The sequence below is a fragment of the Streptomyces sp. WM6386 genome, from assembly GCF_000972385.1.
Lineage (GTDB): Bacteria > Actinomycetota > Actinomycetes > Streptomycetales > Streptomycetaceae > Streptomyces.
On the sequence record NZ_JXTE01000033.1, the window covers coordinates 1 to 86,277 of the forward strand.

Genomic DNA, 86,277 nt, shown 5'->3' on the forward strand with positions numbered 1-86,277 from the left:
GGCCCGCGGCGGGCGCCGGGGGTGGTGGGACGGGAGCGCGCGGTGGGGCCGCTCGTACGACGCGGCCGGTGCGGGGTGGGCGTGCCGGTGGTTCCGGCGCGTGGCATGTGCTGCTCGGCGCCCGCCGGACGCGCCCTCCTCGCAGTGCGGGGAAACCGCTGGTCGACGCGGAGGTTCCGGTTGGTGGCCACGAAGGGGCTCACGACCTGCGCCGCCCCGGCCCTCTCCTGCGCACAGCGGTCCGCGCACTCACAGGCGTCCCCGGGAGGCGTACGCCCGCGGATCGTGGTGTGCCGGGCGGCGGAGGCGAGCCGGTGCATCCGCCCTCGCGGGCCGCGGCCGACGCGGTGGTCCGATCCGGCTCCGGGTCTGCGCACTGCGGCGACGCGGTGACCGAAGGGCCTCGCACCTACCGTCCAGTGCGGGCTGCCGATCCGGTCGTAGGCGGCGAAGCCATGGGACGACTGTTCCTGGACGCCCTGGGCGGAGCGGTTCCTTGCCCGCCGTGGAAACTGGCCTGAACTCGCCGCCTGCGCACCTGAGGTCACACAGCGGGAGCCGCCCTCCCGTACCCCCGTCGCAGGAGGGCGGCTCCGCTTCTTCGGTTGGTCTCACATGAAGGGTCGGGCTCAGTGGAGCTTGTCGACCGCGGTGGTCGTCGTCTTCCTGAACGCCTTCACCGGTGCGTCGTCGAAGTCGCCCATCTGCCCCCACTGCACGACGGTGACGGTCCGCCCGTCCCGGCCGACCGACAGCAGGTGGATGTCGGAGGCGCCCCAGGAGGCGGAGGTGTGCAGACCGTGGACGCGGGCGCCCTCCTCCACCGGCAGCGTGCCGTAGTTCTTGTACGTGGCGTCGATCTCCGGGTCGGCCTGCTCGATGCGCGTGGCGCAGGTGCGCATGTCCTTGTTCAGGCGGTCGGCGAGGGCCTTGGCCTTGGCGGTGGTGCCGACGACGATCGTGAGCTGCTGGGCGTTGGTCTCCAGCTCGGTGGTGAACGAGCGGTACCGGGAGTCGTAGCCGGGCAGCGTCTCCCTCAGACAGCTCAGAAGTTCGTCCGGGACGCCGTCGGTGACCTTGGCCGCCTTCCAGGCGGATGAGGGGTGCGGCGGCAGTTCGGCGGCCGACAGGAATTTCGGCGCGGTCTGCGGTGCGGCGTCCGCCGGTGCGGCGAGCGTCGCGCCGAGGGCGAGGCCCGTGACGGCGACGGCGAACAGCGCTCCGGCTCGGGTGCGCTTGGGCATGGGTGTCCCCCGTGTACGAGTGAGTGCTTGGATGTGGAATGCCGCCGACGGCGGATGGTCGGTCCGGCCCGGTCGGTGCGACACCAAGAGCATCAGCCGTCACAGGCGGCCTGCGCAACAGCCGGCGCCCGATCCGCCACGGTGGAACCATCCCAGGCCGTCTGACGTGCAGGTATACGAGGTGCCTGGGATGGGGGCACCGGTCCGGGAGACACAGGGGGAACGTTGTCAGAACGGGACGGCGGGAACGAGGTCGCGGAATTCGCGGCGCTGCTCACGCGGCTGAAGGAACGTACGGACCGCAGCTACGGCCAGCTGGCCCGGCGTCTGCACATGAACACCTCGACGCTGCACCGCTACTGCGCGGGGGACGCGGTCCCTGTCGACTTCGCCCCCGTGGAGCGCTTCGCCGCGTTGTGCGGGGCGACGGCGGAGGAACGGCTGGAGCTGCACCGGCTGTGGCTGCCGGCGGTGGCGGCACGGCAGCGGCCGCGGACACCGGTGGCGGAGGCCGGGCCCGCTCCTGTCCCTGAGCCCGCTCCTGATCCCGAGCCCGCCCCCTGGCCCGCTCCCGAGCCCGAGTCGGTGCGGGAAGCCCAGCCGGAGGCCGAGCCGGAGCCGGTGCCGCAGGCCGAGACGGTCACGAACCTGGGCGACCCTTCCGCCCCACTCCCCTGGTACCGCCGCCGGCGGATCCTGGTGACGACGGCGGTCGCCGTCGCGTCCGCCGCCACCCTCGCCGGCCTGTCCGCCCTGTCGAACGGCCGTTCTTCGCCCGCCGACGCCGTACGCCCCTCCGACCCCGCCGTCACGACGTCGGCCGCTCCCAGGTCACCGGATCCCACCGCGTCGAAGAAGTCGGCGAGCCCCTCGCCCTCCCCGGACCGGACCTCCCCGTCCCCCTCCGCCGGCACCGGCGGCCCGGCCCCCGCCCCGTCCGGCAAGGGCCCCGGCAGTCCCACCGGCGGTGCCCCCCCGGGCGCCGCCGGGCCCCTCACCTGGACCGTCAACCCCCATGTCTGGAACGCGGGCTGCGGTCATCACTACGTCATCGACAAGCCGACGACCAAGGTCCCGCCGCCTCCGACCGCGCAGGACGCCCCGGTCTGGGCGTCGACCCTGGGCGCGCTGCACGGCGGCGAGACCATGGTGCAGATCTCCGTGCAGGGGCGCAGCTCCACGGCCGTGGTGCTCGAGGCGCTCCGGGTCCGGGTCGTCGGGCGCGCGGCCCCGGCCGAGGGCAACTCCTATGCCATGGACAACGGCTGCGGCGGCGCCCTCACCCCGCGTCAGTTCTCCGTCGACCTCGACGCGGACCGCCCGGTCGCCCGCTCGGAAGCCGGTTCCGACGGCGAGAACGAGATCCCCGCGATCCGGATGCCCTACCGCGTCTCGGCCGAGGACCCGGAGATCCTGCTGGTCACCGCGCGGACGGTGACCTGCGACTGCCGCTGGTACCTGGAGCTGGACTGGTCCTCCCAGGGCCGCACCGGCACCGCCCGGATCACCGACAACGGCAGCCCGTTCCGCACGACGGGCGACAAGAAGCTCCCGCAGTACTCGTACGACTGGTCCAACCGCAGGTGGGCGTCGGAGGGTTAGGGCCGTCAGAAGGGCCCTAGGGCCGCGGCATGTTACGGAGATTGGACCGCGCCATCTGCAGCATCCGCCCCACGCCGCCGTCGAGCACGATCTTCGAGGCGGACAGGGCGAACCCGGTCACCATCTCGGTGCTGATCCTCGGCGGGATGGACAGGGCGTTGGGGTCGGTGACGACGTCGACGAGGGCGGGCCCCTTGTGTCTGAAGGCGTCCTTGAGGGCGCCGGCCAGCTGCTTGGGCTTCTCCACCCGGACACCGTGGGCACCGCAGGCGCGGGCCACCGCGGCGAAGTCGGGGTTCTTGTTGGTGGTGCCGTAGGAGGGCAGGCCCGCGACCAGCATCTCCAACTCGACCATGCTCAGCGAGGAGTTGTTGAAGAGGACGACCTTCACGGGCAGGTCGTACTGCACCAGGGTCAGGAAGTCGCCCATCAGCATGGTGAATCCGCCGTCACCGGACATCGAGACGACCTGCCGCCTGCGGTCGACGAACTGGGCGCCGATCGCCATCGGCAGCGCGTTGGCCATCGAGCCGTGGGAGAAGGAGCCGATGACGCGCCGGCGGCCGTTGGGGGAGATGTAGCGGGCGGCCCAGACGTTGCACATGCCGGTGTCGACGGTGAACACGGCGTCGTCGTCGGCGAGTTCGTCGAGTACGGAGGCCACGTACTCGGGATGGATCGGGACGTGCTTGTCGACCTTGCGGGTGTACGCCTTGACGACACCTTCCAGCGCGTCGGCGTGCTTCTTGAGCATCTTGTCGAGGAACTTGCGGTTCTGCTTGGCCCGCACCCGTGGGGTGAGACAGCGCAGGGTCTCCTTCACATCGCCCCACACGGCGAGGTCGAGCTTGGAGCGGCGGCCCAGGTGCTCCGGGCGGACGTCGACCTGGACGATCTTGACGTCGTCGGGAAGGAACGCGTTGTACGGGAAGTCGGTGCCGAGCAGGATCAGCAGATCGCACTCGTGGGTGGCCTCGTAGGCGGCGCCGTAGCCGAGCAGTCCGCTCATACCGACGTCATAGGGGTTGTCGTACTGGATGTGCTCCTTGCCCCGCAGCGCGTGCCCCACCGGGGACTTGATCTTCTCGGCGAACTCCATGACCTCGGCGTGCGCGCCCGCGGTGCCGCTGCCGCAGAACAGGGTGACCTTGTCGGCCGCGTCGATCATCTCGACGAGCCGGTCGATCTCGGTGTCGCCGGGGCGGACGGTGGGCCGGGAGGTGACGAGGGCGGTCTCCAGCGACTTGTCCGGTGCGGGGTCGTCGGCGATGTCACCGGGGAGCGAGACGACACTGACGCCGGAGCGGCCGACCGCGTGCTGGATCGCGGTCTGGAGCAGCCTCGGCATCTGCTTCGGGTGGGAGATGAGTTCGCTGTAGTGGCTGCACTCGCGGAACAGCTGGTCGGGGTGGGTCTCCTGGAAGTAGCCGAGCCCGATCTCGCTGGAGGGGATGTGCGAGGCGAGGGCGAGGACCGGGGCCATGGAGCGGTGGGCGTCGTACAGGCCGTTGATGAGGTGCAGGTTGCCGGGACCGCAGGAGCCCGCGCAGGCGGTCAGCTTCCCGGTGATCTGCGCCTCGGCGCCGGCGGCGAAGGCGGCGGTCTCCTCGTGCCGGACGTGCACCCAGTCGATGGCGGCGTTACGGCGTACCGCGTCGACGACCGGGTTGAGGCTGTCGCCGACGACGCCGTAGAGGCGCCTCACACCGGCGCGGACGAGGATGTCGACGAACTGTTCGGCGACGTTCTGCTTGGCCATGGATCCATCAATCCACAACCCCCGCCGTTACGCCTCCCACACGGCGGCGGCCGTACGGTCGTCCGCGTAGCCCTTGACCCGCACCTGGGTGTCCGCGAGGAAGGCGGCGAGGCCCGGTGGGGTGGGGCCGGACCAGCGGCCCGTGAGGTACTCGCACAGCTCCGGTTCGCCGCGCAGGGGCTCCGCGAGGCCGCCGCTGCACATCAGGAGCGTGTCACCCGGGCGGGCTACGGAGGCGCGGAAGCGGAAGGGTTCGCGGGGCGGCTCGGGCGCGGCCTCGTAGGGGCTCGGCGGGGTGGGGATGCCGAGGTCCATGGTGAGGCGGTCGCCCTCGGGGGTCTCGGCGGGCAGCGAGCCGAAGCCGACCACCGGTTCTCCGGTGACGTCCAGGACGCGCGGTTCGATGTCCTGCCACTCGCCCTCCCTGAGGCGGAACAGTCCGCCCTCGCCGACGCCGAAGAAGACGCGGGTACGGCAGTCCGTGTCGGCCGGCAGGAGAAGGCAGCGCAGGGTGGCGGAGTACTCCTCCGGGTCGATGCCCTGCTCGGTGGCGCTGGCACGGAGTTTGCCGAGGCTGCGGTCGGTGAGCCGGTGCAGCCCCGACTTCAGGTCGCCTCGACGGGCGGCGCGGAGGTCCTCGGCGAGGCGTGCGTGGCTGCGGCCGACGGCCCTGCCGATCCAGTGGCAGGCCTCGGCGGCGGCCCGGTGGGCGCCGGGGGTCGCGCGGGCGCCGGTGGCCATCGCGACGAGGACCAGGGCGTGGTCACCGGTGCCGAAGCGGGCGGTGAGGAGGGAGTCCCGGCGGGGTTCGCCCCGGAAGCGGGCGGAGTCGCCCCGCACGGAGGCGGCACGCAGGGTGCAGGAGCCGTAGTGGGCGCCGTCGAGGACGGTGTCGGCGACCAGGTCGTCCAGGTCGTCGGGGTCCGCGGCCGGGAGGGCGGTGGGTTCGGCGTCGTAGGTCGGCGGGCCGGAACCCACGAAGCCCAGGGGGCCGGGAGGGAGCGTGGGGAGGTCGACTCGGGTGGGGGTGCGGGTGGGGGGTGGTTCCGGGGGCGTTTCTGCCGGCGGGGGTGCCGCGTCGACCGGTGTTTCCGCGGGCGGGTGGGTCTCGCTCGCCCGCGCTTGCGGGGTGCCGCCCGGCTTCGGGTCGGGAGCGGCCCCGGCGTCACGACCGCCCGCCGGCTCCGCCGCCCACGCCCGCGGGCTGCCACCCGGTTTCGGGTCGGAGGCGGCCCCGGCGGCATGACCGCCCGTCGGCTCTGGCGGTGCGGTGTCGGCAGGCTGTGCGGGCGGGCCGCCGCCCGGCCTCGGTGGATCGCCGCCCGGCGCGAAGTTCGTCGGGCCCGTTGTCGACTGCGTCGGTTCCCAAGGGGCCCGGGACCGCGTCGGCGGGGTGTCCTCCTCGGCCGCCCGCGGCGCCGGAACCCCCGTGCCCGTGTTCACCGTCCCCGCAGCCGAGGCGAACCTGTCGTCCAGCGAGTCGGGCGCGGCGGCCGGGCCCGCGTCCTCGGTGTCGTCGTACAGCTGACCCCACCAGTCGTCCTCGTGACCGGTGGGCCTTCCCCCCTGCTGGCTCATGCCCCTAATTGTCCACCGTGCGGCCCGGATGAAAACGGGGCATCCGGAAAAATCGGCGGCGCGCCGCGCGGCGGGTGATCCACAGAACGACCGTACGAAAAGAGCCGCCGGGGCTGTTCGGGTCGGTGCCGGGTGAAGCGGCTGATGGGGCTCGGTGGGGTGACGACCGGGTTGCGGCTGGGGGGGCATGTGTACGAGCGGGGCCGGGGCCTGGGCCGAGTATGGCTGACCTGCGCCTTCTCCGGCCGTCCGGCACCCTGGACGCATGGGAGTGTGGGAGCTCCTGCTGGTCGGCCTGGTCCTCTTGCTCGGCCTGTGCGGAGTGCTGGTGCCCGGGGTGCCGGGGTCGTGGCTCGTGTGGGCCGCGGTCTCGTGGTGGGCGCTGAAGGATCCGCGGCCGGTCGCGTGGTGGGTGCTGGTGGGGGCCACCGTGGTGCTGTTCCTGTCCCAGGTGGTGCGCTGGGCGCTGCCGCCCCGCCGTCTGCGCACGAGCGGTGCCACCCCCCGGATGGGCGTGTACGCCGGGACCGGCGCGTTCCTCGGCTTCTTCCTGGTCCCCGTGGTGGGCGCGATCCCCGGCTTCATGGCCGGCATCTACCTGTACGAACGCCTCCGTCTCGGCCGGCACGGCGAGGCGAGGGCGGCACTTCGCACGGTCATGCGCTCAGGCGGCTCCAGCGTGCTGGCGGAGCTGTTCACCTGCCTGCTGATCACGGGGGCGTGGCTGGGGGCGGTGCTGTGGGGGTGACGTAGGGCCGCGGCCCTACGCCGAGGAGCCGATGTGCCCGCCGGTCCGGGCGTGTTCGGATGGCGGCATGACCGAATTCAGCGAGGCCGAACGCGCGTATCTGAAGTCGCAGCGGCTGGGGCGGCTCGCCACGGTGTCCCCCCAGGGGCAGCCGCAGGCCAACCCGGTCGGGTTCTTCCCCCAGGACGACGGGACGATTCTGGTCGGCGGCTACGAGATGGGGCGCAGCAAGAAGTGGCGCAACCTTCAAAAGAACCCGAAGGTCGCGCTCGTGGTCGACGACATCGTCAGTCTTCGGCCCTGGAAGGTGCGCGGGATCGATGTCCGGGGAGAGGCGGAGCTGCTGGTGGGGCCGCATGAGCTGGGGGCGCATTTCAGTGAGGAGGTCATTCGGATCCATCCTCGGCGGATTCACAGTTGGGGGCTCGATGCGTCAGATGGGTAAGGAATAGTCGTCGTCACGCGCGACTGCGCGCCCCGTCCTGGAGGACACCCTCCAGGCTCAGCAGCGTCGTCTTGCGTTCCAGGCCGCCCGCGTACCCCGTCAGTGAACCGTTCGCACCGATCACCCGATGGCACGGCCTGACGATCAGCAGGGGGTTGGCGCCGATCGCGCCGCCGACCGCTCGTACCGCGGCGCGGGGCGCCCCGATGCGTGTGGCGATCTCGCCGTATGTCGTCGTGGCGCCGTAGGGGACGTCGTCCAGGGCGGCCCAGACCCGCTCGCGGAACTCCGTGCCCTCGGCCCGCAGCGCCAGCCGGAACTCCTTCAGCTCACCGGCGAAGTACGCCGTGAGCTGCTCCTCGGCCTCGTGGAAGAGGGCGGGGTCGTGCAGCCAGCCGTCCTGGACCGTGCGGCCGCCCTTCTGGTCCGGTACGGACAGGGAGGTCAGCACGCCGGTCGGGTCGGCGGTGAGGAGGAGCGGGCCGACGGGGCTGTCCGCAGTCGTCCAGTGCGTGGTCATCGGGTCTCCAGCTCCCCTGCGGTGCGCAGGTGTTGTACGGCGTAGGAGCGCCAGGGGCGCCAGCTGTCGGGGGCGTTCAGGTCGGGCGGGGCCACGTCGGGGTCGCCGAGGGCGCGGGTGCGGACGACGGCGACGGTACGGGCGTCCATGCCGGGCAGGGCGAGCAGGGCGGTCTGTGCGTCGTCGCGGTCGGCGCCGGGGTCCAGGTGGACGGCGCCGTCGGCGAGGGCGGCGGTGAGCGCGCCGAGGGGGCCCTCGGGCTCGGCCTCGGCGAGGACCGCCGGTTCGGGGAAGAGGTGGGTGAGGCTGCCGCAGGGCGCGTCGAGCGCCTTGCCGTACCGCTGCACGAGCCGCGCCGCTTGTGCCGGGCCGGTCAGCGCCCGTACCGCCAGCTCCTCCGGGTCGGCCGCGCCCGGCGACCGCAGCCCCGGGCGGGCCGCGACCAGCGGGGCGAGGCGCGGGTCGGAGCCGAGCCGTTCGTCGACGGCGTACGGATCGGCGTCGAGGTCGAACAGGCGCCGCAGCCGCTGCACGGCGGTCGTCAGATCCCGCAGGTCGGTGAGGTGGAGCCGGGCGTCGAGCCAGCCGCGCGGCCGCTCCTCGACGGCGACGATCCCGGTGCCGTACGGCAGCCGCAGCGTGCGCCGATAGGTGCGCTTCCCCTCCGGTCCGCTCACCTCCTCGACGCCGGGCACGGCCTCGTCGGCCAGGAGGTCGAAGACGGCGCCGGACCGGTACGGGCCCCGGTAGGCGAGCCGCAGGGGCACACCGGCCGCCGGGGTGGCCGTACGGCGGGACGCGGGCGCGGCGTCGCGCAGCCGGCTCGGGGTCTGCGCGTACACGGTGCGGATCGTGTCGTTGAACTGCCGCACGCTGGCGAACCCGGAGGCGAACGCGATCTGGGTGACCGGCAGTTCCGTGGTCTGCAGCAGGACCCGTGCGGTGTGCGAGCGCTGGGCGCGGGCGAGGGCGACGGGCCCGGCGCCGAGTTCCGCGGTGAGCTGCCGCTGGACCTGCCGGGCGCTGTAGCCCAGCCGGTCCGCGAGACCCGCGACGCCCTCCCGGTCGACGACGCCGTCGCCGATCAGCCGCATCGCACGCCCCACGACATCGGCCCGTACGTTCCACTCCGCCGACCCCGGCACGGCGTCCGGACGGCACCGCCGGCAGGCCCGGAACCCGGAGCCCTGCGCGGCGGCGGCCGTCGCGAAGAACCGCACATTGCGCCGCTTCGGCGTGACGGCGGGACAACTGGGCCGACAGTAGATCCCGGTCGTCTCGACGGCGAAGAAGAACTCCCCGTCAAACCGCCCGTCCCGACTCCGCACCGCCTCGTACCTGCTGTCTTCGTCCATCACACAATCCAGTGTGCGGCCTGGACAAGAACAGGGCTGGCGGATTTCAGACACGGCACTGGTAGCGCCCTGAAGGGGCGCGGGGAACTGCGCGACCAGCCACAACGCACTCGCAGCCGCCCGACAACACAACCCCGCACCCCCATAGGCGCCCTACCGCACCCTCCCCCGCTTCGCCTCCATCGCAGCCTTGCCCTCAGCCCCCCGACGCTTCCAATCCTTCCGAAGCTCCGCACGGACCCGCGCATCGGTCTTGGCCACGATCCGCTGGTTCTCCCGGATCAGCTTCCGATAGCTCTCCAGCCGCCGCTGCGGCAGCTCCCCGTCATCGACCGCGGCAAGCACCGCGCACCCCGGCTCCGCCTCATGGGCGCAGTCGTGGAAACGGCACCGCTCGGCCAGTTCCGCGATCTCGGAGAACACCTGCCCGACACCGCTCTCGGCGTCGAAGAGACCGACGCCGCGCAGCCCCGGGGTGTCGATCAGCACACCTTTGCCCGGGAGGGCGAGGAGGTTGCGGGTGGTCGTCGTATGACGCCCCTTGCCGTCGACGTCACGTGCCGCGCGGACGTCCATGACGTCCTCGCCGACCAAGGCGTTCGCGAGGGTCGACTTGCCCGCTCCGGACTGCCCGAGCAGCACGCTCGTACCGTCGGAGACGACCGCGGCGAGGATTTCGAGCCCGTCACCGTCGTGGGCGCTGACCGTCAGCACCGGTACGCCCGGCGCCGTGGTCTCCACGTCCTGGACGAGATGCGCGAGCGTCACCGCGTCCGGTACGAGGTCGGCCTTGGTGAGCACGACCACGGGCTGTGCGCCGCTCTCCCAGGCGAGCGCGAGGAAGCGCTCGACGCGGCCGAGGTCGAGCTCGACGGCCAGGGACACGGCGACGATCGCGTGGTCGACGTTGGCGGCGAGGATCTGCCCCTCGGACCGCTTGGAGGAGGTGGAGCGCACGAAGGCGGTGCGGCGCGGCAGGAGCGTCCGTACGTACAGCGGATCGCTGCCTTCGGGGTCGACGGCCGCCCAGTCCCCCGTGCACACGACCTTCATCGGGTCGCGGGGGACAACGAACTCGGTGTCGGCACGGACCATGCCGGCCGGGGTGATCACGTCGCACAGGCCACGATCGACACGCGCGACACGGCCGGGCAGGAGACCCCGCTCGGCATACGGGGCGAACTCGGCCTCCCAGTCCGCATCCCAGCCGTACGGCGCTAGCGGATGCGAGGAGGACGAGGACGAACCCAGGAGAGAAGAGGAGGACAAGGGGTGACCCTTCACAAGGGGTGGCCCCGGCACCGCGCTCAACAGCGCGGGAGGAGTGGAGAGGTCAGCCGGAGGCCACGGAGGTGGACTGAATGAACTTCCGGATGCGGGCAGCGCCCGTCTCAACGACAGCCATCGGTCACACCTCCCACAGCACAATCCACGTCACCTGCGGCAACCTGGGGATGCCGCTCCAACGGAACCGACCCTAGAGGTACCCGGGCGGGTGACGCCATCGAATTACGGCAACCCATGCGGCGACGACCGCGGCACAGCCCCGGCACCGCGCGCACTGGCGCGGCTCACGCCATGCCGTAGAGCGTTTCCAGGCCGATCAGTTGGATATCAGGGTCGGCGTGTGCGGCCGCGTATGCCTTGTCGTTGAAACCGGCGCCGCTGAAACACATGAGTCGGGTGCCGGCGGTGTCGTAACGACCCGCCTCGGTGATGAGATCGCGGATGTGCCGAAGGCGCTCGATGTGGGCGATGCCCATGGTGTCGTTCCACTTGGCCTCGCCGATGGCCAGGAGCGGTGGTTTGGAGCCGTCGGCGATGCCGACGACAGCCACATCCACCTCGTGTCCGACGCGGGCCTTGGGATCGTGTACCACGCCGTGTCCGACCCGGGCGGGCAGACCGCCGACGAGTTCCGGGGCGGCGTGGTGCAGGGCCCAGTCGCGGCAGACCTGTTCGAAGTGAGGGCCGAGGACGTTACTGGTGAAGCGGCGGCGGCTGGCCTGCCAGACCCGGGCTGCGCTGCCGGGGCGTTCCAGTTGGTCCCAGACCGGTCGCATGATGGCGTGATAGAAGCCGATCAGCGGTTCCGCGATGCGGTAGGCGGGGCGGTTGTCGCGGAAGGCGTCGGCGTCCCGGTGCAGCAGGCCGGCGTCTTCGAGGACGTTGATCGGGTGCGCGATGTCGGTGGCTTTGCGTTCCAGGTACCCGGCCATACCCCCGCGGGTGGCGTTGCCGTCGGCGACCGCGGCCAGGACGGACAGGTACAGGGCGGTGTCGCGCAGGTCGGGTTCCTCCGCGAGCAGATAGCGGGCCTCACGGAAGAGAGGGGTCTCCGGGTTGAGGACGGTGCGCACGACCCAGTCGTCGAAGTCGTCGGCTCCGTTCGGGGTGTCGCCGCGGGCGAATTCGCGTCGATACGCGGGTGTGCCGCCGACGATCGCGTTGACCTGCAGGGCGAGGCGGGGGTCTGTGATGTTCCAGAATTCGGCGGCCAGGCGGTGGTCGAGAGGGCGGACGACCAGTTCCAGCCCTGCCCGGCCCCGCAGGGGAGCGTTGCCGGAGAGCAGCCTGCCCATGAACGACAGCGCCGAGCCACACAGCAGTAGCCGGGTGCGGGAGCCGCTGCGCTCGTCGCGCAGGGTCCGCAGCGCCTCCTGGATGATCGAGGGGAGCTCCGGATTCGCCTTGGCCAGGTACGGGAACTCGTCGATCACGACCGGCACGGGCCGCTCCCTGCCCAGCGCGAGGAGCGCGTCGACGACCTCGGCCCAGCCGGCGAAGTGGTACGGACTGGCAGGTCGCACATGCGCGGTGAGTGCAGCGCTGATCCTCCGCAGGGATTCGGCGCCGGCCGCCTCGGTCGCGCCGAAGTAGAACCCGCCCGCGGCACGGCAGGCCGCGTCGAGCAGGAAGGTCTTGCCCTGTCGGCGCCGTCCGGATACCACGCCGAGCGTCGCGCCGGGCTGTTCATCTTCGATGAACCGCGTCAGCGCCGACCATTCGTAGTCGCGGTCGAACATCTCGACGGGCTTGTCCATGCCCCTCCGATCCCAGAATGCAGAAGCACATATCTATAAACTGTACCTCTATATCTTCCAATGGCCTCACCTCGGCCGGTCTCGGAAGTCGTCTCAACGACGCAGCAGACGAGATGACGGGCGTCAGCTCGGTCGACGCCGGAACGCCCCCCGCCCTGGACAGGTGCGCTCGCGGACGCCACGGGTTCTATTCGCCGCGCGACAGAACATGGGCACGTTCGGTCAAGAAAGCGCCTTCAGTTGGCAATGTCGTACTACAGGCGCCTGACCTGCGCCTTGCTCCTAATGTTCTTGGTAGGGCCGCCGTACGTCCGCCCACCGCGGAACCACGGCGCGCACGGGGCGTACGACGTTCGGAGGCGGGTTCCGATTCTGCAAGCATCCGCGACGCGAGGCACGGCCGGTCGGAGTCTGAGGTCGTCGAGCTTCGTCGGCCGGCGGCAGGAGGTCGCGGAGGTCAAACGGCTGCTGGTCGCCCACCGGCTGGTGTGCCTGACCGGGCCGGGTGGCGTCGGCAAGACCAGGCTGGCCCTGCACGTCCTGCCCGCGCTGGCGAAGCGGTTCGCCGACGGGGTGCACCTGGTCCAGCTGGCCGGTGTGCGGGACGCCTCGCTGGTGCCGCTCGCCCTGGTCGAGGCGCTGAACATCCGTGATGTGTCGGGACGTTCGCTCATCGAGGTCCTCGTCGAGCATCTCGGGGAACGCGATCTGCTCCTCGTACTGGACAACTGCGAGCACTTGGCCGACGCCTGCGCGGAGTTCGTCGGGACGTTGCTGGCGCGGACCGCGCGGGTGCGGGTGCTGGCCACCAGCAGGCATCCATTGGGAGTGGCCGGACAGCACGTGCTGGAGGTGCAGCCGTTGCCCACGCCCGCGCCGGGCGAACCGTTGCCCGCGAAGCCCGCCCTGGAGTATCCGGCGCTGGCCCTGTTCGCCCACCGGGCCGCGGACGTGCTGCCCGGGTTCGCGCTCACGGCGGACAACCAGGAGGCGGTGGCCGCCCTGTGTCACCGCCTGGACGGGCTGCCGCTCGCGATCGAGCTGGCCGCGGTCCGGATGCGCGCGCTGGGCGTGCGGCAGGTGCTCGACCGGCTGGACCGGCGCTATCGGCTGCTGGCCGACGCCGGGGACGCCCCGGCCCGGCACCGCACCCTGCGGGCGACCGTCGACTGGAGCCACGACCTGTGCACCCCTCAGGAGCAGGCGGTGTGGGCGCAGGCCTCGGTGTTCGCCGGGAGCTTCGACCTGGACGCGGCGGAGGAGGTCTGCGCCGGCGCGGGCCTCGACCGGGACGCGACGGTGGACGCCGTCGCCGGGCTGGTGGACAAGTCGCTCCTGGTCCGCGACGGCGACACCGTGCACGCCCGGTACCGGATGCTGGAGTCGATCCGGCACTACGGCCTCGACCGGCTGCGCGAGAGCGGCGCCGGCGCGCAGGAGGCGGCCCGGCGCCGGGTGCGGGACTGGTGCCTGGACTTCGTCGAGGAGTGCGAGCGGCGGTGGTTCGGCCCCGACCAGCCGGAGCTGGTCCGCCGGCTCCACGCCGAGTCGGACACCGTCCGTTCGGCGCTGGAGTTCTCTCTGAGCACACCGGGCGAGGTGCGGGCCGGGCTGAGGCTGGCCGGGCATCTGTGGTTCTTCTGGTTCGCGACCGGCGCCCTGACGGAGGGCAGGTTCTGGCTGGAGCGGCTGCTGGCCGCCGACCCGGAGCCGACCCGCGCGCGGGCCCGGGCGTTGTGGAGCCTGGCGCTGATGCTGCTCAGCCAGGGCGACGCGGTCCGGGGCGGGCCGCTCGCCGAGGAGTCGCACGAGCTGGCCCTGCGGCTCGGCGACGAGACCGAGGCCGCCCACACCTTCTTCGGCCGCGGCGGCGCCCTCCTGATCAGCGGCGCCTACGAGCGGGCCCGGGAGGTGTACGAGGAGGCGCTCTCCGAGCCGCCGGGCGAGGGCGAGTCGATGAGCCTGGTCGGCTTCAAGTACGTCGAACTGGCCCATGTCCTCAGCCTCCAGGGCGAGCACGGGCGCGCCATGGCCCTGTGTGCGGAGTTCCGCAGGATCTGCCTGGTCCACGGCGAGCAGTGGATCCACTCGTACCTCCTGCGCATCCTCGCCTTCGCCGAGTGGTCCCAGGGGGACCAGGTGTCGGCCAGGACCCACGCCCGGGAGTGTCTGCGGCTCAAACAGGCGGTCGGCGACGTGTTCGGGATCGGCATCACGCTGGAACTGCTCGCGGCGGTCCACGCCCGCGTCGGCGAGGGCCGGCCCGCCGCGGTCCTGCTGGGCGCGGCCCGGCGGATCTGGCGGGACGCCCATGTCGCCCTGGACCGCACCCCGTCCCACGGCCCCGTCCGTGACGCGGCCGAGGAAGGCGCCCGTGCGCTGCTGGGCGAGGCGTTCGGGCACGCCCACCGCGAGGGCCTGGAGCTCGCCCTGGACGACGCGGTCGGCTATGCGCTCGGAGAGCGGAAGTCACCCGCCCGCCCGGCGCCCGCCAGTCCGCTCACCCGCCGCGAGGCGGAGGTCGCCGAACTCCTCGGCCAGGGCCTCACCAACCAGCAGATCGCCGACCGGCTGGTCGTCGCGGTACGGACGGCGGAGGGCCATGTGGAGCGGATCCTCAGCAAGTTGGGCTTCACCTCCCGCAGCCAGGTCGCCGTCTGGACCGCCTCGCGCAGCATCACCCGCCCCTGACGACGTCCCCGGACCGCATCCGACACGAAGTGCACGAAAGGGAACCGGACATGACGGATCACCAGCAGCGGACCACCGCTCCCCTCAAGCATCACGCCGGCATCCACTCCTGCGACGAGGAGTTCCTGACGGTGATGGTGCCGTTCCTCAGGGACGGCATCGCCGCCGAGGACGAGCCCGACCCGGTGGCCATCACCACCCCTCGCAAGCTGGACCTGCTGCGCGAGGCGCTCGGCCCCGACGCCCGGCACGTGGACTTCCAGAACTCCGCGCACTGGTACTGCGGGACGCCCGCGAACAGCATGGCCACCGCTCTCGACTACTACGTCACGCACGCGGGCCCGACGGGCCTGCTGCACATGGCGGGCGAACCGGTCTGGAACGGCCGCTCGCCGCGCCAGATCACCGAGTGGAAGCGGTACGAGGCCCTGGCCACCGAGCTCTTCACCGGAGCCCCGCCCGACCTGATGTGTCTGTACGACACCCGCATCGCACCGCCCGACGTCGTCGAGGCCGCCCGGCACACCCATCCGACCGTGCTGGACCGGCTCGGCATCCGGCCCAGCCCCCTGTTCACGGAACCCGCCGAGTATGCGACCCGGGACCTCGCCCCGCTGCCCGAACCGCCGCCGGAAGCCGTCGGGGTCCCTCTCGCCGGGGACATGGCCGGCGCCCGCCGGTTCGCAGCGGAGCAGGCGAGGGCCCGCGGCATGACCGGCGAGCGAGCCGACCGCTTCGGGGCGGCCGTGTCCGGGGCCACCGGCTATGCGGCCGCCCAGGGCCTGGACAGCGCGCATCTGCTGCTGTGGTCGACCGGGGAACGGATCGTCTGCGAACTGCGCACCCCGCACGGCCGGATCGCCGACCCGTTCCTCGGCTTCCGGCCGCCCGGTCCCGAGGCGGGCCCGGAGGACGGGCTGTGGCAGACCCGTCAGTTCTGCGAGTTCGTGGACCTGAGGTCCGAGGGCGCGGCCGAGGACGGGTGGACGATCCGGATGGAGACGGCGCTGGCGCCGTCAAGGTGACGGGCCGGGGGTGACGGACCCGGTGCGCGGATGCGCGTAGTTTCCCCCGCGACCCGCGGGGCTCGCCGACGGCATGGTGGAGGTCGAGCCGCAGGGGTGAAGGGAAGCGACCATGCCCGACGTCCATCCGCCCGGTCTGTCCCTGGGCGGTGGCTGTACGACGATCCTGGGGCCCGGACGGTCCTCGGTCCGCCTCGCCAGGGCCGCCGTGCGGACCTGGCTGGCCGAGTACGGGCTCCACGACCAGGCGGAGATCGCAGAACTGCTGGTCAGCGAACTCGCCACCAACGCGGTCGTGCACGCCCGGGGCCGCTATCGGCTCACCCTCTGCCTTGCGGCCGGCCGACTGCGCTGCACGGTCGCGGACGAGGGCCCCGACCTGCCCCGGACACACGGCCAGAGCTCCGACGCGGACAGCGAGAACGGGCGCGGCCTGCTGCTGGTCGACGCGCTCGCCGACCGGTGGGGCAGCGGGTGCGTCGAGGACGGCGTCGGCAAGGAGGTGTGGTTCGAGCTGGAGGCCGGTGGCCCGGACGCCGCTGCCGGCAGTACGGGCCCGGCACCGGCGTCCCGGCCGAGGTGGTGCCTCCCCGACCGGGCCACGGTGCCGATGGTGCTGCGTGTGACGGATGCCGTCAGGCCTTCGTGCAGCTGTGCCCGTTCAACGTGAAGTCGTACGCCGGGGAGTTCGTGCCCTGCCAGGAGGCGAGGAAGCCGAAGGCGAGGTCGGCGCCCGCGCGCACGGATGTGTTGTAGTCCGCGGCGGTGGCGGTGACACGGGAGCCGTTCTGGGCGAAGCTGGCGTCCCACATCTGACCGACCTTCTGGCCGTCCTTGAAGGACCAGGCGACGCGCCAGTCGTCGAGGGCCTCGTCGGTGGTGACGGTGACGGTGGCCTGGAAGCCGTCGGGCCACTGGTTCACCAGGTCGTACCGGACCTCGCAGACGGCCCACGCGCTCGTGGCGGGGTCCGGCTTCTCGTCGTCGCGGGCGGCCGAGGAGGTGGTGCCCTGGGGTTCGGGGTCGGGGTTCTTCCTCGCGGAGGTGCTGCCGGCCGCGGACGGTGTGGGCGAGGCCGCCGGCCCGGAGGTCGCGGACGGCGACGCCACGGTGACGCCGGGATCGGCCACCGGCTGACGGTCGGTGGGTGCCGAGGCTCCGTCGTCCATGGAGCCTCCCGCCGGCATCATCGAGACGGCGAGGGCCAGCAGTGAGACCAGTACGGCGGTGACGAGCAGTCCGCTGCGCACGACACGCGCCTTGTGCGCGCCGGGGTTCGGCGGGCCGACGTCGGCCGGTTCCGGGCGTCCGGCGCCCAGCCGTACCTCCGCGGCCCGGCGTCTGCGCTCCAGGTACGCGAGGCCGCCCCAGCCGATCACTCCGCCCGCGAGCGCCCCGGGCAGTCCGCCGCCGTGCAGCCGCAGACAGGCGGCGGCCTCGGCGCACTGCACACAGGTGGCGAGGTGCCGGGAGAGGTCTTCCGGGGTGTCGGCGGCGGTCGAGCGGGTGACCGCGTCGAGAAGGCGGGCGTAGCTGCGGCACTGCGGGGCCATCGGGGTGTCGAGGTGGTTGCGGTGACTGCGGTCCCGGAACAGGCCGTGCACCTGCGCGAGTTCCTCCGGCAGATGGGCCGGGTCCAGACCGAGCCTGCGGGCCACCACGGACAGCGGCAGCGCCTCCACCTCGGCCAGCCACAGCAGATCCGCGTCGGGTTCCTGCATGTCGCGCAGACCGCGCAGGGCCAGCGGGCGCTGCAACGGCGGGCCGGTGTAGCGTGCGGCCTTGTCCGAGTTGAGCCACAGACGCAGGTCGGGATCGAGCCGGTGACCCTGGCCGGCGGTCTCCCAGGCGGTGGCGGTGGTGCGAACGGCGGTCAGCAGCAAGGGGATCACGGGCAGCCGGGGCGCACGGCGGCCCACGCCTCTGGCGGTGCCGCCGCCGGTGCGGGCCTCGCGCATGCCGAGGGCGAACGCCTCCGTGGCCAGCTGGGTGGCCGCGGTGGAACCGGCCGTGCAGAGGTCGGCGTAGGAGAGCACGGCGTCCCAGCACTCGGTGAACAGCACGGCCTCGGCGGCGTCCTGGGGGGTCGGCAGGTCGGGCATCGGACTCCTGCATCGAAAGCGAGGTCAACTCACCTTATTGGCAACGGAGTTGTGGGGAACCTCGCGGCAGTGCACGAGCTTTTCACGGCTTCCACACAACTGACAAGCTCACCATTCAAATCCGGTTACCGGGAGTCCGGGCCCGCCCACACCTCGTTGCCGCTGTTGCGCGTGCTACTCCTGACTACTCCTGAAGACATACGCAGAAAAGGCCCGGACGTCTCGATCCGGACCCTGTCTGCTTCATCGGCTCTCGCCGCGACTACACCTCGGCGGGCTCCTGTGCCGGGAGGCTGTCCATGAAGGAGCTCACGGAGAAGACGGCTCGGCCGGGCCCGGGCTCGCCGTATCCGGGGGGCGAGGAGAGACCGAAGTCCTCCATCGTCTGGCGATAGGCCTGCAGCAGCCGGATGTGGTACTCCAGCGGCGCGCCCTGCGGGTTGGCCTTGCCGAGCGGGGTGGTCGGCTCGGGGCACCAGGTGGTGAAGCGGGGCGTGATGCCCTGCGACATGAAGAAACGCAGACCCTCGGTGGTGGACGCGATGGCCTCGTCGACCGTCTTGAAGCCGAAGGGCTCGGCCATCTCCACGCCCGCCACGAAGTTGGGGATCACATTGCGCGCGCCGAAGATCTCCGCCGAGTCGAGGATCCGCTTGTGCCACTCGTCGCGGCCGACGTAGCGCTCCTTGCCGGGACAGTGGAGCTTGAAGAGGTACTCGTCCCACACCTCGTAGTTGGGGTGGTAGATCTGCACGCCGTAGTCCTTGAAGCGCTGCACGTCGTCGCGCGGCAGCGCCTGGGCGACGACCTTGCCGATCCAGCGGCCCGGGAAGCGCTCCTCGATGGCCTTGGCGTAGTGGCCGTAGAAGTCGGCCTCGTCGCGTCCGGCCACCGTCTTGGTGATCGCGCCGCCGGTGAGGGTGTAGGCGGTGGAGGTCTTCGCGGTGTCGTACCGGTCGATGATCTCCAGGGCTTCGAGGACCTCCTCGACGTCCTTGACGCCTGTGTACGGGCGGCCGGCGGCCTTGTGCTGGCGCCAGTTGTGGTTGATGTCGCAGTACTGGCACTCCTCCTTGGCGCCGAAGTACTGGCAGACCCGGAAGACGGTCAGGTAGATCAGGTAGCCCCACTGGATGGTGGGGGCGACCTCCATGACGGACTTCCCGTTGGAGAGCTTGTGCTTGTAGTACTCCGGCATCGGCGGCACGCCGACGTCGGCGATGCGCTTGCCGTCGAGGTAGAGGCCGAGCACGCCCTCCTCGTCGGCGGCGACGCGGTACGGCGAGGTCGGGTTCACGCGCACGGAGACGACGGTGCGGCGCAGGTCGTACGGACCACCGGTGAGGATGATCTCCTCCGGCGGGCGCCGCAGCGCGGCCTCGCCGAGCTCGGGCAGGGTGCCGTGGTCGAAGGAGAAGATGAAGTACGACTTCGGCTTGACCTCACCACCCTCGTTGTCGCTGAGCGCGGACGGATCGAAGGCCACCCCGCCGCGCAGCAGATCCTCCTTGAAGACGGCTTCCCGCGGTACGTGCGGGAATCGCTCCATCAGATCTTCGACCAGTGCGGTGCGGCTGCCCATCCGTAATCTCCTCCCGGCTCAGGCGTTCGACTCCTCACGGTATGCCCCCGCCCGCCCGTCACGTGTACCGGGTCCCCTCGCGCCGCGCGATGTGTTCCGGTACGGGCGTTTCGTCCGGCAGTACGGGATCACCGACGGGCGCACCCCACACCGAGGTCAGCGGCAGGGTCCCGGCCCAGAGACCGAGCTGCGCGTCGGGTCCGTCGCCGTCGTCCGGCGGGCCGGTGCGGATCTTGACCGAGGCCTCTTCGAGGGAGAGGGCGAGAACAGTGGTGGCGGCGAGTTCCTTGCGGCTCGGGCTCCGGGCGTACGACCACTGCCCCGGGGTCGCGTGTTCGGTGAGCCGGCGCAGGCCCGCCAGCTTCTCCTCGGGGTCGGTGACCTTGCGGGCCTCGCCGTGGATCATCGCGCTGCGGTAGTTCACGCCGTGCTCGAAGACGGACCGGGCGAAGACCAGCCCGTCGACGTGCGTGACCGTGACGCAGACGGGGGTGCCGCCCGAGAGACTGCGGCTCGCCACCGAGCCATGGAGGTAGAGCCGCCCCTCGTCACGCCCGTAGACGGTCGGCACGACCAGTGGCCGGCCCTCGATCACCACGCCCAGGTGACAGATGAAGCCCGCGTCGAGGATGGCGTTCAGGTCGGCGCGGTGGAGGCTGCCCTGGTCGCGCAGGCGGCGGTGGCGGGTGAGGTCGGTCTCGGGGAGCGGATCGAGCGTCATGACGGTCGAAGCTATCGATATCGCCGCTTTGACGCCAGATATTTATCGATACCGATACCGAAAGGCTTCTACGGCTACGGAATCCGCACCTCCTCAGGCGCCGTACTCCAGCGCCGCCGGCTCCACCGGATACGCCGGGCCGCCACCGGCCGCGAGCCGCTCCGCCTCCTCGGCCACCGCCGTGCCGAGCCGGCCCAGCTCGTTGCCCTGGGAGCCCGCGAGGTGCGGGGTGACGAAGGCGTTCGGGAGGTCGTAGAGGGCCGAGTCGGCGGGGAGCGGTTCGGGGTCGGTCACGTCGAGGACCGCGCTGAGGCGGCCGGTGCGGAGTTCGGCGACCAGGGCGTCGTGGTCGACGAGGCCGCCGCGCGCGGTGTTGACGAGGACCGCCCCGTCGGGCATCAGGGACAGCTCTCGGCGGCCGATCAGATGGTGCGTCTCGGGGGTCTGCGGGGCATGGATCGTGACGATCTCCGAACTCCGCAGCAGCTCGTCCAACTCCAGGAGGGGCACGCCGAGTCGGGCCGCCTGTGCCTCGGTGACGTACGGGTCGGTGAGCGCGGGCCGCAGGTCGAAGGGGCGCAGGAGTTCCAGGACGCGTCGGCCGATGCGGGAGGCGCCGATGACACCGACCCGGCGGCCGTGGTTGCCGATGCCGGGGACGATCCCCCAGCCGGGGTGGGCCCGTGAGGTGCGCAGCCGCTCACGGGCGACGAAGAGGTCCTTCCCGGCGAGGAGGATCATGGCGAGGGTGTACTCGGCGACAGGGATCGCGTTGGCGTCGGCGGCCGAGGAGACCTCGATGCCACGCCGCCAGATCTCCGGCGTGGCGAAGCCCTTGACCGAGCCGGCGGAGTGCAGGATCGCCCGCAGTCCGGGCGCGGCGTCCAGGACCGTCGCGTCGATGCGGGGGCAGCCCCAGCCCGTCACGAGGATCTCGGTGCGGGCCAGCGTCTCCTTGACGCGCGGGTCGCTGAAGTCCTCGGCCACGAGATCCGGGTCGATGTCCACCGCCTCCCGCAGCCGCTCCAGCACCTCCGACGGGAAGACGTGCGGCAGGTTGGCGGCGGTCATGGCGAACAGCGCCTGGGGACGCTCGGGCAAGGTGGTGACCCCCGGTCGAGGAAAACGGATAGAAAACGCTCTCTAAGTTAGGTGGCGGCGGATGAGAGGGTCAACGCAGAGGCATGCCGGCGAGGGCCGGCGTTCCAGGGAAGGGACGACAGGGATGACGGAGACGGTCACCAACTGGGCGGGCAACATCACGTACGGCGCGAAGGAGCTGCACCGCCCGTACTCGCTCGACACGCTGAGTGCCCTTGTGGCCGGGAGCGCGAAGGTGCGGGTGCTGGGCAGCGGGCACTCCTTCAACGAGATCGCCGAACCGGGCCCCGAGGGCGTCCTGTTGTCGATCGCCGGGCTCCCCGCGGTGATCGACGTGGATACGGCGGCCCGTACGGTGCGGGTCGGGGGTGGTGTGCGGTACGCGGAGCTCGCCCGCGCGGTCCACGCCCAGGGGCTCGCCCTTCCCAACATGGCGTCGCTGCCGCACATCTCGGTGGCGGGGTCGGTCGCGACGGGGACGCACGGCTCGGGTGTGGGCAACGGTCCGCTGGGCTCGGCGGTGCGGGAGGTGGAGCTGGTCGTCGCCGACGGGTCGAGGGTGACGATCGGACGGGACGACGAGCGCTTCGGCGGTGCCGTGACCTCGCTCGGCGCCCTGGGTGTCGTCACCACGCTCACCCTGGACCTGGAGCCGGCCTTCGACGTCGAGCAGCATGTGTTCACCGAACTGCCGCTGGCGGGGCTGGACTTCGAGACGTTCTCGGCGGTCATGTCGGCCGCGTACAGCGTCAGCCTCTTCACGGACTGGCGGGAGCCGGGCTTCCGGCAGGTGTGGCTGAAGCGGCGGGTGGATCAGCCACTCGACCAGTTCACCTGGGCCGCGCCCGCCACCGAGAAGCTGCACCCCGTGCCGGGGATGCCGGCGGTCAACTGCACCGAGCAGTTCGGGGTGCCGGGACCTTGGCATGAGCGGCTGCCGCACTTCCGCGCGGAGTTCACGCCGAGCAGCGGGGCGGAGCTGCAGTCGGAGTATCTGTTGCCGCGGCGACATGCCGTCGACGCGCTGTATGCAATCGACGGTATTCGGGAGACGGTCGCCGGCGTACTCCAGACCTGCGAGGTCCGTACGGTCGCCGCCGACGAGCAGTGGCTGAGCCCGTCGTACGGACGCGACACGGTGGCGCTGCACTTCACCTGGATCGAGGACACGGCGGCCGTACTGCCGGTGGTGCGACGGCTGGAGGAGGTGCTCGACGGCTTCGGCCCGCGGCCGCACTGGGGGAAGGTGTTCACCACGCCGGGCGAGGTTCTGCGCGGCCGCTACCCCAGGCTGGACGACTTCCGGGCGCTCGCCGACGATATGGACACCGAGGCGAAATTCGCCAACACCTTCGTCCGGGACGTGCTGGCCGACTGACTTTATAAAGCCCCTTTCCTAACCCCTTGTCGAAAGTCCCCGGCAGCCATAGCCTTGCGCCGCGCCGGTGCCGATGCCGTCCCGGCGAGAGCCGAAGGGACAGCGGCAACCCGGTGCTGTGCCACCCCGGGGGACAACCCCCGGACCCCCGGCCGAGCACACGGGCCGGCGCCGGCCAGGGAGGGAAGTTCGATGAAGCGCGGCACCTCACGTGACATCCGCACCGCGAACCGCTACGAGGTGCTGCGCCAGATCATCGCCGCGTCGCCCACCTCCCGGCAGGAGCTGGCGGCCGCCACCGGGCTGAGCCTGGCCACGGTCGCCACGCTCGTCGGTGAGCTGCTCGACCTCTCGATGATCACGGAGGTCGGGTTCGAGGACTCGGCGGGAGGCCGCCCCCGGGGACTCGTCGCGGTCAACGCGTCGGGGGGCGCGTTGATCGGTGTCGACATCGCGGAGACCTACGTCCATGTCGAGCTGTTCGACCTCGGGCTGAACGTGCTGGCCCGCGCCGAGGAGGACGTCCGCCCGGGTGAGAGCCTTCCCGAGCAGGTCGTCGGCCATGTCGCCGCGGTCGTGGGCCAGGTGGTCGCGCAGGCCGGCATCGAGGGCGCCCGTGTCCTCGGTGTCGGGGTGAGCGTGCCGGGTCAGGTGGACCGGGACACCGGCTTCTCCGAGTACGCGCCCAACTGGGACTGGCACGACGTGCCGCTGCTCGATCTGCTCACCGAGCACATCGCCTACCCGCTGTACCTGGACAATCCGCTGCGCGCCTCCGCGGTGGCCGAGCTGTGGTTCGGGGCCGCACGTGGGCACGGGAACGCCGTGGTGGTGAACCTCGGCACCGGCGTGGGCGCCGGGCTCGTGCTGGGCGGCGGGCTGCACCGCGGGGTCAGCAACAGCGCCGGCGAGTGGGGCCACACCACGATCGTCCTGGACGGCCGGGTGTGCCGCTGCGGCAAGCACGGCTGCGTGGAGGCGTACGTCGGTGCGTCCGGGATCATGCTGAATCTGCGGGAGTTGAGTCCGGACAGTCCGCTGCTGCATCAGGACGACCAGACGGCCACCATCGCCGCCCTGGCCGAGGGACTGCGGCAGAACGATCCGGTGGCGCTCAACACGCTTCGCGACACCGTCCGTTACCTCGGCGCCGGGATCGCCAACCTGGTGAACCTGTTCAATCCCGAGGTGATCGTGCTCAGCAGCTGGGTCGCGGCCGCCCTCGGCGAGTCCCTGGTCGAGGAGGTGCGCGAGGCCGTCGCCCGGCACGCGCTGCCCCGGCCGATGGCCGCCACCGAGATCGTCCTGTCCCCGATCCCCACGGATCCGGTGTGCCTGGGCGCGGCCACGTTCGCGCTCGAGGGCGCCCTCCAGTCGGTCGGCCAGAAGTCGCCGAAACGCAGCACCACGCCCGCGAGGGCCAAGACGCACAACCCGCGTTGGTCCGAGCCTGGTTCCGGCAGTGGGCCGTAAGGCCCGGAAGGCAGTAACCCGCAGTACCCGAAGGGGGGTTGCGGGGCGCCGGTGCGGCGTCCCGTGACCCGTGACGTCCGGTATCCCGAACGCTCCGCAACGCTTCGAACAGGCTTCGTCCAACCCCTTGCCGAAGCCTTAGCCGAAGGTTAACGTCCCGCACCGCGACACCATTTGAGCCACCTGGCGCTGAGCCGCTTCAGGCACTGGGCGCAGAGCCGCAGCCGTACTCGAGACAAGGACGTCAGCATGTCGGCAATGAGAAACGTCAACTGGGACCGCCGTACCGTTCTTCGGGCCGCCATGGGTATGGCCGCCGCCGGCTCCCTCGCCGCGTGCGGGGGCAACACCGGACGCAGCAGCTCCGGCAAGGGCCTCACGCAGTACTTCCACGCGTACGGCGAGGCGGGCACCGAGCAGGCCATCAAGCGGTACGCGAAGGCCTACAAGGAAGCCGACATCACCACCCAGTGGATCACCGGATCCAACTTCGAGAACAAGCTGTTCCCGGCTCTGCTCACCAAGAACGCGCCCGACGTCTTCGAGTTCCACCCGCAGCTCCAGATGGTGACGAGCGGTCAAGTGGCGGACCTGAGCGACATCATCAACCCGGTCAAGGACGACTTCAACCCGGCCGACATCGCCTCGCACACGGTCGACGGGAAGATATACGGCGTCCGGATGATCGACGACCCGCAGTTCTTCTACTACCGGCCCTCGCTCTTCGAGAAGGCCAAGGTCGAGGTCCCCCAGACGCTGGAGGAGCTGATCGAGGTCATCGACAAGCTCACGACCGACAAGGTCAAGGGCGGCTTCCTCGGCAACGACATCACCACCGTCCAGTCCCCGCTCATCTGGTCGGCCGGCGCGGACACCCTCAACGAGAAGAACGAGATCGCCTACCACACGGACGCCGTGGCGGACGGTCTGAGCCAGCTTCGCAAGCTGTTCACCAGCGGCAACCTGCTCCTGGACGCCCCGGCCGACTGGTGGGACCCCTCGGCCTTCACCCAGGGCCTGACCGCGATCCAGTGGTGTGGCATGTGGGCCATGCCGGTGATCCAGAAGGCGCTCGGCGACGACGTCGGCATCTTCCCGTTCCCGAAGGTCGGCGACTCCGGCAAGTTCTCGGTCACCAACGGCGGTTGGTCGATGTTCGTCAACGCCAAGAGCAAGAACCTCGACGCGGCCAAGGAGTACGTCAAGTGGCTGTGGATCGACCAGAAGGAGTACCAGGAGGACTGGGCGCTGTCCTACGGCTTCCACATCCCGCCGCGCACCTCGATCGCGCAGTCGGCCACCAAGCTCAAGTCGGGTCTGCCGGCCGAGGGCGTCAAGCTCTTCGGCGAGTACGGGCACTTCGACAACATCGCCTGGACGCAGGCGATGATCGCCTCGGTGAACGACGTGATCGCCAACTCCGTGCGCAAGGGCGGCAGTCCGGAGGCCGCGCTCGACGCCTGTGACAAGAAGGTCAACGCAGAGCTCAAGAAGCTCTTCGGATAGGCCGGCGGGCGGACCTCGACATGTCGACCACCACCAAGCTCGACCTCACGGACGCCGCCCCGGCCAAGCCTGAAAAGGCGCGGCCGCGGCGGAGTCTGCGGGCCAACAGCACCCTCAACTTCTGGCTCTTCACCAGCCCCTTCCTCATCGGCCTGGTGATCTTCGTCTTCGTGCCGATGGGCTGGAGCATCTACCTCAGCTTCTTCGAGGCACGCTTCACCGTCTCACCGAGCGAGTTCATCGGCTTCGACAACTACAAGGCGATCCTGGACAACCCGGACTTCACGGGGTCCCTGGTCACCTTCACCGTCTTCGCCGCGTTCATCGTGCCCACCACGTGGGGGCTCTCGCTGGGCCTGGCGCTGCTGGTGCACCGGCTGACGTTCATGAAGGCGTTCTTCCGGTCGGTGTTCTTCATCCCGACCGCGGTCTCCTACGTGGCCGCCGCGCTGATCTGGAAGATGTCCATCTTCAACGGCGTCCGCTTCGGTCTGGCGAACACCGTCATCGGCTGGTTCGGCGTCGAGAACACCGCCTGGCTGGCCAACCCGGACCCGCCCTGGTACTGGCTGGTCATCGTGACGCTGCGGCTGTGGCTCCAGGCCGGCTTCTACATGATCCTGTTCCTGGCGGCGCTCCAGAACATCCCGGCGGAGCTCTACGAGGCCGCCGCCATCGACGGCGCCAAGCCGGGCTGGCAGACCTTCCGGTACATCACCCTGCCCCAGCTGCGGGCCACCTCGACCGCGGTGATCCTGCTGCTGCTGATCGCCGCCTACCAGGCCTTCGACGAGTTCTGGAACCTGCTCAGCAAGGCGACCTGGGGGCAGCCACCCCTCGTCGAGCTGTACAAAACGGCTCTCGGTGAGAGCCAGGACTACGGCCAGGGCAGCGCGGGCGCGGTCATCCTGACCCTGCTCATCCTGATCATCACGCTGTTCCAGGGCCGGATCATGGGCTTTGGAAGGGGTGAGGAGGCCAAGTGACCACCACCGCACCTGACGTCACGAAGACCCCCCGCAAGAAGCGCGGGGGCAAGGTCATCGGCAACACCGGGCTGTACATCGCCACCGGTGTCGCGGCCCTGCTCTTCCTGGTCCCGTTCTATCTGATCGTCCGCAACGCCCTGATGACGGACCCGGAGATCACGGGCGAGAACTGGAAGTGGTTCCCCACCGACATCCAGTGGGGCAACATCACCGAACCGTTCAACGACGAGACCGTCGACTTCGGCCGGGCCCTGTGGAACTCCTGGGTCGTCGCCGTCCTGCACACCAGCGGCATCCTGCTGATCTGCTCGCTCGCCGGCTACGGCCTGGCCCGCATCCCGTACCGGCACGCCAACAAGGTCTTCTACGCCGTTCTGGTCACCCTGATGATCCCGACGGCCGTCACGTTCGTGCCGAGCTTCGTGCTGGTGTCGTCGCTGGGCTGGGTCGACACCTACCGCGGTCTGATCATTCCGGGCCTGTTCAGTGGTTTCACCTGCTTCCTGTTCCGGCAGTACTTCCTGGGGTTCCCCAAGGAGCTGGAGGAGGCGGCGCGGGTGGACGGACTCTCGTACTGGGGGGCGTACTGGCGGGTCGTCGTGCCCAACTCGCTGAACTTCTTCGCGGCGATGGCCACGATCACCTTCATCAGCGGCTGGAACTCCTTCCTGTGGCCCCTGGTCATCGGCCAGGACCCGAGCTCCTGGACCATTCAGGTGGCACTGTCCTCGTACATGACCAACCAGACCGTCAACTACCACCTGATCTTCATGGCCACGGCCATTTCCATCCTGCCCCTGTTGCTCGTGTTCCTCTTCCTCCAGCGCTGGCTGGTGCAGGGGATCGCGCAGACCGGCATCAAGGGCTGACAGCTTCTTCTCAAGACCTGGAGACCGATGTCTTTCCGCACCTCCCCCGCTCTCGAATGGGCTCGAGCGGGGGGACCCCCATCGGACGTCGACTACGTCGAGGACGTGTCGCCCGGTAGCGGGGCCCTGCCGCCCCGCGCCTGGTACGCCACCTCCGACGCGAAGGCGCTGTCGCTCAACGGCAGTTGGCGCCTGCGCGTGTCGGCGACCATCGACGCCGAGGACGACGCGTTCGCCGAGGAGGGTTACGACGCCGGGGACTGGGCCGAGGTCCAGGTCCCCGGGCACTGGGTCCTCCAGGGGCACGGTTCGCCCATCTACACGAACCATCTGTACCCCTTCCCGGTGGACCCGCCGCACGTCCCGACCGAGAACCCGACCGGCGACCATCTGCGCGTCTTCGACCTCCCCGAGGGCTGGCCCGCGGACGGCGGCGCGGTCGTCCGCTTCGACGGCGTCGAGTCCTGCGCCCGGGTCTGGCTGAACGGCACGGACATCGGCGAGTTCAAGGGCTCGCGGCTGCCGCACGAGTTCGCGGTGGGGCATCTGCTGAAGCCGAAGGGCAACGTCCTGGCGGTCCGCGTCCACCAGTGGTCGGCCGGCTCCTACCTGGAGGACCAGGACCAGTGGTGGCTGCCCGGCATCTTCCGTGACGTCACGCTGCTGCACCGCCCGGCGGGCAGCGTCCTGGACTTCTTCGTGCACGCCGACTACGACCACGTCACGGGCGAGGGCACCCTGCGCGTCGACTCCGACGTCGACGGGCGGGTGACCGTGCCCGCCCTGGACATCGATGTCGCGACCGGCGAGCCGGTGACGGTCGCCGTGCAGCCGTGGAACGCCGAGACACCTCGGTTGTACGACGGCGAGCTGGTCACCGGGGGCGAGCGGGTCCCGCTGCGCATCGGCTTCCGCACGATCGTCCTGGAAGACGGTCTCATCAAGGTCAACGGCAGGGCGATCCTCTTCAAGGGCGTCAACCGGCACGAGTGGCACCCCGAGAAGGGCCGCGCGCTCGACCTGGAGACCATGCGCGAGGACGTGCTGCTGATGAAGCGGCACAACCTCAACGCGGTGCGCACCTCGCACTACCCGCCGCACCCGGCCTTCCTGGACCTGTGCGACGAGTACGGCCTGTGGGTCATCGACGAGTGCGACCTGGAGACCCACGGCTTCACCGAGCAGGACTGGCGGGACAACCCGGTCGACGACGACCGCTGGACCCCGGCCCTCCTCGACCGCGCCGCCCGCATGGTCGAGCGCGACAAGAACCACCCCTCGATCGTCTTCTGGTCGCTGGGCAACGAGGCCGGCACCGGACGCGGCCTCACCGCGATGGCCGAGTGGATCCACGGCCGGGACTCCTCGCGCCTCGTGCACTACGAGGGCGACTGGAACTGCCGTGACACGGACGTCTATTCGCGGATGTACGCCAACCACGCCGAGGTCGAGAGAATCGGCCAGGAGCTCGACGGGGGCACCCACAAGCGCCGTCAACTGCCCTTCATCCAGTGCGAGTACGGGCACGCGATGGGCAACGGCCCCGGCGGACTCGCCGACTACCAGGCGCTGTTCGACGGATACGACCGGCTCCAGGGCGGCTTCATCTGGGAGTGGATCGACCACGGCATCACCCACCCCGAGCTGGGTTACGCCTACGGCGGCGACTTCGGCGAGGAGCTGCACGACGGCAACTTCGTCTGCGACGGCCTGATCTTCCCCGACCGCACGCCCTCCCCCGGCCTGGTCGAGTACAAGAAGGTCATCGAGCCGGTCCGTATCGAGGGCGACGGCGCCGACGGCACCGTGCGGGTGACCAACAAGTACGACTTCGCCGATCTGTCGGCGCTGGCCTTCGAGTGGTCGTACCAGGTCGAGGGCGAGACGGTGGAGTCCGGCTCGCTGTCGGTGCCCGCGCTGAACCCCGGTGAGACGGCGGAGGTGAAGCTGCCGGAGCCGCCCGCGGACCACCGTGGCGCGGAGACGCAGTGGACCGTGCGGGCGCTGCTGGCGCAGGACTCGTCGTGGGGGCCGATGGGCCATGTGGTGGCGTGGGGCCAGTTCCCGGTCGCCGCCCGCCCGGTGCCGTCCGTCTCCGCCACCGACGCACCCGTGCCCGGCGAACGGCAGATCACGCTCGGCCCGGCCTCCTTCGACGCCCGCACCGGTGCGCTGCGGTCGGTCGGCGGGGTGTCGGTCGAGGGCCTGCGCCTGGACGTGTGGCGGGCGACGACGGACAACGACGAGGGCGCCGAGTGGCAGACGGACACCCGGTACGGGGTGCTGTGGCGGGCGCTCGGCCTGCACCGGATGCAGCACCGGCTGGACGCGGTGGAGCTGTCCGACGACGCGCTGACGGTGCGGACCCGGGTGTCCCCGGCCGCCCGCGAGGTGGGTCTGGCCACGGTGTACCGCTGGACCTCCGACGGCGACAAGCTGAAGCTGACGGTGTCCGTGGCGCCCGAGGGCGACTGGACGGTGCCGCTGCCCCGCCTGGGCATCCGGCTCGGGCTCGCCGAGGCCGACGCGGTGGAGTGGTTCGGCGGCGGCCCCGGTGAGGCGTATCCGGACACCCGTACGGCGTCGATCGTCGGCCGTTGGCGGTCGACTGTGGACAGTCTTCAGACGCCGTACGTGCGCCCGCAGGAGAACGGTGCCCGTGCCGACGTCCGCTGGGCGGAGATCGGGGGCTTGCGGATCGAGGGCGACCCGGAGTTCTGGTTCACCGCCCGCCGCTGGACGACCGAGCAACTGGACGCGGCCACCCACCGCACCGACCTCACCCCCGGCGAGACGGTCTGGGTCAACCTCGACCACGGCCAGCACGGCATCGGCTCGCAGTCCTGCGGGCCGGGCCCGCTGCCGCAGTACCACCTGAAGGCGGAGTCGGCGCAGTTCTCGTTCGTGTTCTCGACCGGAAGGTAAGAAACCCGTTAATCGATTGACCAATTGATCGACATTCCGACAGGGTCGGAACGTCGTCCGCGGTCGGTCGGCAGCCATGCCGACCGGCCGCGATTTGCTGTTCCCACACGGGAGTTGATGCCACTTGGATGCCAGCATCGAGGTCCGCGGACTGTCCCGCACCTTCCATACCACCGTCCGCCGACCGGGTTTCACCGGCGCGATCCGTTCCCTGGTCAACCCGGAGCGGGTAGCCAAGCACGCCGTCGCCGACATCACCTTCGACGTGTCCCCGGGCGAACTTCTCGCCCTGCTGGGTCCGAACGGGGCCGGCAAGTCCACCACCATCAAGATGCTCACCGGCATCCTCACCCCCACCGCAGGGCACGCCAAGGTCGCCGGCGTAGTGCCTTACCAGGATCGCGAACGCAACGCCCGCAACATCGGCGCCGTGTTCGGGCAGCGCACCCAGCTGTGGTGGGACCTGCCGGTGCGCGAGTCGTTCGCGATCCTGCGGGACATCTACGACGTGCCGAAGGCCGAACACACCGCCCGGCTCAAGGAGTTCGACGGCCTCCTGGACCTGTCGTCCTTCTGGGACACCCGGGTGCGTCACCTCTCCCTCGGCCAGCGGGTGCGCAGCGACCTGGCCGCCGCCCTGCTCCACGACCCGCCGGTGGTCTTCCTCGACGAGCCCACCATCGGCATGGACGTGGTGGTGAAGGAGCAGGTGCGGGAGTTCCTGCGGCACCAGGTCGAGGAGCGCGGCCGTACCGTCCTGCTCACCACCCACGACATGACGGAGGTCGAGCGGCTCGCCGAGCGAGTCGTCCTGGTCAACCACGGACGGCTGGTCCTCGACGGCACCCTCGACGAGATCCGCCGCAAGTTCGGCTCGACCTGGCAGATCCGCACGACCCTCGCCGACCCGCACACCGACCTGGTCCCGCTGCCGGGCATCGCCCTGCACCAACGCACCGGTGCGCAGCTGGTGTTCGGCCCCGAAGGCGCCGACGCACCGACCGTGCACCAGGCGCTGAAGGCCGTCATCGAGGCGTACGAGGTGACGGACATCGCGCTCGACGAGGCGGACCTCGAGGACGTCATGCGGGCCGCCTACGTCCATGCGGAAGCGGAAGAGGTCTGACATGGCGGCGATCCACGCCTGGCGCGCCGCCCGCGTCACCCCGCTCGGCGAACTGCTCGCCCCGCCCCGCATGACGGCCGCGCTGCTCCGGCTGACCGTTCAGCTGGTGCTGGTGGCCTCCCTGTGGCACGGCCTGTACGCGAACACCGGCACGACGGCCGGACTCGACCGTGACCAGGCGGTGACGTACGCCGTGCTCGCCGTACTGGCCTCCCGACTGCGGGAGTTGGACCAGTACGCGGGCCGTGACACCGTCCTGCAGCACATGCACTTCGGCACGATCGTGTACTGGTACCTACGCCCCCTCAAACCCCAGCGGTACTACGCCCTGCGCGCCCTGGGCGAGCGGCTCTACGGCCTCGCCTGGGCGCTCGGAGGCTACGCGGTCTGCCTGGCGTCCGGCGTCGTGGAAGCGCCGGGGTCGGCGGCCGTGGCGGGGGTGTTCGCGCTCAGCCTGCTGCTCGGCCAGCTGGTCCTGTACTACGTCATGCTCGTCATCGACCAGCTGTGCTTCTGGACGCTGCGCAACGGCGCCGCGATGCTCATCCTGATCTTCGCGCAGAACCTGCTTTCGGGTGTGTACGCGCCGCTGTGGTTCTTCCCCGACTGGTTCATCACGCTGAGCATCTTCCTGCCCTTCCAGGCGACGCTGAGCGTGCCGCTGTCGATCTACATCGGCCGGATCGAACTGTCGGACGCGGGGGCGCAGTTGGCGATCCAGGCCGCCTGGGTCCTCGTACTGGCCCTGTTCACCCGGCTGTTGTGGAGGCGGGCCGCCCGCCGTGTCATCTCCCAGGGAGGCTGAGGCCGGTGAATGCCGTCCGGATCGTCTGGCGCATCACGCGCCTCAACTTCCGTGCCCAGCTGGAGTACCGCTCCGAATTCCTGATGATGATCGCGATCGGCGCGATCTGGCAGGTGTCGGTGATCGTCTTCGCGACGGTGCTGCTCACCCGGTTCACCGGGATGGGCGGCTGGGACAGCTCCGACGTCCTGCTCATCCCCGCAACGCGGATGCTGGCGCACGGCCTGTTCGTGCTGTTCCTCGGCCGGGTGCACGGTCTGGGCCGGCACATCCAGGAGGGGATCATCGACACCTACCTGGTCCGCCCGATGCCGGTCTACCGCCAGCTCCAGCTCTCCTACTTCCCGACCAACGCGATCGGCGACCTGACGGTGGCCGTGGGCCTGATGGCGGGCGCGCTCAGCCGCAGCGACCTGGACTGGACGGCCAGCCGGATCTCGTACCTGGCCGTGGCCGTGCTCGGCGGTCTGCTCCTGGAGGCGGCCCTGTTCACGGTGGTTGCCTGCGCGTCCCTGCGTTTCCCGACCGCCGACTACTGGGGCCGCTGGCTGGAGGAGCTGCTCGGCACCTTCGGCAGCTACCCGCTCAACGTGCTGCCCAGGGCGGTGAGCGGCTTCCTCACGTACGGCCTGCCACTCGCGTTCGTCGCCTACTTCCCGGCCGCCGTGCTGACCGGCCACGGCCATGACACCGGAGTCCCGTACTGGCTGGCGGCGGCCTCGCCGCTGCTCGGGGTGGTGGCGTATCTGGGGGCGCGGCGGCTGTGGCGGTACAGCCTGCGGCACTACACGGGGGTGAACGGATGAGGCCCGCCGGGACGGTGAGGCCCCGGCGGGCCGGCCGGCGGAGTTCCGGAGGAGTTACGGACAGCTGATCCGGGTGTCCCCGGTGTCCGTCGTGCAGGTGTCGGTGCCCATGCCCCCGTTGGCGGTGTCGTTGCCGGAGACGCTGTCGACGGTGTTGAGGCGGTCGTTGCCGTAGGAACCGATCAGGTTGTCGTTTCCGGGGCCGCCGTAGAGGGTGTCGTCGTTGAAGCCGCCGTCCACGCGGTCGTTGCCGTAGTCGCCGTAGGCGGTGTCGTTGCCGTAGCTCGCGTTGATGGTGTCGTCGCCGCCCAGGCCGCAGATCACATCGGTGCCGTAGGTGCCGGTGAGCGTGTCGTTGCCGCTGGTGCCGATGCGGGTACAGCCGCGGGCGTTGTTGACCGTGGTGGTCACCGTGGCGGTGTTGTTCGCGGTGGCCGGGTCGGTCTGGGTGGCGGTGGCCGAGGCCCGCTCGGTGAGGGTGCCGGTGGCGCGGGGCTCGGCGACGACCTTCACGGTGGCCTTGGCACCGGGGGCGAGGGTCCCCAGGGCGCAGCTGACGGCGGTGGTGCAGGTGCCCTGGGAGGGCGTCGCCGAGATGACCGTGCCGGCCGGGCCGGTGAAGGTGTCGCTGAGGGTGACGCCGGTGGCGCTCGTCGCGGTGCTGTTGTTGGTGACCGTCACGGTGTAGGTGGCCCGGTCGCCGATGCTGACCGTGGCGGTGCCGGTCTTGGTGACCGAGAGGTCGACTCCGGTCGCGTTTCCGCCGAGGTAGCGGGCGAGAGCGCGGTCGTCACCGTTGTTGCCGAACACGACGATCCTGCCGTCGGGTTGGACGGCGACGGCGTGTGCCTCGTCGAAGTAGCCGAAGCCCATGTCGGTCGTCTTCTTGCCGCCGGTGCCGAATCCGGTGTCCAGGCTGCCCGCGGTGGTGTAGCGGGCCACCGCGAAGTCGGTGTTCGCCTGTCCCACGGCGACGATCCTGCCGTCGGTCTGCAGTGCGAGGTCGAACGCGCCGTCCGCGTTGCCGCCGAAGTCGGTGGTGACGACGCCGTCGGTGGCGAAGGCGGGGTCGAGGGCGCCACTGCCGGTGTACCGGACGAGCGCGAAGTCGTAGGCGCTGTACCCGGCCGCGACGATCTTGCCGTCGGACTGCACGGCCACGCCACGTGCCGAGTCGTCGCCGAGGAAGCCGGGCGCGGAGCTCAGGACGGTCCTGACCGTGCCGCCGGTGCCGAAGCCGGTGTCCAGGCCGCCCGCGGCGGTGTAGCGGGCGAGCGCGAAGTCGTTGGGGCCCGAGGGGCCGCCCGTCTCACCGGCAAGGACGATCCTGCCGTCCGGCTGGAGCGCGAGATCGTGGGCGGAACCGCCGCCCTCGAAGGGGGTGAGCGTGTACCCGCCGGTGCCGAAGCCGGTGTCCGGACTGCCGTCGGCGTTGTAGCGGGCCACCATGAACCGCAGGTCTCCGGGGCCTGCGATGCCCTGGCCGGCGGCGACGATCTTGCCGTCGGGCTGTACGGCGACCCCCCGGGCGACGCTCCCGACGTCGGAGACGACCCGTCCGCCGGTCCCGAAGCCGGTGTCCAGGCTGCCGTCGGCGTTGTAGCGGGCCACCGTGAACAGGCAGCAGCCGCCCTCCGTCGCGCCGGACTCCCCCGCCACGACGATCTTGCCGTCCGGCTGGAGCGCCACGGCGTGCGCCCGGTCCTCACCGCCGGCGAAGTCGGTGACCGTCTCGCCGTTGTCGCCGAAGGACGTGTCGAAGCTGCCGTCGGCGTTGTGCCGCATCACCGAGAACTCGGAACTCAGGTACTCGGCCTGCCGGTTGGAACCGACGGTGACGATCTTGCCGTCGGCCTGGAGGGCGAGATCCTGCCCCTCGTCCCAGTAGCCGCCGTAGACATTGACCCTGCCGCCGGTGCCGAACGTGGTGTCCAGATCACCGGGCGCGGCCAGCGCACTGCCCGGCAGGGCGACGACGAGTGCGAGCGCGGCGGCGCCCCGCAGGACCGCCGTTCGCAGAGATCCCCGTAGGGAGACAAGGGTGGGCATGCGCCCAGCTTCCGGACGCCGGCAGGGCACCGTGGGGCGCCTGGCCAGACGCTGGGCCCACTGGGCCGCAGACTTCCACCCAACGGGGTGACCGGACCGACAATCGGCCCGGCGGCTACGCTCGGGCCACGATGAGCGACCGAGACAAGCGGGTGGCGGCGTACGCCGCCGAGGGCAGGGTCTGGACCCGGCTCGCCGGACTGCTGCCGTCCCCCGAGGACGTGGAGCTGGTCCAGGACTGCTGGGACATCGGGGAGCAGGAGGGCGGGCTCTGGCAGCTCGTGGAGAAACTCCTGGCACAGGGCGTACGTGTCGACGGGTGCACGCGCGCCGAGATCGCGGCGATGGCCGTGCAGTGGGATGTGTGGGACCAGCACCGGCACGACATCGTGGCACTCCCGGACGACCCCGCCCGGCCGGGGCCGCTGCGGGTGTACGCCGACATGGAGCCCGTCGAGGAGGGCGATCGGCTGCTGGTGCCGTGGATCCGCTGCACGCGATGCGATCGGATCCTGTCACGCAGTCATGAGCGCACCTCCTGGGGGATGTTGCACTACCCGTCGGGGTATCTGGTCACCCTGCGCGGCGAGGCACCGCTGGAGTTCGACAACGAGGAGCCCGACGCGGTGTGGGCGGCCCTGGCCGCGGTCTCGGCACCCTGCCGGGTACCCGGCGACGACTGAGGGCCCGTCTGCGCCGGGTTGTCCGACGGGATCAACTCGGCTTCTTGTACGAGCTGTTGTACGGGCAGGTCGGCCGGCGACCGGATCCCCGGTATCGGCGACGGCAGCAGCCACAGCACCGCCAGCACCCCGCCGACGGCGACCGTGACAAGGGTCGCGCGCAGGCCGAAGGTCGTGGCGAGCGCCCCTCCGACGAGTGCGCCGAGGGGGCGTACGCCGTAGTTGACCGTGCCGAAGGCGCCGGTCACGCGGCTGCGCAGGGCGTCCGGAGTCACCGCGGTCTGCAGGGAGTTGAGGTTGACGTCGAACCACATCACCCCGAGGCCCACAAGGAAGTAGGCGCCGCCCAGGCACCCCGCGGCGGCCCACACCGGCCCGTCGGCGACCGCGGCGAGGGCGTAGGGCGCCGGGAACAGCACGGCACCCACGGCGACCGCGCGCCCGACTCCGATCCGGCGGGACAGCCAGGGCGCGGTCAGGGCGCCGACGAGAGAGCCGGTCGCCCCGACGCCCAGGGTCAGCCCGATGGCTGCCGGCGAGAGTTGGAGGACCCGGTCCGCGAACAGCACCACGAGGCCGGTGCCCGCCAGGAACGTGAAGAAGTTGACGGTCGTGCAGCAGCCGAGGCTCGCCCGCAGCACCGGGTGCCGGACGACGAAGACCAGACCGTCGCGGGCGTCGCGCAGCAGCGCGGGCACGGCGGCGCCGGTGCGGGTCGCGGGCGCCGGTTCGTCGACCCTGATCCGGCCGAGCAACAGGGCGGAGGCGAGGAAGGACAGGGCGTCCACGACGACGGTGACCGGTGCGCCGATCGCCTGCACGAGGCCGCCGCCGACCGCGGGACCGGCGACGAACGAGGCGGAACGGGCAGTGCTGAACTTGCTGTTGGCGTCGACGTACGAGGAGGGCGGCACCAGCCGCGCGAACAGCGGCTGCCAGGCACAGCCGGCCACCACGCCCGCGAGGCCGGTCAGCAGGGCCACCGCGTACAACTGGCCGAGCGTGACCGTGCCCCACAGGTATGCGGCGGGCAGCGACAGCAGTACGCCCGCCCGCACGAGGTCGGTGACGATCAGCAGCCGTCGTTTGCGCCGCCGGCCGTCGACCCAGGCGCCCAGCACGATCCCGAGCAGGTTGGGCGCCCAGGCGAGTGCGGTCAGCCAGGCGATCTGCGCGGCCGAGGCGTCCAGGAGGCCGACGGCGATCAGCGGGACCGCCACCTCGGAGACCCGGTCGCCGAACTGCGAGACGGCGCCGCCGGCCCAGGTGAGCCGGAAGGGACGGTCGCGCCACAGGGAGGTCTCGGAGACCGATATCCGGGGGCGCCTCATTCCGGCGTCCCCGATGCGTCGTCCGCCGCCTCCGGCAGGGCGTACAGAAGCATCCGTACGGCCCTGCCGTCCGGCGGCCGCTGTGCGGGCTCGCGGGTGACGTAGGGGGCAAGGAGCTCCTCCAACGCGTCCTTGAGCGCGGCCAGTTCCTCGGCGGTGACCACGAGCCCGGTGTTGTTGGACATCGCGGCGCCGATCCACTCCGGCTCCAGGCGCGGCGCGGTCTCGGTCAGCCAGCGCATCGGCAGCTCCGCGCGGCTCGCGAACATCTCCCCGGCGAGCACCTGGGCCGCGGCCCGGCCCTCCTCGTCCTCCGGCACCTCGAACCGGTACCCGCGCGCCACCGCCTCCCAGCGCCGCTCGCGCCGGTCCGCACCGCCCTGCGCGTCCCGGACCAGTCCGAATCCCGCGAGGTGGCGCAGATGCCAGCTGGTCACGGACGGGGTGGCCCCCACGTGCGGGGACAGCTGGGTGGCCGTGGCGGGCCCGTACCGCTGCAACCGCTCCAGGGCCGCGAGCCGTACGGGGTGGGCCAGCGCGCGCATGGCCTTCGGGTCGGTGATCTCCAAGTCGCCGAAGCGGTTGCCGGAATCCATGACGTGAGAGTGTCCTCTCACAAAGTATGAGAGTCAACTCTCATGACTCTCACTGTTTCCCCAACTGCCCTTGCCCGCCACACTGGTTGCCGTCGAACCTGAGCACCGTTCACCTTCTGTCCTCTCCCGACCGGAGCCCCCCATGAGAAGACTCCTCGGCACCCTCGCGGCCGCCGCGCTGGCCGTCACCGGCCTCGCGGGCACCGGCGCCACGCCCGCGGCCGCCGCGACCAGCGGCTCGTTCAACGTGCTGACGTACAACGTCGCCGGCCTCCCGGAGGGCCTGAGTTCCGGCAACCCGGAGACCAACACCCCGCTGATCTCACCGAGGTTGGGGGCGTACGACATCGTCAACGTCCAGGAGGACTTCAACTACCACGCGGCCCTGTACGCGGGCGACAACCACCCGTACCGCACCGCGACCAGCGGCGGTGTGCCCTTCGGCGACGGTCTCAACACCCTCTCGGACTACGCCTTCGAGGACTTCGAGCGGGTGAAGTGGAACAACTGCACCGGCACCAACTGCCTGACACCGAAGGGCTTCTCGCTCGCCCGGGTGCGGCTCGCCGAGGGTGTCTTCGTCGACCTCTACAACGTCCACACCAACGCGGACGACACCGACGACGCGCTCGCCGCCCGGCGCGCCAACGTCACGCAGCTGTCGAACTTCATCCAGGCGAACTCCTCGGGCAACGCGGTGATCGTCATGGGCGACACCAACACGCGCTACACCCGCGGCGGCGACAACATCCGCACCCTCGCCGACGAGAACGGCCTCACGGACGCGTGGGTACAGCTGGCCAAGGGCGGTGTCCGGCCGCCGCAGGGTGCGGACGCGCTGCTCTGCCCGACGTCCGCGCCGCCGAACGGCTGCGAGGTGGTGGACAAGGTCCTCTACCGCGGCAGTGACCTGCTGTCCTTGGACGCCACCCGCTACAACAACGAGTGGTCCTCGTTCCTCGACCCGGCGGGCGCCAACCTCTCCGACCACTTCCCGCACACGGTCGACTTCTCGTACACCCTCGACTCCTCGCTGCGGGCGAGCGACTTTCTCGGCGGTCCGCACGGCACGGCCTACAACGACGCCGACGACCTGCCCACCACGGTCTCCCCCCGCACGCTGACCCTCCGCGGCGGCTCCCGTCTCGACGCGATGTCCCTGACCCACGACGGCGGTACGACGCTGACCCACGGCGGCACGGGCGGCACCGCCTCGTCGCTGACCCTGGCGTCCGGTGAGCACCTCCGGTCCGTGAAGCTGACGCAGGGCCAGAAGGATGGTCGTACCAGGATCTTCTCGGCCGCCTTCACGACCGACAAGGGCCGCACCCTGTCCTCCGGTACGGCGACGTCCGACACGAAGACGTTCACGGCGCCCTCCGGCTGGCAGATCGTCGGATTCACCGGACGGTCGGGCGGCGAGATCGACAAGCTGGGCGTGCTGTACGCACCGATCAGCTGAACGCGGCTGTTCCGCACGGTCCGCCCGGCCGTCGGGATCCGCGTCGGCCGGGCGAACCGGCCGGCCGGTCTCGTCCGCAGGCCGTGCTAGCGGGGCGTCAGCACACAGAACTCGTTGCCGTCGGGGTCGATCATCGCGACCCGGCCGGACTCTGCGCGGTCGGCGTCGACGCGCTCGGCCCCGAGGGCGAGCAGACGCTCGACCTCTGTCCGCTGGTCACCGTCGGCGGGTGGCGCGAGGTCGAAGTGCAGTCGGTTCCGGCCGGTCTTCGGCGCGACCGGCGGCCCACCCCAGGTGATCTTCGTCCCGCCGTGCGGTGACTGGATCGCGGTCTCCTGGTCCTGGTCCCAGACCAGCGGCCAGACCAGCGCCTCGCTCCAGAAGTACCCGACCGCCTGAGAACCGTCGCAGGCCAGGGCTCCGATGAACCCGGTGTCGGCGAGGAAGTTGTTGCCCGCCTCGATCACACAGAACTCGTTGCCGTCGGGGTCGGCGAGCACCACGTGCCCCTCCTCGGGGAGTTGGCCGACATCGATGTGGTGCGCGCCGAGTCGCAGCGCACGGTCCACCGTCTCCTGCTGTTGCTCCGGGAACGCGCTCGTCAGGTCGAAGTGCATCCGGTTCTGGCCGGCCTTCTCCTCCCGGGCCGGAAGGAACCGGAGCCGGAACCCGGGCTCATCGGCGGGCAACAGCGCGACTCCGTCGTGCGGATCGTCGACCAACTCCCGCCCCAGGAGACCGGCCCAGAATCCCGCGAGACGGCGTGGCTCACTCGCGTCGAAACACATCGCGAACAGTTGACAAGTCATAGCCCCGCGCATCCCCGATCCGCTGCCCGACCACTGCCGACAGGACGCCTCGTCGGCCCCCGGGCCGGAAGCCTAGGGGCGAGCCGACGTCAGGCGCAGCCCAATATTCGACGGACCTTCATGCACTAGCATTCGACCTAGATACCCTAGGTTTCTGGATACCCCAGGTTCCCCTTCGGCACCCCGGAGCCCCATGGCCCGCGCAGGAATCACCCCCGACCGCCTCACCGCGGCCGCCGCCGACCTCGCCGACGAGGTCGGGTTCGAGAGCGTCACCCTGTCCGCGCTGGCGCGCCACTTCGGGGTGAAGGACGCGAGTCTGTACTCGCACGTCAGGAATCTTCAGGAGCTGCGGACCCGTGTCGCGCTGCTCGCCGGGGACGAGATGATCGACCGGATCGCCGTCGCCGTGGCGGGCCGGGCCGGGAAGGACGCGCTGGCCGCGTTCGCCGGGGCCTACCGGGAGTACGCGCTGGAGCGCCCGGGGCGGTACGCCGCCACCCAGATCCGTGTCGACCAGGCCCTCGTCGCCGACTCCCCCGGCCTGCGCCGCACCGCCGAGATCACCTATGGCATGCTCCGCGCCTACGGCCTCGAGGAACCCGACCTCACCGACGCCGTACGCCTGTTGCGCAGCACCTTCCACGGCTACTGCGCGCTGGAGGCGAGCGGCGGCTTCGGCGCCCCCCGTGACGTACAGAAGTCCTGGCAACGCGCCATCGACGCCCTGCACGTCCTGTTGCAGAACTGGCCCCGCGAGGAGAGCGAGGAAGAGTGACCGACCTCTACTACGACATCCATGGCAGCGGGCCCGTGCTGCTGATCATCCCCGGCGGGGCGGGCCATCCCATGGGGCTCGGTCCGTTGACCGAGGCACTCGCCGACCGGTTCACCGTCGTCGTCCTCGACCCCCTCGGCCTGGCCCACGGCCGGCTCGGCTCTCCCGTCGACGACCAGCGCGTCGAGGACTGGAGCGACGGCGCCCGGCGGGTGCTCGACGGCGTCCTCGCCGACGGCGACACCGCGTTCGTCGTCGGCACCAGCGCCGGCGCCATCGTCGCCCTCGACCTGCTCGCCCGGCACCCGGAGCGGTTGCGGCATGTCATCGCGCACGAGCCGCCGTGTGTGGGCGTACTCCCGGACGGGCGCCGGCAGCGGGCCATGTTCCGGGAGGTCGTCGACACCTACCGGACAGCCGGGCTGCGAGCCGCCGCCGCGCGGATGACCGCCGGGCTCACCGACCAGCCGGGCCAGGTCGCGGCGGCATCCCTGACCGGTCAACCCCTCACCCGCGAAGAGGAGTTGGGCAACCCCTTGGCGCTCTCCCTGGCCCACGTCATCCTCCCCTTCACCTCCCACGACACCGATCTCACCGCCCTCGGCTCCGCACCCCTCACCCTCGCCGCCGGCACCGACTCGCGCGGCCATCTCCTGTACCGCACCGCGGAGTTCGTCGCCCGGCGGACCGGCGCAGCCTTCGCCGAGTTCCCCGGCGGACACCTCGGCGCCGCCCAGCACCCCGACGCCTTCGCCGAACGCCTCGTCGGCGTGGTGGGGTTCGGCGAACACGGTCACGACAGGTCACCCACCGCGTCCGCGTAGTACGTCGAACTCCGCGGTGCGGTACAGGAGGTGGTCGGCGACCCGGCGGACCGCGTGGTGCGGGAGGCGTGTGGGTTCGACGCCCATCGAAGTATCCCCGAGGGGCCCGCTACGCTCCGCGCTCCCCCGCACTGCGCTCCACACAGAACTCGTTCCCCTCCGGATCGGCCAGCACCGCCCATCCCGTACCGTCCGGCTTGCGCCGGTCGTCGAAGAGCCTGGCGCCCAGGCCGAGCAGCCGCTCGACCTCCTGATCCCGGGTGCGGTCCTGCGGCTGGATGTCGAAGTGGATCCGGTTCTTGGCCGTCTTGGGCTCCGCGACGGTGACGAAGAGCAGACCCGCGGCCTCGATCAGCGCCTCCTCGTCGCCGGGGTGGTCGTCCTCGTGCAACGGCAGGCCAAGGACCTGGGACCAGAAGCCGGCGAGGGCGTAGGCGTCGGCGCAGTCGATCGTCGTGTGACGGATGGCGGAAGTCATACGGCGGATTCTTGTGCAGTGCCTTCGCAGAGATCAATGCGCTTGTCGAGGAGATCGACGCGCGCGGCAACCATTCCGTCGGCTGCGGCCACTTCAGAACATGACTTCTGCACCACGCACCACGCGCCACCGCCGAATCCGGGGCGCCCGCAAGCCACTGATCGCGGGGCTCGCCGCCACGGCCGCGCTCGTCGGCGCCTGGTACGCGACCGCCGGGGCGAGCACGGCCACCGGGCTCACCGTGTCCACCACCACGGTGTCCCTGTCCGCCAAGTTCCCCTATCTGTCGGCGGGTTACAACAACAGCCGCGAGTGGACGCGCACCGCGACGGCGGCCGCCCCGAACGGCACCCTGCGGGTGGCCTGGCCCGCCTCCGACGGCATCCACGTCACCCCGCTGACGGCGGCCGGCAAGCGTTCGGGCTCGGACACGATCGTCAAGGGCGCCAAGGAGGTCGGCGGGCTGGTCGCGCACAACAACGGCTTCGCGCTGCTCACCCGGGTCTCCGACACCAACAAGTGGAAGGAGACGGCGGCCGCGATCGTCCGCTACACGAACGGCAAGAAGACCTTCCAGACCAAGCTCACCGGCACCGCCACCAACGACACGTCCCCCACCCTCGACGGCCAGCTCACCTGGAACGGCACCAAGTACGGCGCCTACTTCGTGGTCCACGGCGCGGGCGGCTTCGCCGACGGGCACTTCGGCGACAAGCTGTCGTACCTCAGCAGCACGGGCAAGAAGCTGAGCGGCGGCTGGAGTTGGGGCTGCAGCCACAACGAGGGCATCGCCCTGCACGCCGAGATGTCCGGCGCCTTCACCTCCCTCTGCTTCGACGACTGGCGCTCGGGCCTGTTCGTGTCCACCGGTATCGGCGCCCCCGACGTCGCGCCGGTCGTGCAGCGCGAGCAGTGCTGGGCGGGTTACTGCGGCGGTACGTTCCCGGGTCGTACGGGCGACCTGGTGAAGTCCGCCACCGGCCGCTACGCCACCGCGTTCGCCTCCCGCGGTGCCGCGTCGGCCAAGAAGAACCCCGACGACTCCAGCGGGCGCGGCTGGAGCGTCACGCCGAAGACCGGCACCCACCAGGTCGCCGTCGCGTTCATGAAGAACCGCAACTCCGGTCCCGGCAAGGCGGTCTACCTCTCCACCACCAAGGGCACGGACCACGTCAACGTCCGCCTCGCCCCGTACGGCAAGGACCGGCTCCTGCTCTCCTGGGAGTCGGTCAAGAACGCCACGTGCAAGGCCGGCACCTGCACCGGCACCTTCGCGGGCACCCATCTGCGGCTCATCGACTGGAACGGCAAGTTCCAGGGCGCGGACAAGATCGTGAACACCCGGATCACCGGTGACATCGCGGTCCAGAAGGACTCCACGCTGACCTGGGCGTCCCTGCCCGTCACCCCGTCGTACGCATCCGCCCTCACCGGGGCGTCCCCGACGACCAAGACGCTGAAGATCAGCCGCCTGACCGTTCCTAAAGACTGAGCGGGAGTGAGTCCTGTTGCCAGGATTCATGCTCAGCCGAACGCCCCGAACGGTGTTGGGCGTTCTGGTTGCCCGCATTCGCTCCGCGGTCCGGCGGCACGGATCGGGTCCGTGGTCCGGGGACGGGAGGGCGGGGTCCCTCACGCCCGGGGGCACGCCGGTCGGCCTGGACGGTCCGATGCCCGTGCACATCGCGCTGGTGTGCACGGGGCGGTGCCGTCCGTCGCCGGATCGGGTGCCCCAGGGCGCGCCTTCCGATCGCCACGGCGGCAGCGTCGTGGCGAGTCGTCTTCCTGTTTTTGTGGGTGAGGGCCTTCTGCCAGTGCTGGGCGCCCCAGCGGCTGGTGTAGGCCGGGTCGACCGCGATGATCGTGATGCCGGTCTGGTCGGCCATGGAGGTCAGCCGGGCGCGGAGCCTGCCGGTGGGCATCCCGGAGATCAACTGGCGGAAGCGTTTGCGGAGGCCGTGCTTCTCGCGGGTCTTCTCGGCGCCGAAGTCCAGGTCCTCGACCGCGATGGCCTGCACGCCGCAGGTGCGGGCCCAGTTGAGCAGCCGGGTCAGGGCGTGGCGGACCTGAGCATCACGGTGATCGGCGCTACCCGTGAGGTCGTAGAAGAAGCGGCGCGGGGGGCCGGTCGGGTTGCCGTGGACGTCGAGGCGCCAGGCGGCCAGGTGGTCGGCGTTCATGTCGACGCCGATCACCCCGTGCGCGAGGGTGGCGGCGATCGAGACGGCCTGCACCACCGGGATCTGCCAGGACGCGGTCAGATACCAGCGGCCCCGGTCGACGTCGTAGTGGATGCGGTAGGCCACCGCCCGATTCGCCGCCACCCGGTCCGCCCACTCCTGCCCCCGGTGGGCAAAGCCGACCCGGCAGGCCAGGACGTACCGGCCGTGCGGAGCATTGGCCAGATCAGTGAGCGGGGCCGGGAGTTTGATGCTGACCTCGCCGTCCGGGCTGGCGCGGATCGTCTCGTTCCCGAACCGCTTCCCCGACTCGCCGTCGGCCTGCAGGAACCAGCGCTCCGCCTCCCACCGCCGACGCCAGTCGCTCGCAGTCAACCCGGCGTCTGCCAGGTGGTGCCGAGTGCGGGCCAGCCGTTTCCCGCCCCGCACCACATGCACGACGCCGGCCTCGTGGTCTGCCCGCTCGCGCTCCAGCCGGTCTTCGAGGACGTGCAGGCAGCGGGCCTTGGCATGCCACTCCCGCCTGCTGCGGTAGCCGCCCGGCGCGTGCTTCGAGCCCTTCGCGCCGACCGGCAGCGACAGCCGGTGCGCGATCGTGCGGATCCCCGCCTCAAGGGACTGGACGTGGGCGAGCTGGCCACGCCGGGCGAGCGCCCACTGATCAGGCGTGGCCTTGGTGAGTGAACCGGCCCACCTCGACGACGACACAGGCGTCAGACCCCTCTTACGCGCCGCCCACGTCTCCGCGGAATGCTCCAGCCCTTCCGCGCACCGCACCCTCAAGTCCCGCGAGGCGAGCGCACCGAGGTGCGCGCCGACCAGCGCGAGCACCGTCTCATCGGCGGGCGTGAGCTGTTTCAACCGGGTGCGGACCGCCACGCCCGAGGGGCAGGGCGCGACAAACGACGCCGCAAGCTCCCGCAACCCGCCCACCCCACACCCCCCATACAGCCCCTCGAAAACCCGCTCATCACACCCAACGAGCACTATCCGGAAAGGTCACATATTCGATGGACGAACCCTGATTCCCCCCGGGACAGCAGCACTCAGCTGTCGGCCGGGAACCTCCACACTCACTCACACACGCCAGAAGGCACTCCTACTCAGTCAAACCCCAGCAGTTCCCAACCCCCTGACCGCGTACAACCACTTCCCCGTCCGGCGTGTCTCCCAGGTGCGATGCACGCGGACGGGGGAGGTCGGTGCGATGTCCGGCGAACGGGTCAAGCGGTTCAAGCGGGATGTACAGCGTTTCTTCTGGCTTCCGCCGGACGTGTCGCGCCCGCCCGCCCCGCTGTGGCCCACCGTGCGGGTCTGGCTGTTCTGCCTGGCGGTCGGGGCGCTGTGCGCGGCTCTCGGCTGGGAGGAGGAGGGCCCCTTCGTGATGATGACGGTGGTGCTGCTGAGCCTGCTGGACGACGTGTCCGAGGGGGTACGCCACGGCCGGCCCGCCTTCGTGGCCGCCCTGGCGTGCGGCTGGGGCGTGAACATGCTCGCCCGCGCCTCGGTGCCTTCCTCCGACTCGCTGTGGGGCGAGTACGGCGTCGATGCCCTGTGGACTCTCGTGGCCATGGCGACATTCGTCGCGGTCAGTCGGCTGCCCCGGCGGTGAGTGCCCCGATCATCCGGCGTACGACGTCGACGGGCAGCGCCGGATTCCGGGCCGCCGTCTCCGCGTTGCCGGTGCTCGTCCGCAGCAGCCAGACCAGGAGCCGGGCCGGCAGCCGAGGGTGGAGCGCGGCGGCGTGCCGGATGTGCTCGTGCGGGTCCTCCAGCAGCCTCGCGGCGCCCGCCGCCGACAGCTGGGGGTCGGTCGCGGCGCGGTACCGCACCTCCTCGTCGGGGTCCCTGCTGAGCCGGTCGACCAGTGCGGGCGTGGACTGCGGGTCGTCCAGGGCCAGTTGGCGCATGCGTGGGCTCGGGTGGTCGGCGTAACGCAGGAGGCCGTGGCGGGGGAAGTTGGGGTGGCCGCGCGGCCGGTCGGGGGTGCTGAGGCTGCCGGTCCACCACTGCCACACCTCCAGGAGCATGTCGGCGGGCGCGTCGTCGCAGGACTCGGCCAGGAAGAGCTGGACGACACGGTCCTCGTCCCGGGCGAGGCGTGCGACGACGTCCGGCGGCAGACGGCGGGCGCGGGCGACGCTTCTGCGGATCAGGGGGTGCGAGGAGGCGGCCAGGCGGCGCATGGCGTCCTCGTCCTCGTGCAGGGCGACGACCCAGTCGAGGGCCCAGGAGTGCAGGTCCGGGTCGAACTCGAAGTCGATGCGCGCGCGTTGCTCCTCGGTGAGGTCGGCCCGCTCAGCCACGACGTGGCGGACGCCGGCTTCGCGGTCCTCGGCGAGGAGGGCGACGAGGTCCGGGTCCAGACGCGGGTTGCGAGCCAGAGAGCGGCGCTCGTCCGACTCGCCGTGCCGTGCCAGGTGCTCGGCCAGGCCCCGCTCCAGGCGGCACGTCTCCAGTGCCTGGCGCCGGATGTCCCGGACCCCCTGGATCTCCTGGGCTTCGAACACCGCACGGGGCATGGGGTGTTGCCGATGGTGCAGCAGCCGGGCCCGGACGCGCACGGTGCCGTGCGGATCGACCAGCAGCGCCTCCTGCGCGGCGGCGTCGAGATGGGGCCAGGCCGTCTGGCAGGCCACGGCCCGCACGCCGCCGTCGGGATCGGCGGTCAGCGCGACCGACAGATCGGTGGGCAAGTACTTGAGGCCCGCCGTCTGGGAGCGCACGCGCGGGGACGGATCGGCGGCAAGTCTGCGGCAGGTGCCTTCGTCGAGTTCGGCCCAGCGCTCGGCGGCGATCATGGTGAGCAACCACCGCTGGCGCTCGTCCTGCTCGCCGAGGATCACCCGGTCCCACTGCTCGGGAGTGATGTTCGGCTGATGCTCGGCCGCCCGCATCCGCGTCTTCCAGTCCGGATGGGCCAGGGCGGCGTCCAGGGCTTCTGTCGACAGTGCGCTGTACATCGCATACGAAGACCTGTCCACCAGCTGGGACCGCAGCTCCTTCGGGGTGGCCGCGTTGAGCGAGAGCCCGCTCGCCCAGGCGTCGAGCACCTTCTGCGGGGGCTTCGGCCCCTGGAACAGCGACTCCCAGGCGGCCGCCCGGTCCTCCGCCGTCTCCCGGCCCGCGAGCCGCGCGGCCTCCTCCTGCCGCTCCCTGATCCGGTCGACGGCGACGAGCCAGACGGCGTGCTCCTCGGTCGTGACGCCCAGCAGGGTGTCCCCGTCCGGCGACAGGGTGAGGAACTCCGGCTGCCCGGGCCGCTCACCGAGCACCCCGGCGAGGTCCCAGTCGGCGGCGAGCCGGACCCGTATCCACTGCCGGGGCGAGCACCCGGCGTCGACGAGGAACACCCCGTCCCCATCGAGGATCCCCGCCTCGGACGCCAGCCGGAACCACTGGGCATTGATCTCTGCGACCAGGTCGGCCCGGTCGCAGGCCACCGCCACGGTCGGCTCCGCCTCCCACCTGGCGACATGACGCCACGCGAACGGAGGCGGCAACACCTCCTCGACCCGTCGCTCCCCCACGACCTCCAGCCCGGCCCGCCCCAGCAGTTCTACGAGTTCATCCGTCCCACCCATGATCCCCATACTGCCCGAGGCGGCTCAGCCCTCGGCCCCGACCGACACCCCGGAGTCGTCCAGCCGGACCCGCACCTCGCCTCCCGCACGCCAGCGGACCGTCAACTCGCCCGCTCCATCGGCCCGTACGGTCACGGCCTCGTCCAGCGGTACGGGATCCGCCTCGCCGGTGAGCCGGACGAGCGCGACGAAGAGCGTCCCGCCCTCGCCGGTGACACCGGTCAGCGCCCCGTCGAGACCGACAGCGGGCAACTCCTGCGCCAGTACACCGTCCCGAGCCGCCCACCCGGTGACCCGCACCGGCGTCCCGGGCTCGGCTCCGGACACCAGATGGGCCCGCACCTCCACGGCCCCACGCGCCAGCACCACGCTGGTCACCCGCGCTCCCCCACCGGCCGCATGCCGCGACGCCACCCACCCGTCGCCCACCCCGAGCGGCTCGATGTCGGTACGGCTCGGATCGTCGCCGACGATCACACTGTTGTCGTAGGACGGTGAGGGCGCCGTCACCGTGGAGTACGCGAGGCGCGTGTAGTACGGGTCGTAGCGGACGTCCTCGCTGCCGTGGTTGTGGAGGCGGACCAGACCGTCCGAACTGGTCGACTGGATGAGCCAGTTCGGGGCGGCGACCGGTCGGACCTCGTCCGCGCGCTCGACCGGGGACGGCTCCTCCTCTGCCGTCCACACCTCGTGCTCCGGTGGGAGGAGCAGACCGAGGAAGGCCTTGCTCGCCCAGTACGGGGAGGCGGGGCCCGAATAGCCCTGGAGGACGGCGGAGTCGGGGCCGTGCCAGCCGAGGGTCAGCAGGCCGTCGGAGTTCACCGCGCCCCGGTCGAGGAAGTACTTCAGCGCCCCGGACGCCAGCCGCCGCGTCTGCCCCGGCGTGAGCGGGGTACGGCCGGTCAGGGCGCCCAACCACAGGGGGGCCGTCGTGGCGAAACGATAAGTCAGTGAGCGACCCTGGTGCGTGGGGGCGCCGTCGCCGCCGAACAGGCGGGCGTAGTCGGCGAGGTGGGCCTCCAAACGTTCACCGTATGCAGTCGACAGCCGACTGTCGTCGGCGAACCAGGCGTGCAACACCGGATACAGGTGCATCGCCCAGCCGTTGTAGTAGTCGAACTTGCGACCCTCGCCGTCGGTGTACCAACCCCCGCCGACGTACCATTCCTCGATCCGCTCAAGACCGCGGTCGATCGCCTTGCGCGAGGCCTCGGGCTCGTGGCCGATCTCCTGGAGGAAGCCGCCGACGGTGACGGGGAACAACTCCCAGTTGCAGGGCCAGGCCTCGGCGGTCAGTGCGTCGCCGAGCCAGGAAGCGGCCCGCTGGCGCACCCTGTCGTCCAGCCGGTCCCACAGCAGCGGGCGCGTCAGCCGCAGCGCCACGGCGATCGACGCCGCCTCCACCAGCGGCTGGCTGCGATCCTCGATACGCGGCCAGACGCCGGACACACCGGCCGCGAGGCCGTCGGCATAGCGCTGGAGGGCGGTCTCGTCCTGACGGAAGGCGGCCAGCAGGATCGTACGGGCGTACCCCTCCAGTCCGTCGGAGAGCCGCCCCGACCAGCTGGTGCGGTCGCCGGGGAAGTAGTAGAGGGCACCGCCCTCGGCGGCGTACGGCTCCGTAGCGGCGAGCAAGCCGTCGGCCACGGCCTCCCAGTGGGCACGGGTGTATCCGGTGTACGGGCTACGGATGCGGTCGTCGGGAGGGAGATGCATGGTCTCTCTTTCGGTTCTTTGGAAACGTCCGGTGCGCACCGCGCCCCTCAAGGGGCGCGGGGAACTGCGCGACCAGCCCCCACCGGCCCGCGGCGTCTCACGGCTCAGCAAGCGCGGCGAACAGGCCTGGGGCGCCCCGGTTCCGGTCGAGGCGCCCCAGGGGCTCATCCCACCCGCACCAGGCCTTTCGGCACCAGGTGCTGGGCGAGGAGTTCGTCGCGGACGAGGCCGGCGTACACCGTGGCCCCGTGCACGGAGGTGTGCGTGTTGTCCCGCTTCTCGTTGTAGAGGTAAATCGCCTTGGAACCCTCGACTCCCAAGGACTCCACGAGCGACTTCGTCCTCGCCGTCAAGTCGATCAGCGGGACGTCCTGCGCGGCGGCGACCGAGCGGGTGACTGCGGGGTGGTCGACGCCGAGGCCGTTGACCAGGAGTGCGGTGTTGTTGTTCAGGGTGCCGTCGGAGTTGAACCAGCGTCGCACGATCGGCGTCACGAGGACAGGCTCACCGCCCTTTTCCCGGATACCCGCGACCAGTGTCTCCAGGTTCGTCCGGTAGGTCACCTCGTCGGTGGTCTTGTCGTTGTGGGCGAGCTGGACCAGGACGAGGTCGCCGCGGCGGATCAACGGCTGGACGGTGGCGAACAGTTGAGGATTGGACAGGTAGGTCACCGTGCTCTCGCCGGAGTCGGCGTAGTTGGCGACGGAGAGGCCCTTGCGGAGGTACTGGGGCAACTGCTGGCCCCAGCCGGAGTACGGGTCGCCGGGCTGGTCGCAGACCGTGGAGTCGCCGACGAGGAAGATCTGGCGGGCGTGCCGGGCGGGGGTGACCTTGATACCGGCGAGCGCGGGGGCCGAGCCGCCGAGCACGAGGTCCAGGCCGGGGGTGCCCTCGGCGCCGGTGGGTTCGCCCTCGGGGGTGCGGACGTTCACGGTGAAGCTGCGGGCGGTCCGCTCGCCGGCCGCGACGGCGGTCTCGGGGAGCAGGGAACGCCGGGTCTCACCGCTGACGCTCGTGCTCGATTCGGCGTCGCCGCCGAGGAGGACCTTCACGTCGTACGTGCCCGCCGGGACGTCGAAGTGACAGGCGGTGGCGGTGCAGTTCTCGAGGCCGAGCGGGCGGTGCCGCTCGGCTGCGGCGTGGGCCGGGACGGCGGTCAGTGCGGTGCTCAGTGCGACCGTCGCCAGCAGGGCGAGGTTGAAACGTCTCATTCGAGGCTCCTACGACACACGACAAGGCCTGGCGGCTGGACCGTACCCCTATCGGCAAGCGCTTTCTAGACCTCGGGGCGATTTCACAAGATTGCCAACCTCCAGCAAGCGAAAGCCCTTTCGCGAAATCGATTCAACTGTCACCCTCGCTCTCACCCGCATCACCCCCACATGTCCTCGAAGGAGGCACCCCCCCCATGTCCGGATCCGCTACGAACAGACCGGTCCGCCGCCGCACCTTCGTCCTCGGTACGGCGGCCGCCGCCGGATCGGCCGCGCTCGCCGGACCGCTCGCCGAGACGGCCTCGGCCGCGACCTTCGGCTACTCCGACGACGGCTCGAACTACGTCGTCGACACCGGCGCCAACCTCGTCTTCAAGGTCAGCAAGACCAACGGCGACCTCACCTCGCTCGTCTACCGCGGCACGCAGTACCAGGGCTACGGCGGCAAGAACTCACACATCGAGTCCGGCCTCGGCACCTCCACCGTGAGCATCAAGCAGTCCGGTACGACGATCCTGATCTCGGTCACGTACGGCACGCTCAAGCACTACTACGCGGCCCGCAGCGGCGAGAACAACGTCTACCTGTGGACCAACAAGGCCGACACCTCGGTCAGCGCGACCCGCTACATCCTGCGTGTGAACGCGGGCAAGTTCCTCAACGACGAGTCCGACTCCTACACCTACGCGCCCACCACCATCGAGGCCTCGGACGTCTTCGCGAAGTCCGACGGCCAGACCCGCTCGAAGCACTACACGAAGTCCCGGGTCATCGACTACAACTACGTCGGCTGGACCACCGGCAGCGTCGGCCTGTACATCGTCCGCTCCAACCACGAGAAGGCCTCCGGCGGCCCGTTCTACCGCTCCCTCCTGCGCCACCAGAGCGCGGACGGCGGCGGCCTGTACGAGATCCTGTACTACGGCGAGAACCAGACGGAGGCCCAGCGCTTCGGCCTCCAGGGCCCCTACGTCATCGCCTTCACCGACGGCGGCGCCCCCTCCTCCGCGCTGTACCCGGGGACCCTCACCACCTCGTGGGCCGACTCGCTCGGCATCTCCGGCTACGTCCCCGCGAGCGGCCGGGGCAAGGTCGCGGGCGTCGGCATCACCGGCCGGAACACGGCGTACGCCTACACGGTCGGGCTCGCCAACTCCGCCGCCCAGTACTGGGGTTCGGCACGGTCGTCGGACGGCTACTTCTCCATCGGGGGTGTCCTTCCGGGGACGTACACGCTGACCGTCTTCAAGGGCGAACTGGCCGTCTACACCGGCTCGGTGAGCGTCGGCGCGGGCGGCACGACCACCCTCAACTCCCTCGCGATCCCCTCCTCGAACGACCCGAGCAACGCGGGCGCGATCTGGCGCATCAACGACTGGAACGGCACGCCGAGCGGCTTCAAGAACGCCGATCTGATGACGTACGCCCATCCGTCCGACGTCCGCGCCGCCTCCTGGACCGGCAACGTCGTCATCGGCAGCGGCACCGAGACCTCGGCCTTCCCCTGCTATCTGTGGAAGGACGTCAACAGCGGGATCATCGTCTACTTCAAGCTGACGGCCGCCCAGGCCGCCGCCGCGCACACCCTGCGCATCGGCGTGACGACGGCCTACGCCAACGGCCGTCCGCAGGTCGTCATCAACGACACCTGGACGTCCGCCGTCCCCTCGCCGCCCACCCAGCCGAGCACCCGGTCGCTGACCGTGGGCTCGTACCGGGGCAACAACCAGACCTTCACCTACAGCGTGCCGGCGTCCGCCTGGCTGACGGACACCAGCGCCTACAACACGCTGAAGATCTACGTGGCGAGCGGTTCGGGGTCGACGTCCTTCCTCAGTGCGGGTACGTCGATCGACGCGATCGACCTGCTGACCTGACCTGACGTCAGGTCCCGCGCGTCCACTGCTGGTTGGTCGCTCCGTTGCACGTGTACGTGATGATCGCGGCGGAGTTGGCGGTGGACGCGCCGTTCACGTCCAGGCACTCTCCGGTAGCGCGGGCCTTGACCAGCCAGTAGTTGCCGGAAGCGGTGAGACTCCACTGCTGGGTGGTCGCGCCGCCGCAGTTCTCCTGGGTGACGTCGGTGGAGTTCTCCTGGAGGCACAGGGAGCTGCCGCGGCCGACGAGTTGGTAGTAGCCGGTACCGAGGTCCTTGAACCAGAACTTCTGGTTGCCGCCGCTGTTGCAGGTGTACTGGGCGAGGGCGATGCCCTGCCACAGGGACTGGTTCGGTACGTCGACGCACTTCGCACTGTTGCGGGCGATCAGGGTGTTGTACGTCGCGCTCGTCCCGGAGATCGTCCCGGCGGCCGTGTCGACGGTGACCTCGGGGTACCAGGACATCGACATCGTGGTGGAGCTCGGGAAGGTCAACGGCAGCCACACGTAACGGGAGTCGTTGACGGTGCCGCCGAAGGAGTTGCCCCAGCGGTCGCCCATGTAGAGGTACGAGGTGCCCGAAGTGCCCTGCACGGGAAGGACGTACGCGGTCTGCGAGTTGTAGGTCGTGGAGTCGCCGACGTTCGCCATCGACGTCCACGGGCCGGCGAGCGAGGTCGCGGTGGCGTACTGCTGCTGGTTGGCGCTCCAGCCGGTCGCGCCCGAAGTCAGCATGAAGTACACGCCGCCCCGCTTGAACAGGGCCGGGGCCTCGCGGTGACCGCCCGCCCAGGGGTTGGCGACCAGGCTGTCGATGGCGGTGTAGGCGGAGTTGAGCTTGTAGATGTGCAGGTCGTAGTTCTCGTTGGCGGCGGACACCATGTAGCCGGTGCCGTCCGTGTCCACGAACGTCGTGATGTCACGGGACATGTGGGTGCCGAGCGGACGGAAGCTGCCCTGGTAGGTGTAGTTGCCGTCGACGGTGTCGGAGACGGCGACGGCGGCGCGGGCCTCGCTGTAGTCGGTGCCGTTCTCCTTGTGCATCCACATCACGAACTTGCCGGTGGACGCGTTGTACATGACCTTGGGCCGCTCGATGTAGGCGGTGCCCAGCTCCGAGGCGCTGGACTGGGTCAGGACGTTGTTCCTGAACTCCCAGTTCTTCAGGTCGGTGGAGCGGTAGGCGGAGACGTACCGGAAGGTGTTGTCGGAGTTGCGGTTCTCTCCGAACCAGTAGTAGTACGACCCGACCTTGATGACCCCGCCGCCGTGGGCGTGCAGGGCGCCTCCCGAACTGTCCGTGAACTGGACGCCGTTGGGGATCTTCAGGGCGGCGGCCTGGGCCGGACCCGCGGTGACCAGGGCGCCTGCCAGTGCCAGACAGAGGGCGAGCAGTACCGCGTACGCACGTCTCATGACGCAACCTCCGTGTCCGTGGCGGTGTCCGCCACCGGTATGCCGAAGTTCGGAGTGCCGTCCGCGTTCCATCCCAGCTTCTGGACGCGGGTGTGCCGGTTGGGGTCGTGCAGCGGGTCGCCGACGATCTCCTTGTACTGGCGGGCGTGGTAGACGAGGACGTCGCTGCGACCGTCCTCGGCGACGGTGAAGCTGTTGTGGCCGGGGCCGTACTGCTTCGTGGTGTCGTTGCTGGTGAAGACCGGGGTGGGCGACTTGGACCAGTTGGCGGGGTCCATGAGGTCGGCGTCCGCGTCGGCGGTCAGCAGGCCCATGCAGTAGTTGAAGTCGGTGGCGCTGGCCGAGTACGACATGAACAGCCGGCCGTTGCGGGCGATGACCGAGGGGCCCTCGTTGACCTTGTAGCCGATGCACTCCCAGTCGTACTCGGGGGTGGACAGGCGTACTTGAGGGCCCGTCAGGGTCCATGGGTTCGCCATCTTCGACAGCCACAGCGCGGTGTTGTTGCCCATGCCGGGCTCGTGCTGGGCCCAGGCGAGGTAGCGGCTGCCGCGGTGGGTGAAGGTGGTGGCGTCCAGGGAGAAGGTCTCCCAGGCCGTCTTCAGCTGGCCGCGCTCGACCCACGTCCCCTGGAACGGGTTGGGGTCGGCGTTCTCCAGGACCCAGATGCGGATGTCCCAGACGCTCTCGGCGGGTGCGGAGGCGAAGTAGATGTACCACTTGCCGCCGATGCGGTGGATCTCCGGCGCCCAGATGTGGGCGCCCATGGGGCCGGTCGCGTGCTTGGTCCAGATGACCGACTCGGGTGCGGTCGCCAGCCCGTTCAGGGTGCGGGAGCGGCGCAGGATGATCCGGTCGTACTCGGGGGCGGTGGCGGTGAAGTAGTAGTGGCCGTCGGAGTGACGGTGGATGTGGGGGTCGGCGCGGTTGCGGACGAGCGGGTTCACGAACGGGGGTGTCTTCTTCGGGCTCGGAGCGGCTGCGGCGACGGTGGGGGTCACGGCCAGGGCGCCCGCGGCCAGGGCGCCTTTCAGCAGCAGTCGCCTGTCGGGGACGTCGGGAGTGCGGCTCATACGGACTGCCTCTCGGATGGGGGTGTCCTGAGAGTGATGTTCGATATTGAGAACATCTGTTGTTATTGCGAACAGCCGAAAGGTAAGGCTGGGGAACGAGGAGGTCAACGGGTCGGACGCGACAAGAGAAGGCGCTTTCTGCTGGAGGGCTCATCGCGGGGACTTTTCTGTTATCGATGGCCGGTCCGGCCCGTCTCCGTAACGTGCGCAGCCATACCCCCAAGACAGCAGCCGCAGCCGGCGCCCTCGCGACGGTCGCCTTCCTGATCACCGCTCCCCCGGCGCAGGCGGCCGGCACTCGCGACATCACCGCCGACATGCTCGCGGGCCGCAGCGTGACGCTCGCCGGCGACACGGTCGTCACGGTCCCGTCCGGGACGACGACGTACGACGGCGTCCTCCGCGGCGAGGGCACGCTCACCGTGCGCGGCAGCGGAACCCTGGTCCTGACCAGGAACAGCGACTTCACGCTGCCGAAGTCCCGGCAGCGGCAGAAGGTGTCGGTCCAGGGCGGCAACCATCCCTACGTCACCACGACCGCCCCCGACCCGCCGGCGATCACGGTCGCACGCGGGGCGACGCTCCAGTACGGCAACGGCGGCTCGACCGGTCTGATCGGCCATTTCCCTTACGGCACCCCGCAGTTCGCGCTCAACCAGGACAACATCCGGGTCGACGGCACCCTGCGGCTGGCCCTGAAGAACGCCGCCTACAACCTGGGCACCATCAGCGGCTCCGGGCTGATCACCCAGCCGCGCTTCCTCTGGGGCACGTGGGACCTGTCGGGAACCCACCCCTTCTCCGGGGTGATCGACAACGGCACGCAGGTCAACGCCGGGCGACCGGAGTTCGCGACCTCCCTGCCGAACGTCCGCAAGGTCCTCAACCAGGGCACCTGGACCGTGGACACCCCGCTGGGGCAGACCGTCACCGAGGGCATGGACTTCTACCAGCGCGAGTACGGCAGCGACATCAACGTCCAGTCCCGGCCGGGCAGCAAGGTCGTCCTGACGGGCCAGTACAGCTGGTCGAACCAGGGCGGCGACACCGACCCCTCGCTCAGCGACCCGTCCCTGAACTGGACACCCGCGCGCAAGAACGTCAACAAGCGCGGCACCAACATCAAGGGCGCGAACGTCCAGTGGGGCGACGGCACGACGCACAAGATCTTCATGCCGGGAACGGCCGAGACGGTCTACATCAACCTGCTGGCGGCCCGCTCCCGCTCGCTGCTCACCTTCGACTACAACGGGCCGGTGACGCTGGGCGCCCCCATCGGCGGCGGCAGGTTCCACGACACCCTGGCCGCACCCGGCGCCGGGGACGTCGTCATCGCCGGGACGCGCGGCAACGACGTCACCTTCGCGGCCGTGCAGTACTACGACGGCTCGACGACCGTCGAGAAGGGTGCGGTGCTGCGGCTGGGCAGCGGTCGGGCAGGCGGCGACGGTGGACTGTATACCGCAGGCAGTCTGTACAAGATCGTGAACAACGGCTCGCTCGTGCTGAACAACGCCGGCAAGGCCCTGACCCTGTCCCGGATCACCGGCAGCGGGTCGGTCACCCAGGCGGGCACCGCGACGACGACCCTGACCGGGAGCGGGGCGGCGTACACGGGGACGACCACGGTGAAGAAGGGCACGCTGGCCCTGCGGCAGGGGGCGACGCTGCGGCGCAGCAAGGCGATCCGGCTGACCTCCGCGGGCTCCCGCCTGGACCCGGGCACGACGGGGCTGCGGGTGGCGACCACGCTCAGCGGCAAGGGCACGGTGAAGGGCTCGGTGACCAACGACGGTGTCGTCGCGGGCGGGCTCACGGTCTCCGGGAACTACACGCAGAGCGCGAAGGGCGAACTCGTCCTGCGCGACAAGCCGTTGAAGGTGACCGGTGCGGTGCGCCTGGCCGGGACCCTGGACCTCGCGGCCGCCGGAACCGCACCCGCGCGCAAAATCACCGTGCTGAACCACACGGGCGACTCGAAGACCGGTGGCACGTTCACCGGGCTGAAGGAGGGGACGAAGGTCAAGCTCGCCGACACCACCTACCGGATCAGCTACCGGGGCGGCGACGGGAACGATGTCGTGCTCACCGCCGCCACCGCGAGCAAGTCCCCCTCCCCGGCCGCGGCTTCGTCCCCGTCCGCCGTGACGACCCGCACCGTGGGCGCCGCGCAGGACGACCGCCTCGGCTGGTGGCCGTACGCGCTGGGGCTCGGGCTGCTGGGCGGACTCGCGGTTCCGGCGACCAGGCACCGGCGCGGCAACCGACGACGGGGTGGACGACACGCGGCGAACGGATGAGGCCTCTGCGCACCCCGCAGCGGCCCTCGGCGCCCGCTCGGCGCCTCCCCGACACCGCCGGTGACGCCGTTCCCGGTGTTGTGGGTGAGCGGTTCCAGGCGGGCCGGGCCGGAGAGGGGGCCGAGGACGTCACCGGCCTCGGCGGGCACGGCATCGGTGTCAGCGGGTGTCCCCCAAGGCTGGGCCGGACGGAGGGCGACACGATCACGTTCCGCCGTACCGGGCCTGATCGCGGGGTGGACAAGCACGGTCGAAGGCCCGCCCTCGGAGTACCGTCGACGGCATGACCAGCAACTCCTCCCTCGCCGAGGCCCTCGCCACCGGGACCGTCGTGCTCGACGGCGGTATGTCCAACCAGCTCGAGTCCGCCGGACACGACCTCAGCGACGAGCTGTGGTCGGCGCGGCTGCTCGCCGAGCGTCCCGAGGCGATCACCGAGGCGCACCTCGCCTACTTCGAGGCGGGCGCGGACGTGGCGATCACCTCCAGCTACCAGGCCACCTTCGAGGGCTTCGCCAAGCGCGGCATCTCGCACGCGCGGGCGACCGAACTGCTCACGACGAGCGTCGCCTTGGCCCGCGAGGCGGCATCGCAGGCCAAGGCGAAGGGCGTCACGCGGCCGCTGTGGGTGGCGGCGTCGGTCGGCCCGTACGGGGCGATGCTGGCGGACGGCTCCGAGTACCGGGGACGGTACGGCCTGAGCGTCGACGAGCTCGAGCGTTTCCACCGGCCCCGTCTGGAGGTGCTCGCCGCCGCCGGACCCGACGTGCTGGCTCTGGAGACGGTGCCGGACGCGGACGAGGCGGAGGCGTTGGTGCGGGCGGTGCGTGGACTGCATACACCTGCCTGGCTTTCGTATTCGATCGACGGTCGGCACACACGCGCCGGCCAGCCGCTGGAGGAGGCCTTCGCCCTGGCCGCCGACGCGGACGAGGTGATCGCGGTCGGCGTGAACTGCTGCGCGCCCGAGGACGTGGACACCGCCGTCGAGATCGCCGCCCGTGTCACGGGCAAGCCGGTCGTCGTCTACCCCAACAGCGGCGAGGCGTGGGACGCCGAGGCCCGCGCCTGGAACGGGCGCTCCTCCTTCGCCCCCGGCCAGGTGCGCGCCTGGCGGCAGTCCGGGGCCCGGCTGATCGGCGGGTGCTGCCGAGTGGGGCCGCAGGCGATCACGTCGATCGCGGGGACGCTGGCCGAGGCGTAGGGCGGCGCCGGACGACAAAAGAAAAGGCAAGGAGTCAGCTACTCCTTGCCACTCTCAACCTATAGCGCACCCTGGACCTTGCGGCAAGACCCCCCTCGTGCCGCAGAATCTCCGGTCGAAGCCAGAAGCTGGTGAAATCAGCGATTCGCGCAATGCATGCGCTTATGGGGGTCTCATGATCGACGTGATCATCGCCGGTGGCGGACCGACCGGCTCGATGCTGGCCGGCGAGCTGCGGCTGCACGGCGTGCGGGTGCTCGTGCTGGAGAAGGATGCCGAGCCCGCCGCGTACGTCCGCTCGCTCGGTCTCCACGTACGCAGTATCGAGGTGATGGATCAGCGCGGGCTGCTGGAGCAGTTCCTCGCCCACGGTCGGCAATTCCCCGTCGGCGGTGGCTACTTCGCCGCCATCGACAAGCCGGTGCCCGAGCTGGACACCGCGCACGGCTACATCCTCGGCATCCCGCAGCCCGTCACCGAACGTCTGCTGGCCGAGCACGCCACCGAGCTCGGCGCCGAGATCCGGCGCGGCTGCGAGGTGGTGGGGGTGGGCCAGGACGAGGACGGGGTGAGCGTCGAACTCGCCAGTGGGGGCACCCCCGCCAATGAGGGCGTAGCCGGTGGGGGAGGCACAAGGCTGCGCTCGCGCTATCTCGTCGGCTGCGACGGCGGGCGCAGCACGGTGCGCAAACTGCTCGGGGTCGGCTTTCCCGGTCAACCCGCCCAGGCGGAGACGCTGTTGGGCGAGATGGAGGTGACGGAGGCCCCGGAGACGATCGCCGCCGTCGTGGCGGAGATCCGGCAGACCGAGAAGCGGTTCGGCCTCGGGCCCGTCGGGGAGGGGCGGTACCGCGTCGTCGTGCCCGCCGAGGGGGTGGCCGAGGACCGCTCGGTCCCGCCGACCCTGGAGGAGTTCAAACGGCAGTTGCGGGCCTACTCGGGCACCGACTTCGGGGTGCACTCGCCGCGTTGGCTCTCCCGGTTCGGCGACGCCACCCGGCTGGCCGAGCACTATCGGGTCGGCCGGGTGCTGCTGGCCGGCGACGCGGCGCACGTCCACCCGCCGTTGGGCGGACAGGGGCTCAACCTCGGTATCCAGGACGCGTTCAACCTCGGCTGGAAGCTGGCCGCCGAGATCAAGGGCCAGGCTCCCGAGGGACTGCTGGACAGTTACGAGGGCGAACGGCGCCCGGTGGCCGCCGCCGTCCTGGACAACACCCGCGTGCAGACCCTGCTGATCTCCACCGACCCGACCGCCCAGGCGGTGCGGCGGCTGATGTCGGAGCTGATGGACTTCGAGGGCGTCACCCGGCACCTGATCGAGAAGGTCACCGCGCTCGACATCCGCTACGACTTCGGCGAGGGCCACGAGCTGCTCGGCCGGCGGCTGCGCGACGTGAAGCTGAAGCAGGGGCGCCTCTACGAGCTGCTGCACGGCGGCCGCGGGCTGCTGCTCGACCAGACCGGCGGCCGGCTCTCGCTCGCGGGCTGGGCGGACCGGGTCGACCACGTCGTCGACGGCAGCGAGGAACTGGACGTGCCCGCCGTGCTGTTGCGGCCGGACGGCCATGTCGCGTGGGTGGGTGAGGACCAGGAGGAGCTGCTCGACCGGCTGCCCCGGTGGTTCGGCGCCGCCACCGGCTGAACGAGCGGCCGCGGTTCCTGCCGTATCTCTCTCGTCCCGGCCCTCCCCCGCTGCTAGCCTCCGGGTCGGGAACCGGTTTCCATCCATGTTGCCGCAGTTCCCGAGGGGTGGGCCGACAAGCCCGGGGAGAGGGACGAGGCAGGCATGACCAGAAAGAGCGAGGACGCGAGCCGCAGCACCATCCGGGACGTGGCGGCGCGCGCGGGGGTGTCCGCGTCGACCGTGTCTCGGGTGCTGGGCGGGGTCTATCCGGTGAGCGCGGCGACCCGTACGCGCGTGATGCGGGCGGTCCGCGAGATGGACTACGTCGCCGACGCGCGCGCCAAGGCGATCGCGGGCGTCGGCACGCCCACGCTGGCGTTCGTGCTCGAGGACATCACGGGTCCGTCGTTCGCGCTGATGGCGCACGGCGTGGAGCGTGAGGCGACGCGGCTGGGCCATCTGTGCCTGGTGTGCAGCACGGAGGGCGACGCGCGCCACGAGGTGGAGTTCGTGGAGATGATGCGTGCGCAGCGGGCGGCCGCCGTGATCCTGGTCGGCGGTGGCGCCGACACCGCCGAGTACCGCGAACGTACCCGCCGCATGGCCGACTCGCTCGCCTCGGCCGGCTCCCGCCTCGTGCTGTGCGGGCGCCCGCCGCTGGGGCCCGGGGCACCGGTCACGGTCATCGAGTACGACAACGAGGGCGGCGCCTACGCCCTGGTCGCGCACGTCCTCGTGCAGGGCCACCAGCGGGTGCTGTTCCTCGGCGGCAAGTCCGACCACACCACGGCACAGGGTCGCGAGCGCGGCTATCTCGCCGCCCACCGGGCGCGCGGTGTCGAGCCCGCCGAGGAGCTGGTGCTGCACGGCGACTTCACCCGCGACTCGGGCCACCGGCTGATGCGCGAGGCGCTGGAGCAGAAGCTGGACTTCACGGCCGTGGTCGCCGCCACCGACATGGTCGCGGCGGGCGCGCTCACCGCACTGCACGAGGCGGGCCTCAGTGTGCCGCGCGATGTGTCGCTGGCCGGGTACGACGACATTCCGTTCGCCCGGGATCTGCATCCGGCGCTGACAACCGTGCATGTTCCCTACGAGGAACTGGGCAGGCTCGCCGTGAGGACCGCGCTGGGGCGCGAACCGAACACCCCGGACGAGCATCTGCTGCTGGGCACGCATGTGGTGGTGCGGGACTCGGTGGCGCCGCTCAAGGAATAGGCGGTGCGGCCGCGGGCACGACCCGAGCTGCCGGGCGGGGTCGGTGTGGTCACTGCCGACGGACTGCGCCGGGGAGGCGGAGACGCCGTACCACTGACCGCAGTTCCGTACTACGCGTGGGCGAACCGTCAGGAGGGACCGATGCGGGTGTGGATTCCGGAGGGTTGCGGTCGGCGGTCCAGAGGGCGAAACCGGTATCGCGGGGGCCGTGTGCCGTGTACGGCGGACTGTATGCGAAATCCTGGCGACCGTCGGCTGTCGGCGCCGACGGGCCGTCGATCGCGTAATCCGGCTGACCCTCGCCGACGTCGGCGAGGTCGCCGAAGATCCGTACCGGGTGCGTCTCGTCCCACGCCTCCCACCCCGGATCCCCGTCGACCGCGAACCGCACCCACGCCCCGTGCATCGCCTCGGCCAGTTCGTGCGGTGCCCCCTCCCCGGCGAGCTTGGCCGACTCTGGGCTGTCGCCCGTGTCGAAGACGAAGCCCAGTTCCAGGGCGTGGCAGGAGCCGAGGCCGGGGAGGTTGGAGGGCCAGGCGAACTCGTAGACGTACGCGGCATCGGGGCGGGCCTCGGCCAGGCGGTGCAGGGGGATGCGCAGCAGGTGGTCGGTGACCATCTGGCCGACGATCTCGGCGGTGCCGGCGTCGGGGTGCAGGAGGCGGTAGCCGCGCGGCACCTCGTGGCCGGCGTGGCAGCGGGCCATGGCGCCGGCCAGGGCGACGGCGCCGAGGCGGTCGACGCGTTCCAGGAGGCCGCCGGGGACCAGCCAGAGCCGGTACTCGTCGCGGGTCCAGCCGACCATCAGGTCGACGTCACGGGCCGCGTCGCCCTCGATCAGTGCCTCCAAGGGGTCACGGGGAACGAGGTCGCCGTCGACGACGATGCCGAAGGCGGGGCCGCCGAGCACCGGGCTGCTGAGCCGGCCGACCTCGCCCTGGGTGCGCAGCAGCAGCTCGCGGTCGACCTCGGCGAAGGCGGCCGCGGTGGCGGGGATCTTCAGCCGGGCGGCCATCCGGCGCACCATCCGCCGTACCTTGTCGCGGTCGGCGGCCTCGGGCGGCCCGCTCTGCAGGATCGCGCGCCGCACCAGGCCCTGTGCCTGCGGTGCGGCGAGCAGGGCGCCGGTGCTGATGGCGCCCGCGGACTGGCCCGCGAGGGTGATGCGGGCGGGGTCGCCGCCGAAGGCCTCGATCGACCGGTGCACCCACTCCAGTGCGGCGAGCTGGTCGCGCAGGCCCGGGTTGGCGGGGGCGTCCGGGAACAGGCCGTAGCCCTCGACTCCCAGCCGGTAGTTGACGGAGACGAAGACGACGCCGTCACGGGCGAAGCCATGCCCGTCGTACACCGGCACGGCGGAGGATCCCCTGGTCAGGGCACCTCCGTGCAGCCAGACCAGGACCGGGAGCCGGGCCCCGCGGCCCGGCTCCGGTGTCCATACGTTGAGGTTGAGACAGTCGTCGCCGGGCACGAACGGGTCGGAAAGGTACTGCGCGAAGGCTTCGGAGTACGGCGGTTTCGGCGCCGTGGGCCCGAAGGCCCCCGCGTGCCGCACGCCCTCCCACGGCTCGGGCGGGAGGGGCGGCCGGAACCTTCGGGGGCCGAAGGGGGGTGCCGCGTAGGGGATGCCCCGGAACACCGCGATCCCGTTCTCATGACGGCCGCGTACGGCTCCGTAGGGCGTGCTCACCACGGGATCCTTCTGGACTGCTGCCGTCATTCGACCACCAGCCTCCTCGCCGCGCTCGTGCACCGGTAACAACAGAGCACCACATCACGGCGCGCTATTCCGGCGCACGAGGCGGTCTGGAGGCTGTTCGGGGTACATCGCATACAGTCCGCTAGCGTCTGTACACGCTGTGTGGTGTGTGGCACGCGGTGTGCGGTGTGCCGTATGTCCAGACGGTGCTGCGTGCTACTTCGCGTACATCAGCGTGCCGAAGCCGAGCTGGTCGAAGCCGCCGCTGGTGGAGCCGTAGTCTCCGCCGCCGCCCTCGGGGGCGTTGGCGTGGTAGAACGCCGAGATGTACTTGTCGTCGAGGTTCAGGCGCCGGTTGTAGTGGAAGTGGAGCATCGCCCAGACGGGGCGGATCTGGCCGCGGGAGGCGGAGGAGATCACCGTCTGGGAGGACTGGGAGCAGTTCTGGCCGGTGCCCCAGGTGTAGGTGGTGAAGGGGACGTCGTTGCCGAGGTTGTACTTCGCGACATACTGGGCGCCCTTCATGAAGCGGCGGCTGTCGTACGAGTAGAGGTCGCCGCCCTGGTTCCAGGCCATCTCGCAGATGGCGCCCATCTGGCCCATGCCCATGACGGTGTGCCCCTGGTCGCGGCCGGCCTCCTGCCACTGGCCCAGCGCATAGCCGTCGGAGTCGGTGTACAGGTACGGCACCGCGTGTGCGAGGGAGCCGTTGCCGGCACCGGACTTGAAGTACGTGACCGCCTGGTCGTACTTGGCGCCGTCCTCGTTGAGGATGCCGATGGCCAGGACGGAGGCCGTGTTGCACAGGTCCCAGTTGGCCCAGTAGTTGGTGATGCAGGCGTCGTTGTGGTTGGTCAGGAAGCTGTTGTTCATCGGGTAGAAGACGCGCGCCGTCATCTCCTGGGCGGCGGCGAGGTCGAACCCGTCGTAGTCCCGCATGAGTTCGCAGGCGTTGGCGAACTGCCAGCCGTAGAGTCCGGCCGCGAGGAAGCGGTCGGCGTTGCCGCCGATCGAGGTGAGCGTGGTGGACCACGCGTTGAGGATGCGGGCGGCGCAGACCGCGTTGGCCTCGGTGCCGCCGACCCGCCAGCGCAGGGCGTTCTGGTAGGCGGCGGCGATGTCGTTGTAGAGGAGGCCGTAGTTCTCGCCGGTGCCGCCGCGGATGACGGTGGCGGTGGCCCGGTTGGTCCAGGTGGACTGGGAGTGGGAGTTGGCGACCAGTTTGTTCCAGCCGGACAGCCAGGGGTCGGTGCCGGCGGCGACCCTGACCTTGGCGCGGTTGATGTCGCCGGCGTTGTGCAGCATGCCGGGGTGGGTCCAGGTCGCCGGGGCCGCGTCCGCCGTGGTGGCGTCGGACGCGGTACCCAGGGCGACGGCCACGGTGAGGCCGCCGGCGGTCTTCAGCAGACCGCGACGGCTCAACTCACCGGTGTGGAGGTGCTGGTGGGGGGAAGTGCGGCTCATCGTGGTGAATCTCCAATCCGTGGGGGATCAGTCGGTGGTGATACTCACCTCTTCGAACTCGGTGGTGCAGCGGGCCAGGGGGTCACGCGAGCAGACCACGAGGCCCACGTAATAGGGGGCGTCACCGAACCCGGGGATCTCGCCGGTGGCGAGGGTGGTCCAGGTGGCGCCGTCATCGGTGGACAGGGCTGCGGTGAAGGCGGTCCCGACGCGCTTCAGCCGCAACAGGGAGGGCAGGGTGGCGGTGCCGCTGCCCGTGAAGGCCGATTTTCCGGCCACGGTCGTGCGCAGCATGAGCTGCGCGGCGGTTCCGCCGGTGACGATCGCTCCGGCGGCCTGGTCGAACGGCGACAGTGACTTGGCCATCAGCAGGCCGACCCGGTCGGCACTCGCGCCCGTGCGGGAGACGAGCCGGGCGGTGATCTCGCAGTCGCCGGTGACGGGCCGTCGCACGAACTGGCCTGTCATTCCTTGGTTGTTGGCGGTCAGGTCGACGCCCGCACCGCGCAGGGTGAAGGTGCCGTCGGTGTACGAGGTGCTGCCCGGGGTGCGGATGGCGACCACGCCGAGGGTGCCGAAGGCGCGGTCGTCGAGCACGGGGTCGCCGAGGTCGCCGTACGTCCACGGGTCGGGCGGGGGTGTGCCGACGGTGAGCGTGAGCGTGCCGGTGCCGTCGCCGGTCGCGTTGCCGGCGGTGGTGGTGACCTTGAACTCGCCGGTCTCAGTGGGTGTTCCGGAGATCAGGCCGGTGCGCTTGTCGAGGCGGAGTCCGTCGGGCAGTGCGTCCGCGGTGAACCGTACGGGCTCGTGCGAGCCGCGCAGCAGATACCGGAAGCCGTCGCCCTGGTTGGCGAACGCGGTGGTGGCGGAGGTGAGTTGGGGTGTGATCGGGGTCGGCATCTGGGCGGCGGCAGCGTCCGAGAGCGGTCCTCGGCCGCCGCAGCTCGTCTTCGCGACGACGTAGTGGTACGTCGTCCCGGGTGTGCCCGTGGCGTCGGAGTACCGTATGCGGGCGCCGAAGCCGACCGGGCCGACGCCGGTGGCGATGGTCTCGTAGGGGCCGTCGGCGCTCGTGGCGCGCAGCACCTTGTAGCGGGCGGAGAGGTCGGGGTCGGTCCAGGCCAGCTGTACGGCGTCCGCGGCGGAAGCGGCCTTGAGTCCGGTGGCGGTACGGGCCGGGCGGGGCGCGGACCACACCTCACCGGTCTTCGCGGCGACGACGCTGACGTTGTCGAAGGCACCGGTGCCGGTCTCGGCGTACTCCTCGTCGACGCCGAGGCAGGAGGTGAGGACCAGGCCCGCGTAGGCGGTGTGCCCCAACTCGACCTCGGTGGAGCCGACTTCGGTCCAGCGGATGCCGTCCGGTGAGATGGCGCCGGTGCAGCGGCGGCCCCTGCGGGTCACCCGCACCCAGTAGGGGGCCCGCATCCGGTAGCCGTCGCCCGCGCCCTCGACGTACGGCGCTTCGAGCGGGGTCGCCGACTCGGGGAGGGCGCCGAGGTTGGAGATCGGGAAGGCGGCGGCTTCGGTGATCGCTTGCTGCTGGGTGGGCGGGACGGGGGTGCTGCCGGTGCCGGACACGTCGGCCCCGGTGTCCGGCCGCACTGAGAACACCCCGCTCCAGGTGTGCAGCGGCAGTCCCTGGATCATCATCGAGACGTGCGCGGCACCCGCGTCGAGGGAGTCGCGCAGGGTGACTCCGATCTTCGAGTACTGCGAGCTGAGCGGAAACACGATCCGCGCGGTGACCGTGCCGTCCCCCGGCAGGGGCAACTGGACCAGGCGGTAGGCGTCGGCGGTGCCGGCCGCCTCCAGCACGAACCGCTCGCCGTCGAAGGTCGCGGAGCCGGGGATCTTCACCTCGCCGATGTCCTGGGTGGTCCAGGGTTCGGGGAGGTCGGCTGAGGCGGCGGCGAGGCTTGATTCGGGGCTGGTTCCCTGGGAGTTGGTGGCGGTGACCCGGTAGTAGTAAGGGCGCCCGCCGCGTGTGTCGTCGTCCGTGTACGTGGTGCCGTCGACGGTGGGCGCGATCTCCTCGTACGGCCCCTCGGGCTTGGTGGCCCGGTGGACGCTGTACGTGCCCGCCCACGCGGACGGCAGCCACGCGACCGTGACCTTCTTGCCGCCGCCCACCGCTGTGACCCCGGCGGGGGCCGTCGGTACGGTCGGTGAGGGGGCCTGCGTGCGGGCGTAGGCGAAGGTGCCGAAGCTGGGCAGGTCGTCGTTGCTGCCCTCGACGGCGCGCGCGCCGCCGGTGCCGCGGAAGACGGCCGCCCTGGTGTACGGGGTGTCGAGGCCGCGGACGCCGGCGTAGTGGGCGTAGTACATCTCGTAGATCGGCGGCAGGGTGCCGCGCGAGATGGCCGAGACCGTCTTCTTGATGTACTTGCCGGTGCGGTCGAGGTCGGGGGTGAAGGGGACGTCGCCGCCGAGGTTGTACGCGGCCGCGTACTCGGCGGCTGCGAGGATGCGGTTTCCGTCGTACCCCCACAGGTCGACGCCCTGGTTCCAGGCGACCTGCGCGGCGTCGCCCAGCAGGCCGACGGCGAGCTGCTCGTGGCCCTGGTCGCGGCCGGACTCCTGGCCCTGGCCTGCCGCGGTGACGACACGGCCCAGGACGCTGCCGTTTCCGGCCCCGGCCCCGGCGAACCGCAGCGCGTCCTCGAAGAGCGTGCGCTCCTCGCAGAACACGCCGATGGCCAGGATGGACTGAACGGACGTCAGGTCCCAGTTGCCGTTGGCGTACAGCATGTAACCGGATACGGCCGGATACCAGACGTTCAGGAAGGACTGCTCGCAGCGGGCGATGTCGGCGTCGGTCCAGCCGTCGTAGTCGCTGTGCCGCAGCAGCTCGGCAGCGTTGACGAACTTGAAGGCCTGCAGACCCGCGCCGAGCGGGCCGTCGGCGCCGGTGACCATGGTCAGGGAGGCCGACCAGGCGTTGATGATGTCGCGTGCCTTGTCGGCGTGGGCGCGGTTGCCGGTGACGCACCACATGAGGGCGTTCTGGTAGGCGGCGGCCGAGTCGGCGACGGCCTGGTTCTGGAAGTTGGTGGGACCGCGCCCCCAGGAGGTGATCTGGCCGGTGTTCTGGATCGTGTACGTCGGCTTCGAACGGGCGTGGGCCGCGAACGTCAGGTAACCGTCGTAGACCGGCGATTGCCGGTCGGCGACCGCGGCCTTCATCCGGGCGAGGTCGGCGGCGCTGTGGAGCAGTCCGGGGTGGGTGAAGGCGCGGGGCGAGCTGTCGTCGTCCTGGGCCCACGCCGCCGCGGAGGCGGACAGCAGCCCGCCTCCGGCCGCGACCACGAGACCCGCCGCGCCGAGGAAGTTCCGTCGGCTGAGAGGAAACACGGGTGACTCCATGATGGTTCTCAGTGCCCCGTCACGCGTGCTCGACGGTGAACGTGACGGTCTGCGTCGCGGTGCCCACGCTGTTGGTGGCCGAGACCGTGGTGGTGAAGCTGCCGACGTTGTCCCGCATGGTCCCGGAGATCAGACCGGTGGCGGTGTCGATGTCCAGCCCCTTCGGCAGGCCCTCGGCGGCGAACGAGGTCGGCAGGGCGCCGGCCGTGATCAGGTAGTTGAAGATCTGGTTCTTGGTGCCGGTGGCCTTGTCCGGGCTGGTGATGGCGGGCTGGTCGGTGGAGGTGGCCTCGGTGGCGTTCAGGAACCGGGGGCTGATCACGTGCTCGTTGGCGTACGCCGGCATCATGTCGGTGAACTTGTACCAGCCGGGCTTCTTCATCCCGTTGCCGATCATCTTGCCGTTGATGACGAGGTTCTGGAACGTCACGTTCTTGATGGCGTGGTCCGCGTCGTAGCCGACCATGATCGACGGGTTGGCGTGAGTGCCGGTGTAGGTCATGTTGCGGATGAACACGCCGTCGATGCCCCGGCCGACGGAGGTGTTGTACGACTTGTTGTACATGACCCGCATGTTGATCAGCTGGCCCCAGCGGAAGTCCTCCACCCGGATGTCCTGGGCGCGGACGTTGCTGAGCAGGTTGCTGTCACCCGGGTTGAGCGCGATGCAGCCCTGGTAGTCCATCTGCGGTTCGCGGTGGTCGAGGATGTCGATGTCGCTGAAGACGAGGTTCTCGATCGTCTCCGGCTTGTCGGTGTTGCCGTGCGTGCCGACGTTGATCGGGTGCGCGACGTCCGCCCAGAGGGTGGAGTTGCGGACGGTGATGTTGCGGCAGTCGCCGTAGTAGTCCCAGCGGTGGGCGTAGATGGCGATGCAGTCGTCGGAGTTGCGCATCCAGACGCCCTCGATGAGGACGTCCTCGCTGGAGAAGACGTCGATGCCGTCGCCCCACTGGCCGTGGCTGTAGGAGTGCAGGTTGCGAACGGTGACCTGCTTGGACTGGCCGACGGTGACCGAGTAGCCGCTGCTCGGGTTGAGCACCATGATGCCGTCGATCTCGATGTTCCTGGAGTAGTTCACCAGGATGCCGTTCTGCGAGTTGTAGAGCACACCGCGGCCGATCAGCCGGGCGTTCTCGACGCTCGCGAACTCCACTCGCGAGGTCAGCACGGCGCCGCCGGCCAGGTAGAGCGTCTTGCCGCTGGGCACCTGGATCACGTTGTCGGTGGTCTTGTGCAGGCCGGGGCCGAAGTAGATGACGTCGGGGTCGTCAGGGTCGGGGACGTGGGTCTCGATCGGGTTGGCGTGCAGCTGGAGGTTGTTGAAGATCTCGCCGTCGATCTCGATGGAGAGGTTGCGCGGCTGGGCGAGGGTGAAAGTCACCGTGTTGCCGTCCACCGTGAACTGGGTGTCGTACGACAGCGGGCGGATCCTCGCCGTGCCGATGGCGCCCTTGGCGGAGGTGACGGCGACCTCGACGGTGCCCTTGAAGTCGAAGGTGGCCACGGAGGAGTTGAAGACGGGGCCGCTGCCCGTGTTCGCGTCGATCTGCTTCGCCCGGGCACGGTAGACGGGCACCGTCTGCCAGTCGCCGCCCGGCGTACGGGCCTTGACGGAGAAGGCCGAGTTGGTCGGGATCCCGCTCGGGATCGGGTACACCACCAGCTTGTCGGCGGAAGCGGCGGTGTCGTCCGCTCTCGCGGTGCCGGCCGTGGCTCCGATCAGCGAGTACGCGGCGGCGGTGGCACCGGCTGCCTGGAGGAGGGTGCGCCGGGACAGGCCGGTGCTCTGGGTGTCGCTCATGGAGAAGTTCCTTCAGCAAAAGGGGAGATGAGAGATACGGAAGGTCACTTGAGGCCGCTGGTGGACATCCCGGCGACGAATCCGCGCTGGGCGATGAGGAAGATCAGCAGGATCGGGACGACGTACATCACCGAGGCCGCGGCCTGCAGTTCGGGGACGGGTGTGCCGCCCTCGTTGACATAGGCGGTCATCACGGCGACGGCGAGCGTGGTGCGGTCGGTGGACAGCAGCAGCTGCGGGGCGATGTAGTCGCCCCAGGTCCAGGTGAAGGCGATGATGAAACTCGCGGACAGCACGGGCCAGGACTGTGGCAGGAAGATCCGCCAGAAGATCGAGGTGTAGCCGCAGCCGTCGACGATCGCGGCCTCCTCCAGTTCGCGGGGCATGCCCGCGAAGAACTGCCGGAAGAGGAAGACCAGATACGGCGCCGCGGACAGGCCCCACAGCACCCACGGCCAGTAGGTGTCGACCATGCCGAGCTTGGCGAAGATCAGGTAGGTGGGCAGCAGGGTGACCATCTGCGGCATCATCATCGAGCCGAGCAGCACACCGAACAGCACCTTCTTGCCGGGCGCGTCCAGCCGGGCGAAGCCGAAGCCGACCCAGGCCGAGCTGAGAGTGACGAGCGTTGCGTAGAGAAAGGCGATGATCAGGGAATTGCGGGCGTAGCCGAGGAAGTCGATCTGGTCGAAGGCGTCGGCGAAGTTGTGCCACTGGAAGGCGTCGGGCAGCCAGTGCACGGGAGAGGCGGCCAACTCCCCTTGTGTCTTGAGTCCGGAGAGGATCAGCCAGCCGAACGGGCCGAGGAACAGTCCGGTGACGGAGACGAGCACGGTGTAGAGGGCGAGGCGTTTGGCACGCACGCGTACGCGCACGCCGGCCATCGGCGACTTGGGCGGCAGGCTGGTCGCGGTCACTTCTTCGCCTCCGGGTCGACGTTGTAGAACACGGCGCCGGACGTGAACTTGAAGATGAGTCCGGTCACGAGGAGGATGAGGACGAAGAGCACCCACAGCAGTGCGGAGGCGTAGCCGTAGCGGCCGAGCGCGAAGTACTGCGCGAACACGTGCATCATGTAGAGGTAGTTGGACTGCGGGACCGTGGTGACACCGCTCGTGTCACCGAGCGGTGCCAGCAGCAGCGGCATGATGGTCTGCACCGAGGCGATCATCCCGGTGACGGTCTGGAAGAGCAGCACGGGCGACAGCAGCGGCACGGTGATGCTGCGGAAGGTACGCCAGGCACTCGCCCCGTCGATGCGGGCCGCCTCGTGGAGCTCCCGGGGGACGTCCTGGAGACCGGCCAGCGAGATGATCATGACGTTGCCGGCGCCCCAGAGCACGGTCATCAGCAGTACGTAGCGGGCGTAGGGGTCGGCGAGCCAGGCGACGGCGTCGATGCCGAAGAAGGTCAGAACGCCGTTGGTGGCACCGGAGTTCTGGTCGAAGAGGAGCTTGAAGGCGAGGCCCGCGCCCACCGGCGGCACCACGGCGGGCAGATACAGCAGGGTGCGGAACAGTCCGCGCGCCTTGAGCGGCCGGTTGACCAGTACGGCGAGGCCGAGTCCCGCGATGATCGACAGCGGCACCGAGGTCACCGCGAACAGGCCCGCACGGCCGAGGGAGTCCCAGGTGACCGGATCGTTCAGCAACTCGCGGTAGTTGCCGAGTCCGACGTACTTCCAGTTGGGCGAGATGCCGTCGAAGGTGGTGAAGCTGAGCCACAGCGCGTACGCCATCGGCACGACGGTCAGCAGCAGGAACCCGATGATCCAGGGCGAGGTGAACAGGTAGAACGCCCGGTACCTGCGCGCGGTCATGGTGATCCGTGGCCGCCCGCCGGCGCTTGCGCGTCCGGTGCTCGCGGCGGCGTCGGGCCGGTCCGCGACCGGGGAGATCTGATCGACCGTCATCCCACCTGCTCCTTACCGCGCTTCAGCTGATCATTGATGGCCGAGTTCAGACGCCCGGCGAGGGTGTCGACGGAGATCTGGCCGTTCATCGCGGCGGGGGCTATCTGGTTGAAGAGGGCGTCGAATGCGTCCGCCCTGGTGTACGGAGTGAAGGAGACCACCGAGAAATGCTTCAGTTCGTTGTTCTGAACCTTCAACACCCTTTTCTCGTAGTCCTCCTGACCGGGCATCAGTGAGCGCAGCGACTTCAGCGTCGGGATGCCCCAGCCGCCGGCGGCGCGTGCCTTGGCCGGCTCCTCGCCGAAGAACCACTCGAAGACCCGCCAGGCGGCGTCCTTGTTCTTCGCGCCCCGCGGCATCCACAGTCCGGTGCCGCCCTGGCAGGCGCTGATCCGCCGGCCGCCCGCGAACACCGGGGCGGGCGCCAGCCTGGATGCCTTCGCCAGCTTCTTGTCCGGGTAGATCATGCCGCCCAGCCAGTAGCCGGAGTTCGACATGGCCAGCCGCCCGGCCTGATAGGTGGGACCGTCCCAGCCGTTGGGATCGGGCTGGATGAGGCTCGGTCCCACCTTGGTCCGGCAGTAGTCGACGTACCAGGCCAGGGCCTTGCGGGCCTCGGGGGTGGTGAAGTCGGCCCGGGAGAAGTCGTCGTTGAAGAGGCTCCCTCCGGCGGACGCGGTCATGGTCGTCAGGAGCGAGGCCCGGGTGAGTCCGGCGTAGCTGCCGCCGAAGACGGTGGTCTGCCCCTTGTTGCGCTGCACGAGGCGCTTGGCGGTGTCCTGCCACTCCTCGAAGGTGACGGGCTCGGTCTCCGAAGGGTGGTCGACACCGGCCTTGTCGAAGGCCGCGGTGTTGTACCAGTACATGGAGTCCTGGGAGAAGTCCTTGGCCATGCCGTAGCGCGGACCCTTGCCCTGGGTGCGGCCGTCGTAGCGCCACAGGTCGTTGACGGGGTCCAGGTCGTCCAGCTTGAGGACGGCGCTGCGCGCGAAGTAGGGGTCCAGTTCCTCGGCCACGTCCCGTGCCGCGAAGAACGGCGAGTCCACGGCGCCCACGCCACGCACCAGGTCGGGCGGGTTGCCACTGGTGAGCATGGCGATCAGCTTGGTGATGTCGTACTTCACCAGGACGATCTTGATGCCGAGGGCCTTCTTCGCCTGCTGCACCTGCTCCGGGAGGATGTCTCCGGAGTTGACCATCACGGTGACGGTCTCCCCCGAGCCGCTGACCCCGCTGGACACCTGCATCGCGCAGCCGCTCAGCGCCGCCGCACCGGCCGCGGCACCTCCCGCCGACAGGGCGAGGAACCGGCGGCGGCCCATCGGAGCACCGACATGAGGGTGCATGAACGCACCACCTCCCGCTTCACCTAGTTGGCTCGATTGCGTGGCAACCGGTTGTTGGGCAGTGGGGCAGAGCTTCTTCCTGTCCGGAAACCGCGTCAAGGGCCTTGACGAATTTTCGAAAAGACTGCGTAACCCCGACGACACGCGCCGGACGGTCCACAAGGCCGCACTGAATGGCAAAAGTGCAGGTCAAAATCGTCTCGTACCCCCATGTCAGCCACCCCCGTCCGGACGTGCACACCGGTCGGGACAGCCCCGCACGCGATCTCACCGATCCCCCGCAGGGGCACGGAACGCAGCTCGATCACCGCCGACGGGCAGTCATCAGTAGACGTTCTTGACGGCCTGTTCGGAAACCGGTTGTCACGAACGAGGCCACGCTTGGGCCTACCGGCGCCCAGGTCGAGGAGGGAACAGAACTCCCGGTCCGTCCCCTGTCGCCCGGGCCCCCGCGAGGTTGGCTCGGCGACGCGGATCTACGGCATTGCGCCTCGCGCGACCTGCTGCGGACACCGCCGCAGCATCGGCCGCCAGGCCGACGCCACGACTGCGCCGCGGGACGACTGGCTGCCGACCGCTGAGGCCGCTCGGCGAGAAAACGCGGTAACCGATTTCCCAACAGAGGGGGATCAAGACCCTCGGCCACAGCACGGCACCGAGGAGTCCTCCCCGGCCTCAACTCCCGACCCTGACCCTCCACCCCGCCGTGACGTGGGCATACGGGCGGTAACGAGCCAGGGAGAAATCCGCGCCGCCCCGATCCGCCAGACCGATTGACCCGCCGTTCCCGGCAGATCTACGGTAGAAGGCGCTTTCTGAAAATGTTTCTACTCAGCGTGTCAGGAGTCTCATGCCCAGCCCTCAGCTGCCGCGGGCCGTGTTCGCGATGGACCCGGTGCACCTCCCCCTGCTCTTCCCCCCGGCGCTCATGGCCCGGCTGCGGCAGGCGGCCGACCTCGATCCCGGCCTCGTGCTGCGGGACTTCACCGATCCCGCGGCGGCCGAGGTCCTCGCCGCGACCGAGGTGCTCATCACCGGCTGGGGCTGCCCGGGCCTCGACGCGGACGTTCTCGCCGCCGCACCCCGGCTGCGCACCGTGCTGCACGCGGCGGGCTCCGTCCGCTCGCTCGTCGGTGAGGAACTGTGGGAACGCGGCATCAGCGTGTCCAGCGCGGTCACCGCAAACGCGCTGCCGGTCGCGGAGTACACCCTCGCGATGATCCTGCTCGCCGGAAAGGACGCCTTCACCCACCGCGAACGGTTCCGCACCACCCACGCCTACCCGCCCCCCACCGAGACCGCGCACATCGGCAACGTCGGCCGCCGCATCGGCGTCATCGGAGCCTCGCGCGTGGGACGCCGACTGCTGGAGCTGCTGCGCCCCTTCGACTTCACGGTCCTGCTCCACGACCCCTATGTGAGCCCCGCCGAGGCCACCGCGCTCGGCGCCCAACTCGTCTCACTGGACGGCCTGTTGGGCCAGTGCGACATCGTCAGCCTGCACGCCCCGGACATCCCCGAGACCTACCGCATGCTCGACGCCGGACGGCTCGCGCTCATCCGGGACGGCGGTGTCCTCATCAACACGTCCCGGGGCGCGCTCGTCGACCCTGACGCACTGACCGACGAGCTGGTCGCCGGTCGACTGCATGCGGTACTCGATGTCACCGAGCCCGAGCCGCTGCCGGCGGGGTCGCCGTTGTACCGGCTGCCGAACGTGTTTCTCACCCCTCATATCGCCGGGTCGCTCGGGAACGAGCTGGAGAGACTCGGGCGGATCGTGGTGGAGGAGCTGGAGCGGGTGGCGTCCGGCGGGGCCCTGGTGCACGAGGTGCGGCATGCGGATCTGAGCCGTGTCGCCTGAGGGAACCGGCACCTCTCGGCCGACGGAAACAATGGGATACGGTTTTCCGCACCGGCTCCGGGCCGGGCCCCCGACCGGTGTCCTCCCGGCCTCCGGTGGGGCGATCGCGACGGTGAAGGAGCCCCCAGGGTGAGTCAGCGCAAGGCTTCGGGCGACGCCGGACGGGCCACCATCCGGGACGTCGCGGAGCGGGCGGGCGTCTCCGTCGCCAGCGTCTCCCGCGTCCTGTCGGGCAACTACCCGGTCTCGGAGGAACTGCGCCGCCGGGTGATGAAGGTGGTCGGGGACCTGGACTACGTCACCAACGCCCACGCCCGCTCCCTGGCCGGCGGCGGCACACCCACGGTGGCGATCCTCATCAACGACATCACCGGCGCCGCGTTCGCCCATGTCGCGAGGGGCGTGGAGGGGGCCGCCACCCTGCGGGGCTGGCTCTCGCTGGTCGGTACGACGGGTGACGACCCCGAGCGTGAACTCGCGCTGGTCAACATGATGCGCCAGCAGGGCGTCGCCGCCGTGGTGCTGCTCGGCGGCGCCTACGACTACGACGAGTACCAGCTGCGCATGGCCCGGTTCGCCCGCTCCCTGGACGCGGCCGGCTCCCAACTCGTGCTGGTGGGCAGGCCGCCGCTGGAGGGTGACGTACCGGCGACGACGGTCGACTACGACAATGAGGGCGGCGCGTACGCGATGGCCAGCCATCTGTTGTCGGCCGGGCACCGCAAGGTCCTGGTACTGCCGGGACATGCCGAACTCACCACCGCGCAGGGCCGGTTGAGGGGAGCGCGGCGGGCCTTCGAGGCATACGGCGTGCCCTTCGAACCCAGCATGGTGCGGCACGGCTTCTACGACTACGAGCACGGCTACGACGCCGTCCAGGAGAGCCTGCGCGACGGGCTCGACTTCACCGCGGTGCTGGCCGGGACCGATGTGGTGGCGGCGGGTGCCATGCAGGCGCTGCGTGCGGCGGGGCTGCGGGTGCCGGAGGACGTGTCGATCGTCGGGTACGACGACATTCCCCTCGCGTCCCAGCTCACCCCGCAACTGACCACCGTGCATGTGCCGTACGAGGAGATGGGCCGGGTCGCGCTGCGCGCGGTCGCCGACCGGCGCGAGGGGGGCCCGGGCCGTCGCAAGGGCGACGGGGACCACCTCGTGCTGGGCACCCATGTCGTCGTACGCAACTCCGTACGACCGCCCGCCCCTCGCGTGTGATCCATGCGAGTGGGCGCCCTGGAAGCGCTGGAAAAGCGATCGTTTCGTAAGCGTTTTCCAAAGGTTTTTTCGCGACCTCCCGAGGCCGGGCCGCTGGTCGCCCGGCCCCTGCACAGACTGCACTCCACATGCCCTGACCTGCACATACAGCCGAAGATCGGCCGCCGCCCGCAGGACACTCCGGCATCACGCGACGGACAACCCGGCGTAACAAATTTCCGCGCACCTCTTGCTATGGACTGATCCGTCGTCCTACCGTCCCAGCAACCGCTTACTACAGCTTCCGCTTGGCCGACCCCCCTCAACCGCGAGCCGCGGATTCCGGCCGCCGTTCCCGGCCTGCGCCCCCCGAGCCGCCGTCCTCGTTCCGAGACGCCCAACTTCCGAAGGAACACGGTCAGATGAACTTCACCAGCCGCCGGAGAAGGTTCGCCCAAACCGCTGTCGCGGGTATCGCGCTGACAGGCCTGCTCGCCGCCTGTGGCGGGTCGGACTCCGGAGACGACACCGACTCCTCGGGCCCGGTCACCCTCGACTTCTGGGGCTGGGCCAACGGCCAGGAGGCCGTCGTGAAGGCGTTCAACGCCTCTCACAAGGACGTCCAGCTGAAGTACACGAAGATCACCGACCAGCTGACCATGCAGAAGCAGCTGAGCAACGCCGTCAAGGCCAAGAACGCACCCTGTCTGCTGCAGAACACCGGCGAGTACGTGACGAGTTGGGTCGCGCAGGGCGCGCTGGCCGACATCTCGAAGTACGTGGAGTCGAGCAAGGGCAAGTTCAACTCCGGTTCGTGGGCGACCGGTCAGGTGCAGGGAAAGACCTACGGTGTGCCCACGGCCTCGGCGCCCGCGTTCACGATCTACCGCACCGACCTCTTCAAGAAGTACGGCCTGAAGGCCCCGACGACCTGGGACGACTTCATCGCCGCGGGCAAGGTCCTCAAGAAGCACGACATCAAGATCACCAACTACGCCGGTGAGGACCCCAGCACCCTGGAGGTGCTCGCCATGCAGGCTGGCGCCCACTGGTACGCCATCGACGGCAACGCCTGGAAGGTGAACTTCCAGGACGAGGGCAGCCTCAAGGCCGCGAAGGTGATCCAGGAGATCATCGACAACGACCTCAACGCCAAGCTGTCCTTCGCCGACTACGCGGCCGTGCAGCGCAGCTTCGACAACGGTGACACCGCGACCCGGCAGATCTCCACCTGGCAGATGTCCGGCATGGTGCAGAACTTCACCAAGTCCTTCGGTGACTGGGCGCTGTCCCCCTGGCCGACGTTCGCCGGTGAAGCGGCCAGGACGCCGGCGGGCACCAACCAGAGCGGCAATCTGACGCTGGTGTCCGAGCAGTGCGAGCACCAGGAGCAGGCCGCCGAGGCGGCGCTGTGGATGTCCACCGACCCCGGCGCGGTCAAGACCATGGCCAGCCCGGAGACCGGCAGCGGTGTGATGCCGGCGCTGGCCGACAGTGACTCCTACGTGCCCGAGGCCATCTCCGAGAAGCTGCTCGGCAAGAACTACGACCCGGCGCAGCAGATCGTCAAGGACAGCCTCTCCACCGTCACCACCGACTGGACCTTCGGCCCCAACTGGACCGCGATGTTCACCGAGTTGCAGAGCCAGTGGGGCAAGGTCGTCAGCAAGAAGCAGACGGTCACCGACCTCCTCGCACACATGCAGGAGTGGACGGTCAAGGACCTGAAGTCCCGCGGCATCAACGTCAAGGGCTGAGGCACATCCCGATGATTCGCTCACTGCGCTGGAAGGGTGCCGCCTTCACGGTGCCCTTCCAGCTCGGCTTCGTGTTCCTGTATCTGCTGCCGATCGGCTACGCCGTCTACCAGTCGCTGTACCGCTCGCAGTCCTCCGGTCTGGGCCTGGGCGGCACCACCGACGAGTTCTCCGGCTTCGACAACTACCAACAGGGCCTGACGGACTCGAAGTTCATGGGCTCCGTGCTGCGGGTGGTGGTCTTCGCCCTGGTGCAGATCCCGGTGATGCTGCTGATCAGCCTGGTGCTGGCACTGCTCCTGGACGCGGTGACGGCCAAGGTGGCCGGCAAGTTCCGGATCATGCTGCTGGTGCCGTACATGATCCCCGGGGTGGTCGCGGCGATCGTGTGGATCAACGTGTACAGCCCGGACGTCGGCCCGCTCACCCCGCTCGGCGACTTCTTCGGCTTCCACTGGAACTTCTTCTCGCCGTCGATGGTGTGGCCGTCCATCGGCAACCTGCTGACCTGGCACGGCATCGGCTACAACATGGTGATCATCTACGCGGCGCTGCAAGGCGTGCCGCGTGAGCTGTTCGGGGCCGCGCGTCTCGACGGCGCCTCCGAGTGGCGGATCGCGCTCAACATCAAGATCCCGTTCGTGCGGGGCGCGTTGGTGCTCACCGGCATGCTCTCGATCATCCAGATGCTGCAGATCTTCAACGAGCCGGCGCTGTTCCGGAACATCACCCCGGAGACGGTCGACGACAGCTTCACCCCGATCATGATCATCTACAACCAGGCGTTCAACGCCGGGAACTACCACTACGCCGCGACGCTCTCGGTCCTGCTCGCACTGATCCTCGGTGTCGCCTCCTTCCTCTTCTACCGGCTCACTTCGAGGGCGGCCGACTGATGACTCTCACCGAAGAGCGCGCGGGCACCCGCACCGTCCGCCGTCTCAACCGCCCCGACCCGGCGGCCCGTTCACGCGGCGGCCAGCGGTTCCTGCTCGTCGGCCTGATCCTGGCGAGCGTCTACAGCCTGTTCCCGGTGTGGTGGCTGATCGTCGCCGCCACCAAGGACCGCACGGGCCTCTACCAGTCCAACGGTCTGTGGTTCTCCGGCTGGCACCTGTGGGACAACCTGCACCAGGTGTTCACCTACGACGACGGCATCTTCCTGCGCTGGACGTTCAACTCGTTCCTGTACGCCGGTGTCGGCTCCCTCGGCGGCACACTGATCGCCCTCGCGACAGGCTACGGCCTGGCCCGCTTCGCCTTCCCGGGCCGCAACCTGGTGTTCGCGAGCGTGGTCGGCTCGTTCCTGATCCCGCTCGCCCTGCTGACCCTGCCGCTGTATCTGCTGTTCTCGGAGATCGGCCTGGTCGACACGCCCTGGGCGATGCTGATCCCCTGCCTGATCAACCCGTTCAGCGTGTACCTCGCCAAGGTGTATACAGAAGCCACCATTCCGTACGAGCTTCTGGAGGCCGCTCGTATCGACGGCGCCGGCGAGCTGCGGATCTTCTTCAGCATCGTGCTGCGGATGATGACGACGGGCGGCGCGACGGTCTTCCTGCTCGCCTTCGTGAACACCTGGAACGCCTTCTTCCTCCCCCTCACCGTGCTGCGCGGCCAGGAGAACTGGACCCTCAACCTCGGCCTGTACAACTGGTCCGGCAAGCGCGCGGAGTCCGGCGTCGACCTCACCAGCCTGGTGCTGACCGGCGCCCTGCTGTCCATCGTCCCGATGGCGATCATGATGGTCGCCATGCGCCGCTACTGGCGGACGGGCGTGACCATGGGGGCCCTCAAGTGACCGTCGCACCAGGAGCTTTGACGTGACCTTGCTGCACAACCCGGTCCTCCGCGGCTTCGCCCCCGACCCCTCCCTGGTCCGGGTCGGCGACTGGTACTACCTGGCGACCAGTTCCTTCGAGTGGTTCCCCACCATCCCGGTCCACCGCTCCCGCGACCTCGCCCGCTGGGAGTACGCGGGCCATGTCCGCGGGGCCGTCCCCGGCGACTCGCTGGCCGGCGTCCCCGACTCGGGCGGCGTCTGGGCACCGTCGCTGAGCTGGGACGGCGAACGGTTCTGGGTCGTGTACTCGATCGTCCGCTCGGTCGGCACGCCCTACTTCGACGTGGACACCTACGTCAGTACGGCGACGGACCCGGCCGGCGAGTGGACGGCCCCGCGCCGCGTCGCGAGCCACGGCTTCGACCCGGCGCTGTACCACGCCGAGGACGGCCGGCTGTGGCTCCTCAACCTCCAGAACGACTGCCGCCCCGGCGGCCGGCGCTTCGCCGGCATCGTGGCGACCGAGCTGGACCGCGGGACCCTGGCCGCCGTCGGCGACACCCATCTGCTGCTCCAGCACGGACGGCTCGTCGAGGGGCCGAAGCTGCTGCGGCGGGAGGGCTGGTACTACCTGGTGCTGGCGGAGGGCGGCACCGGTTTCGAACACGGGGTGCTGGTCGCGCGCAGCCGTGTGCTCACCGGCCCGTACGAGGTCGACGAGCGGCCGCTGCTGACGACTCGGGACGACCCGACGGTGCCGTTGCAGAAGGCGGGGCACGGGGAGCTGGTCCAGACACCGGGCGGGGACTGGGTGTTGAGCCATCTCGCCGCCAGGCCATTGCACACCGTCGACGGCCGACGGTGCCCGCTCGGGCGGGAGACCGCGATCCAGGCGGTGGTGTGGGACGGGGAGGGATGGCCGAGGCTGCGGGACGGTGGGCACCATCCGGCGGTGGAGGTCGACGTACGACTGCATACAGTCGACCTCTCACCGGATTCGGCCGACTCGGCGCATACAGTCGGCATGCCGTCGTATACCGGTGACGGTCCGGCGCCCACGGTCGACCGTCCATTGCATACACCGACCTCGCACCCCACGGCCACAGCCCCCAACCCCGACTCCGACCCGGGCTGCAACCCCCGCTCCGCCCCCACCCCCGGCTCCCACCTCGCCTGGCCCTGGAGCACCCTGCGCGCCTACGCCGACCCGTCCTGGGCCGACCCCACGACCCGCCCCGGCTGGATCCGTCTGCGCGGTCGGCACGGCCCGGAGTCCTGGTGGGCGCACAGCCTGCTCGCCCAACGCATCACCGAGCACCGCGCGGAGGCCGAGGTCACCGTCGAGGCGCGGCCGGGCACGTTCACGCAGGCCGCCGGTCTCGTGCTCTGGTACAACACCGAGGCCTATCTGAGCCTGGACCTGACGTGGGTGGAGCCGGAGGGCGAGGGACAGCACGGGCAGCAGTGGAGGGGCGGTGGCCGTACCGTGCTCAGCCTCGTCGAACGGGAGGAGTCCGGGACCCGGCAGGTGGCCGCCGTGGACGTGGACGCGGGCGCACCGCTCACTCTCGGCGTGACGGTCGACGGCGCGGAAGCGCAGTTCTGGTATGTCCGGAGCGGCGTGCGTACGCCGGTCGGCGGGCCGCTCGACTTCAGCAAGCTCTCCGACGACCACGGTTCCAGGCTCCGCTTCACGGGAGCGATGGCCGGCATCCACGCCGTGGACCTCGTCGACGCGGCGTTCACCGCCGATTTCACGGGATTTCGCCTGACCTGCCGGTAGCCCTCGGCCTCTTCCCGACTTTCTCCGGCGAACTTAGGGTAGGAAGCGCTTACTATCCGCCTAGGTCGAAAACTTTCCATGGCCCTCGGGCGGGCCGGAGAGGTTGGTTCCCGATGGTCCGTACGGGGAGTGCGAGTGTGGCTGCCGGGCCGACGCTGGCGGTCGTGGCACGGGAGGCGGGGGTGTCCGTGCCCACCGCCTCCAAGGTCGTCAACGGCCGGGAGGACGTCGCACCCGAGACCCGCCGCCGGGTCACCGAGGCCCTGGACCGGCTCGGCTACGTCCGCAGACCCCGCTTCGACGCGGCGAAGCCTCCCGCGCTGGTCGACCTCGTCGTGCACTCGCTCAACAGCTCCTGGTCGGGGGCGGTGCTGCACGGTGTGGAGGAGGCCGCTCACGACGCGGGCCTGGAAGTGGTGGTGTCGGCCGGGCTGACCCGCCAGCGGTGCGGGCGGCCGGAGCGGGGCTGGCTGGACAAGCTCATCGCCCGTGGTTCGTCAGGGGTGTTGTTCAACCTGGCCGAGCTGACGCCCTCCCAGTACGCGTGGCTGGAGCAGCACCGCATCCCGTTCGTGATGATCGACCCCGTGGTGGAACCGCCGGCGGGCGTGGTGTCGGTGGGCGCGGCGAACTGGCAGGGCGGGATGGCCGCGACCGAGCATCTGCTGGCGCTGGGCCATGAGCGGATCGCGGTGATCGCCGGGACCCGGCGCAAGATGTGCAGCACCGCCCGGGTGGCCGGCTACCGTTCGGCGCTCGCGTCGGCGGGGGTGCGGCAGCGCCCGGAGTACGTACGTCATGCGAGCTTCGACGAGTCCGTCGCCCGCGAACGCATGCGGGAACTCCTCGACCTCCCCGAGCCGCCCACCGCCGTCTTCGTCTGCTCGGACCGGATGGCGCTCGGCGTCTACGAGGCCCTGGCCGAACGGGGGTTGAGCATCCCCGACGACATGAGCGTCGTCGGCTTCGACGACCTGCCGGAGGCCCGCTGGGCCAGCCCTGCCCTGACCACCGTCCGCCAGCCGCTGTCGGAGATGGCGGCGACGGCGACGCGGCTGCTGGTGCGGATGATGGAGGGGACGCGGCCGGAGGGGACGCGAACGGAGTTGTCGACACGGTTGGTGGAGCGGGCCAGTACGGGGCGGCCGCGGGGGTAGGGGCGGGTCGGCGGGCTCCTTACCGGGGCCTAGGTCGCCCGCCAGACCGACACGTCCGCCATCAGGGAGCTCATTCCGGGGGTGTCCCACAGCGCGGTGTTCTTCACCTGGACCACGAGCAGCGCGATGTCTCCGGAGGGATGCTTGACGCAGAACTCGCTGCCGGCGGAGGCGGCAGCGAGCGGGAACGTGTGGTAATCCTCTCTCGTTTCGGCCTCGGCGCCGTCGAGGAGCCAACTGCAATCCTTGAAGTCGGCACCCGTTTCCTCGGCGAAGTACTGGACGATCAAGCTGGCGTCACTCTCCAGCGCACAACCGACGTCCTCGCAGGTGAAGCGGACGTCACCCTTGCGGTCGTCGCGTGTCGCCGGGCGTTTGCCGTCGTGGAGGTACAGGGAGTTCTTCTCGTCCAGAAACTGGGGCACGTCCGCCGATATGGCGCGAGGCTGCCCGGCCGACGTCGAAGCCGAGGAGGAACTCGACGCCTCCTCCGCCCCCTCCTCGCCCTTCGCGTCCGCCCCGGCCGCCGTCGACGCCCCCGCCGACCGCCCAGACGCCGTCGCACTCGGCGTCACCGAGGACGAGGTCGTGTCCCGCCCCCCGCCACCGTCCTCCCCCTCCTTGGCCTTCCACACCAGTCCCGTCACCAGCAACGCGCCCGCGACCACCAACGCGCCCGCGACCAGTGCCGTACGACGACGCCGACCCCACCCCCGCTCCGGCCCCGTCGGGACGGTCGCCCGTGCCGGGGCGATCAGCGGCATCGTGTGCACCGGTGTCGGATCCTGGACCGGAGCCGGAACCGTCACCTCAGGCCCCGTGACTTCGCGCCAGACCGCCGGTCCCGCACCCGCGTCGGCGTCCGCGCCCAGTCGCTGTCGGCACCACTCGACGACCTCGGCGAGCGTGGCCCGCTCCTGAGGGTCCCTGGCGAGGCACCGCGCGAGCATCGGCCGCAGCGGTTCGGGCAGGCGGGACAGGTCGGGTTCGGAGTGGACGATCCGGTAGAGGACGGTGGCCGAGGGGCCGTCCCCGTACAGCGGTGAGCCCAGGGCCGCGAACGCCGCGGTCTGGCCCAGCGCGAAGACATCCGTCGCCGACGTGATGTCACCCGCAACCGCCTGCTCGGGGGCCATGAACTGGGGTGTGCCGACGGCGGCGCCGGTGGCCGTGTAGGCCGTGGTGTCGGCGGCCAGGGAGATGCCGAAGTCGATGACCCGTGGGCCGTCGGCGGCCAGCAGGACGTTGGAGGGCTTCAGGTCGCGGTGGACGATTCCCTCGCCGTGGATGGCCTGGAGCGCCTCGGCCACGCCCGCCATCAGCCACAGGACCGCCGGTACCGGGAGCGGGCCGCGTCGGTGAACGGCTTCCGCGAGGGAGGGTCCGGGGATGTAGAGCGTGGCCAGCCAGGGTGGACGGGCGTCCGCGTCGGCGTCGATGAGCTCGGCGGTGTAGGCGCCGCGGACCCGGCGGGCCGCCTTGATCTCCCGGCCGAAGCGGCGCCGGAAGTCCGGGTCTTCGGCCAGCTCCGGGCGTACCACCTTGATCGCCACCGGTCGGCCACCCGCCGTGTGCGAGAGATAGACCCGACCCATGCCACCCGCGCCGAGCCGGGCGGCGAGACGGTAACCGGCCACCGCGGGCGGATCGTCCACCTGAAGTGGCTGGAACACGTCAGCCGCGTTGTTCACCTGTCCCCCTGCTCCCCTGATCCCCGGTCGCGCCGATCCGATCATCCGTGCGACAGCAGCAGCCTAAAGGGTTTTCTGTGGCTGCTGACCAGGATCGGGACCGCGACCGTCCAGCCGGGCCGCCCACCTGATCCCGCCCAGCAGGTGCGCCCGGAAGTCAGGGTCCTCGTACGCCTCGGCGGCGTGGCCGAACGCCGTGTAGAAGACCCGGCCCGCGCCCTGCTCCCGGCACCACACCAGCGGGTGGTCGGCACCCATGCCGCCGCCGTCGTACGACGACTCGTCGGCACGGGCCAACACCCGTACCGTGCCACGGGGGTTCGCGCGGAAGTCGTACCACTCGTCGGTGAAGTCCCATACGACGGGCAGGTGTCGGGTGGCCGGGTGCTCGCGGTCCTCGACGACGGCCTTGCCGGGCTGGTACTCGGGGTGCCGGTCGAAGCGGGCGCCCAGCAGTTCGCCGTAGTACGGCCAGTCGTACTCGGTGCAGGCCGCCGCGTGTACGCCGACGAAGCCGCCGCCCGACTCGACGTAGGAGGTGAGCCGTTCGCGGCCGGTCGGGGTGAGGACCTCGCCGCTGGTGGAGAGGAAGACGATCGCGGCGTACCGCTCCAGGGCTGACTCCAGTGCCGTCGGGTCCTCGCTCGCGTCGACCTCGAAGCCGCCGAGGGCGTGTACGGCGGCGATGGCGGCCGGGATGGAGTCGTGCCGGTAGGCCGTGGTGCGGGTGTAGACGAGGAGTCGAGGTGCCATGCCGGCGACCCTATGCGCAGGGACCGCGGGGCCGGTTCAGGTCCCGCTGAAGTGATCAGTCCGAAAATTTCGGCAGCCCAACGGCACCCTGGCCTCTGCGTGAGGCGACCGGCCACCGCTCAGGTGTTCCATCACGGAGGCCGCTCTGCGTAGCCTCGGCTGCACGATGAACACCATTCCCGCACGACTTGACCACCTCGTCCTCGCAACCCCCGATCTGGCGGCGACGGTCGCCGACTTCGCCCGGCGTACCGGTGTGGTGCCCGCGCCGGGCGGGGTGCACATCGGGTTCGGCACCCGGAACTACCTGGTGTCGCTGGGCGGTACCGGCTATCTGGAGATCATCGGGCCGGACCCGGAGCAGCCCGAGCCGCAGGGGCCGCGCCCCTTCGACGTCGACACACTGGCGGCGCCCCGCACGGTGACCTGGGCGATCAGTCCGCCGGACCTGGACGCGGCGGTCACGGCCGCCCGGGCCCGCGGGTACGACCCTGGCGCGGTGCATCCGATGAGCCGCCGCAGACCGGACGGCACGCTGTTGGAGTGGCGGCTGACGGACGGCGAGACTCAACACCCCTCCGGTCTGGTGCCGTTTCTCATCGACTGGGGCACCGCGGTGCACCCCTCCGCGTCCGGTCTGCCCGCCACTCCCCTGCTGGCGCTGTCCGCGACCGCCCCCGACCCGGGCGAGATCCGCGCCCTGCTCGCGGCCCTCGACACCGAACTCACCGTCACCGAGGGGCCGGTGGGGCTGTCCTTCACGGTGGACACCCCGCTGGGGCCGGTCAGATTCGACTGACAGTGATGATGTTCGTGGTGACGCTGCGGGTGGGTCTGACCCGTCGACTGACTGACGTTTCGACTGTCCGGTTTGGGATTTGTCGGCCCGC

64 protein-coding genes and 2 pseudogenes are annotated in these 86,277 nt (G+C 70.4%); 34 read left to right on the forward strand and 32 right to left on the reverse strand.

Annotated features, from left to right (window positions below):
- Together TN53_RS48370 and TN53_RS21030 are read right to left on the reverse strand one after the other, a co-directional pair.
- On the reverse strand, window positions 1–320 hold a 320-nt coding region (locus TN53_RS48370), incomplete at its 3' end, for a hypothetical protein (protein ID WP_234441656.1).
- Between the two features lie 309 nt (window positions 321–629).
- Window positions 630–1,244, reverse strand: a complete 615-nt coding sequence (locus TN53_RS21030) for a hypothetical protein (protein WP_046260123.1) — start codon at window positions 1,242–1,244, stop codon at window positions 630–632.
- Window positions 1,245–1,469: 225 nt separating this feature from the next.
- Between TN53_RS21030 and TN53_RS21035 the strand changes: the two genes are divergently transcribed.
- Window positions 1,470–2,846 carry a helix-turn-helix domain-containing protein gene (locus TN53_RS21035; protein WP_046260124.1) on the forward strand — a complete coding sequence of 459 codons (1,377 nt, stop codon included), beginning with the start codon at window positions 1,470–1,472 and terminating at the stop codon, window positions 2,844–2,846.
- A gap of 16 nt (window positions 2,847–2,862) precedes the next feature.
- Here TN53_RS21035 and TN53_RS21040 read toward each other — a convergent pair whose 3' ends face one another.
- Both TN53_RS21040 and TN53_RS44150 read right to left on the reverse strand, forming a co-directional pair.
- Window positions 2,863–4,605, reverse strand: a complete 1,743-nt coding sequence (locus TN53_RS21040; RefSeq protein WP_046260125.1) for a pyruvate dehydrogenase — start codon at window positions 4,603–4,605, stop codon at window positions 2,863–2,865.
- 27 nt (window positions 4,606–4,632) lie between these two features.
- Window positions 4,633–6,183, reverse strand: coding sequence for a protein phosphatase 2C domain-containing protein (locus TN53_RS44150; protein WP_052745266.1), 1,551 nt, complete (start codon window positions 6,181–6,183; stop codon window positions 4,633–4,635).
- A 265-nt stretch (window positions 6,184–6,448) separates the two neighbouring features.
- On the opposite strand from TN53_RS44150, the gene TN53_RS21050 reads away from it, so the two are divergent.
- Window positions 6,449–6,931 (forward strand): DUF456 domain-containing protein, encoded by a 483-nt coding sequence (locus TN53_RS21050; protein ID WP_046260127.1) that lies wholly within the window; start codon window positions 6,449–6,451, stop codon window positions 6,929–6,931.
- A 67-nt stretch (window positions 6,932–6,998) separates the two neighbouring features.
- Complete coding sequence (locus TN53_RS21055) at window positions 6,999–7,376, forward strand: PPOX class F420-dependent oxidoreductase (RefSeq protein ID WP_095046625.1); 378 nt, start codon at window positions 6,999–7,001, stop codon at window positions 7,374–7,376.
- Between the two features lie 13 nt (window positions 7,377–7,389).
- On the opposite strand, the gene TN53_RS21060 is transcribed toward TN53_RS21055, so the two are convergent.
- From TN53_RS21060 to TN53_RS21075, 4 genes are all read right to left on the reverse strand, one after another.
- Window positions 7,390–7,896, reverse strand: coding sequence for a methylated-DNA--[protein]-cysteine S-methyltransferase (locus TN53_RS21060; RefSeq protein WP_046260129.1), 507 nt, complete (start codon window positions 7,894–7,896; stop codon window positions 7,390–7,392).
- Window positions 7,893–9,251, reverse strand: a complete 1,359-nt coding sequence (locus tag TN53_RS21065) for a DNA-3-methyladenine glycosylase 2 family protein (RefSeq protein ID WP_046260130.1) — start codon at window positions 9,249–9,251, stop codon at window positions 7,893–7,895. Before TN53_RS21065 ends, TN53_RS21060 begins: the two co-directional genes overlap by 4 nt.
- 153 nt (window positions 9,252–9,404) lie before the next feature.
- Entirely contained in the window at window positions 9,405–10,520 is a 1,116-nt protein-coding gene (gene rsgA, locus TN53_RS21070; protein WP_420719115.1) for a ribosome small subunit-dependent GTPase A, read from the reverse strand.
- Between the two features lie 302 nt (window positions 10,521–10,822).
- Entirely contained in the window at window positions 10,823–12,295 is a 1,473-nt protein-coding gene (locus tag TN53_RS21075) for an AAA family ATPase (protein WP_046260131.1), read from the reverse strand.
- Window positions 12,296–12,781: 486 nt separating this feature from the next.
- On the opposite strand from TN53_RS21075, the gene TN53_RS21080 reads away from it, so the two are divergent.
- From TN53_RS21080 to TN53_RS21090, 3 genes are all read left to right on the forward strand, one after another.
- Complete coding sequence (locus TN53_RS21080; protein ID WP_234441657.1) at window positions 12,782–14,986, forward strand: LuxR C-terminal-related transcriptional regulator; 2,205 nt, start codon at window positions 12,782–12,784, stop codon at window positions 14,984–14,986.
- A gap of 50 nt (window positions 14,987–15,036) precedes the next feature.
- Entirely contained in the window at window positions 15,037–16,011 is a 975-nt protein-coding gene (locus TN53_RS21085) for an MEDS domain-containing protein (protein ID WP_046260132.1), read from the forward strand.
- Window positions 16,012–16,123: 112 nt separating this feature from the next.
- Window positions 16,124–16,681 (forward strand): ATP-binding protein, encoded by a 558-nt coding sequence (locus tag TN53_RS21090; protein ID WP_063776265.1) that lies wholly within the window; start codon window positions 16,124–16,126, stop codon window positions 16,679–16,681.
- Here TN53_RS21090 and TN53_RS21095 read toward each other — a convergent pair.
- From TN53_RS21095 to TN53_RS21110, 4 genes are all read right to left on the reverse strand, one after another.
- Window positions 16,647–18,113, reverse strand: a complete 1,467-nt coding sequence (locus tag TN53_RS21095) for a cellulose binding domain-containing protein (protein WP_046260133.1) — start codon at window positions 18,111–18,113, stop codon at window positions 16,647–16,649. The genes TN53_RS21090 and TN53_RS21095 overlap by 35 nt on opposite strands.
- 262 nt (window positions 18,114–18,375) lie before the next feature.
- Window positions 18,376–19,695 carry a radical SAM protein gene (locus TN53_RS21100; protein WP_046260134.1) on the reverse strand — a complete coding sequence of 440 codons (1,320 nt, stop codon included), beginning with the start codon at window positions 19,693–19,695 and terminating at the stop codon, window positions 18,376–18,378.
- A 58-nt stretch (window positions 19,696–19,753) separates the two neighbouring features.
- The gene (locus TN53_RS21105) at window positions 19,754–20,416 is read right to left on the reverse strand and encodes a pyridoxamine 5'-phosphate oxidase family protein (protein ID WP_046260135.1); all 663 of its coding nucleotides are present in this window, start codon (window positions 20,414–20,416) and stop codon (window positions 19,754–19,756) included.
- A gap of 93 nt (window positions 20,417–20,509) precedes the next feature.
- Window positions 20,510–21,517, reverse strand: coding sequence for a hydroxyacid dehydrogenase (locus TN53_RS21110; protein ID WP_046260136.1), 1,008 nt, complete (start codon window positions 21,515–21,517; stop codon window positions 20,510–20,512).
- Window positions 21,518–21,641: 124 nt separating this feature from the next.
- Here TN53_RS21110 and TN53_RS21115 point away from each other — a divergent pair, with 124 nt between their 5' ends.
- From TN53_RS21115 to TN53_RS21155, 9 genes are all read left to right on the forward strand, one after another.
- On the forward strand, window positions 21,642–22,895 hold the full coding sequence (locus TN53_RS21115) for an FAD-binding protein (protein ID WP_046260137.1): 1,254 nt from the start codon (window positions 21,642–21,644) through the stop codon (window positions 22,893–22,895).
- Between the two features lie 192 nt (window positions 22,896–23,087).
- A complete protein-coding gene (locus TN53_RS21120; protein WP_046260138.1) occupies window positions 23,088–24,368 on the forward strand; it encodes an ROK family transcriptional regulator in 1,281 nt (426 codons plus the stop codon).
- Window positions 24,369–24,617: 249 nt separating this feature from the next.
- Window positions 24,618–25,874: an ABC transporter substrate-binding protein gene (locus TN53_RS21125; protein ID WP_046260139.1), complete on the forward strand. Its 1,257-nt coding sequence runs from the start codon at window positions 24,618–24,620 to the stop codon at window positions 25,872–25,874.
- A 20-nt stretch (window positions 25,875–25,894) separates the two neighbouring features.
- The gene (locus TN53_RS21130) at window positions 25,895–26,860 is read left to right on the forward strand and encodes a carbohydrate ABC transporter permease (protein ID WP_046260140.1); all 966 of its coding nucleotides are present in this window, start codon (window positions 25,895–25,897) and stop codon (window positions 26,858–26,860) included.
- The gene (locus tag TN53_RS21135; protein WP_046260141.1) at window positions 26,857–27,732 is read left to right on the forward strand and encodes a carbohydrate ABC transporter permease; all 876 of its coding nucleotides are present in this window, start codon (window positions 26,857–26,859) and stop codon (window positions 27,730–27,732) included. The genes TN53_RS21130 and TN53_RS21135 overlap by 4 nt, the downstream gene beginning before the upstream one ends.
- A gap of 27 nt (window positions 27,733–27,759) precedes the next feature.
- Window positions 27,760–30,657: a glycoside hydrolase family 2 TIM barrel-domain containing protein gene (locus TN53_RS21140; RefSeq protein ID WP_046260142.1), complete on the forward strand. Its 2,898-nt coding sequence runs from the start codon at window positions 27,760–27,762 to the stop codon at window positions 30,655–30,657.
- A 124-nt stretch (window positions 30,658–30,781) separates the two neighbouring features.
- Window positions 30,782–31,783, forward strand: coding sequence for an ABC transporter ATP-binding protein (locus tag TN53_RS21145; protein ID WP_046260143.1), 1,002 nt, complete (start codon window positions 30,782–30,784; stop codon window positions 31,781–31,783).
- A 1-nt stretch (window position 31,784) separates the two neighbouring features.
- Window positions 31,785–32,588, forward strand: coding sequence for an ABC-2 family transporter protein (locus tag TN53_RS21150; protein WP_046260144.1), 804 nt, complete (start codon window positions 31,785–31,787; stop codon window positions 32,586–32,588).
- Between the two features lie 5 nt (window positions 32,589–32,593).
- Window positions 32,594–33,394 carry an ABC transporter permease gene (locus TN53_RS21155; protein WP_046260145.1) on the forward strand — a complete coding sequence of 267 codons (801 nt, stop codon included), beginning with the start codon at window positions 32,594–32,596 and terminating at the stop codon, window positions 33,392–33,394.
- A gap of 54 nt (window positions 33,395–33,448) precedes the next feature.
- On the opposite strand, the gene TN53_RS21160 is transcribed toward TN53_RS21155, so the two are convergent.
- The 3 genes from TN53_RS21160 to TN53_RS21175 form a co-directional block, all read right to left on the reverse strand.
- Window positions 33,449–35,443, reverse strand: a complete 1,995-nt coding sequence (locus TN53_RS21160; protein WP_046260146.1) for a DUF11 domain-containing protein — start codon at window positions 35,441–35,443, stop codon at window positions 33,449–33,451.
- 553 nt (window positions 35,444–35,996) lie between these two features.
- Complete coding sequence (locus TN53_RS21170) at window positions 35,997–37,457, reverse strand: MFS transporter (protein WP_063776266.1); 1,461 nt, start codon at window positions 37,455–37,457, stop codon at window positions 35,997–35,999.
- Window positions 37,454–38,053 (reverse strand): ArsR/SmtB family transcription factor, encoded by a 600-nt coding sequence (locus tag TN53_RS21175; protein ID WP_046260148.1) that lies wholly within the window; start codon window positions 38,051–38,053, stop codon window positions 37,454–37,456. Before TN53_RS21175 ends, TN53_RS21170 begins: the two co-directional genes overlap by 4 nt.
- A 142-nt stretch (window positions 38,054–38,195) precedes the next feature.
- On the opposite strand from TN53_RS21175, the gene TN53_RS21180 reads away from it, so the two are divergent.
- A complete protein-coding gene (locus TN53_RS21180) occupies window positions 38,196–39,515 on the forward strand; it encodes a jacalin-like lectin (RefSeq protein ID WP_046260149.1) in 1,320 nt (439 codons plus the stop codon).
- 86 nt (window positions 39,516–39,601) lie between these two features.
- Here the strand turns inward: TN53_RS21180 and TN53_RS21185 are convergent, their stop codons facing one another.
- The gene (locus TN53_RS21185; protein ID WP_046260150.1) at window positions 39,602–40,324 is read right to left on the reverse strand and encodes a VOC family protein; all 723 of its coding nucleotides are present in this window, start codon (window positions 40,322–40,324) and stop codon (window positions 39,602–39,604) included.
- Between the two features lie 193 nt (window positions 40,325–40,517).
- On the opposite strand from TN53_RS21185, the gene TN53_RS21190 reads away from it, so the two are divergent.
- Together TN53_RS21190 and TN53_RS21195 are read left to right on the forward strand one after the other, a co-directional pair.
- Window positions 40,518–41,102: a TetR-like C-terminal domain-containing protein gene (locus TN53_RS21190; protein WP_046260151.1), complete on the forward strand. Its 585-nt coding sequence runs from the start codon at window positions 40,518–40,520 to the stop codon at window positions 41,100–41,102.
- Window positions 41,099–41,926 (forward strand): alpha/beta fold hydrolase, encoded by an 828-nt coding sequence (locus TN53_RS21195; RefSeq protein ID WP_046260152.1) that lies wholly within the window; start codon window positions 41,099–41,101, stop codon window positions 41,924–41,926. Before TN53_RS21190 ends, TN53_RS21195 begins: the two co-directional genes overlap by 4 nt.
- A 109-nt stretch (window positions 41,927–42,035) precedes the next feature.
- Here TN53_RS21195 and TN53_RS21200 read toward each other — a convergent pair whose 3' ends face one another.
- Complete coding sequence (locus tag TN53_RS21200; RefSeq protein ID WP_046260153.1) at window positions 42,036–42,404, reverse strand: VOC family protein; 369 nt, start codon at window positions 42,402–42,404, stop codon at window positions 42,036–42,038.
- A gap of 100 nt (window positions 42,405–42,504) precedes the next feature.
- Here TN53_RS21200 and TN53_RS21205 point away from each other — a divergent pair, with 100 nt between their 5' ends.
- Window positions 42,505–43,896, forward strand: coding sequence for a hypothetical protein (locus TN53_RS21205; protein ID WP_046260154.1), 1,392 nt, complete (start codon window positions 42,505–42,507; stop codon window positions 43,894–43,896).
- On the opposite strand, the gene TN53_RS21210 is transcribed toward TN53_RS21205, so the two are convergent.
- Window positions 43,886–45,463 (reverse strand): transposase, encoded by a 1,578-nt coding sequence (locus TN53_RS21210; RefSeq protein ID WP_234441658.1) that lies wholly within the window; start codon window positions 45,461–45,463, stop codon window positions 43,886–43,888. The genes TN53_RS21205 and TN53_RS21210 overlap by 11 nt on opposite strands.
- A 328-nt stretch (window positions 45,464–45,791) precedes the next feature.
- Between TN53_RS21210 and TN53_RS21215 the strand changes: the two genes are divergently transcribed.
- Window positions 45,792–46,196 carry a hypothetical protein gene (locus TN53_RS21215; protein WP_234441659.1) on the forward strand — a complete coding sequence of 135 codons (405 nt, stop codon included), beginning with the start codon at window positions 45,792–45,794 and terminating at the stop codon, window positions 46,194–46,196.
- Here TN53_RS21215 and TN53_RS21220 read toward each other — a convergent pair.
- The 3 genes from TN53_RS21220 to TN53_RS21230 form a co-directional block, all read right to left on the reverse strand.
- A complete protein-coding gene (locus TN53_RS21220) occupies window positions 46,174–48,168 on the reverse strand; it encodes a hypothetical protein (protein ID WP_046260185.1) in 1,995 nt (664 codons plus the stop codon). The genes TN53_RS21215 and TN53_RS21220 overlap by 23 nt on opposite strands.
- A gap of 24 nt (window positions 48,169–48,192) precedes the next feature.
- Window positions 48,193–49,884: a DUF2264 domain-containing protein gene (locus TN53_RS21225; RefSeq protein WP_046260156.1), complete on the reverse strand. Its 1,692-nt coding sequence runs from the start codon at window positions 49,882–49,884 to the stop codon at window positions 48,193–48,195.
- A gap of 164 nt (window positions 49,885–50,048) precedes the next feature.
- Window positions 50,049–51,095, reverse strand: a complete 1,047-nt coding sequence (locus TN53_RS21230; protein WP_046260157.1) for a rhamnogalacturonan acetylesterase — start codon at window positions 51,093–51,095, stop codon at window positions 50,049–50,051.
- Window positions 51,096–51,292: 197 nt separating this feature from the next.
- Between TN53_RS21230 and TN53_RS21235 the strand changes: the two genes are divergently transcribed.
- On the forward strand, window positions 51,293–52,975 hold the full coding sequence (locus TN53_RS21235; RefSeq protein WP_046260158.1) for a rhamnogalacturonan lyase B N-terminal domain-containing protein: 1,683 nt from the start codon (window positions 51,293–51,295) through the stop codon (window positions 52,973–52,975).
- Window positions 52,976–52,982: 7 nt separating this feature from the next.
- Here the strand turns inward: TN53_RS21235 and TN53_RS21240 are convergent, their stop codons facing one another.
- Both TN53_RS21240 and TN53_RS21245 read right to left on the reverse strand, forming a co-directional pair.
- On the reverse strand, window positions 52,983–54,392 hold the full coding sequence (locus TN53_RS21240; RefSeq protein ID WP_046260159.1) for an RICIN domain-containing protein: 1,410 nt from the start codon (window positions 54,390–54,392) through the stop codon (window positions 52,983–52,985).
- Window positions 54,389–55,465, reverse strand: a complete 1,077-nt coding sequence (locus tag TN53_RS21245) for a family 43 glycosylhydrolase (RefSeq protein ID WP_046260160.1) — start codon at window positions 55,463–55,465, stop codon at window positions 54,389–54,391. The genes TN53_RS21240 and TN53_RS21245 overlap by 4 nt, the downstream gene beginning before the upstream one ends.
- Window positions 55,466–55,668: 203 nt before the next feature.
- Between TN53_RS21245 and TN53_RS21250 the strand changes: the two genes are divergently transcribed.
- From TN53_RS21250 to TN53_RS49340, 5 genes and pseudogenes are all read left to right on the forward strand, one after another.
- Window positions 55,669–57,765 (forward strand): hypothetical protein, encoded by a 2,097-nt coding sequence (locus TN53_RS21250; protein WP_046260186.1) that lies wholly within the window; start codon window positions 55,669–55,671, stop codon window positions 57,763–57,765.
- A 283-nt stretch (window positions 57,766–58,048) separates the two neighbouring features.
- Window positions 58,049–58,969 carry a homocysteine S-methyltransferase gene (mmuM, locus tag TN53_RS21255; RefSeq protein WP_046260161.1) on the forward strand — a complete coding sequence of 307 codons (921 nt, stop codon included), beginning with the start codon at window positions 58,049–58,051 and terminating at the stop codon, window positions 58,967–58,969.
- Window positions 58,970–59,144: 175 nt separating this feature from the next.
- Window positions 59,145–60,614 carry a rifampin monooxygenase gene (gene rox / locus TN53_RS21260; RefSeq protein WP_046260162.1) on the forward strand — a complete coding sequence of 490 codons (1,470 nt, stop codon included), beginning with the start codon at window positions 59,145–59,147 and terminating at the stop codon, window positions 60,612–60,614.
- A 144-nt stretch (window positions 60,615–60,758) separates the two neighbouring features.
- A complete protein-coding gene (locus tag TN53_RS21265) occupies window positions 60,759–61,814 on the forward strand; it encodes a LacI family DNA-binding transcriptional regulator (protein ID WP_046260163.1) in 1,056 nt (351 codons plus the stop codon).
- 45 nt (window positions 61,815–61,859) lie between these two features.
- Window positions 61,860–61,940: pseudogene (locus TN53_RS49340) on the forward strand (hypothetical protein); the annotation flags it as partial.
- A 244-nt stretch (window positions 61,941–62,184) separates the two neighbouring features.
- On the opposite strand, the pseudogene TN53_RS21270 reads toward TN53_RS49340, so the two are convergent.
- From TN53_RS21270 to TN53_RS21300, 7 genes and pseudogenes are all read right to left on the reverse strand, one after another.
- Window positions 62,185–63,534 (reverse strand): annotated as a pseudogene (locus tag TN53_RS21270) (carboxylesterase/lipase family protein); the annotation flags it as partial.
- 195 nt (window positions 63,535–63,729) lie between these two features.
- Window positions 63,730–64,977 carry an alginate lyase family protein gene (locus TN53_RS21275; protein WP_046260165.1) on the reverse strand — a complete coding sequence of 416 codons (1,248 nt, stop codon included), beginning with the start codon at window positions 64,975–64,977 and terminating at the stop codon, window positions 63,730–63,732.
- Window positions 64,978–65,004: 27 nt separating this feature from the next.
- Window positions 65,005–68,331, reverse strand: coding sequence for an alginate lyase family protein (locus TN53_RS21280; protein WP_420719116.1), 3,327 nt, complete (start codon window positions 68,329–68,331; stop codon window positions 65,005–65,007).
- A gap of 31 nt (window positions 68,332–68,362) precedes the next feature.
- The gene (locus TN53_RS21285) at window positions 68,363–70,147 is read right to left on the reverse strand and encodes a glycosyl hydrolase family 28 protein (RefSeq protein ID WP_046260167.1); all 1,785 of its coding nucleotides are present in this window, start codon (window positions 70,145–70,147) and stop codon (window positions 68,363–68,365) included.
- A gap of 44 nt (window positions 70,148–70,191) precedes the next feature.
- The gene (locus tag TN53_RS21290) at window positions 70,192–71,064 is read right to left on the reverse strand and encodes a carbohydrate ABC transporter permease (protein ID WP_046260168.1); all 873 of its coding nucleotides are present in this window, start codon (window positions 71,062–71,064) and stop codon (window positions 70,192–70,194) included.
- Complete coding sequence (locus TN53_RS21295) at window positions 71,061–72,059, reverse strand: carbohydrate ABC transporter permease (RefSeq protein ID WP_046260169.1); 999 nt, start codon at window positions 72,057–72,059, stop codon at window positions 71,061–71,063. The genes TN53_RS21290 and TN53_RS21295 overlap by 4 nt, the downstream gene beginning before the upstream one ends.
- Window positions 72,056–73,405 (reverse strand): extracellular solute-binding protein, encoded by a 1,350-nt coding sequence (locus tag TN53_RS21300; RefSeq protein WP_046260170.1) that lies wholly within the window; start codon window positions 73,403–73,405, stop codon window positions 72,056–72,058. Before TN53_RS21300 ends, TN53_RS21295 begins: the two co-directional genes overlap by 4 nt.
- 850 nt (window positions 73,406–74,255) lie before the next feature.
- Here TN53_RS21300 and TN53_RS21305 point away from each other — a divergent pair.
- The 7 genes from TN53_RS21305 to TN53_RS21335 all read left to right on the forward strand — a co-directional run bounded on the left by TN53_RS21305 (window position 74,256) and on the right by TN53_RS21335 (window position 82,943).
- A complete protein-coding gene (locus TN53_RS21305; RefSeq protein WP_199924626.1) occupies window positions 74,256–75,269 on the forward strand; it encodes a hydroxyacid dehydrogenase in 1,014 nt (337 codons plus the stop codon).
- Between the two features lie 129 nt (window positions 75,270–75,398).
- The gene (locus TN53_RS21310; RefSeq protein ID WP_046260171.1) at window positions 75,399–76,484 is read left to right on the forward strand and encodes a LacI family DNA-binding transcriptional regulator; all 1,086 of its coding nucleotides are present in this window, start codon (window positions 75,399–75,401) and stop codon (window positions 76,482–76,484) included.
- A 401-nt stretch (window positions 76,485–76,885) separates the two neighbouring features.
- The gene (locus TN53_RS21315) at window positions 76,886–78,220 is read left to right on the forward strand and encodes an ABC transporter substrate-binding protein (protein WP_046260172.1); all 1,335 of its coding nucleotides are present in this window, start codon (window positions 76,886–76,888) and stop codon (window positions 78,218–78,220) included.
- An 11-nt stretch (window positions 78,221–78,231) separates the two neighbouring features.
- Window positions 78,232–79,116, forward strand: a complete 885-nt coding sequence (locus TN53_RS21320) for a carbohydrate ABC transporter permease (protein WP_046260173.1) — start codon at window positions 78,232–78,234, stop codon at window positions 79,114–79,116.
- Window positions 79,116–80,021: a carbohydrate ABC transporter permease gene (locus TN53_RS21325; RefSeq protein ID WP_046260174.1), complete on the forward strand. Its 906-nt coding sequence runs from the start codon at window positions 79,116–79,118 to the stop codon at window positions 80,019–80,021. Before TN53_RS21320 ends, TN53_RS21325 begins: the two co-directional genes overlap by 1 nt.
- A gap of 22 nt (window positions 80,022–80,043) precedes the next feature.
- The gene (locus tag TN53_RS21330) at window positions 80,044–81,786 is read left to right on the forward strand and encodes a family 43 glycosylhydrolase (protein WP_046260175.1); all 1,743 of its coding nucleotides are present in this window, start codon (window positions 80,044–80,046) and stop codon (window positions 81,784–81,786) included.
- 113 nt (window positions 81,787–81,899) lie between these two features.
- Window positions 81,900–82,943 (forward strand): LacI family DNA-binding transcriptional regulator, encoded by a 1,044-nt coding sequence (locus TN53_RS21335; RefSeq protein WP_046260176.1) that lies wholly within the window; start codon window positions 81,900–81,902, stop codon window positions 82,941–82,943.
- A gap of 29 nt (window positions 82,944–82,972) precedes the next feature.
- On the opposite strand, the gene TN53_RS21340 is transcribed toward TN53_RS21335, so the two are convergent.
- Window positions 82,973–84,634 (reverse strand): serine/threonine-protein kinase, encoded by a 1,662-nt coding sequence (locus TN53_RS21340; protein ID WP_046260177.1) that lies wholly within the window; start codon window positions 84,632–84,634, stop codon window positions 82,973–82,975.
- A gap of 63 nt (window positions 84,635–84,697) precedes the next feature.
- Window positions 84,698–85,387 (reverse strand): ThuA domain-containing protein, encoded by a 690-nt coding sequence (locus TN53_RS21345; protein ID WP_046260178.1) that lies wholly within the window; start codon window positions 85,385–85,387, stop codon window positions 84,698–84,700.
- 166 nt (window positions 85,388–85,553) lie between these two features.
- On the opposite strand from TN53_RS21345, the gene TN53_RS21350 reads away from it, so the two are divergent.
- Window positions 85,554–86,186 (forward strand): VOC family protein, encoded by a 633-nt coding sequence (locus TN53_RS21350; RefSeq protein WP_046260179.1) that lies wholly within the window; start codon window positions 85,554–85,556, stop codon window positions 86,184–86,186.
- Window positions 86,187–86,277: the final 91 nt, after the last annotated feature.

Bases quoted from the DNA above. Each gene is read 5' to 3' on its own strand.
- TN53_RS21030 (WP_046260123.1), bottom strand. From the start codon at position 1,244: ATGCCCAAGCGCACCCGAGCCGGAGCGCTGTTCGCCGTCGCCGTCACG.
- TN53_RS21040 (WP_046260125.1), bottom strand. From the start codon at position 4,605: ATGGCCAAGCAGAACGTCGCCGAACAGTTCGTCGACATCCTCGTCCGC.
- TN53_RS44150 (WP_052745266.1), bottom strand. From the start codon at position 6,183: ATGAGCCAGCAGGGGGGAAGGCCCACCGGTCACGAGGACGACTGGTGG.
- TN53_RS21050 (WP_046260127.1), top strand. From the start codon at position 6,449: ATGGGAGTGTGGGAGCTCCTGCTGGTCGGCCTGGTCCTCTTGCTCGGC.
- TN53_RS21055 (WP_095046625.1), top strand. From the start codon at position 6,999: ATGACCGAATTCAGCGAGGCCGAACGCGCGTATCTGAAGTCGCAGCGG.
- TN53_RS21060 (WP_046260129.1), bottom strand. From the start codon at position 7,896: ATGACCACGCACTGGACGACTGCGGACAGCCCCGTCGGCCCGCTCCTC.
- TN53_RS21065 (WP_046260130.1), bottom strand. From the start codon at position 9,251: ATGGACGAAGACAGCAGGTACGAGGCGGTGCGGAGTCGGGACGGGCGG.
- TN53_RS21075 (WP_046260131.1), bottom strand. From the start codon at position 12,295: ATGGACAAGCCCGTCGAGATGTTCGACCGCGACTACGAATGGTCGGCG.
- TN53_RS21085 (WP_046260132.1), top strand. From the start codon at position 15,037: ATGACGGATCACCAGCAGCGGACCACCGCTCCCCTCAAGCATCACGCC.
- TN53_RS21090 (WP_063776265.1), top strand. From the start codon at position 16,124: ATGCCCGACGTCCATCCGCCCGGTCTGTCCCTGGGCGGTGGCTGTACG.
- TN53_RS21095 (WP_046260133.1), bottom strand. From the start codon at position 18,113: ATGCCCGACCTGCCGACCCCCCAGGACGCCGCCGAGGCCGTGCTGTTC.
- TN53_RS21100 (WP_046260134.1), bottom strand. From the start codon at position 19,695: ATGGGCAGCCGCACCGCACTGGTCGAAGATCTGATGGAGCGATTCCCG.
- TN53_RS21105 (WP_046260135.1), bottom strand. From the start codon at position 20,416: ATGACGCTCGATCCGCTCCCCGAGACCGACCTCACCCGCCACCGCCGC.
- TN53_RS21115 (WP_046260137.1), top strand. From the start codon at position 21,642: ATGACGGAGACGGTCACCAACTGGGCGGGCAACATCACGTACGGCGCG.
- TN53_RS21120 (WP_046260138.1), top strand. From the start codon at position 23,088: ATGAAGCGCGGCACCTCACGTGACATCCGCACCGCGAACCGCTACGAG.
- TN53_RS21125 (WP_046260139.1), top strand. From the start codon at position 24,618: ATGTCGGCAATGAGAAACGTCAACTGGGACCGCCGTACCGTTCTTCGG.
- TN53_RS21130 (WP_046260140.1), top strand. From the start codon at position 25,895: ATGTCGACCACCACCAAGCTCGACCTCACGGACGCCGCCCCGGCCAAG.
- TN53_RS21140 (WP_046260142.1), top strand. From the start codon at position 27,760: ATGTCTTTCCGCACCTCCCCCGCTCTCGAATGGGCTCGAGCGGGGGGA.
- TN53_RS21150 (WP_046260144.1), top strand. From the start codon at position 31,785: ATGGCGGCGATCCACGCCTGGCGCGCCGCCCGCGTCACCCCGCTCGGC.
- TN53_RS21160 (WP_046260146.1), bottom strand. From the start codon at position 35,443: ATGCCCACCCTTGTCTCCCTACGGGGATCTCTGCGAACGGCGGTCCTG.
- TN53_RS21170 (WP_063776266.1), bottom strand. From the start codon at position 37,457: ATGAGGCGCCCCCGGATATCGGTCTCCGAGACCTCCCTGTGGCGCGAC.
- TN53_RS21175 (WP_046260148.1), bottom strand. From the start codon at position 38,053: ATGGATTCCGGCAACCGCTTCGGCGACTTGGAGATCACCGACCCGAAG.
- TN53_RS21180 (WP_046260149.1), top strand. From the start codon at position 38,196: ATGAGAAGACTCCTCGGCACCCTCGCGGCCGCCGCGCTGGCCGTCACC.
- TN53_RS21185 (WP_046260150.1), bottom strand. From the start codon at position 40,324: ATGACTTGTCAACTGTTCGCGATGTGTTTCGACGCGAGTGAGCCACGC.
- TN53_RS21190 (WP_046260151.1), top strand. From the start codon at position 40,518: ATGGCCCGCGCAGGAATCACCCCCGACCGCCTCACCGCGGCCGCCGCC.
- TN53_RS21200 (WP_046260153.1), bottom strand. From the start codon at position 42,404: ATGACTTCCGCCATCCGTCACACGACGATCGACTGCGCCGACGCCTAC.
- TN53_RS21205 (WP_046260154.1), top strand. From the start codon at position 42,505: ATGACTTCTGCACCACGCACCACGCGCCACCGCCGAATCCGGGGCGCC.
- TN53_RS21215 (WP_234441659.1), top strand. From the start codon at position 45,792: ATGTCCGGCGAACGGGTCAAGCGGTTCAAGCGGGATGTACAGCGTTTC.
- TN53_RS21220 (WP_046260185.1), bottom strand. From the start codon at position 48,168: ATGGGTGGGACGGATGAACTCGTAGAACTGCTGGGGCGGGCCGGGCTG.
- TN53_RS21225 (WP_046260156.1), bottom strand. From the start codon at position 49,884: ATGCATCTCCCTCCCGACGACCGCATCCGTAGCCCGTACACCGGATAC.
- TN53_RS21230 (WP_046260157.1), bottom strand. From the start codon at position 51,095: ATGAGACGTTTCAACCTCGCCCTGCTGGCGACGGTCGCACTGAGCACC.
- TN53_RS21235 (WP_046260158.1), top strand. From the start codon at position 51,293: ATGTCCGGATCCGCTACGAACAGACCGGTCCGCCGCCGCACCTTCGTC.
- TN53_RS21240 (WP_046260159.1), bottom strand. From the start codon at position 54,392: ATGAGACGTGCGTACGCGGTACTGCTCGCCCTCTGTCTGGCACTGGCA.
- TN53_RS21245 (WP_046260160.1), bottom strand. From the start codon at position 55,465: ATGAGCCGCACTCCCGACGTCCCCGACAGGCGACTGCTGCTGAAAGGC.
- mmuM (WP_046260161.1), top strand. From the start codon at position 58,049: ATGACCAGCAACTCCTCCCTCGCCGAGGCCCTCGCCACCGGGACCGTC.
- rox (WP_046260162.1), top strand. From the start codon at position 59,145: ATGATCGACGTGATCATCGCCGGTGGCGGACCGACCGGCTCGATGCTG.
- TN53_RS21265 (WP_046260163.1), top strand. From the start codon at position 60,759: ATGACCAGAAAGAGCGAGGACGCGAGCCGCAGCACCATCCGGGACGTG.
- TN53_RS21275 (WP_046260165.1), bottom strand. From the start codon at position 64,977: ATGAGCCGCACTTCCCCCCACCAGCACCTCCACACCGGTGAGTTGAGC.
- TN53_RS21285 (WP_046260167.1), bottom strand. From the start codon at position 70,147: ATGAGCGACACCCAGAGCACCGGCCTGTCCCGGCGCACCCTCCTCCAG.
- TN53_RS21295 (WP_046260169.1), bottom strand. From the start codon at position 72,059: ATGACGGTCGATCAGATCTCCCCGGTCGCGGACCGGCCCGACGCCGCC.
- TN53_RS21300 (WP_046260170.1), bottom strand. From the start codon at position 73,405: ATGCACCCTCATGTCGGTGCTCCGATGGGCCGCCGCCGGTTCCTCGCC.
- TN53_RS21305 (WP_199924626.1), top strand. From the start codon at position 74,256: ATGCCCAGCCCTCAGCTGCCGCGGGCCGTGTTCGCGATGGACCCGGTG.
- TN53_RS21315 (WP_046260172.1), top strand. From the start codon at position 76,886: ATGAACTTCACCAGCCGCCGGAGAAGGTTCGCCCAAACCGCTGTCGCG.
- TN53_RS21320 (WP_046260173.1), top strand. From the start codon at position 78,232: ATGATTCGCTCACTGCGCTGGAAGGGTGCCGCCTTCACGGTGCCCTTC.
- TN53_RS21325 (WP_046260174.1), top strand. From the start codon at position 79,116: ATGACTCTCACCGAAGAGCGCGCGGGCACCCGCACCGTCCGCCGTCTC.
- TN53_RS21335 (WP_046260176.1), top strand. From the start codon at position 81,900: ATGGTCCGTACGGGGAGTGCGAGTGTGGCTGCCGGGCCGACGCTGGCG.
- TN53_RS21345 (WP_046260178.1), bottom strand. From the start codon at position 85,387: ATGGCACCTCGACTCCTCGTCTACACCCGCACCACGGCCTACCGGCAC.
- TN53_RS21350 (WP_046260179.1), top strand. From the start codon at position 85,554: ATGAACACCATTCCCGCACGACTTGACCACCTCGTCCTCGCAACCCCC.